Origin of the sequence: Cupriavidus basilensis, from assembly GCF_000832305.1 — a bacterium.
GTDB lineage: Bacteria > Pseudomonadota > Gammaproteobacteria > Burkholderiales > Burkholderiaceae > Cupriavidus > Cupriavidus basilensis_F.
In genome coordinates this window covers 1-115,343 of record NZ_CP010536.1, presented here as the reverse complement: position 1 = coordinate 115,343, position 115,343 = coordinate 1, and the positions used below count along the sequence as shown (strand labels likewise).

93 protein-coding genes, 2 pseudogenes and 1 riboswitch (1 of these 96 running past the window's edge) are annotated in these 115,343 nt (G+C 63.5%); of the genes and pseudogenes, 19 read left to right on the top strand and 76 right to left on the bottom strand.

Annotated elements, in window-relative coordinates:
• Together RR42_RS00440 and RR42_RS00435 are read right to left on the bottom strand one after the other, a co-directional pair.
• A protein-coding gene (locus RR42_RS00440) for a HAMP domain-containing histidine kinase (protein WP_144409720.1) crosses the window boundary here: on the bottom strand, nucleotides 1-682 show its 5' portion. The gene continues 185 nt to the left of window position 1, outside the view; the window shows 682 of its 867 coding nt (coding positions 1-682); its start codon is at nucleotides 680-682; the stop codon falls past the left edge of the window.
• The gene (locus tag RR42_RS00435; protein ID WP_043342736.1) at nucleotides 679-1,377 is read right to left on the bottom strand and encodes a response regulator transcription factor; all 699 of its coding nucleotides are present in this window, start codon (nucleotides 1,375-1,377) and stop codon (nucleotides 679-681) included. Before RR42_RS00435 ends, RR42_RS00440 begins: the two co-directional genes overlap by 4 nt.
• A gap of 232 nt (nucleotides 1,378-1,609) precedes the next feature.
• On the opposite strand from RR42_RS00435, the gene RR42_RS00430 reads away from it, so the two are divergent.
• The gene (locus RR42_RS00430) at nucleotides 1,610-2,302 is read left to right on the top strand and encodes a response regulator transcription factor (RefSeq protein WP_043342733.1); all 693 of its coding nucleotides are present in this window, start codon (nucleotides 1,610-1,612) and stop codon (nucleotides 2,300-2,302) included.
• A gap of 17 nt (nucleotides 2,303-2,319) precedes the next feature.
• On the opposite strand, the gene RR42_RS00425 is transcribed toward RR42_RS00430, so the two are convergent.
• The 3 genes from RR42_RS00425 to RR42_RS00415 form a co-directional block, all read right to left on the bottom strand.
• Entirely contained in the window at nucleotides 2,320-3,333 is a 1,014-nt protein-coding gene (locus tag RR42_RS00425) for a Bug family tripartite tricarboxylate transporter substrate binding protein (RefSeq protein ID WP_043342731.1), read from the bottom strand.
• A gap of 126 nt (nucleotides 3,334-3,459) precedes the next feature.
• Nucleotides 3,460-3,750, bottom strand: coding sequence for a hypothetical protein (locus RR42_RS00420; RefSeq protein WP_043351117.1), 291 nt, complete (start codon nucleotides 3,748-3,750; stop codon nucleotides 3,460-3,462).
• A gap of 62 nt (nucleotides 3,751-3,812) precedes the next feature.
• The gene (locus RR42_RS00415; RefSeq protein WP_236701950.1) at nucleotides 3,813-4,835 is read right to left on the bottom strand and encodes an EamA family transporter; all 1,023 of its coding nucleotides are present in this window, start codon (nucleotides 4,833-4,835) and stop codon (nucleotides 3,813-3,815) included.
• Between the two features lie 120 nt (nucleotides 4,836-4,955).
• Here RR42_RS00415 and RR42_RS00410 point away from each other — a divergent pair, with 120 nt between their 5' ends.
• Complete coding sequence (locus RR42_RS00410; RefSeq protein WP_236701949.1) at nucleotides 4,956-5,534, top strand: MarR family winged helix-turn-helix transcriptional regulator; 579 nt, start codon at nucleotides 4,956-4,958, stop codon at nucleotides 5,532-5,534.
• Nucleotides 5,535-5,655: 121 nt separating this feature from the next.
• Nucleotides 5,656-6,975, top strand: coding sequence for a M20/M25/M40 family metallo-hydrolase (locus RR42_RS00405; RefSeq protein ID WP_043342729.1), 1,320 nt, complete (start codon nucleotides 5,656-5,658; stop codon nucleotides 6,973-6,975).
• Between the two features lie 175 nt (nucleotides 6,976-7,150).
• On the opposite strand, the gene RR42_RS00400 is transcribed toward RR42_RS00405, so the two are convergent.
• The gene (locus RR42_RS00400) at nucleotides 7,151-8,407 is read right to left on the bottom strand and encodes an MFS transporter (RefSeq protein WP_173430664.1); all 1,257 of its coding nucleotides are present in this window, start codon (nucleotides 8,405-8,407) and stop codon (nucleotides 7,151-7,153) included.
• Between the two features lie 107 nt (nucleotides 8,408-8,514).
• Between RR42_RS00400 and RR42_RS00395 the strand changes: the two genes are divergently transcribed.
• Nucleotides 8,515-9,396: an AraC family transcriptional regulator gene (locus RR42_RS00395; RefSeq protein WP_043342726.1), complete on the top strand. Its 882-nt coding sequence runs from the start codon at nucleotides 8,515-8,517 to the stop codon at nucleotides 9,394-9,396.
• Between the two features lie 104 nt (nucleotides 9,397-9,500).
• Here RR42_RS00395 and RR42_RS00390 read toward each other — a convergent pair whose 3' ends face one another.
• The 3 genes from RR42_RS00390 to RR42_RS00380 form a co-directional block, all read right to left on the bottom strand.
• Nucleotides 9,501-10,769, bottom strand: a complete 1,269-nt coding sequence (locus tag RR42_RS00390; RefSeq protein ID WP_043342724.1) for a M20 aminoacylase family protein — start codon at nucleotides 10,767-10,769, stop codon at nucleotides 9,501-9,503.
• Between the two features lie 457 nt (nucleotides 10,770-11,226).
• Nucleotides 11,227-12,069: a fumarylacetoacetate hydrolase family protein gene (locus RR42_RS00385; RefSeq protein ID WP_043342722.1), complete on the bottom strand. Its 843-nt coding sequence runs from the start codon at nucleotides 12,067-12,069 to the stop codon at nucleotides 11,227-11,229.
• Nucleotides 12,066-12,794, bottom strand: coding sequence for a GntR family transcriptional regulator (locus tag RR42_RS00380; protein ID WP_082054960.1), 729 nt, complete (start codon nucleotides 12,792-12,794; stop codon nucleotides 12,066-12,068). The genes RR42_RS00385 and RR42_RS00380 overlap by 4 nt, the downstream gene beginning before the upstream one ends.
• A gap of 181 nt (nucleotides 12,795-12,975) precedes the next feature.
• On the opposite strand from RR42_RS00380, the gene RR42_RS00375 reads away from it, so the two are divergent.
• The 4 genes from RR42_RS00375 (at nucleotide 12,976) to RR42_RS00360 (ending at nucleotide 17,512) form a co-directional block, all read left to right on the top strand.
• On the top strand, nucleotides 12,976-14,274 hold the full coding sequence (locus RR42_RS00375; RefSeq protein WP_043342717.1) for an MFS transporter: 1,299 nt from the start codon (nucleotides 12,976-12,978) through the stop codon (nucleotides 14,272-14,274).
• Nucleotides 14,275-14,369: 95 nt separating this feature from the next.
• Nucleotides 14,370-15,098, top strand: coding sequence for an aspartate/glutamate racemase family protein (locus RR42_RS00370; RefSeq protein ID WP_043342715.1), 729 nt, complete (start codon nucleotides 14,370-14,372; stop codon nucleotides 15,096-15,098).
• A 13-nt stretch (nucleotides 15,099-15,111) separates the two neighbouring features.
• Complete coding sequence (gene hydA, locus RR42_RS00365; protein WP_043342714.1) at nucleotides 15,112-16,527, top strand: dihydropyrimidinase; 1,416 nt, start codon at nucleotides 15,112-15,114, stop codon at nucleotides 16,525-16,527.
• A gap of 247 nt (nucleotides 16,528-16,774) precedes the next feature.
• Nucleotides 16,775-17,512: an aspartate/glutamate racemase family protein gene (locus RR42_RS00360; protein ID WP_043351107.1), complete on the top strand. Its 738-nt coding sequence runs from the start codon at nucleotides 16,775-16,777 to the stop codon at nucleotides 17,510-17,512.
• Nucleotides 17,513-17,602: 90 nt separating this feature from the next.
• Here RR42_RS00360 and RR42_RS00355 read toward each other — a convergent pair whose 3' ends face one another.
• Nucleotides 17,603-18,580, bottom strand: a complete 978-nt coding sequence (locus tag RR42_RS00355; RefSeq protein ID WP_082054773.1) for an NAD-dependent epimerase/dehydratase family protein — start codon at nucleotides 18,578-18,580, stop codon at nucleotides 17,603-17,605.
• Between the two features lie 126 nt (nucleotides 18,581-18,706).
• Here RR42_RS00355 and RR42_RS00350 point away from each other — a divergent pair, with 126 nt between their 5' ends.
• Nucleotides 18,707-19,609, top strand: coding sequence for a LysR family transcriptional regulator (locus RR42_RS00350; protein WP_043342711.1), 903 nt, complete (start codon nucleotides 18,707-18,709; stop codon nucleotides 19,607-19,609).
• 18 nt (nucleotides 19,610-19,627) lie between these two features.
• Here the strand turns inward: RR42_RS00350 and RR42_RS00345 are convergent, their stop codons facing one another.
• Nucleotides 19,628-20,539 (bottom strand): LysR family transcriptional regulator, encoded by a 912-nt coding sequence (locus RR42_RS00345; RefSeq protein ID WP_043342709.1) that lies wholly within the window; start codon nucleotides 20,537-20,539, stop codon nucleotides 19,628-19,630.
• Nucleotides 20,540-20,691: 152 nt separating this feature from the next.
• Between RR42_RS00345 and gstA the strand changes: the two genes are divergently transcribed.
• On the top strand, nucleotides 20,692-21,318 hold the full coding sequence (gstA, locus tag RR42_RS00340; protein ID WP_043342706.1) for a glutathione transferase GstA: 627 nt from the start codon (nucleotides 20,692-20,694) through the stop codon (nucleotides 21,316-21,318).
• Between the two features lie 21 nt (nucleotides 21,319-21,339).
• On the opposite strand, the gene RR42_RS00335 is transcribed toward gstA, so the two are convergent.
• The 3 genes from RR42_RS00335 to RR42_RS00325 form a co-directional block, all read right to left on the bottom strand.
• Nucleotides 21,340-22,131: an MBL fold metallo-hydrolase gene (locus tag RR42_RS00335; protein WP_043342704.1), complete on the bottom strand. Its 792-nt coding sequence runs from the start codon at nucleotides 22,129-22,131 to the stop codon at nucleotides 21,340-21,342.
• Between the two features lie 95 nt (nucleotides 22,132-22,226).
• Nucleotides 22,227-22,865 carry a glutathione peroxidase gene (locus RR42_RS00330; protein WP_043351104.1) on the bottom strand — a complete coding sequence of 213 codons (639 nt, stop codon included), beginning with the start codon at nucleotides 22,863-22,865 and terminating at the stop codon, nucleotides 22,227-22,229.
• A 78-nt stretch (nucleotides 22,866-22,943) separates the two neighbouring features.
• Complete coding sequence (locus tag RR42_RS00325) at nucleotides 22,944-24,434, bottom strand: MDR family MFS transporter (protein ID WP_043342703.1); 1,491 nt, start codon at nucleotides 24,432-24,434, stop codon at nucleotides 22,944-22,946.
• Between RR42_RS00325 and RR42_RS39420 the strand changes: the two genes are divergently transcribed.
• Nucleotides 24,412-24,720 carry a hypothetical protein gene (locus tag RR42_RS39420; RefSeq protein WP_158408257.1) on the top strand — a complete coding sequence of 103 codons (309 nt, stop codon included), beginning with the start codon at nucleotides 24,412-24,414 and terminating at the stop codon, nucleotides 24,718-24,720. The two genes, RR42_RS00325 and RR42_RS39420, sit on opposite strands and share 23 nt — an antisense overlap.
• A 338-nt stretch (nucleotides 24,721-25,058) precedes the next feature.
• On the opposite strand, the gene RR42_RS00320 is transcribed toward RR42_RS39420, so the two are convergent.
• Nucleotides 25,059-25,508 (bottom strand): CBS domain-containing protein, encoded by a 450-nt coding sequence (locus RR42_RS00320; RefSeq protein WP_043342701.1) that lies wholly within the window; start codon nucleotides 25,506-25,508, stop codon nucleotides 25,059-25,061.
• A gap of 256 nt (nucleotides 25,509-25,764) precedes the next feature.
• Here RR42_RS00320 and RR42_RS40900 point away from each other — a divergent pair, with 256 nt between their 5' ends.
• Entirely contained in the window at nucleotides 25,765-26,412 is a 648-nt protein-coding gene (locus RR42_RS40900) for a CDGSH iron-sulfur domain-containing protein (protein ID WP_043342698.1), read from the top strand.
• Here the strand turns inward: RR42_RS40900 and RR42_RS00310 are convergent.
• Complete coding sequence (locus RR42_RS00310) at nucleotides 26,387-27,115, bottom strand: TetR/AcrR family transcriptional regulator (protein WP_063778392.1); 729 nt, start codon at nucleotides 27,113-27,115, stop codon at nucleotides 26,387-26,389. The two genes, RR42_RS40900 and RR42_RS00310, sit on opposite strands and share 26 nt — an antisense overlap.
• 62 nt (nucleotides 27,116-27,177) lie before the next feature.
• On the opposite strand from RR42_RS00310, the gene RR42_RS00305 reads away from it, so the two are divergent.
• Nucleotides 27,178-28,383 (top strand): DUF2855 family protein, encoded by a 1,206-nt coding sequence (locus RR42_RS00305; protein ID WP_052494389.1) that lies wholly within the window; start codon nucleotides 27,178-27,180, stop codon nucleotides 28,381-28,383.
• A gap of 39 nt (nucleotides 28,384-28,422) precedes the next feature.
• Here RR42_RS00305 and RR42_RS00300 read toward each other — a convergent pair whose 3' ends face one another.
• The 4 genes from RR42_RS00300 to RR42_RS00285 all read right to left on the bottom strand — a co-directional run bounded on the left by RR42_RS00300 (nucleotide 28,423) and on the right by RR42_RS00285 (nucleotide 32,328).
• On the bottom strand, nucleotides 28,423-29,271 hold the full coding sequence (locus RR42_RS00300; RefSeq protein WP_043342696.1) for a PA4780 family RIO1-like protein kinase: 849 nt from the start codon (nucleotides 29,269-29,271) through the stop codon (nucleotides 28,423-28,425).
• A gap of 64 nt (nucleotides 29,272-29,335) precedes the next feature.
• Nucleotides 29,336-30,757 (bottom strand): ATP-dependent RNA helicase DbpA, encoded by a 1,422-nt coding sequence (gene dbpA / locus RR42_RS00295; RefSeq protein WP_043342693.1) that lies wholly within the window; start codon nucleotides 30,755-30,757, stop codon nucleotides 29,336-29,338.
• 103 nt (nucleotides 30,758-30,860) lie between these two features.
• Nucleotides 30,861-32,015 carry a WD40/YVTN/BNR-like repeat-containing protein gene (locus RR42_RS00290; RefSeq protein WP_043342691.1) on the bottom strand — a complete coding sequence of 385 codons (1,155 nt, stop codon included), beginning with the start codon at nucleotides 32,013-32,015 and terminating at the stop codon, nucleotides 30,861-30,863.
• A gap of 43 nt (nucleotides 32,016-32,058) precedes the next feature.
• Nucleotides 32,059-32,328: a MoaD/ThiS family protein gene (locus RR42_RS00285; RefSeq protein WP_043342689.1), complete on the bottom strand. Its 270-nt coding sequence runs from the start codon at nucleotides 32,326-32,328 to the stop codon at nucleotides 32,059-32,061.
• A gap of 269 nt (nucleotides 32,329-32,597) precedes the next feature.
• On the opposite strand from RR42_RS00285, the gene RR42_RS00280 reads away from it, so the two are divergent.
• Nucleotides 32,598-33,149, top strand: coding sequence for a glutathione peroxidase (locus tag RR42_RS00280; RefSeq protein WP_043342687.1), 552 nt, complete (start codon nucleotides 32,598-32,600; stop codon nucleotides 33,147-33,149).
• 81 nt (nucleotides 33,150-33,230) lie between these two features.
• Here RR42_RS00280 and RR42_RS00275 read toward each other — a convergent pair whose 3' ends face one another.
• From RR42_RS00275 to RR42_RS00255, 5 genes are all read right to left on the bottom strand, one after another.
• Nucleotides 33,231-34,799, bottom strand: coding sequence for a UxaA family hydrolase (locus RR42_RS00275; protein WP_043342685.1), 1,569 nt, complete (start codon nucleotides 34,797-34,799; stop codon nucleotides 33,231-33,233).
• 59 nt (nucleotides 34,800-34,858) lie between these two features.
• On the bottom strand, nucleotides 34,859-35,656 hold the full coding sequence (locus RR42_RS00270; RefSeq protein WP_052494723.1) for a transporter substrate-binding domain-containing protein: 798 nt from the start codon (nucleotides 35,654-35,656) through the stop codon (nucleotides 34,859-34,861).
• A 66-nt stretch (nucleotides 35,657-35,722) separates the two neighbouring features.
• Nucleotides 35,723-36,451 carry an amino acid ABC transporter ATP-binding protein gene (locus RR42_RS00265; protein WP_043351097.1) on the bottom strand — a complete coding sequence of 243 codons (729 nt, stop codon included), beginning with the start codon at nucleotides 36,449-36,451 and terminating at the stop codon, nucleotides 35,723-35,725.
• Nucleotides 36,452-36,522: 71 nt separating this feature from the next.
• Nucleotides 36,523-37,167, bottom strand: a complete 645-nt coding sequence (locus RR42_RS00260) for an amino acid ABC transporter permease (protein ID WP_043342683.1) — start codon at nucleotides 37,165-37,167, stop codon at nucleotides 36,523-36,525.
• Nucleotides 37,168-37,222: 55 nt separating this feature from the next.
• A complete protein-coding gene (locus RR42_RS00255) occupies nucleotides 37,223-37,906 on the bottom strand; it encodes an amino acid ABC transporter permease (RefSeq protein ID WP_043342681.1) in 684 nt (227 codons plus the stop codon).
• 271 nt (nucleotides 37,907-38,177) lie between these two features.
• On the opposite strand from RR42_RS00255, the gene RR42_RS00250 reads away from it, so the two are divergent.
• A complete protein-coding gene (locus RR42_RS00250; RefSeq protein ID WP_043342678.1) occupies nucleotides 38,178-39,224 on the top strand; it encodes a GntR family transcriptional regulator in 1,047 nt (348 codons plus the stop codon).
• 17 nt (nucleotides 39,225-39,241) lie between these two features.
• Here the strand turns inward: RR42_RS00250 and RR42_RS00245 are convergent, their stop codons facing one another.
• The 17 genes from RR42_RS00245 to RR42_RS39410 all read right to left on the bottom strand — a co-directional run bounded on the left by RR42_RS00245 (nucleotide 39,242) and on the right by RR42_RS39410 (nucleotide 55,466).
• Nucleotides 39,242-40,723: a M81 family metallopeptidase gene (locus tag RR42_RS00245; RefSeq protein WP_043342676.1), complete on the bottom strand. Its 1,482-nt coding sequence runs from the start codon at nucleotides 40,721-40,723 to the stop codon at nucleotides 39,242-39,244.
• 253 nt (nucleotides 40,724-40,976) lie between these two features.
• Entirely contained in the window at nucleotides 40,977-41,312 is a 336-nt protein-coding gene (locus RR42_RS00240; protein WP_043342674.1) for a nucleotide pyrophosphohydrolase, read from the bottom strand.
• Nucleotides 41,313-41,405: 93 nt separating this feature from the next.
• On the bottom strand, nucleotides 41,406-42,677 hold the full coding sequence (locus tag RR42_RS00235) for a DUF445 domain-containing protein (RefSeq protein WP_043342672.1): 1,272 nt from the start codon (nucleotides 42,675-42,677) through the stop codon (nucleotides 41,406-41,408).
• 135 nt (nucleotides 42,678-42,812) lie between these two features.
• Nucleotides 42,813-43,937, bottom strand: a complete 1,125-nt coding sequence (locus RR42_RS00230; RefSeq protein ID WP_063778391.1) for an ADP-ribosylglycohydrolase family protein — start codon at nucleotides 43,935-43,937, stop codon at nucleotides 42,813-42,815.
• Nucleotides 43,938-43,965: 28 nt separating this feature from the next.
• Nucleotides 43,966-44,071, bottom strand: a riboswitch (SAM-I-IV-variant riboswitch).
• A gap of 33 nt (nucleotides 44,072-44,104) precedes the next feature.
• Complete coding sequence (locus RR42_RS00225; RefSeq protein ID WP_043351091.1) at nucleotides 44,105-44,689, bottom strand: helix-turn-helix domain-containing protein; 585 nt, start codon at nucleotides 44,687-44,689, stop codon at nucleotides 44,105-44,107.
• 86 nt (nucleotides 44,690-44,775) lie between these two features.
• The gene (locus tag RR42_RS00220) at nucleotides 44,776-46,068 is read right to left on the bottom strand and encodes a M20 family metallo-hydrolase (protein ID WP_043342669.1); all 1,293 of its coding nucleotides are present in this window, start codon (nucleotides 46,066-46,068) and stop codon (nucleotides 44,776-44,778) included.
• A gap of 40 nt (nucleotides 46,069-46,108) precedes the next feature.
• On the bottom strand, nucleotides 46,109-47,398 hold the full coding sequence (locus RR42_RS00215) for an amidase (protein WP_043342667.1): 1,290 nt from the start codon (nucleotides 47,396-47,398) through the stop codon (nucleotides 46,109-46,111).
• 12 nt (nucleotides 47,399-47,410) lie between these two features.
• Nucleotides 47,411-48,136, bottom strand: a complete 726-nt coding sequence (locus RR42_RS00210) for an ABC transporter ATP-binding protein (RefSeq protein ID WP_043342665.1) — start codon at nucleotides 48,134-48,136, stop codon at nucleotides 47,411-47,413.
• Entirely contained in the window at nucleotides 48,133-48,918 is a 786-nt protein-coding gene (locus RR42_RS00205; RefSeq protein WP_043342663.1) for an ABC transporter ATP-binding protein, read from the bottom strand. The genes RR42_RS00210 and RR42_RS00205 overlap by 4 nt, the downstream gene beginning before the upstream one ends.
• Nucleotides 48,915-50,099 carry a branched-chain amino acid ABC transporter permease gene (locus RR42_RS00200; protein ID WP_173430663.1) on the bottom strand — a complete coding sequence of 395 codons (1,185 nt, stop codon included), beginning with the start codon at nucleotides 50,097-50,099 and terminating at the stop codon, nucleotides 48,915-48,917. The genes RR42_RS00205 and RR42_RS00200 overlap by 4 nt, the downstream gene beginning before the upstream one ends.
• 4 nt (nucleotides 50,100-50,103) lie before the next feature.
• Entirely contained in the window at nucleotides 50,104-51,033 is a 930-nt protein-coding gene (locus RR42_RS00195) for a branched-chain amino acid ABC transporter permease (RefSeq protein WP_043342660.1), read from the bottom strand.
• 131 nt (nucleotides 51,034-51,164) lie between these two features.
• Entirely contained in the window at nucleotides 51,165-52,340 is a 1,176-nt protein-coding gene (locus tag RR42_RS00190; protein WP_082054959.1) for a branched-chain amino acid ABC transporter substrate-binding protein, read from the bottom strand.
• 537 nt (nucleotides 52,341-52,877) lie between these two features.
• Entirely contained in the window at nucleotides 52,878-53,357 is a 480-nt protein-coding gene (locus RR42_RS39415) for a hypothetical protein (RefSeq protein ID WP_144409716.1), read from the bottom strand.
• 82 nt (nucleotides 53,358-53,439) lie between these two features.
• A complete protein-coding gene (locus RR42_RS38210; protein ID WP_052494388.1) occupies nucleotides 53,440-54,006 on the bottom strand; it encodes a hypothetical protein in 567 nt (188 codons plus the stop codon).
• Between the two features lie 257 nt (nucleotides 54,007-54,263).
• Nucleotides 54,264-54,494, bottom strand: coding sequence for a hypothetical protein (locus RR42_RS00180; RefSeq protein WP_043342655.1), 231 nt, complete (start codon nucleotides 54,492-54,494; stop codon nucleotides 54,264-54,266).
• Nucleotides 54,491-54,673 carry a hypothetical protein gene (locus RR42_RS41665; RefSeq protein ID WP_419188868.1) on the bottom strand — a complete coding sequence of 61 codons (183 nt, stop codon included), beginning with the start codon at nucleotides 54,671-54,673 and terminating at the stop codon, nucleotides 54,491-54,493. Before RR42_RS41665 ends, RR42_RS00180 begins: the two co-directional genes overlap by 4 nt.
• Before the next feature lie 37 nt (nucleotides 54,674-54,710).
• On the bottom strand, nucleotides 54,711-55,466 hold the full coding sequence (locus RR42_RS39410; protein WP_144409715.1) for a hypothetical protein: 756 nt from the start codon (nucleotides 55,464-55,466) through the stop codon (nucleotides 54,711-54,713).
• Nucleotides 55,467-55,657: 191 nt separating this feature from the next.
• On the opposite strand from RR42_RS39410, the gene RR42_RS00170 reads away from it, so the two are divergent.
• Nucleotides 55,658-56,203 (top strand): RNA 2'-phosphotransferase, encoded by a 546-nt coding sequence (locus RR42_RS00170; RefSeq protein WP_043351085.1) that lies wholly within the window; start codon nucleotides 55,658-55,660, stop codon nucleotides 56,201-56,203.
• A gap of 1,024 nt (nucleotides 56,204-57,227) precedes the next feature.
• Here RR42_RS00170 and RR42_RS00165 read toward each other — a convergent pair.
• Nucleotides 57,228-57,521: a hypothetical protein gene (locus RR42_RS00165; protein WP_043342651.1), complete on the bottom strand. Its 294-nt coding sequence runs from the start codon at nucleotides 57,519-57,521 to the stop codon at nucleotides 57,228-57,230.
• Between the two features lie 43 nt (nucleotides 57,522-57,564).
• Between RR42_RS00165 and RR42_RS39405 the strand changes: the two genes are divergently transcribed.
• Entirely contained in the window at nucleotides 57,565-58,002 is a 438-nt protein-coding gene (locus tag RR42_RS39405; protein ID WP_144409714.1) for a hypothetical protein, read from the top strand.
• 383 nt (nucleotides 58,003-58,385) lie between these two features.
• Here the strand turns inward: RR42_RS39405 and RR42_RS38190 are convergent, their stop codons facing one another.
• The 7 genes from RR42_RS38190 to RR42_RS00135 form a co-directional block, all read right to left on the bottom strand.
• Entirely contained in the window at nucleotides 58,386-58,676 is a 291-nt protein-coding gene (locus RR42_RS38190; protein ID WP_082054768.1) for a barstar family protein, read from the bottom strand.
• An 8-nt stretch (nucleotides 58,677-58,684) separates the two neighbouring features.
• On the bottom strand, nucleotides 58,685-61,396 hold the full coding sequence (locus tag RR42_RS39400) for a DUF637 domain-containing protein (RefSeq protein WP_236701948.1): 2,712 nt from the start codon (nucleotides 61,394-61,396) through the stop codon (nucleotides 58,685-58,687).
• Nucleotides 61,397-61,773: 377 nt separating this feature from the next.
• Nucleotides 61,774-62,175: a hypothetical protein gene (locus RR42_RS38175; RefSeq protein WP_082054767.1), complete on the bottom strand. Its 402-nt coding sequence runs from the start codon at nucleotides 62,173-62,175 to the stop codon at nucleotides 61,774-61,776.
• Complete coding sequence (locus RR42_RS00150; protein WP_082054766.1) at nucleotides 62,172-69,986, bottom strand: filamentous hemagglutinin N-terminal domain-containing protein; 7,815 nt, start codon at nucleotides 69,984-69,986, stop codon at nucleotides 62,172-62,174. The genes RR42_RS38175 and RR42_RS00150 overlap by 4 nt, the downstream gene beginning before the upstream one ends.
• Nucleotides 69,987-70,079: 93 nt before the next feature.
• Nucleotides 70,080-70,886 (bottom strand): peptidylprolyl isomerase, encoded by an 807-nt coding sequence (locus RR42_RS00145; RefSeq protein ID WP_043342646.1) that lies wholly within the window; start codon nucleotides 70,884-70,886, stop codon nucleotides 70,080-70,082.
• Nucleotides 70,887-71,004: 118 nt separating this feature from the next.
• Nucleotides 71,005-72,846: a ShlB/FhaC/HecB family hemolysin secretion/activation protein gene (locus RR42_RS00140; RefSeq protein WP_144409713.1), complete on the bottom strand. Its 1,842-nt coding sequence runs from the start codon at nucleotides 72,844-72,846 to the stop codon at nucleotides 71,005-71,007.
• On the bottom strand, nucleotides 72,843-75,383 hold the full coding sequence (locus RR42_RS00135) for a filamentous hemagglutinin N-terminal domain-containing protein (protein WP_236701946.1): 2,541 nt from the start codon (nucleotides 75,381-75,383) through the stop codon (nucleotides 72,843-72,845). Before RR42_RS00135 ends, RR42_RS00140 begins: the two co-directional genes overlap by 4 nt.
• 712 nt (nucleotides 75,384-76,095) lie before the next feature.
• Between RR42_RS00135 and RR42_RS00130 the strand changes: the two genes are divergently transcribed.
• Nucleotides 76,096-78,402 (top strand): putative bifunctional diguanylate cyclase/phosphodiesterase, encoded by a 2,307-nt coding sequence (locus RR42_RS00130; RefSeq protein ID WP_043342645.1) that lies wholly within the window; start codon nucleotides 76,096-76,098, stop codon nucleotides 78,400-78,402.
• Between the two features lie 202 nt (nucleotides 78,403-78,604).
• Here the strand turns inward: RR42_RS00130 and RR42_RS40350 are convergent, their stop codons facing one another.
• From RR42_RS40350 to RR42_RS00110, 5 genes are all read right to left on the bottom strand, one after another.
• Entirely contained in the window at nucleotides 78,605-78,751 is a 147-nt protein-coding gene (locus RR42_RS40350; protein WP_158408255.1) for a hypothetical protein, read from the bottom strand.
• A gap of 162 nt (nucleotides 78,752-78,913) precedes the next feature.
• The gene (locus RR42_RS00125) at nucleotides 78,914-79,237 is read right to left on the bottom strand and encodes a hypothetical protein (protein ID WP_043342644.1); all 324 of its coding nucleotides are present in this window, start codon (nucleotides 79,235-79,237) and stop codon (nucleotides 78,914-78,916) included.
• 275 nt (nucleotides 79,238-79,512) lie between these two features.
• Nucleotides 79,513-80,436, bottom strand: coding sequence for a hypothetical protein (locus RR42_RS00120; protein ID WP_043342642.1), 924 nt, complete (start codon nucleotides 80,434-80,436; stop codon nucleotides 79,513-79,515).
• A gap of 4 nt (nucleotides 80,437-80,440) precedes the next feature.
• A complete protein-coding gene (locus tag RR42_RS00115; RefSeq protein ID WP_052494384.1) occupies nucleotides 80,441-81,526 on the bottom strand; it encodes a type IV toxin-antitoxin system AbiEi family antitoxin in 1,086 nt (361 codons plus the stop codon).
• 161 nt (nucleotides 81,527-81,687) lie between these two features.
• On the bottom strand, nucleotides 81,688-81,903 hold the full coding sequence (locus RR42_RS00110) for a hypothetical protein (protein WP_043342637.1): 216 nt from the start codon (nucleotides 81,901-81,903) through the stop codon (nucleotides 81,688-81,690).
• A 237-nt stretch (nucleotides 81,904-82,140) separates the two neighbouring features.
• Between RR42_RS00110 and RR42_RS00105 the strand changes: the two genes are divergently transcribed.
• Nucleotides 82,141-82,482 carry a hypothetical protein gene (locus RR42_RS00105; protein ID WP_043342634.1) on the top strand — a complete coding sequence of 114 codons (342 nt, stop codon included), beginning with the start codon at nucleotides 82,141-82,143 and terminating at the stop codon, nucleotides 82,480-82,482.
• A 101-nt stretch (nucleotides 82,483-82,583) separates the two neighbouring features.
• On the opposite strand, the gene RR42_RS00100 is transcribed toward RR42_RS00105, so the two are convergent.
• The 21 genes and pseudogenes from RR42_RS00100 to dnaA form a co-directional block, all read right to left on the bottom strand.
• Nucleotides 82,584-83,018, bottom strand: coding sequence for a hypothetical protein (locus RR42_RS00100; protein ID WP_043342631.1), 435 nt, complete (start codon nucleotides 83,016-83,018; stop codon nucleotides 82,584-82,586).
• Nucleotides 83,011-83,961 carry a M35 family metallo-endopeptidase gene (locus tag RR42_RS38170; protein WP_052494383.1) on the bottom strand — a complete coding sequence of 317 codons (951 nt, stop codon included), beginning with the start codon at nucleotides 83,959-83,961 and terminating at the stop codon, nucleotides 83,011-83,013. Before RR42_RS38170 ends, RR42_RS00100 begins: the two co-directional genes overlap by 8 nt.
• A gap of 206 nt (nucleotides 83,962-84,167) precedes the next feature.
• The gene (locus RR42_RS00090; RefSeq protein WP_043342628.1) at nucleotides 84,168-84,518 is read right to left on the bottom strand and encodes a DUF1484 family protein; all 351 of its coding nucleotides are present in this window, start codon (nucleotides 84,516-84,518) and stop codon (nucleotides 84,168-84,170) included.
• A gap of 178 nt (nucleotides 84,519-84,696) precedes the next feature.
• Complete coding sequence (locus tag RR42_RS00085) at nucleotides 84,697-84,990, bottom strand: DUF1484 family protein (protein WP_052494382.1); 294 nt, start codon at nucleotides 84,988-84,990, stop codon at nucleotides 84,697-84,699.
• 848 nt (nucleotides 84,991-85,838) lie between these two features.
• Nucleotides 85,839-86,537, bottom strand: a complete 699-nt coding sequence (locus RR42_RS00075; protein WP_043342624.1) for a hypothetical protein — start codon at nucleotides 86,535-86,537, stop codon at nucleotides 85,839-85,841.
• Between the two features lie 330 nt (nucleotides 86,538-86,867).
• Nucleotides 86,868-87,101 carry an ADP-ribosylglycohydrolase family protein gene (locus RR42_RS38165; protein ID WP_082054764.1) on the bottom strand — a complete coding sequence of 78 codons (234 nt, stop codon included), beginning with the start codon at nucleotides 87,099-87,101 and terminating at the stop codon, nucleotides 86,868-86,870.
• Between the two features lie 782 nt (nucleotides 87,102-87,883).
• The gene (locus tag RR42_RS00070) at nucleotides 87,884-90,856 is read right to left on the bottom strand and encodes a hypothetical protein (RefSeq protein WP_043342620.1); all 2,973 of its coding nucleotides are present in this window, start codon (nucleotides 90,854-90,856) and stop codon (nucleotides 87,884-87,886) included.
• A gap of 402 nt (nucleotides 90,857-91,258) precedes the next feature.
• Nucleotides 91,259-92,347, bottom strand: coding sequence for a hypothetical protein (locus RR42_RS00065; RefSeq protein ID WP_043351072.1), 1,089 nt, complete (start codon nucleotides 92,345-92,347; stop codon nucleotides 91,259-91,261).
• 309 nt (nucleotides 92,348-92,656) lie between these two features.
• Nucleotides 92,657-94,021 (bottom strand): hypothetical protein, encoded by a 1,365-nt coding sequence (locus RR42_RS00060; RefSeq protein WP_043342618.1) that lies wholly within the window; start codon nucleotides 94,019-94,021, stop codon nucleotides 92,657-92,659.
• A 634-nt stretch (nucleotides 94,022-94,655) separates the two neighbouring features.
• Complete coding sequence (locus RR42_RS00055) at nucleotides 94,656-95,852, bottom strand: GIY-YIG nuclease family protein (protein WP_043342615.1); 1,197 nt, start codon at nucleotides 95,850-95,852, stop codon at nucleotides 94,656-94,658.
• Nucleotides 95,845-97,965, bottom strand: coding sequence for a DEAD/DEAH box helicase (locus tag RR42_RS00050; RefSeq protein ID WP_043342612.1), 2,121 nt, complete (start codon nucleotides 97,963-97,965; stop codon nucleotides 95,845-95,847). The genes RR42_RS00055 and RR42_RS00050 overlap by 8 nt, the downstream gene beginning before the upstream one ends.
• Nucleotides 97,962-100,754, bottom strand: coding sequence for a class I SAM-dependent DNA methyltransferase (locus tag RR42_RS00045; protein ID WP_043342607.1), 2,793 nt, complete (start codon nucleotides 100,752-100,754; stop codon nucleotides 97,962-97,964). Before RR42_RS00045 ends, RR42_RS00050 begins: the two co-directional genes overlap by 4 nt.
• On the bottom strand, nucleotides 100,751-101,374 hold the full coding sequence (locus RR42_RS00040) for a recombinase family protein (protein WP_043342605.1): 624 nt from the start codon (nucleotides 101,372-101,374) through the stop codon (nucleotides 100,751-100,753). Before RR42_RS00040 ends, RR42_RS00045 begins: the two co-directional genes overlap by 4 nt.
• A gap of 170 nt (nucleotides 101,375-101,544) precedes the next feature.
• Nucleotides 101,545-101,775, bottom strand: a pseudogene (locus RR42_RS38160) (IS110 family transposase); the annotation flags it as partial.
• Nucleotides 101,774-102,232 (bottom strand): annotated as a pseudogene (gene gyrB, locus RR42_RS39395) (DNA gyrase subunit B); the annotation flags it as partial. The pseudogenes gyrB (RR42_RS39395) and RR42_RS38160, both read right to left, overlap by 2 nt.
• Before the next feature lie 79 nt (nucleotides 102,233-102,311).
• Nucleotides 102,312-104,441, bottom strand: a complete 2,130-nt coding sequence (locus RR42_RS00030; protein WP_082054763.1) for a DUF2357 domain-containing protein — start codon at nucleotides 104,439-104,441, stop codon at nucleotides 102,312-102,314.
• A 162-nt stretch (nucleotides 104,442-104,603) separates the two neighbouring features.
• Nucleotides 104,604-107,348, bottom strand: a complete 2,745-nt coding sequence (locus RR42_RS00025) for an McrB family protein (RefSeq protein ID WP_043342598.1) — start codon at nucleotides 107,346-107,348, stop codon at nucleotides 104,604-104,606.
• A 225-nt stretch (nucleotides 107,349-107,573) separates the two neighbouring features.
• On the bottom strand, nucleotides 107,574-108,434 hold the full coding sequence (locus RR42_RS00020) for a DUF6216 family protein (protein ID WP_144409712.1): 861 nt from the start codon (nucleotides 108,432-108,434) through the stop codon (nucleotides 107,574-107,576).
• Between the two features lie 148 nt (nucleotides 108,435-108,582).
• Nucleotides 108,583-111,120, bottom strand: a complete 2,538-nt coding sequence (gene gyrB / locus RR42_RS00015; RefSeq protein ID WP_043342592.1) for a DNA topoisomerase (ATP-hydrolyzing) subunit B — start codon at nucleotides 111,118-111,120, stop codon at nucleotides 108,583-108,585.
• A gap of 227 nt (nucleotides 111,121-111,347) precedes the next feature.
• Nucleotides 111,348-112,472 carry a DNA polymerase III subunit beta gene (gene dnaN / locus RR42_RS00010; RefSeq protein WP_043342590.1) on the bottom strand — a complete coding sequence of 375 codons (1,125 nt, stop codon included), beginning with the start codon at nucleotides 112,470-112,472 and terminating at the stop codon, nucleotides 111,348-111,350.
• 477 nt (nucleotides 112,473-112,949) lie between these two features.
• Nucleotides 112,950-114,737 carry a chromosomal replication initiator protein DnaA gene (gene dnaA / locus RR42_RS00005; RefSeq protein WP_043342586.1) on the bottom strand — a complete coding sequence of 596 codons (1,788 nt, stop codon included), beginning with the start codon at nucleotides 114,735-114,737 and terminating at the stop codon, nucleotides 112,950-112,952.
• Nucleotides 114,738-115,343: the final 606 nt, after the last annotated feature.

The following is a 115,343-nucleotide window of genomic DNA, read 5'->3' as shown; positions in this document are numbered from 1 at the left end:
CAGGGCCGGGGTCCGGGTCGGGCGCAAATGCGATCGAAATCCGGCAGAGGCGGCCGTCGAGCCACTGGCGCACCCGCGGCGGCGTGCTCCCGGCCGCGGACATCATGGCCAGCGCCATCAGCACGCGCAGGGCTTCGGACAGCATGGCGGCATCGCCCCGTATCCAGGCCTTGCGGCCAGCCGGGTCGAGTTCGGGCGTGCGCCCGGCAGGCAGGCAGAGCGTGTCTGCGGACGCGCGCACCAGCGCCGTCAGCTCCAGTATCTCCATGCGGTAACCGTGGGCAAGCTCGCGCAACAACCGCGCGATGTCGTCGGTGAGCCGCAGCGACGCCTGCGCATAGCCCGCCGCCTGCGCCACGAATGCCGCGTGCGCGCATGCGCACGGCACGTCCCGGGGCAATTGCGCCAGCGCCAGGATGGCACTCTGCGGCGAACGCAAATCGTGCGACAACGCCCGCATGGCAGTTTGCCAGGATGCCAGCGCCGCGCTGTCGCAGGCCGCCGCATCGACGGCGCCGCCGGCAGGCGGCATCGCGCGGATGGCGGCCATGCCTGCAGTCATGTCTTGCCCGCCCTCTTCCGTGCCCGCTCCCATCCTGAGGGCGAGATGCTCCAGGCAACGCGCGACAGCACGCAGGCCCGCTACCCAGCGCAGGATTTCACAACGCAGCCACGCCGTCATGGCGCCGCGCCGGTGAGCTCGAGACGGTAGCCATGCGTGTAGACGGGCAGCAGCCGCAGCCCGTGCTCCGGATGCAGGGCAAGCTTGCTGCGCACACGCGACATATGCGTATCGATGGTGCGCGACAGCGGCGAGATCTCGCGCCCCCAGACCGCCGCCACGATATGGTCGCGCGACACGATGCGCCCTTCGTTGCGAAACAGCAGCACGACCAGGTCGAACTCCTTGGGCGTCAGCCTGAGCGGCCGGGCGCGATGCGCCACCGTGCGCGCGGCGCAGTCGATGACGTAGTCGGCCAGCGCGACCTGCGCGCCGCCGCTGCCCGGGTCCGGATAGGCGCGGCGCAGCAGCGAACGGGTGCGCGCCAGCAGCTCGCCGCGACGCACCGGCTTGAGCATGTAGTCGTCGGCGCCAGTGGCGAAGCCATCGACGATGTCTTCCTCCTCCACGCGGCAGGTCAGGAACATCACGGGTACGCGCCGGTCCAGGTTGGCGCGCACCCAGGTCAGCACCTCCTTGCCGGAGAGATCCGGCATCTGCCAGTCGAGCAGCAGCAGGTCGAAGTTCTCCTCGCGCAGTTGCCGCAGCAGGTCGCGGCTGCGCGTGAAGGTAGTGCAGGCATGCCCGGCCTCGCCGAGAATCTGCCGGATCAGGGCCGCCTCGGCGGGTTCATCTTCCAGTGATGCGATCTTCATACCCATGCAATTTGGCCGGAAAGGCTTGGACGCCCGCCGGTCTCGCGGTAATTGGCGCCACCGGCGCCAGGGAGTGACCCGACGATGCGGGGCTATCCGTCATTAGAAGCCGCGAGAGAAGTCCGTCGGATGAGAAGTTTCGCAATCTGCGGCGGCAGCTGCCATTCACGATCCGCCATGCGGGCCGCGACGCTAAGATGCCCTGGCAATGCCGCGCACGAGGAGAGAGTTCATGCGAGTCGCAGTACTGGAGGACAACCCGGCGCGAGCCATCCTGCTGGAACAGACGCTCAGGCTCAGCGGCCATGAGGCAGTGCGCTTTCGCGAAGGGGGCGCGCTGATGCAGGCGCTGCGCAACGAGCCATACGCGCTGCTGCTGATGGCCTGGGAGGTTCCCGGCATCCCGGCGCGCGACGTCTTGCTGTGGATACGCCGTACCCTCGGCGATGCGTTGCCGGTCATGCTGCTGAGCCAGCACAACGACGACGACCACGTCGCCCGGTGCTTCGCCCATGGCGCGGATGCTTTCCTGCCACCGCCGGTGCGCCACGCCGAGCTGGCCGCGCGCGTCGATGCGCTGCTGCGGCGCATGGCGCCGGTAGCGCAGGCCTGCGGCGACCTTGAGCTGGGCGCGTACCGCTTTGTGCTGGCCGAGCGGCGCGCCTTCGTCAACGGCCGCCTGGTCAAGCTGGCGCCCAAGGAGTACGCGCTGGCGGTCTTGCTGTTTCGCCATGCCGGACAGTTGCTGCTGCGCCAGACCATCGAGGAATCGGTCTGGCACCGCAGCATGCCGTCCGCGTCGCGCACGGTGGACAGCCACCTGTCGCGCGTGCGCACCAAGCTGGCGCTGGAGCCGCGCAATGGCGTGCGCCTGTCGGCGGTGTATGCCACCGGCTGCCGGCTGGACCTGATCGAGCAGCCGTGAGGCGGCTGCCCGGCCCGTCAGTCCGCCTTGATGCCCGCTTCCTTCACGATGCGGGCGTTGTCGTCGTATTCCGCATGGATGGCCTTGGCGAACTGCGCGGCAGTACCGCCGGTGGGGACTTCGCCGCCCTTGAGCAGGCGCTCGCGCACCTCCGGCTCTTGCAGGGCCTTGTTCAGTTCGGCATTCAGCCTGGTGATGATGGCCACGGGCGTGTGCGCCGGCGCGAAGATGCCGAAGGTGGAGGTGAGGTTGGCCTTGGGGTAGCCCAGCTCGGCAAAGGTCGGCACATTGGGCAGCGACGCGATGCGCTTGGGTGCGCCCACCGCCAGCGCGCGCAGCCGGCCGGCCTGCATGTGCTGGGTCAGCATGGGGCTGGCGTTGGTGCTCATCACTTCGAACTGCCCGCCGAGCGCGTCGTTCATCTGCTGGCCCGCGCCTTTGTAGGGGATCAGGGTCAGGTCGGCCTTGGCCTTCGACCTGACCTGTTCCAGCATGACATGGCCAACCGTGCCCAGGCCCGACGTGGCCCAGCGCACCGAGCCCGGCTTGGCCTTGGCTTGCGCCAGCAGGTCCTGGAACGACTTGCCGCCAAAGCTCGACGTGGCGATCACCAGCACCGGCGAGTACATCACGCTCATGACCGGCGCGATGTCGCGCTGCGGATCGTAGTTGACGCGGCCCACGTGCGGGTTGAGCGTGAGCGGGCTGGTCGAGGCAAAGCCCAGCGTGTAGCCGTCCGGCGCGGCCTTGGCCACGGCGTCGATGCCGATGCTGCCACCCGCGCCGGCCTTGTTTTCCACCACCACCGAGGCACCCATCTGGGCCGACAGGCGCTCGCCGAGCGCGCGCGCCACGGTATCGCTGATGCCGCCGGTGGGATAGGCCACGATCAGCCGGATCGGGCGCGCTGGATATGCCCCAGCGGCACCAGCGGCGCTGGCAGCGTCAGCGGCATTGGCGAGCGGGCTCGTCAGGGCGGCCGCAAACACGGAGGCAGCAGCCAGCGGGGGAATTCGGTGGGAAACGGACATGGCGGGGGACGACGAGGACAACGGTTGGAAGACGGAACAACGGAACGACGGAACTGGCCGTGCTGGCGCCGCCGGGCGGCCCGGAACCGGGCGCTGGACCGTCAGCACGCAGGCAGGAAGCAGGCGCTATCTTATCCGATCGGCGCCGCGGCCCAGCGCGCGGTCCGGCACCCACGAGACAAAGAGCTCGTTGGCGCGGTCATAGAGCCGCCATACGGTGCCGCACTCGCGGCACGTGAACGTGAGCATGCTGAACGGCACGCCGGCGGCGCTCTGGCTGACCAGCGGCGCGGTGTGCTTGAGCACAAGCCGCTCATGCGGCTCGCGCCGGCGGGAATCCGCCGCTAGCGCCAGACAGTGATCGCAAGCGGGCCGGGGGGAGGTGGGGGAAGGTACGGCGGACGTCATGCCCGCCATGATGCCGCAAAAACGGCGCGCCATTCACCCTGGCCGTTCACCTTTGCGTTCATCCTTGCAGTTCACCCTTGCCGCGGTGCCAACGGCCCATGCGCCTTATCTGAGGCATCTGAGGCCCCGGCGCCTCCGGCTGCGGCCGGTGCCGCCTTCGGCGCGCGCTGCCCGAGCCACACGCTGGCCAGCACCAGCAGCGCACCGGCCATCTGCGCCGGGCTCAGGCGCTGGCCGAGTACCAGGAAGCCCAGCGCGGTGGCGCTAACGGGGCTGAGCAGGCCCAGCGCGGACACCGCCGCAGTCGGCAAGCGGCCGATGCCACGGAACCAGAGCGCATAGCTCACGCCGGCACCGGCCACGCACAGCCACAGGTAGCCGAGCACGTTGGGCACCGTCAGCCGCGCCGGCAGGGTCTCGAAGGCCAGCGCAAACGGCAGCAGGAACAAGGCGCCCGCGGTGAGCTGCCACGCGGTGAGCACCAGCGGCGAGACCGGTGCCCGCCAGCGTTTGGCGAGCACCGTGCCCAGCGCCATCGACACCGCGCCGGCCGCCGCGGCCGCCACGCCCACGCCGTCCAGCCGCGCGGCGGGTCCCAGCACCAGCAAGGCCACGCCGCCGATGCCCCCCAGCCCGGCCAGCCACGTCGCCGGACGCGGCCGCGCGCCCAGCAGCAGCCACGCCAGCACCGCCACCAGCAACGGCTGGATCGCGCCCACGGTGGCCGCCACGCCGCCCGGCAGCCGGTAGGCGGCGATAAACAGCATGGCCTGGAACAGGCCAATATTGAGCACACCCAGCACCGCCGCCTTCCACCACCAGCCGCCGCGCGGCAGTTGCCGGCCCCACGCCAGCATCGCCAGGCCGGCCGGCAGCGCGCGGATCACGCCGGACAGCAGCGGCTGTCCCGGCGGCAGCCACTGGCTGGTGACCAGGTAGGTGCTGCCCCAGATCAGGGGCGCCGAAGCGGTCAGCAGGACATCCGCCGTGCGTACCTGAACCTGCGGGGCAGGCGTGGAAGACGACGAGGATGGGCGCGCCGCGCGCCGCGCTGGCGAGACGGGCCGGGGGTCGCGCTGAGGGGCGGGTTTCATGTCGTCATGGCTCCATTTTCTTCAAGACAACATTCTTGATATCAAGATATAAAATCCACTTTACGAACCGAAAGCCTTGATGTCAAGATTCTCGTCATCCAGGATCAACAGCAGCCCACCATGGCTACCCGCGGCAAACCCAAGGCAAGCAGCGCGACGGCGCCCTCCCCGAAAGCCGGCAACGGCGAGGCCCCCGAAGGCGGGGGCGATCGGGTCGACCATATCCTGGCCCAGTGGGCGCGCGAGCGCCCGGACCTGGACGCCGCGCCGATGGGCATCATCGGCCGGGTGTGGCGCCTGGCGCGCCATACTGACCGCGCGGTGGAGTCCGCGCTGGCGCCGACCGGACTGAATACCTGGGAGTTCGACGTGCTGGCCACGCTGCGCCGCTCTGGCCCGCCTTATGCGATGTCGCCGGGCGCGCTGATCGATTCGCTGATGATCACCTCAGGCACCATGACCAACCGGATCGACCATCTGGAGCGCGCCGGGCTGGTGCGCCGCAGCCCCAACCCGGATGACCGGCGCGGGCTGCTGATCGAGCTGACCCAGCCAGGCCGCGTGCGCATCGACCACGCGCTGGAAGTACACGTGGCCAATGAGCATCGCTTGCTGGAGCGGCTCTCGGCCGCCGAGCGCAGGCAGCTGGCAAGCCTGTTGCGGCGCTGGCTGCAGGGCTTCGAGACGGCCGGCGAATGACGCATCAGGCAGGCGCATCGCAGCAACGCGTGCGCCACGCATGGCACGAACCCTGCAATCCGCCCTGCCTTTTATCTGTCCCCCCACTGCGTTTTTCCTCACTGCATCACGGAGCCCCCACATGCGCTTGAACTTTAGCCCGCGCGCCAGCGCGCTTGCCCATCGCTGCAGTCCATCCTTGAAAGCGGCGGCCACGCTCGCCGCCCTGCTCTGCGCCGCTGCCGCGCAAGCGGCGCCGGTGGAGCCCGCCTACCAGCTGTCCCAGCAAGAAAAGCCAGCGCTCATCGCCACCCTCAAGGACCTGGTCTCGATCGAGTCCGGCAGCAAGGACATCGAAGGGCTGGACCGCATCGCCGCGCTGATCCGCGACCGGCTGGCCGCGATGGGCGGCGACGCGCAGTTGATCGAGCCTACCGAGGTCTACCGCATGGAAGACACGCCCAAGCAAGTGGGCAAGATGGTGATGGCGCAGTTCAAGGGCACGGGCAAGCGCAACATCATGCTGATCGGCCATATGGATACGGTCTACCTGCGCGGCATGCTGGCGCAGCAGCCGTTTCGCATCGACGGCGAGCGCGCCTACGGCCTGGGCATCGCCGACGACAAGAACGGCGTGGCGGTGATCCTGCATACGGTGGCCATCCTGCAGAAAATGGGCTTCAAGGACTACGGCACACTGACCGTGCTGATCAACGGCGACGAGGAAATCAGCTCGCCGGGCGCGCGCGCCATGCTGACCAGGATGGGCAGCCAGCAAGACGCGGTGTTCTCCTGCGAAGCCACGCGCGTGACCGGCGACCGCTTGTCGCTGGCCACCAGCGGCATCGGCGCCATCTCGCTGACCGTGCACGGCAAGGCGTCGCACGCCGGCAGCTCTCCCGAGAACGGCCGCAACGCGCTGTATGAACTCTCGCACCAGATCCTGCAGATGCGCGACCTGTCCAACCACGAGACCGGGCTCAAGGTGAACTGGACGATCTCCTCGGCCGGCACCAACCGCAACGTGATCCCGGCCACCGCCACGGCCCAGGCCGACGTGCGCGTGCTGCGCACCGCCGACTACGACAACCTGGAGCGCACGCTGCAGGAACGCGTGAAGAAGCAGCTGATTCCCGAGACCAAGGTCGAGGTCAGATTCGAACGTCGCCGCCCGCCGCTGGAAGTCACCGACGCCGCGCGCAAGCTGGCCGCGCACGCGCAAGGCGTGTATGCGGAGATCGGCGAGAAGCTGGCCGTGTACGACACCGCCGAAGGCGGCGGCACCGATGCGGCCTTTGCCGCGGCCGCCACCAAGGCGCCTGTGATCGAGCGCTTTGGCCTGCGCGGCTTTGGCGCGCACTCCAACGATGCGGAATACGTCGACCTCAACTCGGTCACGCCGCGCCTGTACCTGCTCACGCGCATGATCATGGACGTGTCGCAGGACAAGACCGGCCGCTGACCGGCTCAGCCACCCTGACAGGAGCTACGTGGCCGGCGGCGACCTGTACGCGCTCGCCTGCGGCGTGCGCTGGTGGGCCACCTGCGCGGCCGCCATCCGCGAAGGCGGCCGCGCCACCGGCGAACCCGCCGGCGTGCTCGCCATCGACTTCAACCGAGCGCCGCCGCGCGCAGGCTCAGGCCAGCTTTTTTCGCCCGCCCAGGTCTGGCAGGAAAATGGCCAGCAGCCCCAGCAACGGCAGGAAGGCGCACAGCTGGTAGACCGATTGGATGCCATGCGCATCGGCCAGCTTGCCCAGCACCGCCGCGCCGATGCCGCCCATGCCGAAAGCAAAGCCGAAGAACAAGCCCGACACCATGCCCACCTTGCCCGGGATCAGTTCCTGCGCGAACACCAGGATGGCCGAGAACGCCGACGCCAGGATAAAGCCGATGATGAACGACAGCACGCCAGTCCAGAACAGGTTGGCATGCGGCAGCATCAGCGTGAACGGCGCCACGCCCAGGATCGACGCCCAGATCACGCGCTTGCGGCCGATGCGGTCGCCGATCGGTCCGCCCAGGATGGTGCCGGCCGCCACCGCGAACAGGAACACGAACAGGTAGAGCTGCGAACTCTGCCGCGTCAGGCCAAAACGCTCCATCAGGTAGAAGGTGTAATACGTGTTCAGGCTCGCCATGTAGAAATACTTGGAGAACACCAGCGCCATCAGCACCACCATGGCCCGCACCACGGTGCGGCGCGGCAGCGGCGCGGCGGCAGCGACAGCCTTGCGCTTGCGCGTGGTGTGCGCCAGTTCACGGCCATACCAGCCGCCAATCTGCCACAGCACGGCAATCGCCAGCAACGCCGCCAGCGAGAACCACGCCACGCTGCTCTGCTGATGCACGATCCACGCCGCCAGCAGCGGCCCGGTCGCGCTGCCCGCGTTGCCGCCAACCTGGAAGATCGACTGTGCCAGCCCGTGCTGCCCGCCCGACGCCATGCGCGCCACGCGCGACGACTCCGGATGGAAGATCGACGACCCGGTGCCCACCAGCGCCGCGGCCACCAGCAGCACGCCATAGGTAGGCGCCACCGACAGCAGCAGCAAGCCGCACAACGTGAACCCCATGCCGATCGACAGCGACTGCGGCTTGGGATGCTTGTCGGTGTACAGGCCCACCACCGGCTGCAGCAGCGAGGCGGTGATCTGGTACGTCAGGGTCAGCAGCCCGATCTGGGTAAAGCTGAGGTTGAAGCCGCCCTTGAGCATCGGATAGATGGCCAGGATCAGCGACTGGATCATGTCGTTGAGGAAGTGCGAAAAGCTGATCGCCCCCAGCACCCGGAAGCCGGTCCGCTCGGTGGCCTGCGCGGTAGTGGAAGTCTGGGCCAGGCCTTGCGGCGAGGCATTCGCGCCGCCGGGCGCGGTTTCGATGCGGCTGCTCATGATGGAAACGGGGGCTGAAAAGACAATGGGGAATCCTGGCGCTCATCCTAAATGGCACGAACCCGTCTGTCCTGCGAGAATAGGGCCAGAACCTTGGAGAAAAGGACATGCCCCGCCTCCCCCGCCCAATCACGCAGCGAAGCGCCAAGAACGCCGATAGCGCCGAAAGCGCCGCGCCCACACCCCCCTCCTCCCCGCCCGCCTCCCCCCGCGCCGACTCCTACGCCAAGTCGCCCGCCTACCTGCAGTACGACCGCAGCGCCATGCCCGTCACCGCCATGGCCGCCGACTATGTGCCCGGCCACGTTACCAAGCCGCACCAGCATCCCAATGCGCAACTGGTGCACGCGGTGCATGGCGTGATGGTGGTCGCCACCGCCGAAGGGCAATGGATCGTGCCCCCCACGCGCGGCATGTGGATGCCTGGAGGCGTGGTGCACTGGATCCGCATGGTCGGGCACGTGCGCATGCGCACCGCCTATATCCGGCCGGACGCCGCTGACAACCTGCCCAGCCGCTGCACCGTGCTGGGCATCACGCCACTGCTGCGCGAGCTCATCCTCGCCGCGATCGATATCCCTTCGCCCTACGCGGAAGCGTCCCGGGACGGGCGGCTGATGCGGTTGTTGCTGGATGAAGTCATGCTGGTGCCGACGTTGCCGTTGCACTTGCCGCGTCCTGCCGATGCCGGATTGCGAGAGATCTGCGATGCGATTGTCGGGGCGCCCGATACAGCGCTGACTTTGGCGCAATGGGGGGAGCGGCTGGGCGTGGATCCCAAGACCATTCAGCGGCGCTTTGCCCGGGAGACCGGGATGACGTTCGGGCAGTGGCGGCAGCAGGCTCGGCTGCTGTCGGCGTTGGAGGGGCTGGCCGCCGGGGCCAAGGTGGTGGATGTGGCGCTGGATCTGGGGTATGAGAGTCCCAGTGCGTTTTCCACTATGTTCAGGAGGCAGTTCGGGGTGCCGCCTAGTGGGTTTTTTCGGTGATTTTTTGGGGTCTCAAGGGTCGAACCGTTGGCTCTTGGTGCTGTGTCTGAGGCTTGATTTTTGCGGTGTTGACAGGCCCGGCCCGGGCCTGACCTTGCCCCCTTTTACGCCTCCAGATACCTCTCCACCAACCTGGCCCAATAAGCCGCCCCAACCGTCAGATTCTCATCGTTGAAATCATACCCAGCGTTATGCAGCAAAGGCTGCCCCGCCCCATTCCCCATCCGCACAAAACACCCCGGCCGTTGCTGCAGGAAGTAAGCAAAATCCTCGCTCCCGGCGATCAGCGGGAAATTCGCCACCACCTTGTCAGGCCCCACCAGTTCCTCTGCCACCTGGCGGGCGAACTCCGTCTCGCGCTCGCTGTTGATCAGCACCGGATAGCCTCGGATGTAGTCAATCTCCACCGTCGCGCCATAGCCCTCCACATGTGAGGTCACCAGCCGCCGGATACGATCCTCCAGCGTGCGCCGCACGTCGGGACTGAACGATCGCACGCTCAACTCCAGCTTGGCGCTCTCGGGGATCACATTGGCCACATGCCCGGCATGCAACGTGCCGATGGTGACCACGGCGGTTTCGTTCGGGTCGATATTGCGCGACACGATGCTCTGCAGCGCCATCACCAGGCTGCCTGCGACCAGGATCGGGTCGATCGACTGGTGCGGGCGGGCCGCGTGGCCGCCCTTGCCGCGGATGGTGATGGCGACCGTATCGCAGGCCGCCATGAAGGGGCCGGCGCGGAACATGAAGGTGCCGGCCTCCACGCCGGGATGGTTGTGCAGCCCGAAGATCGCGTCGCAGGGAAAGCGCTCGAACAGGCCGTCGGCGAGCATGCGCTCGGCGCCGCCGCCGGCGCCGATTTCCTCGGCGGGCTGGAAGATCAGGTTGACGGTGCCGTTGAAGTTGCGTGTGCGGGCCAGCTGGCGCGCCGCACCGAGCAGCACGGTGGTGTGGCCATCGTGGCCGCAGGCGTGCATCTTGCCGGCGTGGATGCTGGCGTACGCCAGGCCGGTGCGCTCATGAATGGGCAGTGCGTCCATGTCGGCGCGCACGCCGATGCTGCGCGGACCGTCGCCCTGGCACAGCGTGCCAACCACGCCGGTGCCGCCAACGCCGCGCGTCACCGCGTAGCCCCAGCCTTCGAGCTCGGTGGCGACCAGCTCGGCGGTGCGCACTTCGTCGAAGGCGAGCTCGGGGTGCTGGTGGATGCTGTGGCGGATGGCTTCCAGCTCGGCGCGGCTGTCGACGGTGTCGGCCAGTTCACAGAATCGGGAAGCGCGGGAAGTGGTGGAGGCGAAGGAGGCGGCGGGTCGGGTCGCGTGCGAGTCGGCAAGAAGTGACTCGATCAGTTCGGGAGCGTGTTCTGACATGGCAGTACTCTTTTTCTCAAGGCCCCTTTACGAGGCGTAGGGCATATGGAAAACAGTATTTCACGCTGGGCGCGGAGCGCAAACGGTTTAACCCTTTGTAGCGAAATCAGGGGAACAACTGTTGCGAACGGGGGACGTTCTCGCGTTCGCTGGAATCATGGGGAGATTTGCGGCCGTGGGGGCAGGTGTCGATAGCGGTACAAGCGGTACCAGCGGCACAACTAGCGGCACAGCCAGGGCCAGGCACAGCGCCGGCTCCGCGTTGTCGTGCTCCCCTCTCCCGCGTGCGGGAGAGGGGATGGGGGAGAGGGCGGGCGCTCTTTACGCCTGCGTGCTGGACAACACCACGGGCTTCGCTTTGAGTGGCTCCTAGTTAAGCCACCCCTCTCCCCGGCCCTCTCCCCCTGAGGGGAGAGGGAGAGACAGCCGTCGTCATGGCGCGCGGCTTTGGCCCGCCCTACGCGTAGGCCACCACCGTCTGGCCCTGCTCGCCCAGGCCGTCGATGCCCAGGCGCATGGTGTCGCCCGCCTTGAGAAAGCGCGGTGGCTTGAAGCCCATGCCCACGCCCGGCGGCGTGCCGGTGCAGATCAGGTCGCCGGGGTGCAGCGTCATGAAGCGGCTGACGTAGCTCACCAGCGTGGCCACGTCGAACACCATGGTGGCGGTGCTGCCCTTCTGCACGCGCTGGCCGTTGACATCCAGCCACAGGCCCAGCGCCTGCGGGTCGGGCACTTCGTCGCGCGTGACCAGCCAGGGGCCGACCGGGCAGAAGGTGTCGCACCCCTTGCCCTTGTCCCAGGTGCCGCCGCGCTCGATCTGGAATTCGCGCTCGGAGACGTCGTTGACCACGCAGTAGCCGGCCACGTGCGAGAGCGCATCGGCGAGCGAGACGTCGCGTGCCACTTTGCCGATCACCACGCCAAGCTCCACTTCCCAGTCAGTCTTCTCGGAGCCGCGCGGCAGCATCACCGGGTCGTTGGGCCCGTTGAGCGAGCTGTTTGCCTTCAGGAAGACGATGGGCTCGGCCGGCAACGCCATGCCCGCCTCGGCGGCGTGGTCGGCGTAGTTCAGGCCGATCGCCACGATCTTGCCGATGCCGGTCCAGGGCACGCCGAAGCGCTCGGCCTGCACCACCGGCAGCGTGGCCGGGTCGAGCCTGGCCAGGCGCGCCAGCGCTTCGGCCGACAACGCCTGCGGCCCGAGGCCGTCCAGCACGCCGGACAGGTCGCGCACGCGGCCTTCGGCATCGATCAGACCCGGGCGTTCCGCGCCCGGCTTACCCACACGTACTAGTTTCATCGTTTCCCCTTGGCTTCGGTGGCGATGTGGCCGGCGGGCTCGGAAAGGGTCCGCGCGACCACGGTCAGGACTTCTTTTGCAGTGTTCTCGGAATGCTGGCGCAGCACCTGCGCCAGCCGCGGCCGGCCCGGTTCGCGCAACGCGGCCATGATGGCCTCATGTTCCTCGTGCGACTCCTGCCAGCGCAGCATATCCGCATTGGCGGCGCCGCGCGCGCGGTGGACCTTGCTCATCAGCATGGCGTAGATGCCGGCCAGCACGGGGTTGGCCGCGCCGTCGATGATCAACTGGTGGATTTCCTGGTTGGTGCGGAAGTACTCGGTGCGCCGCCCGGCGGCGTGAGCCTCCAGCATGGCCTGGTGCTTGCGCTCCAGCCGCGCCATGGCCACCTCGGACAAGCGCGCCGCCGCGAGTTCGCCGGCGGTGGCCTCCAGCCCGTGCAGCGTCTCGAAGGTGGAGCGCAGTTCATCCAGATCGAGCGGGGCCACGCGGTAGCCGATGTACTGCCGATGCAGCACCAGGCCTTCGGACACCAGCACCTTGAGCGCCTCGCGCAGCGGCGTCTTGGAGACGTCGAACATCTCGCAGAAGGCGCGCTCGTCGATGCGCGCACCGGGGGGCAGCTCGCCCTCCTCGATCATGGTGCGCAGCCGCGCGGCGATTTCGGCCGACATGCCGAGAGTGCGCAGGCGGGTGGATTTAGGAAGCGTTTGAGTCACAGACATCACCGAGATGGGGAACATGCACCACAAGAAGGCTAACACATCCCAAAATTGTGCGTTCGCATAACAATAAAATCAATGACTTACGAGAGTTGTAATTACAGATTACGTATCCTATACTCAGTCCCAGTTGCGCGACACACAACACAAACCGCCTAACATTCCCCCAAAGGAGACAAGCGTCATGCAAACGACAAGCCGGGCTGCAGCGCTAACGGAGACGAAGAGCTCCGTGCGCTGGAAGATTTTCCTGATGATGTTGTTCCTCATCGCCATCAACTACATCGACCGGGCCTCGCTCTCGGTCGCGATGCCGCTGATCGCCAAGGAGTTCGATCTCAGCCCCACCATGCAAGGGCTGATCCTCAGTTCCTTCTTCTGGACCTACGCGGTCATGCAGATTCCCGGCGGCATGCTGGCGGACAAGTACAAGCCGCGCATCGTGATCGCCACCGCCACCGTCTTCTGGGGCGCGTTCCAGGCCATGGCGGCCGTGTGCACCAGTGCCGGCGCGCTGTTGCTGACCCGGCTCGGGCTTGGCGCGGCCGAGGCGCCGATCTACCCGGCCGGCGGCAAGCTCAATGCGATCTGGATGACGCAGAACGAACGCGGCCGCGGCGCCACCCTGCTCGACGGCGGCGCGCCGCTAGGCGCGGCGCTCGGCGCCATCATCATCACCTGGCTGATCACCGCGCTGGGTTCCTGGCGCCTGGCCTTCGTGGTCGCCGGCGTGGGCACCGTGCTGGCCGGCATGCTGGCGTGGTACTACGTGCGCAACTCGCCGCGCGAGCACCGTGGCGTCAATGAGCTGGAAGCGAGCTATATCGAAGCCGCGCAAGCCAGCGAGCATCGCGCCGAGCCGGCCAACCTGTCGGGCCGCTCGCTCGACTTCCTCAAGTACCGCTCCGTGTGGTGCATGGCGACCGGCTGGATGTGCTTCAACAGCGTCTTCTACGGCCTGCTGACGTGGATGCCCAACTACCTGAACAAGGTGCACGGCTTCGACATCAAGCAGATGGGCGGCGCCAGCTTCATCATCTTCTTCTCCGGCTTTATCGGTGAACTCATCGGCGGCTGGATCGCCGACAAGTGGAAGGCCGCCGGCGGCGCGCCCAACCTGGTGATGCGCACCCTGTTCGGCATCGCCGCCGTGGTGGCTACCGTGTCGATCTTCTCGGTGGCGTACGTGAAGGATCCGGTGGTGGTGGTGGCCCTGCTCTCCTCCACGCTGTTCTTCCTGCGCTGGTGCGGCCTGTACTGGTGCATCCCGTCCATCCTCGGCACCCGCAACAAGGTGGGCGTGCTGGGCGGCATCATGAACCTGGGCGGCAATATCGGCGGCATCACCGTGCCCATCATCGTCGGCATGATCGTGCAGTTCACCGGCTCGTACTTCCTGGCGCTGATGTTCTTTGCCGCCGCCGGCGTGGGCCTGCTGATCTCCTCGACCGCGATCGACTACGAGAAGAAGCTGCCGGTCTGAGCGCAGCGCGCGCCTCCACAGCTAGCCATACAGTCGCACGCGCCGCGCCGGCATATGCCGGCAGCGGCGCGGCATCTCCTAAAGAGCATTACCCCATGACCAAACGCACCCTCCTCGGCATGCTCACGCCGTCGTCCAATACCGCGCTGGAACCCATCACCAGCGCGATGGTGAGCGGCCTGCCCAATGTCAGCGCGCATTTCTCGCGCTTCACCGTCACCGAGATCTCGCTGCGCGACCAGGCCCTTGGCCAGTTCGACCTCGACAAGATCATTGGCGCGGCCAAGTTGCTGGCCGATGCGCGCGTGGACGTGATCGCATGGAACGGCACGTCTTCCGGCTGGCTCGGCTTCGAGAAAGACCAGGCGCTGTGCCGACAGATCACCGAAGCAACCGGCATCCCCGCCACCACCTCGGTGCTGGCGCTGAACGAAATCCTGGAAAAGACCGGCGCGCACGACTTCGGCCTGGTCACGCCCTATCTCGACGATGTGCAGCAACGCATCGTGCAGAACTACAAGCACAACGGCTTTCGCTGCACGGCCGAGCGCCACCTCGACCTGCACGTGAACTACAGCTTCGCCGAGGTGGAAGAAGACACCATCCGCCGCATGGTGCGCGAAGTGGCACAGCACAAGCCGTCAGCCATCACCACGTTCTGCACCAACCTGCGCGCGGCGCACCTGGTGCAAGCGCTGGAAGCCGAGACCGGCATCCCCGTCTACGACACCATCTCCACCGTGGTGTGGAAATCGCTGCGCCTGGCCGGCGTGGACACGCGCGCGCTGCGCGGCTGGGGCCGCTTGTTTGCCGAAGTGGAATGAAGGAGCAGGGCGCATGAACACCGAACTTGATCTTGTCATCCGCAATGCCGAAGTGGTCACCGCCTCGGACCGCTTCACCTGCGACATCGGCGTGCGCGACGGCCGCATCGCCATGCTGGGCCATGACCTGCCGCGCGCCGCGCGCGAGATGGATGCCACCGGCCTGCTGGCGCTGCCGGGCGGCGTGGATGGCCACGTCCACCTGGACCAGCCCATGCCCGATGGCATGCGCATGGCGGATGATTTCTTCACCGGCACGCGCGCTGCCGTGTGCGGTGGCACCACCACGGTGATCCCGTTCGCGGCGCAGGAAAAGGGCGGCTCGCTCAAGGCAGCGGTGGCGGACTACCATCGCCGCGCCGAAGGCCGCGCGGTGGCGGATTACGGCTTCCACCTGATCGTGGCGGACCCCACGCCGGACGTCTTGCAGCATGAATTGCCCGAGCTGATTCGCAAGGGCTACACCTCGTTCAAGGTCTACATGACCTACGACGATCTGAAGCTATCCGACCGCGAGATGCTGGACGTGCTCGACGTGGCCAAGCGCAACGATGCGCTGGTGATGGTGCATGCCGAGAACGCGGATTGCATCTCGTGGCTCACTGAAAAGCTGGTCGGGCAAGGGCGCATCTCGCCGCGTTTCCACGGCATGGCCCGGCCTGCGCTGGTGGAACGCGAAGCCACGCATCGTGCGATCACCTTTGCCGAGCTGGTCGACGTGCCGATCCTGATCGTGCATGTTTCCGGCAAGGAGGCGATCGAGCAGATTCGCTGGGCACAGGGCAGGGGGCTGCCGATCCTGGCCGAGACCTGCCCGCAGTACCTGTACCTGACTGCCGAGGATATGGACTTGCCTGGCGATGATGGCTATGAAGGCGCCAAGTGCGTGTGCAGCCCGCCGCCGCGCGACGCGGAGAATCAGGAGGCCGTCTGGCGTGCGCTGGCCAATGGCGTGTTCAGCGTGTTTTCCTCGGACCATGCGCCGTTCAACTACGACGATCCGCAAGGCAAGAAGCTGGGCGGCTCGGCCCAGCCGTTTGACCACATTCCCAATGGCGTGCCCGGCATCGAGACGCGCTTGCCGCTGCTGTTCAGCGGCATCGCGCAAGGCCGGCTTTCGCTGCATCAGTTTGTCGAGCTGACTTCGTACCGGCCGGCGCGGCTCTATGGCTTGTATCCGCGCAAGGGAACCATCGCAGTTGGCGCGGATGCCGATATTGCGTTGTGGGATCCATCGCGCAAGGTGCGGATTGCCAATAGCGCTTTGCATCATGCGGTGGATTACACGCCTTATGAGGGGATTGAAGTTACCGGGTGGCCGGTGCATTGCTTCTCGCGGGGGGAGTTGCTGGTTGAGGATGGGAGGTATCTGGAGCCGGTGCCGGGGCGGGGCAAGTTCTTGCCTGCGGGGGCGCCGTCGCTGGTTTGAGAGTGTTGTTGAGTTGACGAGAGTGGCTTAGCTTCAAATTCAAAAGCCTAAAGTCAAAGGCAGTTTCACCACCCCTGCGGGGCGGCGACCTACTTTCTTGTCTTGCCAAGAAAGTAGGCAAAGAAGGCGCGCCGGATGGGGCGACACCCCCTCGCCCCATACGGCCTGGTACACCTTCACGGCTCGCTTCGCATCGCCTGGGGGCCCCTGGGGGTCTGTTGGCTGGGCATTTTTTCCGGACATGATCATGCGTATTCTTGTTGTTAATCCCAATATTTCCGAGAGCGTTACCGAGCTGATCCACGCGGAAGCATTGCGCACGGCTTCGCCCGGGACTGCCCTGACGATGGCGACGGCGCAGTTCGGCGTGGCGTATATCGAGACGCGGTTCGAGGCGCTGGTGGGCGGCTATGCGACCGCTTGCGTGGCGGCGGAGCATCAGGGGCAGTTCGATGGACTGGTGGTGGCTGCGTTTGGCGATCCCGGGCTGGCGGGGTTGAAGGAGTTGTTCAATGTGCCGGTGGTGGGGATGACAGAGGCAGCGCTGGCCAGCGCCTGCCTGCTCGGGCAGCGTTTTTCCATCATTGCGATTTCGCACCGGATCGAGGCCTGGTACCGCGAATGCGTGGCGGCTAACGGGCTGGCCTCGCGGCTGGCCAGCGTGCGTTCGCTGCAGCAGCCGCTGCGCGATATCGGCAGCGTGCAGGAGGATCATGCGGCGCGGCTGGAGGAACTCAGCCTGAAGGCGGTGCACGAGGACGGCGCGGACGTGATCATCGTGGCCGGCGCGCCGCTGGCCGGGCTCGCACGCACGCTCAAGGACCGGATTCCGGTGCCGGTGGTCGATGGCGTGTCCAGCGCGATCCGGCATTGCGAGAGCTTGATTGCGCTGGCGCCCACCGGCGCGGCGCAAGGCAGCTTCGCACGCCCGCCGCGCAAGCCGAATCACGGGTTGCCGCCGACGCTGGCGGCGATGCTGGACTAAGTTGCGCTGCGGGGGCGCGAAGCGCTGGCGGCATCATTTTGGCAGCGTGGTGACGCGCGCCGACATCATGGGGCAGGCCTGGCGCCGCACTCAGGCGGCCACCCTCAAACCCAGTTCGCCCAGGCTTGTGCGCAGCGCTTGCTTGAGCGGCGTGCGCGGCAGCTCGCCCACCAGGGCTTCCAGCGCCGTGCCATCGAGCGCGTGCGGCACCTGCCACAGGTAAGCCATCTCGGCCAGCTCGCGCCACATGGGCACCACCGCAGCGCCTGCGCGAATCAGCCACCATGGCATGCCGGCCACGCGCGGTGCGTGCGCCATGCCGCTGGCTTCGGCCAGCGCGCTCACCAGTTCATCGCCCGTGAGCGTATCCCCCGCGAAATGCAGCACGGCATGGCCGTGCAGATCCGCGTGGCGCCGTGCCACCGCAACGAAGGCCTGCGCCAGGTCGGGCAGGTAGGCCCACGCATGGGCGCGGTCGCGCGGGCCGGGATAGATCACCTTGCCTTGATCGAGCGACTTGGCGATCGCCAGGTCCATCCAAGAGCCGCGCCCCGGGCCGCCGAAGAAATCGCCCGCGCGCAGGATCACGCTGCGCAGCCCGGGCGCACGCTCGCGCATGCCGGCCTCGATGGCGCGCCGTATCTCCCCCTTGCGCGCGCTGGGCCGCTCGGCCGTATCGGGGCGCAGCAGCGGCGGCATCGACTCGCCGAAGTTGTAGACGTTGCCTGGATAGAGCAGCAGGGCGTCCAGCGACTGCGCCACCTCCATGCCACAACGCGCCAGTGCTTCGGCGTGCTGCTCCCATTCGGTATAGACCGGGTTGAGCGCGTTGACCACCACGCTGGCGCCGCGCGCGGCGGCGAGCAGCCTGGTGGTGTCCGCCACATCGATCGCCAGGCCGCGCACGTTGTGCGCCGCCGTGCCCGCCAGCGCACGGCGCGCCTGCGCCAGCACCGTCCAGCCGGCCGCCGCAAAAGCATCCACCAGGGTGCGGCCAAGCCGGCCGTTGGCGCCGAGTATCAACACGGTATCGCTCATCCTGTTCTCCTGCATCGCGTTCTCCAGCATGACGTTCTCCTTGCGGCATCGCCTGAAGACCATTGTGGGCAATCCTTCGCTACGCCACAATTGCATGGACATGCAACACACGAATTCATTTTTGAATAGGTCGCCAGGCAAGGAGCGAGAGAGAAAATGGCCGAAGCATTCGACTGGGCGCTGATGCGCTCCTTCCTGGCCGTGATGGAGACCGGCAGCCTGCTGGGCGCGGCGCGCCAGCTTTCCAGCAGCCAGCCCACGCTGGGGCGCCACGTGGCGCAACTGGAGGCGCAGCTCGGCGTGCCGCTGTTCGAGCGCACCGGCCACGGCCTGCAGCCGACAGAGGCTGCGCGCGCCATCGCCGGGCACGCGCGGGTGATGCAGCAGGGCGCGGACGCGGTCGCGCGCGCGCTGGCGCGCGGCCAGGCGGGCATTGCGGGGACGGTGCGCATCTCCGCAAGCCGCGCGGTGGCCAGCTACCTGCTGCCGCCGCTGCTGGCGGACCTGCGCCTGCGCGAGCCGCAACTCGCCATCGAAGTGGTGTCGTCCAACGCCGTCAGCAACCTGCTGCGGCGCGAGGCCGATATCGCCATCCGCATGGTGCGGCCAGTGCAGGCATCGCTGATCACGCGCAAGGTGGCGTCGGTGGCGCTATGTACCTGCGCCCATGAGGACTACCTGCGGCGCAAGGGCGTGCCGCGCACGGCGCAGGACCTGCCGCGCTTCGACCTGATCGGTTACGACCACGACGACGCGATCCTGCGCGCCTTTCGCGCCATGGGCGCGGAGATCACGCGCGAGGCGTTTGCGGTGCGCAGCGATGACGACATCGTGCTGTGGCAGTCGATCCGCGCCGGCCTGGGCGTGGGCTTTGCGGCGCGCTATATCGCCGCCGGCGATGCGCGCGTGCGCACGGTGCTGCCCGAATTGTCCATTCCACCACTGCCGGTCTGGCTCACCGTGCACCGGGAAATCCGCGGCAGCGCGCGCATCCGCGCGGTCTACGATTTTCTGGCCAGCGCCATTCCCGCCGCGCTGGCCGCGCTGGCCACGCCGTGAGCGCAAGTTCTCGCAGCCCTACGCATCCAGCCTGACGTGTTCCGCCAGGTGGCTGACCACAGTGGCGATGCGCCGCAGATGCCGGGACTCGGGATGTGTCAGCAGCCACAGGTCGGTGTCGCACTCGTCCAGCGTGCCGGTGAGCGCCACCAGCTTGCCGCTGCGCCGCCCGATCATCAGCGAAACAATGCCGGCGCCCAGCCCTGCCTCGACGCCTTCGAGCACGCCGGCGATGCTGTTGACGCGGTACTGCGGCACCACGCGCGGCAGGTGCTTGCGGCGCCAGCGCACCGACGGGTGATCGGGCATGGCCTCGTCCGGCGCAATCCAGGGCAGCGTGGCCAGCGCGGCAAGGTCGACGGCGCCGCCGTGCCCGGGGATCGCGATGCCGGCCGCCTCCACCAGCTCCCGCGCCGCGAACACCGCCACGCGCAAGGGGCCGAGGCACTTGCCGATCAGGTGATCGGGCGGATGGCGCGTGGCGCGCACGGCGATGTCGGCATCGCGCCGGGTCAGGCTGACCAGCTCATTGGTGGCGATCAGCTCGAAGCTCAGCCCGGGATGCCGGCGCCCGAGCGGCGCCAGTGCCGGCAGCACCATGCCATGCAGCACGGTATCGGTGGTGGTGATGCGCACCAGGCCCGACACCGTGCCGGCCGACACCGAGGCATGGGCGCGCGCCGCCTCCAACTCGGCCTCGATGCGTTCGGCATGCTGCGCGAACTGCTGGGCAAGTTCGGTCGGCAGGTAACCCGCGCGGCTGCGCTCGAACAAGCGCCGCCCCAGCCCTTTCTCGATGCGCTGCAGCGCACGGAACACGGTGGAGGCATCAAGCCCGAGCCGGCGCCCGGCTTCGGCCAGCGTGGCGCCACGCACCAGCGCCAGCACCACGTCGAGGTCAGGGGAAGAGAGTTGGTAGGGTATGTTCAAGAGATATTCGTTGCAAATTTGCAGTCATGACTTGCAAGAGTGCGCATTGTGATTGCGCTTTCGCAATCCTAGACTGCCTGCACTGCCACCACAAGGCGTGGCGGCAAACCCTGAAAAACCGAACCCGAACCCAAAACAGCGAGGACCTCCCGATGAAGCTCTACTACGCCCCTGGCGCTTGCTCCCTGGCCGTGCATATCGCACTGCGCGAAGCCGGCCTGCCGTTTTCGCTCGCCAAGGTCGACCTGGCCAGGCACAAGCTGACCGAGCCGGAAAGCGGCAGCGACGACTTCTACGCGGTAAGCCCGCGCGGCTACGTGCCGTTGCTGCAACTGGACGATGGCTCGCGCCACACCGAAGCCGCATCGCTGCTGCAATACGTGGCGGACCTCGCCCCGAGCAAGGCGCTGCTGCCGGCGGCCGGCACCAGGGCGCGCCTGGAAGCGGTGGGCTGGCTGACGCTGGTCTCGACCGAGCTGCACAAGGTCTTCAGCCCCTGGCTGTGGCACAAGGAAACCGCGCAGAGCACGCGCGAGGATTGCAAGGCCAAGGTGGCGCTGCGCTTCGCCGAGCTGGACCGGCACCTGGCCACGCGCGACTACCTGTGCGGCACGCAATTCACCGTCGCCGACGCCTACTGCTTCGCCGTTGCCAACTGGGCCAATCTCCTGAGCATGCCGCTCAACCCTTACCCCGCGCTGCAGGCCTACCTGTCGCGCGTGGCCGCGCGGCCCAAGGTGCACGAGGCGCTGGTGGCCGAAGGGCTGGCGCGCGATTGATCGCGCAACCGGTGCCGGGCATCAGGCTGGCGCTGTGGTGACGGGCGGCAGCCTGTAGTTGTCCTGGCTGAGCAGGTCCAGCCCGCACTCCAGCGTGGAGACCCAGTCGATAAACTGCGCCACCATCGCCTTACCGCGAAACGACGGGCCGTGCTGCGGCACGATCCACTCGATATCCAGCCCGCGCGCCATGTTGGCCCACAGCCGGCACGCGCGGTTGCCGCTCATGTAGCGCCGGTGGAAGGGCAGCATGGCGTGGGTGTGCGCGGCAAAATCGCTCACCACCGCGCCGGCTTCCCGCGCGCTGGTCATGGCCGCGCCCAGGTCGCCGGAGAACAGGATCTTGCTGATGGGATCGTAGAACTGGAAGTTGCCCTCCGAGTGCAGGAAATGTGCCGGCACCGCCAGCAACGTGCAGTTGCCCAGCGCGATCGGCATGCCGGCATCGGGGATGGTAACGATGCGCCCTTCCGTCTTGCCCGCCTGGCAGAAATGCGGCAAGAACCGCGCCCAGACGCGCGAGATCAGGATGCGGCTATCGGAGGCGGTCAGCCAGCGCCCGACCGAGGCCACGATATCCGGATCGGCATGCGACGCCAGCACGTAATCAAGCTGCTTGGGCGGAAAGTAGCGGCTGATGGCAAGGTACAGCTCGCCGTAGGTCATGTGCCCGCCCGGATCAATCAGCGCGCCGTGGCCGGCGTCGACGATCAGGAACTGGTTGGTCTGCACCACCTCGCCGTGCTCCTCCTCGACCAGGTCCGAAAACAGCAGGCAGGTGTGCCCGCCGGCGTCGTATAGCGTGATGGCCATCGTCTGTCTCTCCCCAAAGCGGCGAAAGTAGCGATGGCGGCGCCCTGGCGGCTTGACGCTGGTCAAGAAGGGATCGAATCGTGCAGCCTGGCGGCTTAGCGCGCGCCGTCCAGCAGTTGCTCGATCTTGCTCACGAACTGCTTGTCGTCGGGCTTGGTCAGGCTGTTATAGCTGCCCACCACCTGGCCGTTGCGGTCGATCACATACTTGTAGAAATTCCACTTGGGCGTGGTGCCGGACTGCTTGGCCAGCAGCGCGTACATGGGATTGACATCGCTGCCGCGCACGTGCGACTTGCCCAGCATCGGGAATTTCACGCCATAGGTGTTGTAGCAAAAGTCGGCGATCTCCTTGGAAGAGCCCGGCTCCTGCGAAAAGTCGTTCGACGGGAAGCCCAGCACCACCAGCCCGCGTTCACGGTACTTGGCGTACAGCGCCTCCAGCCCTTCATATTGCGGGGTAAAGCCGCAATAGCTGGCCGTATTGACCACCACCACGACCTTGCCGGCGTACTGGCAGAGGTTTTGCGGCGCTTCGTCCTGCAGGCGGGGGAACTTGAAGTTGAGCGAGGCCGGGCAGGCGCCGGCCGGCTTGGCGGCGGTGGCCGCCGGGGCATCGGCGGCGTGCGCAAGACGCGGCGTGGCGACAACAGCGGCGGCGGCGGCCAGGACCAACGCGCCGGACAAGGCGATGCGTTGCAGGGCGCGTGAGCGCTGTTCGGGAAGGCTGCGCATGTAGGAAACTCCGGAGATGGTCTGTCCGTAGTTTACGCCGTTGGGCGTGAAATAGATGCGCAAGCCTCCCCCCCCCGCTTACTCCATGGCCAGCGTGGCCGCGTGCTCGGTCACGCTGCTGCGCAACGCCACGTCCGGCATGCGGCGCACGATTACCAGCGCCAGCAGCGCGGCCACGGTACCCACGGCAAAAATCAGCCGGAAGCCCGACTCCACGCCGCCCGTGAGCACATCCCGCACCGCAGGAGAGAGATGGGCCAGCGCCTCGCTGCCGTGGCGCAGCGCACCCAGGTCCAGCGCCTGCGTCACGCCGCAAGCGTGCAGGGCATTGCGAAATTCCAGCGTCAGCAAGGTGCCGGCCAGCGCGCCGCCAAAGGCGCTGCCCAGCGAGCGCAGCACTAGCAGCGCGCCGGTGCCGGCGCCGGTATCGCGGCGCTCCAGCACGTTCTGCACCGTCATCAAGGTGCCGACCATGGTCATGCCCAGCCCCACGCCGGCCAGCATCATCGCCAGCAACACCAGCGCCAGCGGGGTGGACGGCGAAATCACCACGAGCGCCAGCAAGCCCAGCGCCGCCGCGATGAAACCACCGGTCAGGATGCCGCGCATGCGTCCCAGGCGCGGGGCCAGCCCGGCCACGATGAAATTGCCCGCCACCGTGGAGAGCAGGAACGGCACCACCAGCAAGCCGGACTCCGACGCGTCGGCGCCGCGCACCAGCTGGAAATGCAGCGGCAGCGCGAAGATGCACAAGAAGATATTCAGCGCAGCCATCGCGGACGCGGCCACGCCCAGCACATAAGCGCGGTTGCCAAACAGCCGCGGCGGCAGCATCGGGTCGCCCGCGCGGCGCTCCTGCCAGACCAGCGCGGCCACCGCCACCAAGGCCAGCAGCGCCAGGCCAGCGATCTGCGGCGAGATCCAGTCATAGACATCGCCGCCCCAGCTCATCGCCAGCAGGAAGGCCACGATGGAAACCGTCAGCAGCAACGCGCCGCCCCAGTCCACCCGCGCCGAGCCGCCACGCACCTGCAACTGGCTTAAGCCCCGATAGCACATGAACATGGCCAGCAGCCCCAGCGGCACATTGATCCAGAACAGCCAGCGCCACGACAGATGATCCGAAGTCCAGCCCCCCACCAGCGGGCCGGCAATGGAAGCCACCGCCCACACGGTCGCCAGGTAACCCTGGTAACGCCCACGCTGGCGCGGCGCCACCACATCCGCGATCGCCGCCTGCGCCAGCGACATCAAGCCGCCACCGCCAATGCCTTGCAGCGCGCGGAACAGGATCAGCTGCTCCAGCGTCGCCGCCATCGCGCACGCCACCGAGGCCAGGATGAACAGCGCGATCGCCAGCATCAGCAGCCGGCGCCGGCCATAGGTATCCGACAGCTTGCCGTACAAGGGCGTGGAAACGGTGGAAGTGATCAGGTAGGCTGTCACGATCCACGACAGATGGCCGAACCCGTTCAGGTCATTGGCAATCGCCGGCACCGCCGGAATCACCACCGTCTGGTCCAGCGCAGACAGCAAGATGCAAAGGATGATCCCGCCGATCACTCGCATGATGGCCTGGTGGCTCAGGGCAGGGGTGGCAACAGCAGAAGCAGCAGAAGCAGCAGAAGCAGCAGATGAAGCAGGCGTGGAGGAAGACATCGGAGGCAGCAGGGCGCGTAGTCATGAGCAACCAACGTTGCGCCCAACCACCAACAAACCACCTCGTTTGTCAGCCTACATCGGGGAACATGACCACAAAATTGAAATCAACCGATTTGACGCGTACCCGGCGCTGCGCGAATCGAGCACTGCCACGAGCTGGCAGATGCCGCCTGCACGGCCCGGGCGGGCCTAATTCAGTGAATGCATAATTATATGCGGATACCAAATATGGAGTGCGGCACTAAGTTGGTTTCTGATGCGGCGCAGACGTGCTTTTTACCGGAACATGCGCACTTCTGCTCAATACGAGCGGCTATCTGCCAGCAAGCCGGCACGAAGCGAAAAAACGAAAATCTTGCGGTTTTTTGTCGCCGGCAGCGACAGGAGCGTACCCGATACAGCGGGGCCAGATTGGGCAACGCCTGACAAGCCACCCGCCGCACGGAGCGAAGCGAGCCATGAAGATGTGCCAAGGCCGTATGGGGCGCCGCTCACCAGCGCCCTTCAACCAGGAATCCCCGGGCAATGAGATCAGAGCTTGAGATGCGGCGTCCCGCTAATGTAGTGCTCCAGTTGGTCGATGATGAATTTCTGCTCGGAAATAATATCCTTGACCAGATCCCCGATCGACAACATCCCCACCAGGGTATCGCCGTCCATCACCGGCAAGTGCCTCAACCGATGCTGCGTCATCAACGCCATGCACTCATCGGTACTCTGATCCCCGCGCACATAGATCACCGCCGACGTCATGATGTCGCGAACGAAGGTCTCCCGGGAAGTCCGCTGCATCAGGATCACCTTGCGCGCATAATCCCGCTCGCTCAAAATCCCAACGATATCGCCGCGCTCGATCACCAATAACGCGCCAATGGCTTTTTCCGCCATCAGTTGCAGCGCAGCATAAACTGTGGCGCCAGGGGGAATGCTGTAGATAGCCTGGGTCGGTTTGGACTCAAGAACCTGCCGTGCGGTTTTCATCACCCACTCCTTGTTCGATCCCAACGGATTGCAACACGACCCGCGCGACCGCGGGAGCGCCTGACAGGGCACCTGCGCACCGCGCCGCTGCCAATCGCTCTCAGATTAGCACCACGCGCGCATGCCTTACAGGGTGACGCACACGAATCTTTGTAAAAAGACAAAGCCGCTGAAAAGCACTGCGCAAACCCGCCGGCAAGCGCTATAAAGAGAAGAGCGCGCGCCACCTGGCGCGCAATGCGCAGGAGGGCCAGCCATGGCCACCGAGTCCGTTGCCGGCAAGCGCGTCATCGTGCTCTTCGACGATAGCCGCTGCATCCATTCGCGCCACTGCGTGCTGGACCGCCCGGATGTGTTCGTGCCCGGCGTACAGGGCGAGTGGATCCACCCCGACAACGCCAGCGCCGAGGAAATCGCGGAGATTGCGCACAACTGCCCATCGGGCGCCATCAGCTACCAGAACGTTGACGACTCCCCAGGCGAGGCGGCGCCCCCGGTCAATGTGGTGCGCGTGCTCGAGAACGGCCCGCTGGCGCTGCGCGCCGCCATCACCATCGATGGCCAGCCCGCCGGCTTTCGCCTGACGCTGTGCCGCTGCGGCGCTTCGCGCAACAAGCCCCTGTGCGACAGCAGCCACGCCAGCGCGGGTTTCGTCGCCACCGGGGAGGCCGCCACCGTGGCATCGGAGCCGCTGGCGCAGCGCGATGGGCCGCTAGATATCCATCCCATCCCCAACGGACCGCTGCACGTCAAGGGCAATCTTGAAGTGATCAGCGGCACCGGCAGAACCATCACCCGCATGACCGAGGCCTGGTTTTGCCGCTGCGGCCAGTCGGGCAACAAGCCGTTCTGCGACGGCACGCACAAGAAGGTGGGGTTCAGGAGCGACCCGCAGAATCTATAGAGTCCGTAGAGTCCATAGAGTCCGAAGTTAGCGGCGCGGCCCCCAGCGCCAGCAGGCAAAGCCGCTCCATCTGCACCACCCAAGCCGCCCGCGAGGACTCGGCAGCCTGCAACAGCAGGCGATAGCGGCGCGCGCCCCAGACCGCCTCCAGCAGGCCGCGCACCGTGGCGGCGTCCGGCGCGCCCGGCAAATCCGGGCATGCCGCCAGCGCACGCTGCCAGGCCGCGTACAACTCATCGAACACACGGCGGTGATGCCTGGTCTCGGCGATGCGCGCTTCGAGCACGAGCATCTCGTGCTCGAAGCCCTCCAGCGAGGCATCGTCGGCGCCGCAGGTCAGCCGTGCCAGGCGCTGGACGCGCGTGCGCCAGTCCAGCCCGGGCGCGCACGCCACCTCGGCCTCGATGCGCGCCAGCAACAGCTCGATGGTGTGCCGCACATAGCCAGAGAGCAGCGCCTCCTTGTTGGGGAAGTACTCGTACAGGGTGCCTACGGAACACCCGGCCTCCAGCGCCACGGCGCGCGTGGTCACGCCGTCCCAGCCACGCGCCCGCCATATCCGAACAAAGGCCTCGTAGATGGCGTCCACGGTGAAGCGCGCACGCTGCTGCGACGGGCGTTTCAGCGGCCTGGCAGGCGCCTGCGCCGGCTCGGCAGCGGCGCCCGCGTTTCCGAACCCGGCGGCCGGCTTGCGGCGATACATTGGTGGCATCGGCCTCGACGGTAAAAAAGGGACAAAAAGTGGGACAGAAAATGGGACAGAAGATGGATCAGGCAACGCACAGCAATCACGGCAGCAATCACGGCAATCACAACGACCGCGCCGAACAATCGCTCACGGTCACCCGCCTGCTGACACGCAAGCATGCCCTAAATGAAAGCCAGCTGGAAGCGCGCCGGGAACGCACCGACGCCGCCCCCGGCGAAGTGCTGCTGAAGATCGACCGCTTCGCGCTCACCACCAACAACATCACCTACGCCGCCTTCGGCGACGCCATGAACTACTGGCAGTTCTTTCCCACCGGGCAACAAGAATGGGGCCATATGCCGGTGTGGGGCTTTGCCGATGTGGTGGACTCCAAGGTGCCCGGCGTGGCGGCGGGCGAGCGCTTCTACGGCTACTTCCCCATCGCCAGCCATATCCGCATGCAGCCCGAGCGCGTGACCGAGCGCGGCTTCTACGATGCCCTCGAGCACCGCCGGCCCCTGACCTCCGCCTACAACCAGTACACCCGCGTGACCCATGACGCCGCCTATGCGCCCGAGCTGGAAAACTACCAGATGCTGTACCGGCCGCTGTTCATCACGTCGTTCATGCTGGCCGACTTCCTCGAGGACAACCGCTTCTTCGGCGCCACGCGGCTGGTGGTGTCCAGCGCCTCCAGCAAAACCGCCTATGGCACCGCGTTCTGCCTGCGCGACCTCCCCGGCATCTCGCTGGCCGCCATTACCTCGGCGCGCAACCGCCCCTTTGTCGAAGGCCTTGGCTGCTACGCGGAAGTGGTCGGCTACGACGACCTGGAAACACTCCCCACCGACGCGCCCACGCTCTACGTGGACTTTTCCGGCGACGAAGCGCTGCGCGCACGCGTGCACCATCACTTTGGCGGCGCACTGGTGTACGACTGCTTTGCCGGCTCGGCGCAGAACACGGGCTTCCTGCGCGATACCGGCCTGCCCGGACCCAAGCCAGAGTTCTACTTCGCGCCGGTGCAGATCCGCAAGCGCAATGCCGACTGGGGGCCCGAAGGCGTGAACCGGCGCTTCAACGCGGCACAGCGCGCATTTATCGATTACGTGAAGACACCGGCGAACGGCTGGCTGACGCTGATCGAAGCGCAGGGCTTCGGCGCCGCGCAGGACAGGATTGCGAGCCTGGTGGCAGGTGGGAGCGAGCCGAAGGCGGGGTATGTGGTGCGGCTCGATGGAAGCGAGCGATCAAATGACCGCGCCCGGATGACCGAAGAATGACGAATGACCGAATGGCCGGATGATGATCCGGCCAGCCAGTCACTCCGCGCTTTGCAGGTAGCGCTGGCGCGCCTCTTCTTCCAGGATCACGTCTTCGACTTCCGCCAGCACGGCTTGCACGTCCACCGGGGTGTCGTCCACGGCAACCTGGCCGGTCAGCTTCACGCCAGGATGCAGCAAGCCGGCCTGGTAAAGCGCCCAGATTTCCTTGCCGTACTGCGTACCGTTGAGCGCCGGCGCAAACTGGCCGAAGTAAAACGCAAGGTTATCCACATCGCGCTCCAGCATGGCGCTGGCTTCGCTGTTGCCGGCGGCATCCACCGCCTGCGGCAGGTCGATGATGACCGGGCCGTCGGCATCCACCAGGATGTTGAATTCGGAGAGGTCGCCGTGCACCACGCCGGCGCACAGCATCAGGATCACCTGCTCGATCAGCGCGTCGTGGAATGCCACCGCCTGCTCCGGGCTCAGCGCCACGTCGTTCAGGCGCGGCGCGGCATTGCCTTGGGCATCCACCACCAGCTCCATCAGCAGCACGCCCTCGAAGCACAGATGCGGCGTGGGCACGCGCACGCCGGCGGCGGCAAGGCGGTACAGCGCATCCACCTCCGCGTTGTGCCAGGCTTCTTCCGCCACCTTGCGCCCGTAGCGCGTGCCTTTTTCCATGGCGCGCGCCTGCCGGCTGTTCTTGACCTTGCGCCCTTCCTGGTAGGTCGAGGCCTGGCGGAAGCTGCGTTGCGCGGCATCCTTGTAGACCTTGGCGCAACGGATCTCGCCACCGCTGCGCACCACATAGACGGTGGCTTCCTTGCCACTCATCAGCTGGCGCAACACCTCATCGACCAGGCCGTCTTCGACCAGCGGCTGCAGCCGCTTCGGCGTTTTCATCGGGCAGCACCAAGCGGGCAGGGCGAGCGCGCCATGCGCGGGGACAGCAGCGTCGCGGCCACCGTTATTCCGTCAGCATGCGCACTTTCACGCGCTTGCCCTTCACTGTGCCGTCATTCAGCTTGCGCATCGCCTCGCGCCCGATCGAACGCTCGACCGCCACGTAGGTGGACATGTCCATCACGTTGATCTTGCCGATCTGGTGCTTGGCGTAGCCTGCGTCGCCGGTGAGCGCGCCGAGGATGTCGCCGGGGCGCATCTTTTCCTTGCGCCCGCCAAGGATCTGCAGCGTGACCATGGGGGGCAGCAGGCGCTCGTTGCTGGCGGGAGTCAGGTCGGACAAGGGCTGCCACTCCATCTCGGCGCCCATGGCCTGCTCGATATTGCCCACGCGGCCCATCTCGTTCATGCTCGCCAGGCTAAGCGCCCAGCCATCCTGGTCCGCGCGTCCGGTGCGGCCGATGCGGTGGACATAGACCTCGGGGTCGGGCGTGACGTCGACGTTGATCACCGCTTCGAGCTGGGCAATGTCCAGCCCGCGCGCGGCCACGTCGGTGGCGACCAGCACCGAGCAGCTGCGGTTGGCGAACTGCACCAGCACCTGGTCGCGCTCGCGCTGGTCCAGCTCGCCGTGCAGCGCCAGGGCTTCGAAGCCTTGCGCGCGCAGCAGGTCGACCAGGTCGCGGCAGCGGGCCTTGGTGTTGCAGAAGGCCAGCGTGCTGACCGGGCGGAAATGGTTGAGCAGCAGGCCCACGGCGTTCAGGCGGTCGCTGTCGGCCACCTCGAAGAAGCGCTGGCGGATCTTGCTGTCGTCGTGCTGCTCTTCCAGCTTGACCTCGCGCGGCTTGCGCAGGAACTGCTGGCTGAGTTTGGCGATGCCTTCGGGATAAGTGGCCGAGAACAGCAGCGTCTGGCGCTCCTTGGGGCAGTGGCTCGCCACATAGGCGATGTCGTCGAAGAAGCCCATGTCGAGCATGCGGTCGGCTTCGTCCAGCACCAGCGTGTTGAGCGCATCCAGGTTCAGCGTGCCGCGCTCCAGGTGATCCATGATGCGGCCGGGCGTGCCCACGGCGATATGTGCGCCATGCGCCAGGCTGTCGGCCTGGGGGCGCATCGGCGAGCCGCCGCACAGCGTCAGGATCTTGATGTTTTCTTCCGCGCGCGCCAGGCGGCGGATTTCCTGCGTGACCTGGTCGGCCAGTTCACGCGTGGGGCACAGCACCAGCGCCTGCACGTCGAAACGGCGCGCATCGAGGCGGTTGAGCAGCGCCAGCGCGAAGGCGGCGGTCTTGCCGCTGCCGGTCTTGGCCTGCGCGATCAGGTCCTGGCCGGCCAGCGCGATCGGCAGGCTGGCCGCCTGGATCGGGGTCATGGTCTGGTAGCCGAGCTGCTCCAGCGTCGCCAGCGTGGCGGGCGAAAGGGGCAGTTTGGAGAAAGAGGCGCCGGCAGCGGCGGGCGCTGCGGATTGGGTAGGGCTTGAGGTCATGCCGGATTATACCGGGCTGGCTGCCGCGCTTCTGTCGTCAATTTGCCGCATCCGGCCGTCTCCAGCCGTCTCCCGGCCTCTATTTGCCCCTGGCGCGGACAACTCAAACAAAGCGCACGCAGTAAATCGGCGGCAGATGTGCCGAGAACAGCTTCCAGCGCTCCCCGCCGCTCTCCGATATCCACAGGCCGCCGGTGGTGGACCCCATGGCAAGCCGCTCGCCGGTATGGTCCACCGCCAGCCCGTGCCGGTAGATCAGGTCATACGACGGCGCCGCCGGCAGCCCCTCGGAGAATGCCTCGAAACTCACCCCGCCGTCGCGTGTGCGGGTGACCACCAGCTTGCCGTCCACCGGCACGCGGCATGCATCCTTGTCTGCCGGCACGAACCACGCGGTATTGGGCCTGCGCGGATGCGCCGCCACCGCAAAGCCGAAGCTCGACGGCTTGGCTTGCAAGCGTTGCCAGTGCATGCCCGCATCGCCAGAGCGAAAGATCCCGCCATGGTGCTGCACCCACATCGCATGCGGATGGCCGGCACATTGCGCCAGCCGGTGCGGATCCTGGATATTGCCGTCCTCCCGCCGCTCCGGTGGCATGTAGTCGGCCACCATGCCGCTCGCCGTGCAGGCCCAGTTCCCGCCACCATCGCGCGTCTGCCACACACCGCCGCACGACACGGCCACGGTGACGTGGCGGCTATCGTGCGGATCCACGCAGATGGAGTGGATGCCTGGCACATCGTAGCCGCCGCCGAACCACTCGCTGCGCTCGGGGCGGTCCCACAGCGGCCGGTTCAGCGCCCAGCTGGCGCCGCCGTCGCCAGAGCGGAACAAGCCACCCGGCAAGGTGCCGGCCCACAGCACGCCGGGCTCATCAGCCCCGCCGGTTTCCATCGACCAGATCTGCTGCAAGGACCACGGCACCGGCGGCGCGGCAACCGCGGCATCGCCGGTTTGCGCAGGGATGGGTACGCCCGGCACGGCCGCTTCCCTGGACGGATCCGGCTCTGGCTGGGGCGGATAAACCGGCACCGCGCAAGCCTCCCACGGCACGCCGCGCGCCCTGCGCCGCCATAGCTTGACGCCAAAATGCCCAAGGTTAAGTGCCGCATACAAGGCACCGTCACGCGGATCGGCCAGCGTCATGCTGACGGGCTCGCCCAGGAAATGCACCGACTCCTGATGCCAGCCGAGCGCGCTGTCGCGCCGCAGCATCAACAAGCCCTTGCGCGTGCCAATGAGCAGTTGATCGTTCATGCTGACCTCCACGCTTGAACGCCGAGCCTTCAGCGGCAAGCCGTCAACCGCCTGACAGCGCCTGCACCACAAAGATCTGGCTGCTGGCGCCCACGCGATCGCTCATGCGCCGGCGGTCGCGAATGGCCGAGCCATCCACAAACACCGCCAGGTGCCGGCGCAACTGGCCCTGATCATCGAGGATATAGCCGCGCAACTCCGGCTGCTCCCGAAACGCCATCTCCAGCGCGGCGCAAACGGTAGCCGCGGGCACTTCCCGCTCCGGGCTCGGGATATGGCGCTGGATCGCAGAAGCAAAGACAAGGCGCGGCATGGCGGAAGCGCCAGCGCGGGGAGCGCCGGCCGTAATGGCGAGTGTCTTGCAGTTTAGGAAATACTGCGGGGGAATGGGTGTGCGGTTGCGCGCAGTGGCGGTGATTCGGGTGGTGGCGCGCCAGATCGGCAGATACCTTGCGGGCTGGCGCGCTGCCCCCGCTCCTTGCATCCGCCCCCCACCGACCCGCGACGTGCCGAGCAAGAATCATCCAGGCCCCGCATACTGTCGGCTCCATGGAATCCGTAGCGATCACGTAAGGACGAAAAATGGCAAGCACCTTGTACGACATCCCCCTGAAACGCATCGACGGTACCGACAGCCGGCTCGCGGATTTTCGCGCTCGTGTGCTGCTGGTTGTGAACGTGGCATCGAAGTGCGGCCTGACGCCCCAGTACGAAGGGCTCGAAGCGCTGTACCAGGCCAAGCGCGCCGAGGGCCTGGAGGTACTGGGATTCCCGGCCAACAACTTCAAGGGCCAGGAGCCGGGCGACGAGGCGCAGATCCAGGAATTCTGCACGCTGACCTACGACGTGCACTTCCCGATGTTCTCGAAGGTGTCGGTGCTCGGGCCGGACCAGCATCCGTTGTACGCGGCGTTGACGCAAGCGCAGCCGGCCGCCATCGGCGACGGCCCTTTCCGTGAGCGCCTGAAGGGCTACGGCGTGAACCCGGAGAACGCCACCGATGTGCTGTGGAACTTCGAGAAGTTCCTGATCGACCGGGAAGGCAACGTGGTAGCGCGCTTCGCGCCGGACGTCGCGGCGAACGATCCGCGCCTGCTTGAGGCGATCGATGCGGCGCTGGGCCAGGGCCGCTGACCGGCTGGGTTTTGGCGTGACAGCAAGCGGGCGACCCTGCTGGGCGGGACCGCCCGCTTGTTGACGTTCCAGCCACTGCCCTCAGGTAATGGCCCCCAGTTGCCAGGGCACGAACTCATTCTGGCCGTAGCCATGCAACTCGCTGCGCGAACGCTTTCCGGAGGCCGTGTCCAGCATCAGCTCGAACAGCGCCGCGCCGAGTTCGGCGATGGTGGCGCTGCCGTCCAGTACCGTGCCGCAGTTCAGGTCCATGTCGTCCGACTGGCGCTGCCATAGCGCCGTGTTGGTGGCAAGCTTGACCGAGGGCGATGGCGCGCAGCCATAGGCAGAGCCCCGGCCAGTGGTGAAGCAGATCAGGTTGGCACCGCCGGCCACCTGCCCGGTGGCGGAGATCGGGTCGTAGCCTGGTGTGTCCATGAAGACCAGGCCGCGCACGCGGACGGGCTGCGCATACTCGTACACTTCGGCGAGATTGGTGGAGCCGCCCTTGGCGATGCCGCCCAGCGATTTTTCCAGTACCGTGGTCAGGCCGCCCGCCTTGTTGCCGGCGGAGGGATTGTTGTCCATGCTGGCACCGTGGCGCTCGCAATAGGCCTCCCACCAGCGGATGCGCGCCACCAGCTTCCTGCCGATCTCTGGCGTTTGCGCGCGCCGTGTCAGCAAGTGCTCGGCGCCGTAGATCTCCGGCGTCTCGGAGAGGATCGCGGTGCCGCCATTGCGCACCAACAGATCCACCGCCGCACCCAGCACCGGGTTGGCCGAGATGCCCGAGTAGCCATCCGAGCCACCGCATTGCAGGCCCACCACCAGATGGTGCGCCGGCACCGGCTGGCGCTCCACCGCGTTGGCCTTCGGCAGCATCGCCTTGATCAGCTCGATGCCATGGGCAATGGTCTTGGTGGTGCCGCCAGTGTCCTGGATGGTGAAGGTCTGCAGCCGGTCACTGTGCGCGAGCCCCTGCGTGGCCAGCAGCGCGGAGATCTGGTTGGTTTCGCAGCCAAGCCCGATCACCAGCACGCTGGCAAAGTTGGGATGGCACGCATAGCCGCCCAGCGTGCGCTGCAGCACCGCCAGCCCCTCGCCCTGCGGATCCACCGCGCAGCCCACACCGTGCGTGAGGGCCACCACGCCGTCCACATTGGGATAGGCGGCCAGCGCCTGGGGATGGATGTCGCGGCGGAAGTGGTCCGCGATGGCGCGCGCCACCGTGGCCGAGCAGTTCACCGAGGTAAGGATGCCAATGTAGTTACGCGTAGCCACGCCGCCGTCGGCGCGCTTGATGCCGTCGAACGTGGCCGGCTGCGCCGCCGGCCGCACCACGCGGGCCTCCGCGCTGAACGCATAGTCCCGCGTGAAGTCGCCCATGGCGAGGTTGTGGGTATGCACGTGCTGGCCGGCGCGGATATCCTGGCTGGCGAAGCCGATGATCTGGCCGTAGCGCCGAACCGCCTCGCCATTGGCGATCGCACGGGTGGCGATCTTGTGGCCGGGCGGGACCAGTCCGATCACGGTCACGCCTTCGTCGGCGATCGGCGTGCCGGCCACCATCTGGTCCCGCGCGATCACCACGTCGTCATCAGGATGCAGGCGGATGGTGTGGGAGGTACGTGGGGCCTGCACGGGATTGGCGGCAAGGGGGTCTGTTGTCATGAGGAATGTCTCGCGGTGTGATGGTCGCCCTGCCAGTGCTTGCGGGCCTTGCCTGATCCTTACTTGATCATGTCTTCCGGCAGCCCGATGCCGAAGTAATGCTTGTAGATGTCGTTGATCTTGCCGTTTTTCAGGTTGGCCTTGACCCAGCCGTCCAGCCAGTTCTTCAGCGCGGCATCGCCCTTGCGCAGGCCAATGGCATAGGGATAGGATTTCATCACGAACTTGGTTTCGAGGTCGCGCGTGGGATTGCTCTTCTTCACCGCGGGAATCACGCTGATGGCGGCGGCCAGGTAGTCCTGCTGGCCGGTGGCGACCGCGGTGTTGGTGGTGGCATCGTCCTCGTAGCGCACGATGTTCAGGCCCTGGACTTCCTTGGCGCCACGGCTGAGCTCCTGGTCGCTGGTGGTACCGCGCGTGACGGCGATGGTCTTGCCGGAGAGGTCGGCAAAGCTCTTGAGGCTGGACTTTGCGGGCCCGCCCACCACAACCGGGATCACGCCGTAGGGATCCGAGAAGTCGATCACCTTCTTGCGCTCGTCGGTGACCGAGAACGAAGCCAGCACCACGTCCGCCTTCCTGGTCAGCAGGAAGGGCACGCGATTGGGGCCGGTCACCGGCACGATCTCCAGTTCCACGCCGAGGTCCTTGGCCAGCAGGCGGGCGGTCTCCACGTCCGAGCCGCTTTGCTTGGCCTGCGCGTCGAGCATGCCGTAGGGCGGCGCGCCGATATCCACGGCGACCAGGATCTTCTTGCGTTGCTTGATGGTATCGAGCGTATCGGACCAGGCGCTGACGGATGCGCCAACGAGCAGCAGGGCGGCGAGCGAGCCGAGCAGGCGGTGGTTGAGGTGCATAGGGTACATGGGGTGTCTGCGTTGTGTAGGTTGAGTTGTGCGGGCTAGCAGGCAGCTAGCGCGAAATCAAAGGCCGTTGCCGACGAACTGCTTGAGCTCCGGCGTCGAAGGCTCATCCAGCAGCTTGCCGCTGCCGCCTTCCCAGACGATGCCCTGGTGCATGAACATGATCTGGTCCGCCACCGAGCGCGCGAACGCCATCTCGTGCGTGACCAGCACCATGGTCATGCCCTTTTCGGCCAGCCGCTCGATCACCTTGAGCACCTCGCCGGTGAGCTCGGGATCCAGCGCCGAGGTGACTTCATCGAACAGCATCAGGCGCGGCCGCATCGCCAGCGAGCGGGCAATGGCCACGCGCTGCTGCTGGCCGCCGGACAGCTGCTCCGGGTAATAGCCGGCGCGCTCTTCCATGCCAACCTGCTTGAGCACATGCATGGCCAGCTCGCGCGCTTCCTTCTTGCCGACGCCCTTGACCTTGCGCGGCGCCAGCATGACGTTTTCTTCCACGGTGAGGTGCGGGAACAGGTTGTAGCTCTGGAACACGATGCCCACTTCCTTGCGCAGCTCTCCCAGCGGCACGTTGTCTTCGTGCATGGCGCGGCCGCATACATGCAGCGCGCCGCCGTTCACGCGTTCCAGGCCGTTGATGCAGCGCAGGGCCGTGCTCTTGCCCGAGCCGCTGCGCCCGATCAGCGCCACCACCTCGCCGGCGCGCACCGAGAAACTCACGCCCTTGAGGATTTCCACCTGCCCGAAGGATTTGCTCACCTTGTCGAAGCGGACGATGTCTTCCATGCTTGTCTCCATGATGTCTTTTGGTTCTCGCTGATTCGGGTCCGCCTTCATGCGCGCTTTCATGCCCGCTTTCAACCCCGCTTGAAGCGGCGCTCCAGCTTGTACGACAGCGTCGACAGCGGATAGCAGATGGCGAAATACAGCACCGCCGCGATGGAAAACACCACGAAGGGCTCAAAGGTGGAGTTGTTCACCACCCGTGCCGAATAGGTCAGGTCGAAGAAGCCGATCACCACCGCGTACGAGGAGTTCTTCACGATCTGCACCAGGAAGCCCACCGTGGGCGCCACCGCGATACGCGCGGCCTGCGGCAGGATCACGTGCACCACACGCTGCAGCGGCGTGAGCGCCAGGCACTCGGCCGCCTCCCACTGTGTGCGCGGCACGGCCTGGATGCAGCCCTTCCAGATCTCGGCTAGGTAGGCGCAGGAATACGCCGTCATGGCAATGCCGGCGGCCACCAGCGCGGGCAGCTCGAAGCCGCCCACGCTGATGCCGAAATACACCACGAACATGATCACCGGCAGCGGCACGCCCTGCACCAGTTGCACGAAGGCGCCGGTGACCGTGCGCAGCACGCGCCCGCCGCGGCTGCGTGCCAGTGCCAGCGGCAGGCCCGCCAGCGCGCCGCCGATAAAGCCCATGGCCGACAGCAACAGGGTCCAGCCGGCGCCGCGCAGGATAAACAAGACTTGATCCAGGGAAAGGCTGGACATGATGCTTGGCTCCGCGTCGAAGTAGAAGGAAGGAGGGAAGGAGGGAGGGAAGGAATCAGAGCGCCGTCTTCAGGCGCCGGCGGCGCGTGAAAGCAATGGCACCCACGCCCGCCATCGATAGCCGCAACAGCCACGACAGCAGCAGGTAGACCACGGCGATGACGATGTAGATCTCAAAACCGCGGAAGGTCTCCGACTGGATGCGATAGCCCACGGCGGTGAGTTCTTCCGCCGAGATCTGCGACATGATCGAGGTGGCCAGCATCATCAGCACGAACTGGCTGATCAGCGCCGGGTACATGCGCTCCACCGCCTGCGGCAGCACCACCAGGCGCAGCACCTGCCCGCGCGACAGACCCAGGCACGACGCCGCCTCCAGCTGGCCGCGCGGCACCGACTCGATGCCCGCGCGCACGATCTCCGTGGTATAGGCCGATACGTTGACCACCAGCGCCAGCACCGCCGCCGCCATCGCCGGCACGCGCACATGCACCGCCGCCAGCCCGAAGAACAGCCAGAACGCCTGGATCACCAGCGGCGTATTGCGAATCACATCCACATATCCCGTGACGCAGCGGCGCGCCCAGGCCGGGCCTTGCGTGCGCACCACCGCCAGCGCCGTGCCCAGCACAAAGCCAAGCACGATGGTCGCAACAGACATGCGCAGGGTCAACCATGCCCCGTCGAGCAGTTCGCGCCAGTTGGCGCCCAGGAAGCTGAAATCGAACTGGTAGTCCATGGGGATGTGCCCTTTTGCGCTTTTGCTCTTTCGCGGGCAGCGCCGGCTTGGCCGCCACCCTGTCTCGGTGTCTTGTTCTCGTCTCGATGCGGCTTTGCACCGGCATGGACCGAAATATATGACGATTGCCGGCAATCGTCAATATGCGGAAATACCCGTGTATCATGTGTTCATGCGCCGCCCGATCCCTGGCACCATGCCGACTCCGCGAGCGACGCGCCTGACGCAGCACCCAACGCCACCCAAACCCGCCAACCGATCCGGAGACAACGTGCCGAGTCCATCGACGGCCGCGCGACAAGACAAGCGCACCGCCCCCTTCGCACTGACGCAAGATGCCGACGAGGCGCAACGGCACGCGCCGATCTACGCCGTCATCGTCGATCTGCTGCGCAAGGCCATCGTGGAAGGCTCGCTTGAGCAGGGCACGGTATTGCTGGAGGGGCATCTGGCCGAGATCCTGCGCTCCACCCGCTCGCCGGTGCGCCAGGCCCTGCGCGAGCTGGAAGCCGATGGCGTGGTCAGCCGCTTCGAAGGGCGCGGCTTCGTCGCAGGGCCCGCGGGCACCGCGCCCCGGCGCATTGCGCTGGACCCAGCCATGCTGGGCGTGGACCGCGAACCGGATGTCGCGCGCAAGACGCTGGGCTGGGAAGTGATCTACGACGAAGTGGAGCGCGACCTGGTGCACCTGTCGGTGTTCGGCCGTTATCGCGTCAACGAGATCGAACTGGCCCGCCACTTCAATGTGGGCCGCACCGTGGTGCGCGACGTATTGTTGCGCCTGGAGAGCTTGGGCATCCTGGAGAAGGACGAGCGCCTGCGCTGGGTCATCACGGCGCTGGACGCCAAGCGCATCCATGATCTTTACGAACTGCGCTCATTGGTCGAACCCGCCGCGCTGCGCGCCGCCATCGGTCATGCAGATCGCGTGGAGATCGAGCGGATGATCGGCGACCTGCACAAGGCACAGCGCGTCTACCCCAAGGTCAGCCGCACTGCCATGGACAACCTGGAGCATGACCTGCACGTGCAGCTGCTCTCGCAGTGCCCCAACAAGGAATTGCTCGGCAGCCTGCAGCGCACACGCTGCATCCTCACGCTGAGCAAGCACGTGCTGGGTGTATCCACGCCGATGCCGGAAGCGGACCCCTTCATGTCCGAGCACATCGCCGTGCTGCAGGCAGCCGCCGATGGCGCGCCGCGCAAGGCCGCCGGCCTGCTGCGCGACCATCTGGAACTATCCTGCGAGAAAGTGACCCGGCGCGCGGAACTGGTGCGCGAGACGTTCGCGCTGCCCGAGGTTTCGTATATCGCGTGAGCAGGTCGGGCGGCCAGCTACGCGCCCAAGGTCACGTCCGCCTCCAGCGGATACACCGGCCGCGTCAGACGCGCAAACGGGAACTGCGCGTAGCGCGAACTCGTCACGCCACCGCCATCGCACTCCACCACCGCCTTTGCGATCGGCACGAACACCGGCCGGCAGTACATGCGCGACTTCAGCAACAGGAAACGCTGCGCCAAGGGATCCACGCCAATATGGGTAAAGATGCCCAGGTCCCAGTGCTCCTGCGGGGTCTCAGTCACCACCACCCGCGCCGCGCCGATATCGAGCAGCACGGTGCGGCCCATGCGAATGCGCGCGCCGGTGTAGGTCGGGCCGCTGATCACGTATTCGCCATTGCTGATGGCGGCCACCCGGCCGGTCAGGGTCAGCGGCGTCGGGAAGATGCCAAGCTGGGTCAGCGGCACCTTGTTGCCCACCGGCAGCGTCACGCTGGCATCCACGCCGGCCTCGATCATCGCGGCTACGGCCTGCGGGTCGCATACCGGCCCCACGGCGATGCCGGACAATCCCTGCCGCAAGGCTTCGCGCAGGACCTGCATATCGTCGCAGGTGCCGCCCGACATGCAGTTGTCGCCATGGTCCAGCAACAGCACCGGCCCGCTGCCGCCCTGCGCGGCCAGCTGCGCGGCGCGCGCAATCGATTCAGCCAGCGGCTCGCTCTCATAGACAAAGCCCGCGCGCTCCGCCCAGATCTGCGCGGCAAGCTTGTCGGCCGCTGCCTGCGCCGCGGCCTGGCCGCCGTCGGCCACCACCAGCACGCTCAGGCAAGGCGCCGCGATATCCGCCAGCCCGAAGCCGGCCAGCACCGACACCGCCAGCATGCCGTCGGCCTCGGCCTGCCTGGCCGCCGCCACCGCGCGCTGCATCGCGCCTTCGCCGGTATTGCTGCGCAGTGTGTGCGTGACCATCGGCAGGCGCCGCCAGGCCAGCGCGGGCCGCGCCTTTTGCTCGAGCATGCGCATCAGCAGGCGGCCGGCGTGCTCGCCGGTCTCGTACATGTCCACGTGCGGATAGGTCTTGAAGCTGACCGCGATATCCGCGTGATCGATCATGGCCTGCGTCACGTTGCCGTGCAGGTCCAGCGCAACGGCAATCGGCGCGTGCGGCAGCACTTCGCGCAGGCGCGCCAGCAGCTCACCCTCGCCGTCGTCGCTGTTCTGCGCGACCATGGCGCCGTGCAGGTCGAGCATCACGGCATCGCACCCGGGCGCTGCCGACACGATGGCATCGCACAAGGCCGCATACGCATCGGCCGCCACGCGCCCGCTCGGGTTGGCGCTGGCCGTGACCGGCACCACCAGCTCCGCGCCGGCCGCCTCGGCCAGGTCGATAAAGGCACCGATGGCCGTGCGCGTGCCCTTGCTCGCCCGATACGCGTCCTCGCCGTATTGCGGCTGAAAGGACGACAGCGGCGTCGCCACCGGCGAGAAGGTATTGGTTTCGTGGTTCAGTCGTGCGATCAGGATCTTCATGGCGGTGCGGGGGCTCCAGCATGGAAGCGGCCGGGAATGTCCGGCCGGAACGGGGGATGGGGACCAGCGATGCGGCATCGGCGGCCAATGACTGGCATGGCCCCGATGCAACGACCAAAGTCTACCGGCATGTGGCCCGGGATGGAACGGTGAGAAAGAGGGGGACCGGAATTGCATCGCGCGGCGCGTGGCGGGCAGAAGGCCTCCCGGGCGGCGCCACGGCCCTGGCGCCGCTGCCCTGGCGCCCCCCACCTCAATCCGTGCCGCCCGTCTTCGCCGGGTACTTCACCGCATTCATCTCCATCTTGGCCTTCACTGCCGCGTTCAGGTCAACATCGAGCGCGGTCAGCAACTGCGCCAGGTAGATCGTGATGTCCGCCAGCTCCTGCTCCACGTGCGCGCGCTCGTCCGTGGACATGATGCCGCGCGCCTCCTCCTCCGTCTTCCACTGGAAGATCTCGACCAGTTCGGCCACTTCCACGCTCAGCGCCATGGCCAGGTTCTTGGGGCTGTGATACTTGCCCCAGCCACGGGCCTCGCCAAATGCGGCGGCCGCTTGCTGGAGCGTCTTGATGTCGATCAGGGTCATGATGGTTCACTGCAAAAAAATAAGTACCGGGCCTATTGAACCACGATTGCAAGCGGCCCTGACAGGTTCTGGCTGGCAAGGCAAAACTAAGGCCTAGCGGGCGAGCCACGCCGGCAGCTGCGCGATCAGGTACAGCGCCGCGCCGATCAGCCCGCCGACCACCGTGCCGTTCATGCGGATGTACTGCAGGTCCTTGCCCACGTTCAGCTCGATCTGCCTGGACATGTCGCGCGCATCCCAGCTGCGGATGGTGCTGCTGATATGCCGCGTGATGAACTCCGCAAAGTCCGGCGCCATGTTGCGCGCCGCATCGCGCAGGTGATCGTTGAGCGATGCGCGCAGGGACGCGTTGCGCGCCAGCTCCGCGCCGATCCACTGGCCCGCCGCCGCCACCTTGCGGTGCGTGGCGGAATCCTCGCGCGCCAGGTCGCGCTTGAACCCATCGCGCCACTCGGCCCAAAGCCCGCCGACATAGGCGTTCAGCGTCCCATCCTGCTTCAGGTGCGCCTTCAGCGCCTCGGCCTTGGCGTGGAATGTGGCATCGTCCTTCAGCCGTTGAATCAAACGCCGCACGGCCGCATCGAAGCGCTTGCGCAGCGCGTGATCGGCATCGCCCTCGATCTGGGTCAGCACACGGCTCAGCGCCGCGGAAATCATGTCAGCGCCATTGCTCCCGATCCACTCGGTGGGAAGCAGCCGCTCCTTCCTGGGGTGATCGCTCTTCAGCCACGCCACGATCCGCTCCGAGATAAAAGCACGGGCCGGGGGCTCGTTGAGCAGGGCGATCAACTGCGCGATGGTCTCATCGAGCAGCGCCTGGTGCCGATCGTTCGCGGTCAGGCTGTCGAGGATGGCCGCCGCGGACTCCGACAGATCGACCTTGTCGATCATCGTATCCACCGCCCGCTTCAGCAGCGACTGGATATTGCGCTCATCCATCACATCCAGCATGCCGCTCGCGAGCTTCACCACCACATCACCGATCTGCCGCGCGTTGGCGGGCGACTCCAGCCAGCGGGTGACCACCAGCGCCGGATTGTGCCGCTCGATCAGCGCAACCACGGACTGCACGTCCAGGAACTTCTCCTTCACGAACACCGCAAGGCCATCCGCGATATCGTCGCGCTTGCGGATGATGATGTTGGTGTGGCGCGCAAAGCCCGGCAACGGAATCCGCCGGAACAGCGCCGCCACGGCAAACCAGTCCGCCAGCCCGCCAACCAGCGCCGCCTCCGCCGCCGCCCGCACGCCATCCGTCAAAGGCGCGCGCGGCAGCAGGACCGTGGTGACGAAAACGGCAAACGCGAACAGCAGCAAGGCCAATGCCTTGCGCTTTGCGACCCTGAGTTCTTCTTCCTGATGCATGGGATACCGGGCCCCGTTGCCGGGCTTGGAGATGGGAGCGCCATCATGGATTGCATTCCGGACAAGGCAATGTCCGGTCCCGCTATCGGCTGTAGGCTCTCTGCTATCAAACAGCGCCGCCGTAGCGCCCAACATTCAAAGCCCAGGATACTTCGTCCAGATGCGCTGAACCAGCGCCTCGTCTGCCGGGTCGATGCCCAAGTTCCACTCCGGGAACACGCTCAGGTCGTCAGCCAGCTCGGTGATCACTTCACGCAGCTCCAGAGGCGCCAGCCACTCGGGCGGAATCGCCTCCACGCCAAGCAACGTGCCCAGCAGGTTTCCCGTGATGGCGCCCGTTGAATCCGAGTCGCCATCGTGATTCACCGCCAGCACAACCCCGTGGCGAAAATCACGCGCGACCAGCGCGCAGTAAATGGAGATGGCCAACGCCTCTTCCGCCACCCAGCCCTCGCCCAGGCGCGCGATGGCGTCATCTGCGGCCACGCCGGAGTCGGCCAGCGCCTGCGCATGCAGGATCGCCAGCAGCGTCTGCTCGTGACCCGGCCGCGCGGACAAGCACGCCTTGGCGCTCGCCAAGGCATCAGGCAGCGCAGCGCCGTCGGCCAGCTCGCGGATCAACACCGCCAGCACGCCGCCCGTCAGCGATCCGCTTGGATGTCCATGGGTAAGCGCAGCCAGCTCCGCTCCCAGGGCAAAGGCATCCTGAGACGATCGCTGCCCGGCGCGCCGCCAAACAAACAGGCCAGCCGGCGCCACACGCATCACGCCGCCGCAGCCCTTGCTGTCGTTGCGCGCGGGCTCGCCCAGCTTGAGCATCGCCTCCAGCGCCGACAAACAAGTGTTTCCCGGCGCGCGCCGGCTATGCAGTGCCGCCTGCTGGTAAAGCCATCCCGGCTGGTCCGACAGCACATCGCGATGAAACGCCGGCTGGATCCCCTGCGTCAGCAACCAGCGCAGATAAGCGCGCGAGGCCACGCCAGGCACACTGCCCATGCCCCCGCTCGCCTCGCCCACCCACGCCCGCAGCAAGCCCTCCGCCGTGAACAGCGTCATCTGCGTGTCATCGGTGATGGTGCCGACGCCCCCGTAGGCCGGGGCGTAGCTGGTGATGCCATCCTTGCCGAAGCGCTCGCGGATCTGCGCGAGCGACAGGAACTCCACCGGAGCGCCCAGTGCGTCGCCAACAGCGCCGCCCAGCAGGCAGCCCTGGAAGCGGCTGCGTGTGATCTCGTGATCAATGACCGAAGCAGAAAACAAAAAACCCTCCGTGCTAGGAGGGTCGACGCATGGCCCGTTTGGTTGCTCCTCAAGGAGCCACATCCGCTTTCGCGATCCACCTTGCCCGGGAAGGCAGGTTGGCTTGGGCGTCGACCCAAATCAGAATGTGGGCGGATTGGAACATGGGGGGTTGGGGGGTGTCAAGATCAGAAGGTCGCCGGTGAATTGACCCACAACACCCGCGCCACGCCGGTGCCGGCGTTACGGTAACCGTGCGGCACGCTGCTCGGGAACGTGAACGCATCGCCCACGCCAACGGTGTAGCTCATGTCGCCCAGCGTCAGCTCAAGCGAGCCTTCAAGCACATAGCCCACTTCCTCGCCGACGTGCTCGATCTGCCCATCGCTGGCTTCGCCCGGTGACACGATGTGGATATTGGCCTGCAGCAAACCGCCACGCTTGGCCAGCACAATGCGCTCCAGCGCGATGCCGCCCGCCTTGATGACCGGACGCTCGCCCTGGCGCTTGATAGGACTTTCGCTGGGGTTCTCTTCGCTCGTCAGCGCGGCGATATTGGTGTCGAGCGCAACCGCGAGCCGGTGCAACATGGCGAACGATGGGGAAGCCAGGCCGCGCTCCAGCTTGGAGATCAGGCTTTCCGAGCAGCCAGCCTTCTGCGCCAGCTGCAGCAGCGTGTAGCCCGACACCAGGCGCGCATGGCGCAACCGCACGCCCAGGCTGGAGGCAGGCGTTTTCTTGTCGTTCGGGTCGCTTTGATCTTTTGCGTCGATCGGGTCGACCGCCAGGGCGCTTTTGGCTTTCAATTCACGTTCCGTGCAAGACAAGCTGAAGATGAAGAACCCAGGCTGAACCCGGGCTATTGGTTTGCCAGCGCGGCCACCGTATAGGCCAGCGCCTGCGCCCCAAGAAATAGTTCGTGCGGCGCTGTTTCCTCTGCTGCGTTATGGCTGATCCCACCTTTGCTGGGCACAAAAATCATGGCCGTGGGGCAATGCTCCGCCAGGTACATGGCATCGTGGAACGCGCCGGATGTGAGGTGCAGCGGCTTGCCCTGCGATGCCTGCTCGCTGGCCCGCGCACAGGCCCGCTCGATCAGGCTCAGCATGGCAGCGGGAAAGTGCGTTGGCGGGCGCCGGAAAAAACATTGGTACGTGACGCCGCCCTGGCGCGGCCGAGCCTGCGCCATCATGGCATCCAGCGTTGCCTCGAAACGCGCCAGCACTGCCTCGTCCACGCAGCGCACATCTATCGTGAATTCTACCTTGCCCGGAATCGTGTTGACGGAGTTGGGGCCGACCTGCCAGCGGCCCAGCGTCAGCCGCAACTGGCTGGCGGCCTCGGCAGCGGCGTAGGCGTACAACTGGTGGGCAATGCCAACGGCGGTAGCCATGGCATCGCTGCGCTCGTCCATGGGCGTGGTGCCCGCATGCGCCATCACGCCAGTGCATTCCACGCGGTACCACCGCACGCTCTGGATGCCGGTGACCACCCCCAGCGGCACGGCCGCGCGCTCCAGCACCGGGCCCTGCTCGATGTGCAACTCCACGCAGGCCGACATCGGCCGCTGCATCGGGCGGCGCGGCACGTCGTCCGTGGCGGCAAGCGCGGCGTCCAGCGCATCGCCGAAGCGGATGTTGGCGCCGTCCACCGACGCACGGTACGCCGGCAGGCAAGCCGGATCCACAAACGCGCTCGACCCCATGGCCCCAGGCCCGAAGCGGCTGCCTTCCTCGTTGGTCCAGGCCACCACCTCGATCGGGCGCAGCGTCTCGATGCCGGCTTCATTGAGGGCCGCGATGACTTCGAGCCCCGCCAGCACGCCGTAGGCGCCGTCCAGCTTGCCCCCGACCGGCTGCGTGTCGGCATGGCTGCCGGTCAGCACGGGCGGAAGGTCCGCCTTGCCAGCGCGGCGGAAAAACAGGTTGGCGCAATCGTCCGTGCTCACCTCGCAACCCAGCGCGCGCGCCTGCTCGATCAGGTAGCGCCGCGCGGCAAGGTCGATATCGGTCAGCGTCTCGCGGGAGACGCCGCCATCGTCCCGACCGCCAAACGCCGCCAGCGCGGCAATGGCCGCCTGCAAGCGGCCGCTATTGACATGGTCCTGCGCCAGTTCTGCCGCGTGCCGCGCCAGTGAATCTTGCTGAGTCAATGGATTCCCCTCGTATTCGGATCGGTCATATCACCGCACGTCAAGCCACGCAGCGCTCAAGCGCCTGCGCAGCCGCAAGCACGCGCGCATCGCCCCGGCACGGGCCAATCAGCGTCACGCCCACCGGCATGCCGTGCGCACCCGTGCTGGTAGGCACATGGACGCAGGGATTGCCAAGCAGCGTCCACATGCGGTTGAACATGGGATCGCCCGTCGCGCCCAGGCCGGCCGGCGCCTCCCCCGGCGCGCTCGGCGCGAGGACGATGTCGACGGAATCGAACATCTGCCCGAAGGCCCTGCGTGCGGAACCGGCAAGCGCCTGCGCGGCAAAGAAGCGGCTGCCGTCGATGCCGCGGCCGGCCGCCAGCAACGCGGCAAAGCCACTGCTGAAACCATCGGGCCGCGCGCGCATTTCCGGCGCGAAGGCGGCTGCGGCTTCATACGCCATGATGTCGATCTGGGCCTGCGTCAGTTCGTCGAATTGCGCGGGCAGGATCAGGTCGCTCAACACGGCGCCACGGCCCTCGAGCCAGCGCGCGGCCGTGTCCAGCGCACGCCGGCTGTCATCCCCCGCGCGCTCCCAATGCGGGGTGCGGCAAATGCCAACGCGCAGCCGCGTCGCCTGCCCGGCCTGCGGCGGCGTGAGCGGCAGGCGCGCCATCGCGCCGATGAAGAAGGCCGCATCGTCGACGCAGCGCGCCAGCACGCCCACGGTATCCAGGCTGGGCGAGAGTGACTTGATGCCGGCCGACGGCAGCGTGCCAAAGGTCGGCTTGTAGCCGACCACGCCGCAATAGGCGGCAGGACGGATGATGGAGCCGGCAGTCTGCGTGCCGAAGGCGATCGGCACCATGCCGGCAGCCACCGCCGCCGCCGATCCGCTGGACGAGCCGCCCGGCGTGCGCGGGGCATCGGCGGGAGCGCGCGGGTTGCGCGTGGGACCCGGCTGGAACGTAGCGAACTCCGTGGTCACGGTCTTGCCCATGACCACCGCACCCGCGGCGCGCGCCATTGCCACGCAGGCGGCGTCCATGACGGGCCGATGGCCGGCGTAGATCGGCGAGCCATAGGTGGTAGGCATGTCGGCGGTGTCCATCAGGTCCTTCACGCCGATTGGCAAGCCGTGCAACGCGCCCAAGGCAGGCCCCGCATCCAGCTGCCGTGCCTGCTGCAATGCCTGCGCCCCATCGAAATGCTGCCAGGCCAGAATGCCGGCCTCGGCGGCGTCGATGCGCGCGATGTACGCGCGTACCAATGCCTGCACGCTGAGTTCGCGCCGCGCCATGCGTGCCGCCAGCTCACGCGCCGGCAGTGCCAGGAAATCGTTCATGCCTATTCTCCGTCAGCCGAAATACGCCGAGCGCACTTCGTCGTTGCTGGCCAGCGCTTCGGCCGTGCCCTGGGCCACCACGCGCCCTTGCGACAGCACGTAGCCGTAATGCGAAATGGCCAGCGTCTGCCGCGCATTTTGCTCGACCAGCAGCACGGTGATGCCCAGTGCGTTGATCTGCTTGATGACCTTGAAGTTCTCTTTCACATACAGCGGCGATAGCCCGAGCGACGGCTCATCGATCACCAGCAGCTTAGGTTCCGCCATCAAGCCCCGGCCGATCGACACCATCGCCTGCTCACCGCCCGACATCGTCCCCGCCAGCTGCGTCGCCCGCTCCTTCAGGCGCGGAAAGATATCGTAGACCTTGGCCAGGCGATCGCGCACGCGCGCCGCATCGGTCTCCAGGTACGCACCCAGCGCCAGGTTCTCCGCCACCGTCATGCGCGGAAAGATCTTGCGCCCCTCCGGGATGCAAGCGATGCCGGTAGCGATGATGTTGTGCGTCTTCTCGCCAGCCAGGTCCTTGCCATCCCACAAGACCTGGCCCTGGCGCGGCGGCGTGAGGCCGAGGATGGCGCGAATCAGCGTGCTCTTGCCCGCGCCATTGGCGCCGAGGATGCAGGTGATCTTGCCAGGGGCCACGTCGATGGAAACGTCATGCAGCACGTTGACCTTGTCATACCCGGTGGTGAGCCCTTTCACGCTGAGCGTGCCGGGGGAATCGAGCGTGCTCATGCGGCTTCCTCTCCAAGGTAGGCGGTCTGCACATTGGCGTCGGCGGTGATTTCCGTGTAGGTGCCCTCGGCGATCTTCTTGCCATAGTTCAGCACCACGCAGCGGTCGGTAATGCGCTCGATCACGTTCATCTCGTGCTCGATCAGCACCACCGACAGGTTGGGCAGCTTGCCGCGCACATCCAGGATGTCGCTCATCAGGGCATGCGTTTCGTCATGCGTCATGCCGGCCGAAGGCTCATCGAGCAACAGCAGGCGCGGCTGGCTCATCAGCGCACGGCACACCTCGATGCGGCGGCGGTCGATCATGGTGAAGGTCTCCACGGGCTCGAACAACCGCGCCACCAACGGCGGGCTGAAGATATTCAGCAGCCCCTTTACCTTCTCCACATAGGCGTCGTACTCCGCGCGAAACGCCTTGCGCCGGAACAGGTTGAACACCAGCCCGTGCTGCATGTGCTGGTAGTCGCCGATGACGATGTTGTCGAATACCGTGAGCGGCAACGACAAGCGCGAGCGCTGGAAGGTCCGCGCCACACCGCTGCGGTAGATGTCCTGTGGCGTCTTGCCGATGACGTTCTCGCCGTTGTAGCTGATGGTGCCGCTGCTCGCCTTGTACAGGCCGGTCAGCACATTGAAGAAGGTCGTCTTGCCGGATCCGTTGGGGCCCAGCAGCCCGAGGATCTCGCCCTCGCGGATGGTCATGTCCAGGCTGTCCAGCGCGGTCAGGCCGCCGAAGCGCATGGTCAGGCCCTTGACTTCAATCATGGCCTTGTCACTCATCGCGAAGTCTCCCGGCCAAAGAACAAGCGCGTCTTGCGCGGCAGCAGCCCGTCGGGGCGGAACAGCAGGATGGCGATCACCAGCGCCGCGTAGAAGAGAAAGCGGTATTCCTGGATGAACTGCAGCTTCTCCGGCAACACCAGCACGATGATGGCCGCCGGAATCAGGCCGACCGCATTGCCCAGCCCGCCCAGGATCACGATCGATAGCATCAGCAGCGAATCCGAGAACGTGAAGTTGTTCGGCGCCACGAAGCCGGTGATCATCCCGTACATGCTGCCCGCGATGCCCGCGAAGAAATTGCCCAGCATGAAGGCCACAACCTTCCAGCGCGCGATATGCAAGCCGAAGGTGGCGGCGGCCGTCTCGTCCGTGCGCACCACGTCCATGCTCAATCCCACCCACGAGCGCTCCAGCGCCTTTACCGTCGCAAAGACGCCGGCACAGATGCCCAAGCTGATCAAGGCATAGCTCACGTAGAACGACACGTCGACACCCGCCACCGTAAAGCCATCGTTAAGCGCGTAACCAAAGATGGTCATGCCCGGCACCTGCAGGCCTTGCGGCCCACCCAGCACGTCGTTGACCTCGATGAAGGTCTTGAACAGGATGCCGAAGGCGATGGTCACCAAGGCCGCATAGTGCCCGCGCGTGCGCAACACCGGCGTGATCAGCATCGAGCCGACCAGCGCCGCGATCACGCCCGAGATGACGATGATCAGCAAGTGCGGAATACCGGTGTGCATGGCCATCACGGCGGTGGCATAACTACCAATGCCAAAGAACGCCGCGCCCGCGAAGTTGGCCACGCCGGAGAAGCCAAACTGCAGCGTCAGGCCGAGGCAGGCCGTGGTGTACAGCAGCACGGAGCAGATCATCAACAGCGCGAAGTGCGCATCGTAGAACGCGGCGATCAGCGCCAGCGTGCCGCCCACCGCCCACAAGCGGGCCAGGCCAGGGCGGCTGGCGCCGGCCTGCTCGAGCGCGCGGTTGGCGCCCAGCTTCCGTCCGGCAATGACCGCCACGATGGCAACGGCCAGCAGGATGGCCACGCTGAGCTGCGACTCCGCATGCAGGAACAACCACATGTAGACGGTCAGCGCGATGCCGGCCAGCGCCAGCACCACGGCGGGATTACGCCTGCTGGAGATGTGATTCTTCGGGGTGTTCAAGGTGTTCATGGTGTCAGACCCGCTCACTGGATTTTTCTGCGATCAGGCCGGTCGGCTTCCAGGCCATCAGCACGATGACGACGGCGAAAGCGAAGACGTCCTTGTACGCGCTCGGGATATCCGGAATCAGCGCAGGCAATGTGGCGCTGCCAAGCACCTGCAGCGCGGCAAACAGGAAGCCGCCGAGGATGGCGCCGTAGATGTTCCCCAGCCCGCCGAGAATGGCCGCGGCAAAGCCGATCACGCCAAGCAACAGCCCCACATTGAAATTGATCTCGTTGTAGTACAGCCCGTTCATCACGCCCGCCAGCGCGGCCATGCCCGAGCCCAGCGCGAACGTCAGCAGCACCACCGCCTCGAAGTTGATGCCCATCAGCCGTGCCGTTTCGCCGTCCTGCGCCACCGCGCGGATCGCCATGCCGAAACGGGTACGCGTAATCAGCAGATGCACGCCGACGATGATGGCGATGCCGGTAGCCAGCAGGATCAGGTTATCGGCACGCAGCGACAAGCTGCCCAGCTCGATGGAAGCCGTCGGCAGCAGCGCCGGAAACGGCTTGGGGTTGGAGCCATCGGGATAGAACAGCCGCACGGATTCGCGCATCACCGTGCCCAGCATCAGCGTGGCCAGCAATGTATTGAGCGGTGCCGCCTTGCGCAGCGGCAGGATCAGGAATTTGGCAATCGCCGCGCCCAGCAGGCCCGTCACGCAGATCGCGCACAGCACCACCGCCAGCAATCGGATCCAGGGCGACTGGATGTCGAGCATCAGCACACCGGTAGACGCCGCCAGGCCAGCAAACGCGCCGACCATCAGCGTATCGCCGTGCGAGAACTTGATCACATCCAGCACGCCAAAAAACAGCGTAAATCCCACGGCGACCATGGCATAGATCATGCCGAGCATCAAACCGTTGAAGACGTATTGGCCAATCACACTCATCGAGTTCCCCTTTCCCCCATCCAGACAAGAAGCCAGACGCCACGCGCACTCGGCCACGGGCCGCCGCGCCTTGCGGTCGCGGGCCCGTGGGACCGTGGAATCGTGCCTTCCTGGTTTAACGCTTCGGTGATTTACAAGCCGGCGAGCTTCTTCTTGCCCTTGCCGTAGGTGCTGTCCTCCCAGATCACCCACTTGCCATCCTCGACCACATACTTGGTCACCAGCGGCACGATGTTCTGGCGATGGTCGTCGAACGTCACCTTGCCGATGATGGTGTCGGCATCCTTGGTCGCATTGAGCGTGTCGCGCACCTTCTTGCGATCCGGCCCCACCTTCTCCACCGCATCCATGATCAGCTTGGCCGCGGCAAACGCAAACGGGCCATACGCCTCAGGCGGATCGCTGTACTTCTGCTGCGAGTACTTGCCCGCGAAGAACAAGCCGCCGGGCAGCTTCTCCCACGGCGCGCCCTCGATAAAGGCCAGCGAGCCCTCGGCCTGCTCCTTGCCCGTACCCTGGATATACGCATCGGACTTGATGCCCGAGGTCCCCTCGAACTGCGCCTTGATGCCCAGCTTCTCCATCTGCGTGCGGATACGCACGCCCAGCGGCGTGAGGCCGCCAAAGTAGACAACGTCAGGCTTCAGCTCGCGGATCTTGGTCAGCTCCGTCGTGAAATCCTGCTGGTCGGCCGTCACGCCGAACGTACCCAGCACCGTGCCGCCATCCTTTTTCAGGAACTCGCTGAAGTACTTGTTATGGCCTTTGCCGTAATCGGTGGTGTCATGGATGATCGCCCACTTCTTGTAGCCCAGGCCCGTCATGAACTTCGCCGCAACCTCGCTCTGGTTGATCATCGTGCCGTTGACGCGATGGATCTCCTTGAAGTTATTGCCGTAAGTGACATCCGGCAACACGGCGCCCCACACCACGGCCGGCATGCCAAAGCGGTTGTACACGCCAACCGTACCCATTGCCACGGCCGAACAGAAATGCGTCACCCCCGCCACGATGCTCTTGTCGGCAGCGATCTTGGTCGCCACCTGCACGCCCACGTTAGGGCGGCACTCATCATCTTGCGTGACCAGCTCATAGGTGTACTTCGACTTCGGGTCAGCATTGCGCAAGCGAACCGCCAGGTCGGCGGAGTTGCGCCCGCCCAGGCCGATGGACGACACGCCGCCAGTCAGCGGGCCCACGAAGGCAATCTTGACGACATCCTTGGCGGCAGCCGGCGCGGACATCCCGGCCAACCCGGCCGAGGCCAGCAACAAGGCAGCGGCAACTACGGTGTTCTTCTTGCGCACTCTCATCCCCTTCGACACGTGGACAAACGGTTGGTATTCAAGTAACTCGAGCAAAACTACATGCGACTTTCTCTAAATTCAAGTTACTTGAATTTTGCGTCGCAACAACCGTGCCAGTGACTTTGGGGGTACCCAGGGATGGAAAGCGCCGCGATGGCGGCCGAAAACGCCCATGGCAGGCCGCAGTTACGTGCGCCCGGCACGGTTCTGGTGCGCTGCCGCACCAGAAGCATGGAAAGTTGGGGAATACAGGGATGTCGGTGTTGCGCGAAGGGGAACCTCACTATCACGGTCCACATTGGTCGTGGCGCCCAGCGCCCTGCCAACTAGCGGAGCGACGACCGCGCTTGTGGCCCCGCCAATGGCACCATATCCAGCACCCGACGTACCCGCCGTTGGCGACACCCCGCAACCCTAAACGCAGCATGGCCTAGCGGGCAGTCACCGCCCCGACGCGGGGGCGGCCGGTGGTTTTTTGCCCCAGACGCGGTTTTTGGCCCGCGCAAGTGCGGGTACGCTCGCCCGCCACGTTCCAACCTAGTCTTCGACTATATTTCCCACATCGTCTTGAAACGCGTAAAAGCCTTCGAACAAATCCTCCGGCCATTGATCGTCCGTCAACGGACACGCTTCCAGTTGTCGAATCCTGCCATCAGGCCCCAGCCACACAATGAAGCTAACGAGACCTTCTGTTGGGGTACGACGTCGAGCATTGACCGCCGGCGGATATTCCCTTACAGGTAGGCCGTCTGCCGCACGCGGGACGACAACCGTCACAGCTGCACGGGCACAGCAGAAATCGGTTGTGAAGCCACTACCAGTCGACTTGCGCTCAGCAATTGTCAGGTACGGCAGCTGATCTCGCATTCCCATAATCCAAGCCACATCTCCTCGCAGAGCAAGCTTCATCACTTTCAGCTCGAACGGTTCTGGCAAAAGTCCCATATCTTCCTCATGGCAGTGGGTATTTAGGGTTCGCTGTGTTCCCCGAGAATGCACCAATTCTGAATGATCCATTGACAGTCACCCCGCGCACCCAAACTGGGGTCCCACCCACGTTGATCCACTTGGTTACTACTCCTGGTTGTCCCGCCAATTGCTATGCGACGGCATCTACTGCAGCAAACGCAGCTTCATTGCTCCCATACTGCGTGACCAAGGGCCCCAGATCGTGAGTAGGATCATCAAAAATATGGGTCAGCTTTGCTCCTGAGTTCCCATACTTCGCAAGCGCTGTGGTGCCTGCTGCTGCTCCTTCGATGGCATCTCCAGCTGCGTTACGCACAGCACCGCCACTGCCACCCAGCCCGCCGCCCATGTCGCCGGCAATCGCCACCATCGGGCTGGTTAGCTGACCTTCCGGCGTCGCAAACCAGCTTGCAACGGCCGCCCCGAAGCTCGTCAGCTTGTCCTTCACACCGCTCCAGCACTTATGCATGGAACAGTTGTTCAGCGCTTCGTTCTGCGCCGCGCTGGCCGCCGCCAGTGGATCCTGACCGAATGCAGAGGCGATGCCGCTCCGATGAATGGCGCCAGGGCCGCAGATGATGCCCCGCCAATCGCACCATATCCAGCACCCGACGCGGGTGCCGGTGGAATTTTTTTTGCCCCAGACTCGGTTTTCGGCCGCGTGCAATCCAATTCCGTCAAAGAGCGGCACACCCATGAATATGTGCGATGGATCACAAGTTGACGCCATAGAACCCGAACTGGGGACCAGCGGCTACGCCGTCTTGCTCAGTTGGCGCATGGACGAAACATGGGAGTCGTGGGTGCGCGTTGGCAACACCATCTGCGGCCCAATCGAGACTTTCCCGCCCCCCGAGGCCGCCCTCGAAGCGGGCCGCACCTACAGGGAAGACTGGCTACAACGCCCTTAGAAACGACGAACTCGGCCGTAGCGGGGTTCTTTTTTTGCAGCGACTACTCAAGCAAGCCCATCTCTCCCCCTGCTTGACGCAATTCTTTCGGATGCGCTATTTGCTGTTTGTCGAGCAAGAAGGTTAATAGCTCGTACGCAACCCCATATTCGCCATAGTCCAAGTACTCGGACACATCCGCTTTATCACGGTCAGACAGGGCGGAGCCGACCTGATCCAGGGCATCGCGGAGTAGCTTCTCGATCTTCGCGTAACGGTTGATATCTGCGGTCACTTTGGATTCCTCGGGACGTTTGTGGGGAAAGCCGTGACGATTCCTCCTCCCTTGCTCGGCGGCTCAAGCACTACGCGAATGTCAATGCCGTCACGCGTGCCATCCTTAACGATTCTGCCATTGGACTGGACCGTGCTGGGAATAGACGGGTCAGTAGCAATGTCTGAAACGTCATTCATGATCTTCGATGGCGACCAGTCCTGTGGGAACACTGACTTACCCGGCGCTCCTGGCCACAAATGACCGCCACCAGTAGCATCCCCTTGCAGAATATGGGCGGCTCGTTCCGGCGATGCGAGGTTCACGTCGGTCGTGCCCCCCCCCACCTAGCGCATTAGACAGATCGCCCAATTGCGCAATTGCCGTAAGACCCACGCAAAGCGCCGGCGCCAGCATACACCCAGGGTTGCCCAGAATCGTTGGTCCCTGTGGACCGCTCGCCGGCGTGCCCGTCAACGTCGAACCCTGCAGCCCATTGTTCGGCGTCGCGATAGCATTGCCCTTGCTGTTCTGATTTTCCAGCGGGTTCGTAAGTGGATCGGTTTTCTGCGGCCCGTTGTTCGGTGTGCCGATGGGATCGTCGGTCACCAGCGGCATCGGCATCATCACCACACCAAATGGTGTCGGGACCGGCCGCGGCACGATCTTCACACTCAGCGAATTGTTCAGCGCCTCATTCTGCGCTGCCAGCGCCGCCGCAGTGGCATTCTGGCCAAGCACCGATGCAAGGCCACCACCCGCCAGCATCGCAATGGCCACCGTTGCTGCGTTGTACCCAAGGTTGTTGTAGCTTGTCGTCTGGGTGCCATTGCCGTTATCGACCACGGTCTGCGTGCCGTCGTACAGCCCATCCCGCACCAGCGGTGCCACAATGGCACTGGTCGCCCCGCCGATGGCACCGCCTGCACATTCGCCTCCCGTAGCTGCCGCCGCCGCACAGCCCAGCGCACTATGCGCCAGTACGTTGGCCACCTCGCTGCCCGGGGTTGCACCGGTGGATCCGATGCCAGGCAAACTGCGGCCCCCGGCAGGCAGCCGGGTGTGCCGGTGAAAGAAGCTACCTGCGATCAATGCTGCAGCTAAATCACACAGCTGTTAGTTGCCCACCTCCCTTGCTGAGGGCTATGCTCAAGGCCATGTACGAAACGACACACAAAATGAGCATGAGCAACAAGCAACTTGACGAAACAAGCAAATACTTGAGCTACGTCCTACGCCACGAACCTCAATCCATTGGAATACAGTTAGATACTGAGGGCTGGGCTAATATCGATGACCTACTTGCGGGGGCAACTAGAGACGGTCGCATTATTGATCGAGACATGCTCCAAACAATAGTGGCGACCAGCGACAAGAAGCGGTTTGCCATCTCTGACGATGGTCAGCGTATCCGCGCAGTTCAGGGGCATTCCACTGCAAGCGTAAGCCGCGAGCACTGCGAGAAGGTGCCACCCGAATTGCTCTACCACGGCACGGCGACGCGCTTCCTGGGATCCATTCGCGAACAGGGACTTATGGCAGGGTCACGTCACCATGTGCACTTGTCGCAGGACAAACAGACGGCCGCCGCCGTCGGACAACGCTATGGCAAACCTATCGTGCTAGAGATTGAAGCCCTGCATATGCATCAACAGGGTTTCAAATTCTCTCAGGCCGAAAACGGAGTCTGGTTGACAGATCACGTCCCGTTTTGCTTCATCCGCGAATAGCGGCTATTCATTGTCAGTCCGCTCCCTCTTGTAGCGGGCTGACTCTTTCTCTGCCGTCGCAAGCCACACAGCGAAGTTGGCACAGGTGCGGTCCCATGGGGATCTGGTTGGCTCTGAGTAATCATAAATACAGACCTTTGGATTCGCTGATCTATCGTTGCCGTCAAAACTAGCCACCACGACCCACCCATCGTTGTAGTGGCCAGTTTGGTCATTCACCATGGCAAAAGGAACAAGAGGCGAACCGGGAAATTTCTGAAGCATTGCCCCATAGTAAGAAAGCGTAGCCCCCATGTCTTGGGAGAGGAAGAACCAAGGCTCTATGTCGGGTAATGTATTCTCGTTAACCAAGCGCCGACAGTCATCCGGTAGTCGAAAGCCGTCAGGTAGAAGCGGGCCATCGTAAAGAAACTGCCTCATTATCTCTTTCCCCCAGTGATACGCGGTGGCTGAGTTGCCCCTTGTGAATTACTAGCCCAAAATCCGCCAGATTTTTTGTTAATGCGGCCGGTGATGGCCTCACCCCACGTGCCATCCACGAGCCTGTTGTACCTCTGGCGTTCATGGCTTCACTACCGCAATTCTGACGGCCACGCCTTTTCCTCGTACACAAGACGCTATGCCTGGCCAACGGAGGCGGCGATTCGATAGCCGACAGGGCTGACTCTCTATCGCGATCAGATTGGATGCTGCCGAGATGGGCGGCTAGGAAGGGGGGCGGGCCGAGCATGCCATCAAGGCTTGGTGCTCACCCGCGTGCAGACCCGCATCGGTGCGGCGCGTCAAGGTAGATGTCGCCTCATTCATGCAGCCAAACGCTGGTTTTCGGCGCCTGGCTTGATACCGGTGGGCACGGCAATCTCGCGCTCCGGATTGAGCGTGACCGTATCACCGGGACGCACATAATGCATTTCCGCACCCAAAACAGTTCCCTTTCCCCTCCTTTTAAGCACCCTTCTAGTACGCCAACCGTTCCTTGACTAAAACTTAACTGCCTCGACCTCGATTCGAGAATTTTTGCATTCTAAAGTATCTCGTCTACCCTTCCATGGCCGATCAATCTGGCATTCTCGCGAACCTCGAATTCGTCTCCGACTTTTATTTTGTCTGAGAAGAACTGCCAGCTTGCAAAGCTGATTTTTGTCTTTAGTTTTTCGCCCGGAAAGTGAAAATCGTTGTCCTCATAGGAATGTATTCCACTTGCTAGGTAGTCAACGGCCGCGAACTTGTGATGCGGAGCATACCCGTTGCGCACGCCCACCGTCTTTGGTCTTTCCACATTCTCCAAAATCACGAAGGTTGCCAGGATGTGATGCATCAATTTCTCTCAAAAGGCATGCCCAACATCTTTGAGCAATGAATTGAACAGCTCCATTTTTGCCTTCTCCTCAACCGAAAGGACGCCACTCTTGAGTGTGTGGATTCCCGGGATACCGGCGTTGAAAATTCCAGCCAACGCCACTCACGACTTCATCACTTCAGAAACTACGAACCTGCCTCGACTCCCTCAGGTACGTGTCAAACGCATTTTTGCCCGCCTCCAAATGCAGTCTGTCACATACAGGACATCGGTAGACGGTGATACTTACTTCATCAATCATGCCGTAAAACACCTCCCCACTTGGCCCTGCTCCGCTGTCGAGCCCGCCTGCTATCTCACCCACGCGTGCATCGGCACCAATCGCCGCTCAAATTCCGACCGAATTCCCGACAAATTCAACACGGCTTCACATGTGCAAGCGAATTTTGGCATTCTTATCTTCCTGAGGCCGATTGGCCAGTTTCGCTTAAAAAACTGAGGTTCTCGCGTTTCCCGAACTCTAGAATTGGAGCAGTCGGATCAAGTGTTAAGTTCCAAAAAATTACAACGACCCCCAGGATGGCGGCCTTCTGGCCATTTATGAATCATGAAATTTAGATGCGATGTATCCTAAAATCCTAAAATCCTAAAATCCTAAAATCCTAAAATCCTAAAATCCTGTAAATCCATCCATCCCACGTACGCAGAAAGTTCATCACCCTTCAGAAAGCCAATCGCCTCGAAAAATTCTGGCACAAGATGAAATACGAGTGGCCAGCCTTCACGGCTCGCGACACCAAAACCTTTGAATCTGATGCCGATGTCATCCCTCATGAACTCAAGGAGGACTATAGACTAGCTTTTTTGAAAAATTACTTATATCTACAAGTCTATTTCATAAGTAAATTTATCGACAAAACCGAATCTTTCATCTTGAATTTTCACTCTTTCCAAAACATCAACAATATTACAATATGATTTACCCATAGATATTTTCGAGGCACTTGCATTAGTCCAATTTAAACAAAGAGGCCTCTCCACACTGGAACTAAGAAGATCCCATAAAGCATCCAAGTTATAACCGTAAAATGACTCAACACCAAGAGCGGAGGCCAGCTCACGATGAAAATCCATTTCGCTTTTCACCGCCACTCCATTTATCTTGATTTGCATCGCGCACCTCACTTCCAATTCCCGATTTTCATCACCGTCTTATAATGGTCAGCGGTAATATATAACAAGCCGTCACTAGAATACAACAGCCTTGTGCCAAGCTGATTGCTACGAGACATGGTATTACTCACCCCAATATCTGCCTCGTACCAAATCCGACCGGAAGCGGACGGCAGCACGTTCGTTGAATTTGCGAACACGTCCCCTCCTAATTGCCCACCAGCCACACTATTGTTCAGCGCTTTTCCTGGTTGCCACCCTTGCAGAGCCGCTTCCGCTTTCGTAACATAATTGCCCGGAAGTTGACCAGTTGCACGAAGACTATCCACAACGTCATTGGCTGCCTGGGTTGTTTTAAAATCAAGCTTCAATCCTGCGTATGTAGAGGCGTTCGCTGTCCCTTCGGCCGTTACAACTGCACCATTTTTGACCACCGCCCCCCGAGCCGCCACAAACTCACTCAGCTTGCCATAAGCTACCCCGGCTACTGGAAGTACGCCAGCAATGCCCATCAGCCAGCGCTCCGCCGTGCCCAGCGGCTGACCGCTCAGACCTTGACCCGTGACCGCCTGGTAAAGCGCTGCCGGCGTGCCGTACAGCGGCAGCAGGCTCGTCAACATGTCACCCAGCTTCAGCGCCTGCTCTGGTGTCAGATTGTTCATCCGCGCCAGCGTCGCCGCCGCTTCCACCTGCCGTACCTGGGTATCGATGCGCTGGAAGTCCTCCTGCGTACACGCCGCCCCGCACTGCGCCATCAACCGCGCATTTTCACGGGCGGCGATCCCGCGCGCCGGCCCCTGCGAGGTGGCATTGTTCAGCGACTCATTCTGTGCCGCCAGCGCGGCCGAAGTCGCATCGGTGCCCAGCATTACACCGGTCACCCCGCCGACCAGCGTCGCCAGCCCGACCGTAATCGCCTGGCGGACCTTGTCATCGCTGTAATTCAGCACCGGACTATCGGCATAGACCTGGTCGCGAATCAGCGGCGCCGCAATCGCGCTCGCCGCCCCACCAACCGCACCACCCGCGCAATCCCCGCCCGTCAGGCTCTGCGCAGCACATCCAAGCAGCGCGTGACTAGCCGCGTTGGCCAGGATCGTGCCGGTATCCGCGCCGACCGCGCCGATGCCCGGTAGCGTCACGCCAATGGCGTTGGCTCCAACCGCCGCCGCATCCCGCACCAGCCCGTTCGCGAAGGCTTGCCCAAAGCTGCCGCCGTAGGCCACCGTATTGACCCCGGCGCTGATGGCGGAGCGCACCACGCTCGCCTGGATATAGTTGCCAAGGTTGGACTGAACGGCATCCCAACTGCCCTTGGCAATGTTGTCGCCAATGCTGGTGACGCCCGCATTGCTCACGCCCAGCGCGCCCATTGCACCCTGCGTGAGGCCTGCCGTCACCCCCGAGACAACGCCCGCCTTGAGCGCTGCGCCCATGTTCAGCGAGCCTGTCAGTATCAGTTGGCTCACCATGCTGGAGAGCGTGCCGGCGATCAGCCCCGACACACCTACTGATATCGCCAAGCCGATGCCGGTGGCCGCAAACGCTGCGCCGGCGACGGCCGTGGCGCCCATCACGGCGGAGTATGCCGCGCCCACAATTGCCGCCCCAGCCCCCGCCGTCACGATAGAAATCGCCACCGCCGCCACCATCGCCACCACCATGCCGATGGGGCCGAACCCGCCCTTCTTCTCCTTAATAAACTGCGTATGAATATCGTCAGCGACCGTACCCTCGGTGTAGTTCAACCCCAGGTTGGCCTTCAACTGGTTCACCAGCGCCACGGTGGCGGCCTCGTCGACCGTACCGTCGGCGTTGCGGACCAGGAACGCGTCGTTGACCGCGTGGATGCGGTCGGCCTCGATGTTCATGCGCATCGCGCTCATGAACCCGCCGGGCTGCACCACCGTGCCGGTGATCACGTTCCAGCCGCCCTGCGCCTTGTAGGCCGAGGTGCCGATGTCCACCACGTTGGGGCCGGCGTCGATGCTGCCGGCTTTTACGTTGAGCGTGTCGGCGGCGGTGATGGCGCCGCTGTTGCGCAGTTGCCCGGCGATGTCCAGGCTCACGTTGTCGCCGGCGATGGTGCCGCCGGTCGGCTTGGTGAGCGCCTGCGCGTAGCCTTCGGGCAGGTACACCTGCGGCACCAGCGCGTTCACCGTGGGGCATGCGGTGCTGGCTACGGTGTTGCAGCTCGGGTCGGGCACGGCTTGCTGCACGTACCAGAGCAGGGGCTTGTCGAGCTCGTTGATCTGCGTCTGCGTCAGCGCCGTGCCCAGCGCGATGTGGTGCGCCTTGGCGTAGTCCGCCGCGTTCTTGTAGAGGCTCAGCTTTTCCTGGTCGGTGACCGAGAGCTGGTTCTGGCTGTCCCAGGCCAGGCCACTCACGAAGCTGGCTTGGCCGGTCTGTTGCAGCGCGGCTTGCTGCAGCTTTTGTCCTTCGGTGTAGGGGTCGTAGTAGAAGCTGACCTTGCCCGGGCGCAGCTCGGCCGGCAGTTGCGCGAGCAGGCTGTCGGGCGTGATGCCGGCCAGCACGGCGGTGGCCGGGCTGTTGTTCAGGTATTGCGCGCGGTCCGTGGTGCCGTTGGGCGCGGTGACCGGGTTGCCGCCGAGCTTGGCGCTGAAGTGCCAGTCGATGGTCTGGCTGCTGCCGGTGGTGGGCGCCGCCGGCGTGGCCACGATGACCGGGTTGAACTGCCAGGGGGTGGTCGGGTTGTTCACCGGCTTGGCGGCCGGTACCGCGCCGCCGGGCGTGACCACCGGGCCCAGCGGGATGACTTGCTGCGCGCCGGTTGCGGGTGGCGTGGGTTGCGTGGGGCTGGTGTAGCCGTCGCGTTCAGCCCGAACGCTCCCGCCAAGGCACCGCCGGCCAGCATCGCGATTGCCGCCGTCGCAGCGTTGTAGACCCGGTTGTCATAGCTCGTCGTTACGGTCTACGTGCCGTCCCCATTGTCGACCGTCGTCACGCTCTGGGTGCCGTCGTACAGCCCGTCACGCACCAGCGGTGCCACGACTGCCGAGGTCGCCCCGCGAATGGCATCACCCGCACAATCAACTCCAGTCGCAGCGGCCGCCCCGCCCCCCTGTGCCGCTTGTCTTTATGACGCTACAAGCGTTCCGTCGTCTTCGACCCAGATAACTCCAGGTATGCTGTAAAAGTAGGTCACAAGGTCCAGATCGTTTTCGTTATGCGCGTGCTGCGGCCATTGGGCACGAAGCTGCCTCACAATCGCTTCCGGAGGCTCGTGCCACTGGGCTTCATCATCATGAATCGTAAATCGTGGATGTGGGTTACCGGGCGACGTATAGCAGTCTGCTCCAGGAGCAATAAACTTGATTTTCCCCGTTCTTAGCAATTGCTCGATCAACCAAAAGAATACCGTCTTGTGTTCCTCAAACGAGAGAGTTGGGTTCCATGCACTGATCGCGCTAAACAGGCCTGTGATCCATAGGCCAAATGAATCTCGAACGATTTCATCAATGTGTTCAATATGTCTCATGGATTGCCTCCCTTGAGGAACTTAATCTCGGGATTGTATGTTGTGCCCACGGCCCCCTTCGGTATATCAATGGTCCATGCTGACCCCGTCTGCCCAGACGATGAGGAAAAATCTCTCAGCGTAAAGTTCCCACTCGGTGTATTGACTACATAGATCGTCCCCTTCCCTGGGATCGTCCGAGCAACTGGCAGCTCCGTTGCGCCGGTCAGGCTCATAAAATACTGGTGAACCTGGGAATCGGTCGCGCCAGAGAAGATAGCAGCATTGCCCGTGCTCGGTAGCTCTGTAAATGCTGCTTTGCCTATCTGGATGGTGCCAGGCGCACTCGACGAGAAGATATTCGACGCCTGCTGCAAAGCTGACGAAGTGCTTGTGGCAGCGCTTGGGACTTGGGCGCTGTGGTCAATGTCCCTTGCAGCAGTAATTGAACTAGAAGCGGAGCCTTTGGGCAGCGCCGTTTCTGCTACATCGGCCGCAGCAGCGCCACCCCGCAGAATGCGCGTCAGCAGCCCGACACCCGATGCAATGGTCAGCCCGGCATCCACCGCCGTTCCCAGCATAGCGCGATTCAGATCCCGACTAGTCGAGTCATTGACCATCCCAATCTGACGGTCATACTCGACGAGACTGGCTTGCGCACTATCCCTGCAGGCACCCTGGCAATTCGGGTTGGCGAGCAGTCCTTGAACCTGAGTCCGGTCGTTCTGTAGGTTAAGGGCAAGCAACGTACGCTGATTCGGATCGCTCACCTTTTGAACAAAGTCCGCGGTCTGAGCATTGCTTTTCAGACGGAACTCGGCAGTGACAGCAGACTCGCACATCGCGTTACCGCCACAATCGGCCAGCCTGGCGCTCTTTTCGGAGACCAGCTTCGTCGATAGCGCATTGTTGAGGACTTCATTCTGCGCAGCGCTTGCGGCCGACGTCGCGTTCGTCCCCAGCAGGGCGCCCGCCGCGCCGCCAACCAGTGTGGCCAGCGCAGCAATGGCTGCGTTCGATGCCGTGTCGTTATATTGAGTAGTCCGCGTGCCATCCGGGTTTTCAACGACGGTCTGGTTTCCACCATAGATTGCATCCCGGATGAGGGGAGCCGCAATCGCACTGGCCGCGCCACCAACCGCACCGCCTGCGCAATCCCCGCCCGTCAGGCTCTGCGCAGCACATCCAAGCAGCGCGTGACTAGCCGCGTTGGCCAGAATCGTTCCGGGGTTCGCCCCGTCGGTTCCGATGCCCGGCAGTGTCACCCCGATGGCGTTGGCACCAACCGCCGCCGCATCCCGCACCAGCCCGTTCGCGAAGGCTTGCCCGAAGCTGCCGCCATAAGCGATCGTGTTGACCCCGGCGCTAATCGCTGAGCGCACCAGGCTTGCTCCGACGTAATTTCCGAGGCCGGACTGGACTGCTCCCCAGTTGCCCACACTAATACTGTCACCAATGCTGCTGACGCCGGCGCCTCCCAGATTCAACCCGGCCAAGGCGCCTTGTGTCAGGCCCGCCGTGACGGCCGATATGACTCCGGCCTTCAACGCCGTCCCCATGTTGATCGAGCCCGTCAGGATGGCTTGGCTCGCCATACTCGACAGCATGCCGGCCATCATGACCGCCATCAGCGAGGCCCCAGCTCCCGCAGTGACGATGGAGATCGCCACCGAGGCCACGATCGCTACGATCTGGCCCAGGACCCCGAACCCCTTCTTCTCCTTAATAAACTGCGTATGAATATCGTCAGCAACCGTGCCCTCGGTGTAGTTCAACCCCAGGTTGGCCTTCAGCTGGTTCACCAGCGCCACGGTGGCGGCTTCGTCGACCGTGCCGTCGGCGTTGCGGATCAGGAACGCGTCGTTGACCGCGTGGATGCTGTCGGCCTCGATGTTCATGCGCATGGCGCTCATGAACCCGCCGGGCTGCACCACCGTGCCGGTGATCACGTTCCAGCCGCTCTGCGCTTTGTACGCCGAGGTGCCGATGTCCACCACATTGGGGCCGGCGTCGATGCTGCCGGCTTTTACGTTGAGCGTGTCGGCGGCGGTGATGGCGCCGCTGTTGCGCAGTTGGCCCGCGATGTCCAGGCTCACGTTGTCGCCGGCGATGGTGCCGCCGGTCGGCTTGGTGAGCGCCTGTGCGTAGCCTTCGGGCAGGTACACCTGCGGCACCAGCGCGTTCACCGTGGGGCATGCGGTGCTGGCTACGGTGTTGCAGCTCGGGTCGGGCACGGCTTGCTGCACGTACCAGAGCAGGGGCTTGTCGAGCTCGTTGACCTGCGTCTGGGTCAGCGCCGTGCCCAGCGCGATGTGGTGCGCCTTGGCGTAGTCCGCGGCGTTCTTGTAGAGGCTCAGCTTTTCCTGGTCGGTGACCGAGAGCTGGTTCTGGCTGTCCCAGGCCAGGCCACTCACGAAGCTGGCTTGGCCGGTCTGTTGCAGCGCGGCTTGCTGCAGCTTTTGTCCTTCGGTGTAGGGGTCGTAGTAGAAGCTGACCTTGCCCGGGCGCAGCTCGGCCGGCAGTTGCGCGAGCAGGCTGTCGGGCGTGATGCCGGCCAGCACGGCGGTGGCCGGGCTGTTGTTCAGGTATTGCGCGCGGTCCGTGGTGCCGTTGGGCGCGGTGACCGGGTTGCCGCCGAGCTTGGCGCTGAAGTGCCAGTCGATGGTCTGGCTGCTGCCGGTGGTGGGCGCCGCCGGCGTGGCCACGATGACCGGGTTGAACTGCCAGGGGGTGGTCGGGTTGTTCACCGGCTTGGCGGCCGGTACCGCGCCGCCGGGCGTGACCACCGGGCCCAGCGGGATGACTTGCTGCGCGCCGGTTGCGGGTGGCGTGGGTTGCGTGGGGCTGGTGTAGCCGTTCACCAGGGCGGCTCCCGTCAGGTCGACGGTGCTGCCCATCAGGTTGCCGGTGTTGAGCACCTGGCCGCCGGCCGTCACCGACAGCGCGTTGCCGGCCTGGATGCCGGACTCCAGGCTGCCGAGCGTGGCGCGCCCGCCGGTGTCGTGCCAGCGGTCGCCGCCGCTGCGGTCTTCCTGCCAGCGCCCCACCCAGTCGGCGTTGAGCGGGATGCTGCTGTTGTCGATGCTGCCGGCCATGCCGACCGTGACGTTGCGCCCGCCGGTGATGAGCGCGCCCTTGTTGGTCAGGTTGGTGCCGGACAGCTGCACATCGCGCGCGGCGGAGATGACGCCGGCCGGGCCGGCGGCGGCGTCCTCGCTCGCCGCGCACTGGCTGTTGCCATAGGTGCCACCGGGATTGCAGCCGCCGGCGTAGGGCGGGTTCTGGCCGCCGTAGCTCTTGTGCAACCGCGCTGGATCCATGGTGGTGTTGACCAGCGTCGGCGCGGTGATCGATACATCGCCCGTCAGTGACTGAATGGCGCCGGAGCGGTTGGTCACGCTGCTGGTGGCGTTCAGGCTCACATCGCCCTGCGCGGCCAGCGTGGCGTTCAGGTTCTGGATGTTGGCCGCGCTGATCGTGAGCGTCTGGCCGGCCGCCACCGTGCTGGGCGTCTGTTGCCAGGCGAGGGCATCCACGCGGGGATTGCTGTCGCCCGGGCAGTCCGGCGCGCCCGCCACGCAGCCGGGCGTTGTGGTGATCTTGCTGTCGTAGACGCCCTGGTTGGTGAACGTGCCCGGCGTCTTGATGGCGACCTTGCCCGCTGCGGCCAGGTCGCCGGCATTGGTCAGGTCGCCGGTGCCGGTGAGCGTCAGGTTGCCGCCGGCGCTGATCTGGCCGGCTTTGCCGAGCTGGTAGCTGGTCGTTACCTGGCTGGGCGCGGCCGCAGCCGCGCCAGTGGCAGTCTTGCCTTGCGCGACCGGCGACCATGGCGGCGGCGCGGAGCAGCTGTCGCAGGCACTCATGCTCGGCGGCACGCCATAGACCAGCGGTCCCGGTCCGTAGATGTCGGTATTGCCCGTTGTGAGTGCCGCGAGCCGCGCCATGAAGGCCGAGAGCTCGCCCTGGTTCACCGAATCCCCGGTACTGTTGACCAGCGTTGCAGAACGGCTGTTGTCCAGGCTGCCAACGTTGAGCGTCGCGTTCTTGCCGGCCGAGATGATGCCGCCCTTGTTCGAGAGCGAGGCCGCGTTGATGTCGAGGTTGCCGCCACTGATGATCTGGCCGGCGGTCCCGTCGGCCTGCCGCACCACCGTATGGTCGACGGTGGGCATGCCAAGATTGAGGGTGCTTTCGGGCGTCAGCAGGAACACTGGCACGCGATCGCGGCCCACGGTGCCGGGGATCAGGTGCCACAGGTTTTGTCCGAATTGCTGGTCCCCGTTCGAGGGAATGATTTCTGCGCCACGAACCAGCAACACGGAGCCGTCGGGATTGCGCGTGACGTCGGCCAGCGTGATGTTGGATATTGCGCCTGGTACATAGGCAGGGCAGCTGTCGCAGGCTCCCCCTTGCAACCAGCGCGAATAGCTGCCGATGATGGTCGCGTTGAGCAGACTGTCGTTGACCACCTTGGTGGTGGAACTGCCCGCATCAACCGGCGCGGTGCGGTCATTGATGACCGCGCCTGCGGCGATATGCAAGTTGCCCTTGGCGCCGATCACGCTGCCGATGTTGTTGAGCGTGCCGGAGATATCGACCTTGATGTCGCCGCCGGCCTGGGTGGTGCCGCCACGGTTGTCGTAGTCGCCGCCAGTCACGGTCAGGTTGCCCAATGCCTCGGCAGTGCCGCTATTCGACACATTGCCGGCCAGCGCCAGATCGCCGTTGGCGTGGATGGTCCCGGTGTTCGACAGCGTGCCCGCGGACAGCGACAGATGGCTGCCGCCCACGATCTGCCCGCTGTTGGTCAACGTGCCGCCGGTGGCCAGTGTCAGGTCGCCGGATTTCTGGATCGTGCCGGTATTGGTGATGCCCTGGCTGGCGTTGAGCACCACGTTGGCGCCCGGCACGTTCCACGTGCCGGTGTTGTTGATGGCCAGCGCGGCAAGCGTCAGGGTGGCGTTGGCGTTCAGCGTGCCGGTGGTGGCCGCCGATGGGTCGAACACCTGGTTCGGCGTATTGACCGTCAGGTTGTTGCCCGCCAGGATCTGGCCCGCCGCGTTGTTGAAGCTCCCGTTGCCGCCCGTGATGCTCAGCGTCAGGTCGCCTACCGTGGGCGCGTGTCCGGTGAGATCGCCGGCGAAGAGGGTGCCACCCTGGTTGCTGGCGAGCGCGCCAGCAGTGACGACGAGATGCTTGGCGCCTGCGATCAGGCCCTGGGCGTTGTCCAGGGCGTTCGCCGCCGTGACGTTGACGGTCTGGCCGCCCACGGTGCCGCGGTTGACCAGGGTGGCGGCCGTCAGGCTGACCTGGTTGCCCGCGAGCGTCCCGGCGTTGCTCACGGCGCCGCCGTTGATCGTGAGCTGCTGCGTGGCGATCGTTGCCCCGCTGTTGGCAACGGACTGGCCGCCCAGCGTCATGTTGGCGGCCGTGGTGTCGCCGGTCAGGGCGAGGCTGCGGGTGGCCGACGCGTCGAGCGTGCCTGCGACGGCATTGCCCCCGGCTGTGCCGGGACTCGCCGCCGAACCCACCTGGATGTCCGTGCCCCGCAACGTCGCGTTGCCGCCCACCCAGGTGAGTTGCCCCGCGTTGAGCGTCTGCCCGGCCGTGGCCGCCAGATCGCCGCCGCTCAGCACGCGGCCGCCCAGGGTGAGGTTCTGCCCCGCCTGCACGGTGGCGCTGCCCACGCTGGAGAGCGCCCCGCTCACCGTGGCCGAGCCGGCCGCGGCCTGGATCGTGGCGTTGCCGCCGCTGGCCACGCTGCCGGCCACGTTGGCGTTCTGCCCCGCCGTGATGGCGGCGTCGCCATCGCTGGTCAGCGCGCCGTGGATCGCGGCGCTGCCGGCGGTGGCGGTGATGGTGGTCTTGCCCGCGCTCTGGGCCTGGCCGCCCACCGTGACGTTCTGCGCGGCGGTGAGCGCGAGGCTGGCGTTGCTGCCGATCTGCCCGCTGGTGGTGATGCTCCCGCTGCGGGCGGTGACGCCAACCGGGCCGGTGGCGAGCACCTGGCCGCCGAGATTGGCATCGACTCCCGCAGTGACGGCAAGCGTGCCGGGCGACACGACGTTGCCGGCGGTGGTGACGTTGCCGGTGACGCCGGTGAGCGACACATTGCCGCCGGTGCTGCCCGCCATGCCGTTGATGGTGAGATGGCGTTGGGTGGACAAGTCCAGATCGGAAGCGGAAACCGCGCTGCCGTCGATGGTGGTGTCGCGCGCCGCGTCCAGCTGGATCGTGCCCGGCGAGGTGACATCGCCGCGCAAATGGATATCGCCACGGCCATCGTTGCCCGCCGCCGAGATGGCGATCCGCGATCCACTGACCGCGCCGCCCACATCCACGCTGGCGCCGGCGGCCAGGGTCACGGCATCCTGCGCCTGGATGCCACCGGCACCGTGGATCGAGCCGCCTGCCGACACCGCCACGGCCTTGCCCGCGCGCAGCGTGCCGCCCAGTGTGGCGTCCTGCCCGGCGTTGAGGGTGTATCCGGCCTCGCTGTGGCCATCGCCAGACGCCACCACGGCGCCAGCGGCTTGGAGCGCGACCGCCTGCTTGGCGTAGGTGCCGGCAACCTTAAGGTTGCCGGCGGAATCGAGCGTCAGGTTGTTGGCCGACGCGGCGAGATTGCCATCGGCGCGCACGCCCAGGCCTGCGGCGGTGCTCACGATGTGGATCTGGCCGGCGGTCATGGCGCCGAAAGCGGTGGCGTCGATTGCCAGGCCGCTGGCGGCGCTGGTGTTGCTGGCCGCGTTGTTTGCACCGGTGGCCGTGGTGGCAAAGGCGCCGCCGGATGGCGTAGCAGAGGGTGTAGCGATGGGCGTGACCAGCTGCCGCCCGGCTACCAGGTTGATCTGGTTGCCCGCATACAGCGCCGCATCGACGCCGATCGACTCGGCGATCAGGTTGATGTTGCCGACCGTGCCCTCGATGCCCACGCCGTTGGCGTTCCCCGGCGACGGGTTGGCGATCTGAACACGCCCGCCCTGCACGAGGAAGCCGGCAGCGGTGGCGGCATCGAAGCTGGTGGCGGCCCCGGTGCCCGACAGGAACTGCGGCACGCCCGTGGTGAGCGTGACCTGGGTGGTGTTGGTAAAGCTCGCCCCCCGGGTATAGACCCCGCCGGGCGCGGCGATCACAACCCCGGCCGGGGCGCCGAACACTTCGATGGTGCCGTTGACCTGGGCGGGCGTCTGGCTGGTCACCTGGTTGATGATCAGACCCGCAGGGCCGGAGGCGGCCAGGTTGGCGTTGGCGCCAACCTGGCCGCCGAGGAACGTGCCGCCGCCGGTGGTGCTGTTGTTGAGGATCAGGCCGATCGGATCGACCACGAAGGCGCGGTACTGGTTGAGCGAGATACCCGCCGCGTTGGGCGTGGTGATGCCCACCACCGGCACGCCGCCCGCCGGCGCGCCGGGTCCGCTGGTGGTGCCGATCGACGGGGTGAAGCGCACGGGCGCGTTCGGGTCGGTGACCGGCGCGGCATGGGCCGCCGCAGGGCCAAAGCTGAGCGTCACCGGCAGGTGCGCGAGCGCCCAGCGCATCAGGCTTTGCCGCGCGGCGCCGGACTGCATCGCAATACTTGCCGGATCCGAGGCGCCCGCCGCCAACGCCCCTGCCGCCTGCCGGGCTTGCTGCAAGGACACCTGCAGCGGCGCCAGCCAGGTCGTGATGGCCACCACGCCAGCCAGCGCACGCACCCACACGCGGCGACGGCCACGCTCGGCCATGGACAGGCCGGGCGACGAATCAGGCAACGAATCGGGCGATGCATCGGGCGACGGATCGGGTTGTGCGTTGTCCTGAGGCAGAGCGGCTTGTTTCACGCGGTACATGGTGCTTCCTGGCAGTGCGTCGAGCTGGATGTCGTGGGGCGGGTTGCGTAGGAGGGCGGCAGCTCGCCGCCGGCGGGCCTTAGCGGGGCCGCCTTACTGCGTGATCTTTGCCTTGCCCAGCAACCGCGTGACCAGCGCGGTCGTGGCCCGCTCAAGCTCCTGCGCCTGCAACGCTTGCTCGATGCCGGGCCTGACGCTGTCATAGGCCGGGACACGGGTCGCGCGCACTTCGTCAACCTTGACCAGGAAGCGGCGGTTGTTCCAGGCCACGGGCGTGGCGCTCACCGCGCCGGCGGGCAGGGTGGACAGCGCCTGCGCAAGCGGCAAGGGCAGGTTCTGGGTCTGGCCTTCCTGCGCCGGCACCTTGAAGCTGAGCCAGTCCATCGCGCCACCGCTGGCCTTGGACGGCGCGAGGCTCACCTGCTGCGCCACCTTGGCAAAGTCCTCGCCGCCCTGGATGCGCGCAAGCGCGGCGGCGGCCGCGGCATCGTCGGCGAGCTCGATCAGGCGGCCCTTGTATTCCTTGTCGCCCAGGCTCGCCACGACGGCGTTGTAGCGCGAGCGCACCTGTTCCTCGGTGACCGCCGCGGGCTTGATATGGTCTTTGAGCCAGGCCTGGGTCAGGATGGCGTCCTTGGCCTCGCGCAGGGCCTGCTGCACATCGGGCCGCGCTTCCAGCCCCTTGGCCTTGGCCGCCTCCTGGCGAAACAGCTCGCGCGCGATCAGCTGCTGCTTGATGGCATTGCGTGTCGCGTCGTTGTCGGGGAGTTGTGCCTGCTGCATGGCGCGCGTGATCTGGTCATCGGGGATGGCCACGCCGTTGACCGAAGCGGCAAGGACAGGCTGCAGGCTGAAGGCCAATGCGGTGGTGGCGATAAGGCGAAATATCTGGGATTGCATGTTCGTTTCCTTTGACGTCGGGTATTGGGTATCGAAGTTCGGTGTTCGGTGTTCGGTGTTCTGTGTTCAGGCAGGCCGCTTCCAGCCCGGCTCATAGGCACAGCTCAATAAGTCCAGCTCAATAGGTCCAGTTGAGCGTGGCCAACAAAAGCAGCGCCTTTGTGCCCAGGTAGCCGGGCTGCACAAGCGGCACGCCAACCAGCAGCTCACTGGTGAATGTTTGCTTGGCCCACTGGGCCGAGAGACGAATGCCGGCGCCGGTGCCTGCCACCGCTTGCCAGTCATGGGTCGCGACCGATTGGGTCTGGCCGCCGTCCAGGAACAGGTACGGCTCCATGCGGATACCGGCCAGCGCCGGCGCGTTGGCCCACACCATCTCGTTGCGCAGATATGCGCCACGGTCGCCAGCGATGGCGCCTTCGCGGAAACCGCGCACGGTGCTGACGCCACCCGCGTAGATCTGCTCGGAGCCGAACAGCGCCACGTTGGCCCACTGCGCGACGAGCTGCGCGCGCCAGGCCAGCAGAGCCATATCGAATGCCCGCGGCAACGGCAGTTGCAGGCTCGCATTGGCATCGAGCTTGGTGAACTGCGCATGCGCTTCGTCAGAGCGGATGTCGGCGGGGTCGCGGGTGGCGTTGATCAGCCGCAACCCGCGCGAGACGCCGGCCTCGGCCGTGGCATATCCCTGCTGGTCGTTGGCGGCAAAGCGCCGCAATCCGCTCCAGGCCGCGCGCAGCACGGTGAGCCGCTGGGGATCCAGCTCCAGGTTGTTGATCTCGCGCGCGCTCTTGCGATAGGTGAGGGTCAGGTCGAAGGCCTGCCGCCCGCTCCGGTCGCGGGTGAGGACCCGGTTCCAGCCCAGCGTGTGGCCAAAGGTGCGGCCGTACAGCAGCGCGGTATCGCCAATGGCGGTCTGGTACTCGGATACCGAGCCGGTATAGCTGAAGGTGCTGTAGCCGAACGGCGCCGCCGCCGAGAGCACGGCCGCATTGGTATCGCGCGTGCCCACATAGCTGGCGGACACCGCCTCCTGCAAGCCCAGTGCGTTGTCGGCATCGATGCCCAGCCGCGTGCGCGAGATGCCCGTGGTCCGGCTGCCATAGTTGTCGACGCCGGCATTGAAGCGGAAACGGTCACCGGGCTGGTTGGCCAGCGCCACCACCGAGCTGCCCGGCGTTTGCCCCGGCAGTATCTGCAGCTCGGCGCGGTTGCGGCGCAGGCGGTTGACCTGGTCAACCCCTTGCTCCAGATCCTGCAGGCGCAAGGTGTCGCCCGGCGCGGGGAATTGCCAGCCGGTGCCGGCGTCTGTCAGCAGCCCGCCGCCCACGGTATCGCGCCATCCGCTATCTTTGCCGTCTCTGCTATCGCCACGATCTGCGCTGCCATCGCTGCCGCGCGAGCGGATGGCGCGCCCGTTGAGGCGGATCGATTCGACCGTGCCCGGCACAACGGTGACCATCAGCGCGCCGGAGGCAAGATTCTGCTCGCCCAGATAAGCGCGCGATGTGATAAAGCCCCGCGCCACAAAGGCTTCGGTAAAGCGCCGCAGCAACAGGTTGATGCGATTGGTCCCCAATGCCTTGCCAACGAACGGCACCGTGATGGCGCTAATCTCGGCATCGGACAGCACGGTGTTGCCGATCACCTCGATACGTTGGATCTCGAACGTGGCCGATGTCTCGGGCACGGATTCGATTGGTGTATCGGGCGGCAAAACCTGCTGGCTCTCGATCCGGGCCGGTGGCTGGGTGGCTTCACGCTCCAGGTCGCGCTGGCGCTGCTCGCGCAACAGGCGCTGTGCCGGGTCTTCCGGCGTGAGTTGTGGCAATGGCGCAGCCAACGGCGACGGTGAAGGCATGGGCGGTACCTGAGCCTGCACGGCACCGGCAAACACGACCGCCTGGGCCGCCACGGACAGCCCGAGCCGGAATCGGCGTGGCGTAGCGCGCCGCATCATTGCCACACCCAGGAAGTGAAACCGAGGTGGTTCTCGACGGTGACGGGAACGCGCTGGCGCGGGCGCGTCACCGTGGTGGTGCCCGCAATGGCCACGTCACCCTCGAAGCTGCCCCCATCCGTGACGGCATCGCCGCTGATGCGGGTGCGGCCCGCCGCCATCCAGCTGCCGCCGATGTCCGTGGCATAGAGCCTGGCCCAGGTGTCGCCAAAGAAGGCCTTGAAGCCCCGGTTGCGCGCGATCGCCGAGTAGCCGGTCACGCCGGCGGCGTAGGTCAGCGGCGCATTGACCGTCAAGTCACCCAGCGCCAGCACGCGCCCGCCCACGTTCGCGGCCAGCTTGCCCGCCTGGATGTCGATATGGCCGCCGGCGGACAACAGGCCTCCCGTCACGGTGGTGGTCGATGACGCCGAGGTGCGGCAGATGATCATGCAGCTGCGGGAGTAATGCGCGGCGCCGCTGGTGATCCCTTCGGTGCGGAACGTGTCAGCTGCGCGCACCTTGATGTCGCCGTTGTTGGCGTAGATTTCCCCGCCGGTGTTGATGACGTTGCGCCCGGTGAGCGTGGTGCCCTTGTCCGAGAGCAGATAGGCAATCTGCGCCGGCCGGTCAACCTGGCCATAGTCCACGTCAAAGCGCGCGCTGGTCTTGGTCAGCACCAGCCAGCGCTGGCCGCTGCCGGCCTGGTAGCTTGGCTGCTCGCCATTGGCGCCGGCTTGCTTGGTGATCTCGTTGCGCAGGTCGCCGCCGGCCGTCACGGCAAGGTAGCCGTTCGACAGCATGCGGCCATAGCGGTTGATGACATCGCCCCCGGCGCGGACCGCGACATCGTCGCCCGCACCGAAGACAACGCCGAGATAGTCGGGCGTGGAGGTATTGAGCACGGTGCCGCCCGTCAGCACGGTCACGGCACCGGCGGACTGCGCCTGCCCCGCGATGCGCGATTGCCCCTGGATCAGCGCGCCCTGGCTGGTCAGATCGCCGTCCGACTGCAGCAGCACGCCACCATTGGTGGCGACCAGCGTCGATTGCGCGGCGGCCGAGTCAAGCAATACCGACCCCGCATGCAGCCGCACATCGGTCGCTGCCAGCACGCTGCTGTCACGCTGGACATAGCTGCCGGTGGCATCGATGGCCACGGAGCCGCCGGAGGCGCGTATGGCGGTGCCCTGCAACGCAAGATCGCGCACCTGGATGCCGGTGCCGGCCACGCCGTCAACGTCGGTGCCGGACAGCGCCGCCGTATCTGCCTGGATGCTGAGTGCGCCATTGCGCGAAGTCAGCGCCGTGCGCGTGTCAGCCTGCGTGGTCTGGAGCCGCGATGTCGCAATGACGAGGTTGCCCGCGGCCGAGGCCTGCGTGCCGGCAAGCGCAATGCCCGCGCCAGCATCGAGCAGCCCGATGCCGCCGCTGGCGCTCAGCACCGAGCCGGTCAGCCTGATGGGTTCGCTGTGTGCCTGGCCTGCCGCGCCAATCACCAGATCCCCCGTTGTGTGGGTGCCGGCTGCCAGCGTGGTGGCAAAGAGGTCAATGCGGTCGGAGGTGACTTGCAGATGCCGGCCGGCATCCAGGCTGCCTGTGCCAAGCATGCCGCCAGTGCCAATCACCACATCCTGCAGCGCCTGGATCTTGCCGGAGGCGAGCTGCAGGTCGCCGGTGCCGGAGACCGCGAAATCGCCGGCGGTGGCGTAGGCAGAGCCGGCGTGCCGTACGCCCGCGCCCTGATCGGTAACGAGCAGCTCGATACGGCCCGACACGAGGCTACCCGCGCCGGTGATGTCCACTGCAATGCCCTTGCCGCGGATGTCCTCGGGCGCCGTGTACGTGATCCAGTCAGTCCGGTTATCGGTGGCCGAAGGGCCCGTATTGACCTCCGCCTCGCTGGTTCCCGCAACCAGCCGCAGATTGGCGGTGGTGCTGCTGTAACGGTTCTCGATCCTGCCGCCAATGCGAATCTGCTTGGCAATCAACTCAAGCTGGAGCAGTTCACCGGACAGCCCTTGCGGGCCGATCTCAAGCAAGCCCTGACTGGTCTTGATGGTGATGTTGCTTTGTGCGGCCACATTGTTGAGCGTCGTCAGGTCAACCTGCCCGGTGGTCAACGCCAGCTTGCCGATGTTGTGCACCGTCATGCCGTTCACGGTGATCCCGTTGGGATTGGCCACGATGACATTGGCGCGGTTTCCCAGCACATTCAACGGCCCTTCAAGCAAGGACGGATTGGTGCTCGTGACCTGATTCAGGATGGTGCGGGCGAGCACCGCGCAGTTATCGAGGTCGACGCCGGCGCGCGGGACGTTGAAGTCCCGGTAGGTGTTGGTCGATACACCGCCAACCGCATTGGTGATGCCAACGGTGACGCGGCCGTTGGCCCCCACCGTGACCGTGGGCGCGGTCTTGCCGCCATCGGGCACCACGCCAGCGGCAAGACAAGTGCCCGTGCCAATGCCAGTGAGCAGGAGCGCTCCCCAGGCCAGAGCGGAAAGCCGCAGGCCATGCGCCGCCATGGCGGCGACCGTCGTCTTTTGGTGCTCCATTCCAGTCTCGCCATGCCGCACGGGGTCTCTCCCATTCTCAAAGTGCGCGCCGACGAAATCGGATAAGACGATGCTTAAGACGCTTCCCATGCTCAACAAGGAAACGCTGCTGCCGCTTCTGCCAATTCTGCCGCGCTGAATTTTGACGCGACATTAGCAGAATGCCATTGGAAAAAATTTGGGAAATTTCCCAATCTTCCGGCGTTTATTCGCTTCTGATGGTTCGGCAAACGCATCAGCCAATGGATCTAACAAAAATTCAACAATTGTGTCCGCAACAACGGCCATGCTTTAATCAGGTGTTAGTGAAACTGAAAACAGGATCCCCATCGATCGTTCCACAGGGGCGACGATCGCTCGTAAAGGGGCGAGAGGAAGGAAGGTGTGCGTCTATAACGGCGGCCCGGCAACGAGGCTTCACCCTACGTTGGGAGGGCGGGGCGCGCGGGCCGATGACAGCTGCCTCACCGAGGCAGCAGCAATGCGCTGCGCGACAATTGGGCGGTGTGATTGCATCGAACGGAGTGTGGCGAGCTACGCCAACCCAGGCTGGCCACCAACCCGCACCGCAAACGCGGCCTCCGGCCTCGCGGAAAACCGGCCGATATCGTCACCGTTGCCCCCAACCCGGTTGCGGAGGATTTTGGTCGCAAGAACGCGCCAATGTTCGTAGAATGTTGCCACCCGCCAGCCTCAACCAGGGAGCGCAGCAATGAAAGAAAGCCCAGCGCCAGCCGCTTCCGGCAATGCCGCAGCGCTATCCACCAGTCGCCCTCCCTCCGACCTGGCCGACGAGATGCTGGCATTCGAGCAAACGGTATTGCGGCTGATCACGCGCAATATGCCGCTCCCCGCGCTGCTCGCCGAGGTGTGCCGCCGCGCCGAGGCGATGTTTGGCGAAGGGCCGTCATGTTCCATCCTCCTGCTCGATGGCGATGGCACGCACACGAAATTCGGCGCGGCGCCTTCGTTGCCGGACGCGTTCAGCGCGGCGATTGACGGACTCCAGATCGGCCCCGGCGCCGGTTCATGCGGCACGGCCATGTTCGAGCGGCGCATGGTGGTGGTGGAAGATATCGCGACGGATCCCTTGTGGGACGACTATCGGCAGCTTGCGTTGCCGATCGGGCTGCGCGCCTGCTGGTCGATCCCGTTCCTGGACGATGCAGGCAAGGTGCTCGGGGCGTTTGCGGTCTATTACCGCGTCCCGCGGCAACCAACCGCCAAGGAAGAGACGATCCTGCGCAACATCGGGCAGAGCGTGGGCCTTGCCGTGCATCAGGATGCGATTGCGCAACGCCTTGCGCACAGCGAAGAACATCATCGCTTCGTTGTCGATCTCCTGAGCGAAGGCATCCTCGTGCTAACGCCAAGCGGTATCGTGCTGGCATGCAACCCAAGTGCGCAGCGCATGTTCCGCTCGGCGACGTCGCTGGTCGGCAGCAATATCTACGGCAACGTCGCGCGATCCTTTCATGACGACGGATCCCCGATCGCACTCGCGGACCGGCCAACGTCCCGCGTGATAGCAACGGGGCAACCGGTTCTCGGCCAGGTGATCGGGCATGAACTGATCCATGGCGAGATCCTCTGGGTCAGCGAGAATGTGGTCCCGATCATCAAGCCGGGCGAGACAACACCGGGTTCCCTGCTGGTCTCCTTCGTGGATATCGGGCCGGTACGCGACGCCACACAGCGCCTGAAGTATCTCGCGACGCGAGACTCCCTGACGGGACTGTTCAATCGCGGCTATCTTGCCGACCGGATGACCGACATACTCGCGCCCGGCCACGAAGACGGACAGGACCCGCCGCGCGTTGCCATCGTCTACGTCGACCTGGACGGATTCAAGCTGGTCAACGACTCGGCCGGGCATGAAACTGGCGACGCCCTGTTGCGCAGCGTCGCCCGGCGGCTGAGCGGATGTGTACGAGAGGACGACACGCTCGCACGCGTGGGCGGCGACGAATTCGTGATCGTGATACGCGGCTATCGCAACACCGAAGAGATCGCCGCGCTGGCCACGCAGCTTCTCGAGTCCATTGCATTGCCGTTCACGGTCGGCGAGAACGCCTATTTCCTTGGTGCCTCGATTGGCATCAGCCTGTTTCCGGAGGACGGCCGTGACGCCGCAACGCTGCTGCGCAATGCGGATTCCGCCATGTACTACGCCAAGCAACTGGGGCGCAACAGCTTCCAGTTCTTTACGGCGCCGCTCAACTTACGCATGCAACGCCGCTTTGCCGTGGAGCAATCGTTGCGGCGCGCGCTGACCGCGGGCGAGCTCAGTGTCGTCTACCAACCCATCGTGGACGGCCAGAGCGCAAGCGCGGTTAGCGCGGAAGCCCTCCTGCGATGGCACAGCGCCGAACTCGGCCACGTCTCGCCGGACGAGTTCATTCCGGTCGCGGAAGAGACAGGCATGATCGTAGCCATCGGCCAATGGGTGCTGGAGCGAGCGTGCGCGCAGGCAGCCGAATGGCGGCGAACCATCGCACCGGATCTTTCGATGGCCGTGAACCTGTCCCCGCGCCAGATCAACGCGGGGTTGGTGCAGATGGTCCAGGGCTGCCTCCAGCGCACCGGGCTCGAGCCCGGTGCGCTGGAACTGGAAATCACAGAGGGGCTGTTGATGATGGATAGCGAAACGGTGATGCCGGCGCTGACATCGCTGACCCGTACCGGCGTGAGGATTTCCGTCGATGACTTCGGCACGGGATACTCGTCGCTATCCTATCTGAAGCGTTTCCCGCTTCACAACCTCAAGATCGATCGATCATTCGTCGCCGGGCTTCCAGACAATCGCGATTCCACCGCGATTACCCGCGCTGTCGTCGCGATGGCCCACTCGCTCGGCATGAGCGTAACGGCGGAGGGCGTGGAAACCCCGGAACAGGCAGCCTATCTACGCTCCCTTGGCTGCGAGAGACAGCAGGGCTTTCTATTCTGCCGGCCCGTGGAGCCTGTGGAATTTGCGCGCCGGCTAGGCGAGCTTGGCTCGGCGGCGGAGGCAAAGTAGGGCAAATCCGGCGTACCGTAGCTCCCCTCTCCCATTTCATGGAAGAGGGGAGCAAACCAGCGTATTGCTGCTGGCCACTCGCTACCGCATGCCGTACTCACACAAAGTCCGAAGCACCGAACTTTCTAACGGATCAATACACCTGCCGCTCGCAACCAGACAGGAAGCCACGAGGCCACTGGATTCGGCCCCGGCAGCGGCGTTACTCAAGATCCTCCACAAGTACCTTTCCGTATGCGGCGGCGGCGCCAACGATGAAGCCAAGCACTTCAGCGCTCAGGCCATCGATACCCGAGAAGCCGCAAAAATAGAATCCATAGGGCGCCACGCTGGCAATGGCATCGGGCATTCTTCCCGAATTCCCCGACGACCGGAACTCGAAGCCGGAAGCCCCTTCGTGCCTGCCCCGCCGCCCGCACGATCGAGAATTTTCTCGGCGATGTCTTCTGACGGCAGGTCAACGACGATCTTGTATTCGATACCCATTCTGACGTCTCGGTAAAAGCTGGTGCTACCAGAAGCGCAGCGCCCCGCCCAGCATGAAGAAGATCAAGATCAGCCCGTGCTCTCCGAGCAGCAGCGGCGCGATCGTCAGCAAGCCCTGGAGGACCACCGCCACCTTCCAGCGCCTGGACAAGCCATAGCGCCACCAGTACAGCGCATGCAGGATCATGGTCAGGCCGTTGGCCACCCAGACCACGCCAAGGGCCATCATGTAGTTCTGCTGTGCGATCCGCAGCACCAGGAGCAGCACCCCCACCATCAAGATCAGAAGCGATCCGACGCCAAGCAGAGCACGGCCCGTGGTGACCGGGTCGGACGTAGATCGTGGCATTGCATTTCCTTTGTCAGCGCTGGGCACGCCAACCCGTGTTTTCAAGGTCAGCGTGTTTGTGTGCGCCGTTGCCAACCAATCCGGCCCGGCACATCCCGCAGGCAGGCTTCGGGATCGAAGCCGCGCCGAGTTTACAGCTTATGCCGTAGCCGGCATAGGCTGGGCTCGATCAGCGTGCGGGCGCACAACTGGACAACGTTTGTCCGGTCCGAATACGATGGCCATGGAAACTTCGGGCGATTCGTCTTTGCCGGCGGAGATCTTGCTGCCGATCGCTACGCTTGCGAAGCGCTATCGCGCCCGCCTTCAATAAGCCGCAGGAATTCCGTGACCATGCCTGATATCTGGCGTTGCTCCAGAATGCGCGTCTCGGAAAGATCCTCATCCGAGCCGTACATGAATCGCGCGCATGCTACCGGGCCGTCCCGCAAATGCCCCTCGACGCCGTCTGCGCCACAGAAGCGCAGGCGCAATGCGTCGAGAGCGCTATCCACAGCGTTTGCGTGCTTGCCCTCGCCGCGTCGCGACCTGAATTGCTCCGCGACCCATTCGAGGTCACCCGCGTAGCGCATGACGTGCACAAGATCCGCAGCATCCTTGTTCTCTGCGCGATCATCAAACGCCAGCGCTTTCAGGACAAGGAACGCCGTCACATCGGCGTAGCGCACCGTCTCCGTCGCGACCCCGCCGCCGTCAAGCAATTCAGCAGTGATCTCTCGTTGAGCAAACCAATCATGGACGATCCCGATATGATTGATGGCAAGCGCCGAGATGCCCTCACCGTCGACAGTACCCACCTTCCCACCAGGCAATTCTTCGCTTGTATCCCGCAGGAATTCGATCATCACATACTCGTGCGCGGATACCTGCCGCTGCCAGCGCCAGCTACTGGGCTTGCCATTGGCGTTCACATACCTCGCAAACCCCCAATCCTTCAACTGCCTGGCCAAGTCTCTGTATGCATCGCCAGCGGCAAGCACCTGCAAGTTCAGAACAATGTCTACATCAGAGGTGCCTGCGTGAGCCGGCACATCCGGCGGCTGCTCTGGCGTGAGGTAGCGCGGAACAAGACCGCCAACCAGACGCAAGGTCGGCTTGAGGGTGCCAAACCCACGGAGCAGGGTGATCAATGCCCGTTCGCAAGCGAGGGTGTGTTCTGCGTTGTAACCGTCGGCGCTTGCCGGTTTGGAGAAGGCCATGAGGTCAGATTTTCAGGATGTCCGAGCGAAGTTGCGAAGCAAGTTCCTTGTTGCGGCCGCGGCCGTCCAACAAGTCCAGGTACACGATGAACGCGCTGGCCATGTGCGAGGGAGCATCCGAGTGTTCTCCTGTGAATAAGGAACTCGCACCACTGCGCTCGATAAGGGTGACATTCGAGCCCTTCTCCACCTCCTGCAACCCCAGAGCCTTTGCGTAGTCGGGCGCGCTGCCAGGCGGAACAATGATCTCGGCGCTCTCCACGTGCGTAAGCAGCGGTGACACAGCATTCGCCGCAGCGGTGCTGGTGAATGCCCAGCCCCTCAGCGCCTCGCGTTCCAGCTTGTCGGTGATAGCCAGAAGCATCGCCTTCGGGTTGTGGGTGTATGCGAACCAGCGTGTTTTATGTTCCTTGCGAACACGCCAGGCGTCGGCCCACAAGTCAAGCAGCACACCTGGCTGTGCAAGTCGCCGGCGTAGCGTTCGCCCACTGCCTTTAGACTCCAGCAACTCCCGGCGTTCCAATTCTTGCAAGGTGAGCGACACCGTGTAGGCGGAGGTTTCGGCGAGGCTGGCAATCTCAAGCCCGGTCAGCCATTTCTGATGGGAATGGAGCAGGGCATGGATGACCTGCTCCCTCGCGCCAGTGAAGAGCGATTCTGCGCGCCGGGGCGCACCTGGTTTCGCCAGGCGATCGATGTTGATCAACCAGTCCTTGTGCTTAAGGTACAAACTTCCACTGGCGTCGAAGTAGCCGATGTTGCGCTCGCGCAAGATCTCCCGCGCCCCCGCGCTAAGTTGCTCGGCAATCACGAAAAGGGCGGTGTTGCTCGCGTCTTCCTGGGACAGTCGATACTCCTCCAGCCGCCACACGGCATTCCGGATGTCGCGCGGGTAGCCTACCCGCAGGATCTCGGCAGCGAGCCGAAGGTCAGCACCCTCCACACTCACGAGCAGGTCCAGCCGACCAGGGCGCCCATGGGCCTGAAACGGTACTTCTGTGCACCGTTGCCCAGACAGCCGTTTTTCGGTGGCGCCTTCGAACGCTTCGACAAACCGCGCTATCAACGACTCGGTGAAATCGGAATTCATGTGAATTTGCTGTGCAGCAAAATGGTTTGGCTCGCACCTAGTTTAGCTATTATTTATTGTTTTGCTGTACAGCTAACCATGAAAAATAGCTAAATATGTTTTTAGCTGCACTTTTTCAATAGCCCCTCGGGCCGATTGCGGCACGCAGGGCGCCCGGTGCTTCACGCACAGACCTGCTCACAGGCATTCGTTTCCCCATCGAACTCCCGGCGCTTCGGTATTTTTCGGCATGGATAGCCGGCTGCCGGCACGCGTGCGCGCAGCAGGCCGGCCTTGCCTGGCTCGGCGGCCACGCGGCGCCAGCTTGCGTCGAGCTGGTGGTGATCGACATTGTCGAGGGCGCTGCTGGAGATCCAGGTTTTCTCGCCCGTGACCACATGGCACGCGCCGTCGCAACGTGCGCTGCAAAGCCAGGTCCTGCCTGGCGGAATCGAATAACCCAGCCTTGCATGGGGCTTGAGCGTAGAAAGCGACGCCGAAGGTTCGGCGCCACACAGATCGCCTCCCGCACAAGGGAATAATGTTCAGAAGCGCCGAGCCAGCGTGACAGACCCAGACCACCTCAACAGAAGAGGGGGCAAAACAATATGCATCACCAAGCGGTACGAGCCGCAATGATTGCGGCCGTTGCCCTGTTTGCCGCTGCCGCAGCCTATGCGCAAACGCCAGCGAGCCAAGGCGACGTCAGCAAGGCGCAAAGGATGTCGGTCTGCCAGTGCGTAGCCGACCTTCTTTTCATGGCCGCTCAACAGCGCGATACGGGCGTGCCCAGGCAAGATGTTCTGAAGCAACTGAGCCAGGTCGGCGAGGGCGACCCGATCTTTCTCTCCACGGCCACCGAGGCGACCAACATTGCATACGACATGCCGCAGATATCGCCAGCGAAACTGAGGCAGGTTCACATCGACAGGTGCGGGGAAAAAGGGCAGATGAAGAACATGCGCGCCAAACCTTAGGCAGCCACGCCATCAGCATTCTCGATGCACTGCGGGTTCTTTGCCGCAGCCCGCCGTTTGACAACAGGCTGCCGGACAGGCAGACGTCATCCGGCGCACGCCTACCGAATCTGCGAGGTCGGTTCCGGGCCTGGACAGCAAGGGTGCGGGCACCCCGGCATGAAATTGATATGCGCAAAGTTCGGTGGCTCCGCCGACTTGCCAGGCTTGTAGCGGGGGATCTCCATGGAAATCATGCTCACCGGCACACCAAAGGTCGTCAGCCAATGCGCCAGGTGAGATACGCGCTTGCGTGCGAGCGCATTGCTGACACCAACGGTGGGGGCCTCGTAGACGAGAATGTGAAACTCCTTCTTGTTCTCAAAGGCTGCCGGGTCGTCGATCATCCACTCCGCCAATCTGCGAACTTCCGAAGCCGGCAGGCGATCCGCACCGGGCTCGAAATTGCTGTTGAAGGAAATGTCGAAGCTGCACGCCAGCGCGGGCTGCGCAAGGATTGCAGCCGCTGCAGCAACGCTGCGGATGTACTTAGACAATGACATAGGCGGCCACGTTATCTGCATTCTCAATACACCTGGGATTCTTTGCCGCGGCCTCCCGCTTTGCTCTGAATAGCGGATAGAAAGGATCCTCGGTCGCCATCGCATCCTGGAAGTGGGAAACCTCATGGACAAGCGTTAGTAACTGCGAGTCCACGCTGTCGGAGTAGGGCGATAAGCCGCAGAATTTCAGTGCAATGGCGATGGTGTGCGTCTTCGTATCGGGAGCGCAAACGGCAGCCGCGAGTTCCGGATTGTTGCGAGTTTTAGGCGTGCAACCGATGTACTCCATCGTCTCGTCGGAGTATCGAACAAAGTTGTCGGCGGTCAGACTCCGGAGGATCGACTCGATACGGGGAATTCCCTCAAGCAGGCGTTGGCGGACCCTTTCATCGGATACGCCAAACCACGTCTCGACTCGCGCCCGATCCGCATGGCCCCACCGTCGAAGCTCCACCAACCGCTTGCCGCAGCGCAGTACAGCCACGTCGCGGAGCCTGAGAACGAGGCTGCCAAACTCCGCGTTGCTCATGCTCGCACAGATCCGCTCCGGATCATCCACGAAGCGGCTTGGCACGGCAGACAGCTTCTCAGCGGCGCTGGGTGCGTAAGTGCCTGGCGCAGCCGAAGGCTGGATGCGGCCTCCCGGGTTCACCTGAATGATGAAATCCCGCTGTGACGGAATGACCAGTGGCTTGTCCGCGCATTGGCACATCACCCTGGCGCCCCGCACCAGAATCTGGCGCCCGTCCATGAGCGTGAACTGCGGATAGGCGTCGTTCATCACCGGGCCACCCACCTTGCAAGCTGGACAGGTAGCGTGGTCGCCCTCCGCCGCGACGGCGACACCGTGATGCGTAACGCCGGTCACCGTGGAAATCAGCACCCCGCCTGTGCCGGTCTTGTCGCGATGTTTCAGGGCTTCTCGCATATCGTGCATGTATTGCTCCACTGTCAGCTCGCCGACACGCAAAGTGGTCGGACACCCTGCCAATGTGCCCACGGATCGCGTGATCGGCTTTGGGAAGTTTCTGCAAAAACGCGAAGAAAATTCCCTTAGTGAACGGGAATGCGCCATGAAGTTGGCAGGCGGATTCTCATCCGGATGCTGCGCAAAGCGGCGGCGGTCTTCGCTCGGCTTCCCGGCTACTCGATCCGCCCCGCATCATTGGCAACCTGCAACGCGGGCGCGGATCGCGAACGAGCCCCGCAGGCCCGGGTACAGCGCCCGCACCGGCCCAATGCCTGATCCAGCTGCTGCCTTAGCGGCATCAGCAAGACATGCAGCCGGCTATCGCCCGCGTGCAGGTTCAGCAGCGAGATGACAGATTCCAGATGCGCGCGGATGCGCAGCAGTTCGTGGCAGCCTTGGTGGGTAGCCTCGTGGCTCGGACCGGGATCGTTGCTCGGCAGCAAGGGGGCGGCGATCGGCCTGGCTTCCAGGGCGGCTTCCCGTGCTTCGGCAGCGGTGCGCGGGCGACGTTGGCGGGCGGTCATGGGTGGCTCCTGTTTTGTGATCGAGGGGCGATCTCGGGCATCGGCATGTGGATGTGCGGCGTTGGCGGCCATCGTCTTGGCACGAGGTGTTCGGCGGGTGCTTGCCTCGATAGGCGTGTGACTCCCCACCGCCTGTGGCAGTGCGGGCCGCGGTGCAGGTGTGGGCAACGGGTGTGGCTTAGTACAGCGCTTGCACGCGGTTCACTGCCTGGTCCAGCTGCTGCTTTAGCGGCGCCAGCAGGGCATGCAAGCCGTTGTTGGCGGCTTGCTCGTCGGCCTGTAGCTCCAGCAGGAGCAGGAGGGATTCCAGGCCTGCGCTGACGCGCAGGAGGTCGTGGCAGGATTGGTGGATGGTTTCGTGGGTTGGGGTGGTTTCGCCTGCCCGGGCGAGGGGCTCAGCGATCAGCTTGGCTTCGGTGGCTGCCTCTCGTGCTTCGGCGGCACTGCGGGGGTGGCGTTGGCGGGCGGTCAAAGGCTTCTCCTCGTTTGAGATGTCAGTCGAGATGCTCTGCGAAGCGCCCTCGCGGTACAGCGCAGATCCGTAGGGCGCAGAAGCCCCTTCGCATGGTCCATAATGCGGCTGATAATTCTCGGCGCGAGCGCATACGCCCCCCCCTCAAAAGAGAGGTCGCAAGTGCGTTCGTTGTCGTGCGGCGCGAATAGGTTGGCCCACGCCGAGGTGTCGCGAGTAGTTAAGCCAACACCGGCGCGCGCGGCAGAGGGCCACTGCTCGCACGCTGCCAGCTCACACCTCCGTTCGGGTCATCGAACGAGGCTAAATTTACCTAGTAAAGCTTAAATAGCCCAATTGAAATGCGCGATCGGGTAGAAGAATTGATAGATTTCGTTGCAGGCGGGCACCGGCGCTTCAAGCGCATGGAGGAGCTAACCGGGGTGAAATCCGATAGCTGGAAGAACACGTGCCGCAATCAGCAGCGCGTGACCCAGGAGATGGTGGAGGCTATTGGGGCGGTGTGGCCTCAGTATGCGTACTGGCTCGTCACTGGGAAGACGGACGAGGAGCATGGGCATACATCGCCGATTCGGGATCGGATTGCGCGGGACCAGGAGAAGGTCAGGAAATCGGAAGAGTAATAGGCGGCACAGTGTCCCCGCGGCAGCCGTAAGTACGGCTGCCGCGGGGACACTGTGCATTGGATGGGGTAACCATTTCTATGCCACATTTACTTTCATTTCAGTCATTTTATTCCCCAAAATACCTCAGCAACGCTTTTCATAACTCTTAACAGGCTGCTGAAATACCAAGTCAAACTGGACCACTACACACCGTCTCGCTGATCCTCAGGATTGCCTAACCTATCATTGCACGTCGGCACCGGAAGACGAGAAAAGCTGATTGATAAGGTCGCATACGATATCGAAAGTTCGTAGTACCGTTGGATGTAGCATCGTGGAACCATGCGCATACTCGTTGCGAATCTTAGGTAGGCAATCGATAAATGCACTGATCCAGTCGTACCTCAAATCCTCCTCAGTGGGCCGTACTGTGGCGGGGTCGATCGTTATGGTGGTGATTCCGAGCTTGGACATTTTTTGTATTTGGTCAAACTCAAAACGCGCTCGAGCCCGTTCGCGGGCCAACTGATCCCCGATTCGCAGCCTACTGTTGGCGATTAGACCGAGCCGCTGGGCCTCTCTCAACCGATCGCTCAGGCCTGTAGATTTTTTACTTCTTCGCGCTATTGGACTGTCGCTTTTTGATTCAAGGCGGCTCCGAAGTGCAAATTCTAGGGAACTCAACGCCTGTTGCTCGGCCACCGCGTGAAAGCGATAGACGAACCACGCGTAGGCGTAGAGGTTCTTGGCAGTCTCAAAGTGAAGCCTGACCGATTCGGGTACGGCACTCTCCAGCACGTACGGTTGGATGGTCTCAAGATGGTCACTCAATTCCTGCGGCCTAACCTGACCAGCGCTATCGACAAGTCCAAAGAAGGCATTGCGAGGATCGGGATGCACTATGTCATTTTCATCGCGCAAGGCATCGCTTGGATCAATCATCTTGATTGCTCATCATCAGTAGTCATCTAATGCCGTAACAGTAGCATCACGGAAGCGCGTCTGGGTCTCGAATTCTCCTTGCATCCACACCGGTCAAACGGCCCATTCTGAGGATGCAAGCGTCATGCATGGCATGATGTTCGGGACGCAAAGCACGGTATCTGAGGGCGTCATTGGTCGACTTACCATGCGCAAGGAATTGCAATGCGGACATTGCGTCATGGGCTCACCCTAACTGGCACCACTCTTCCTCGTGCTCATCGGCTGCAGGGAGGGCCGAGCTGAATGTCAATCCGGAGGCGAAGCCGTCAGTCATTCCCGGCACCTTTTTCAGGGATTTTTTTCAAGTAACGCGGAAATCAACGGCACCGCAATATCATATCCACGCAGCTGCTTAGGCCATCGCACAGGGATACCGGCCAGCCCAAAGTGGATTCCGGCGAGCCCGCCGGCGACGCGGGCTGTCGTATCGGTGTCATTTCCAAAATGGACAGCCGTCCTGACTACGTCCTCGAACGTCGACTCTTCGAGCGCGCGCCGCGCAGACAAGATCGTGTCGAGCACGTATCCCGTGCCGCGCGGTGCGTCATGCTTCGGAAGGCCTCACAGGACGTCCAGCTCGCGGAGATATCGCTGCCTTCCCGCGCGTCTGGCCACGTCTTGTAGACCTCTTCGAGACGACCATCTGCCGATGCCCACGGGTCCGCAAGACCTTGCAGGTAGCCGGTCGCAACGAGGCAATAGAAAGCGCATGCAACCCGCGCGCCTCTCCGCCCGACAGCAGCGTTAGCAGGTACTGGCGCGCCGACATGCCTCTCGAACAGCGCGCCGGCGAGTCCGGCAGCCGCGGGGCTGACGGCGCCACGTGGCACCTTGCGCATACGCTTGACCGCCGGTGCCTTAGCAGCGTTCGCGGCTGCGCGATTGGGCTTAGGCTTGGGCTGTGTCGTCATAGTCAACGTCGTTAATCTGGCGGGTCGGCTGCTGCGGCCGAAACGCGCAACAAAACAACTTAGAACTGCTTGGTTTGTATGCAGTCCTGCGCATAATAGTACGGATCAACATGCGCCGGCGGCGTTTCGCTGCGTGCCTATTGAGAACCGAATATCGGCGCGACCTACTGCGTTTCCCCAATGAATGAGTTGCACGACGCCACTGCCTCGAACGACCGCTATGCCCACGTTCAACGGATGACCGCTCCTTTGGGGGCCAGGAGCGGTCATTGTGCGATGATCCGAACTCAGGCCTCTTACAACACCGTGCGCTCCATTAGGAGGGCACCGTCTCTGACTTTGGCTTTAAGGGTAGCCCGGCATGCTGAGTATCGAGGCAAAGGGGGACTGCTTTCAATCCTTCCGCACCAGTCCGGTAAAGCCAGCGACCGCCAGGGTCGTAATGATCCATCCCGCGGCCATGTGGAACCACAGATAGACACGCAGCCAGAAGCCGCAGCGCTCCGGTCCCGGATCGCACCTCGCCCTGTCGTCGGGACGCCACGACTCTTTCTGCTGCAGGTTCAGAATGGGCACGAACGTCTCGACGGCGTAGGCGACCGCGTTGAACGAAGGGTAACCCGATGGAAGGGCCTTACCCTGCTTCAGGGCTGCCTCCGCCAACGGATTGACCGGGACCATCAAGCTGTCGGCTCCCGTGTAGAAGAACATACAGAGCGCGATCAGAAAGGCGGGGGCAAAGCGCAGCGCTCGTTGCGGCCGGTAGCCAAATTGGATCGTTGCGCCATAGAGCCTGTGCATCCATCTCCCCACCCTGCCTTCGGTACTGTGCTTGCTCATGTAGGCCTGTTTTGCGATTGCGATCTTGCGAGCATCCCGTTCGTGCCCCTGCTTCTTAAGGGCTTGGATCAATTGCTCGTGGGGCTGGAGCGACACCGGGTCCGCCATGAGCGGTTTCCGAGCAGCGTCGCTAGACCGGCACTTGCCGTGCTCGAGCCAGCGCAGCCGCTCGGCCGAGACGGCTGGGACGATCGTGGCGTAGGTCAGTCCTTCTAGTCTCAGGGTGTGGGCCGACGACCAACTGGCCTCGGCATCGAAGTATGAGCCGACGGTTGCGTCCCGCAGATCGATGCCGCCGTTTGTCGTGAAGCCCTGCCGCAAGTCGAGCGAGCCCTTGACCTTCATCCTCTCGGCACGAAGCGCGTCGCCACCGCGGTTCAGGATCCACATGCCCGAAAGATCGACGCTGCCCTCGATCGAGGCCTTGCTGACGTTCATCTCGCCTAGCAAGCGTGCCTCCTGGAAGCGCGCGTTGTCGCCGAACGTACGTCCGGCGTCGACATCGCCCTGGATCGAGGCGCCGAGCAGTGAAATCGCCACGTCCTTCCTGTTGAGAACCAGGCAGCTCGCAAGACTTAGGCTGCCGGCAATGTGCGCACGGTCAAGGAGGAGCGCGCCCCTGGCCGTGAATCCTCCGTCGAAGCGCGCTTCGCTGCCGATAGAGCAGCCATTGGCGTACAACGCCGCATTGCGGCGGCGACCAGCTCCGCGGGTAGCCGCAATTGTCGTGCGTGAGAATGAAAGCCGGCCCCCGACGGACGCGAGTTCTAGCCATGCAGTCCCCATCAACGTGGCAGCGGTCAGCAAAAGATGCCCGCCGATGCGCGCACCGCTTAGGTTCAACGAAGTTGCCGTGCCGTTCCCGTAGATCGAATTTGACGAATAGAAATCACCTTCGACGACTGCACCGTAAAACAAACCTCCACCCGGTGCCTCGAACCCATCGCCAAGAAAGAGACTACCCTTGCAGCGAAGGCCATCCGCCTGTAGGCGAGCGCCAGCGCTCAACTTGGCGCCGTCCAGGAACAGGTGGCCGCCGATCTGGGTCCGTGTGAGATCTAACTCTCCTTCAAACCTGCTCTTAGATAGGTTCACTGTGGACCCCACGCTGGCCCCGCTCCACTTCGCGGTGCCGACGACCTTGCAATTCGCGCACGAGGCAAACCGGTGAATCGTGGACTCGCGGAGATCGAGTGCAACACCGCCCTCGCGCTCGAACGTCGATCCGATGGCATTGAACTCGTCGCCGACGTAGGCACCAAACAGTTCGACACTGCCCGAGGCCTTAAACTGCTCGCCCAGTAGGAGGCTGCCCCCGCAGTGAAACCCTCGCGCCTTCAAGGCGCGACCACCGGGATTGGTGAGTCGAGCCGCGAAGAAGATCGCATCGTTCCCGACTATGGCCCGTGCCAAGATAAGCTCCCCGTCAATGCGGGCGGCCTGCGCGATCAAGCGTCCCTCGATCTTGAGATCCAGCATGTCGCCCGCGGGCCGGGCCCGGGCACGGATTCGGGCATTGGATAGATCGAGATGGCCGTCGATGAAACTGCGCGTGATGCGTACTCCACCCAAGCACCGTGATCGGTATTTCGCTTCGCCGCTTCGAAGCACGAGCGACCCCTTGATCCGACTCCCATACACGTTGAGCGCCGCGTTTCGGCGGGCCGTGAGCCGTGCTCCCTGAACATCCAAGTTGCCCTCCAGCACAGTTCCGAAAACACGCACTTGGCCCAGGCTTCGAAACCCGTTGCGCAGCAGAATCGACCCGCCGATCTTGGCTGACTCAATTAGCAACGCCTCCATCGAACGCGCGGCAACGATGGCGCCCGCGCACTCGAGGTTCTTCCCGATCTGGGTCGAGAACAGGCGGATGTGACCATCGCTTCGAAAGCCTTCGCGCATGTTCACGGCACCCCCGATGTTGGCGCCCTCCAGATTCAGCGCACAGCCGCCCGGCGACGACAGGTGGGCCTTGTCGAGCTGTAGGTTCCCATTGATGGCTGCGCCTTGAAGTGACAGTTCGCCCCTCACCCTAAGCCCGGTCAACACGAGCGAGCCTTCAAGTCGAATTCGATTGGCTTTCAGTTCGTCGACCGTGGTGTCGCAGATTCGGACATAGGGAAACTTCGCATGGTTGAGCCGGACCGCACCCGCGATCACGCAGTCCTGAATGCGCAAGGGAAAGCTGCAGTTTATCGACTCGAGATCAAGCGTCCCGTCGATAAGGACCCGCTGAACGCGCAAGCCCTTCGTGTCGATTGCTGCCGCAGCCTCGCTGGAGGTGCATAGCCAGCGCAAGAGCCCTGCGCGGACACGGGCGACCGGCGGCGAAAGGTCCGTGCCGGCGGGCGCCGTGCCCTCTTCCGAATCCGGCTCATGCCCGGGCTTAGACTCGATTGCCTGCAATAGCCCCACTTCGGCCGCCGACAGCGGTCCCCACAGGGACTGAGCGAGGGGCACCAGTTTTGTCGCGAGCGAACCCCGTGCCTTGCTTGACCGATTGCGTCGCGCGTGGGTTCCGCACATGGGTTCTCCTCCTCGAATCTGCCTGAACGTCTTAGAAAGTTGCGGTGGATTCTGCGGCCACACTGTCAGCCTGTCAAACGTTCGCCGCTTGCCGGAACTCGGTTGGACTGCGATGACACGCAATCGCTCAGGCGCCACAAGCGACCGCCTGAACTTGCAGAGTTGCCTTCAATCATCGCGGGAACTCTGAAAGCCTTGGCTATTGAGGGCATGGCCCCGCCCCCGACCACGCTACACGCACGCTGACCATTTGGCCGTCCGAGCATGCCCAATGCGGACTCGCGGGCAATATCTCGCACGAAAGAATTATGTTGCGGCCCACCGAAGCGGCCGCAGCCCACTTAGCCGCGCTTGATTGCTGCCCTTGCATGATTGCTGCCCATACATCGCCCATAGGCGACTTCAGCGAGCGCCGTGCTGGTCACTCATATCACGTAAGCGCTTCAGATCGAAAAGCGGGATGCCATACAGAAAGCTCGGCGTTCGGACGTCCTTCTTACGATCCGGCTTCGAGTGTTCGTGATCTGGGAAGAACGGCAACTCAGGGTGGTCTGGGGCCGAATCCGCCCGATAGGCCGCCTTCGTGTCGCCTGGCTTGAAAAGCATGTAGGCATAGTCCATCAGCGAGTTCACTCGCAGGAGCCAGTGCCACCCAGAGGGCAGCTCCACCTTGAGGAGCCACCCGCGGCTGCGCTTTTCTGCCGAGCCGACAGTGCCTCCAAGCTCGTCGGCCACGATTTGATGAACGGTGGGGATCATCACGTCGGGGATCGACTCGCTGCGAATCAATGTGGGCAGATCGAACGACAGGGAGAACATCTTTTCCAGGAAAGTCAGTACGCTCGGCTCAGAGCGCGCTGTTTCCAGATGGTCTGCACACACCGGGAGCTGGATGAGCGTTGCGTCGGCGGCCGCGAAACCTAAGGTCGTGCTCGCATGCGCGACTGCCGGGTCGGCACACACAACGCACCCTCGCCCGCTTGTCACGATGAACGAATGCTCGACAGCCGTGTTCTTGAACCGGCCTTCCGCGAGCTGAGACGCTTTCTGGGTTGAACGGCTCGTCCAATGGTGCCAAGCGTCGAAAACGGCCCGAGCCGCGGGCGTGTCTAACTGGGCGTACAGCGCCTTCTCGGTGGCCAACATCACCCAGTCGCGCCCCCACTGCTGGGCGCGCGCTGCGTGGTTCACGTTGAACCGATACGTGCGGATACAACCGCAGTGATCTGTCGCTCCATAAACTGCCACCCCCTCGTTCTCACCGCGGATCCAGTAGCGCTCGGTCGCGGCATCGACTAGCCGCAGCCAAGTGAGCGGGTCGCGCGTCGAACATTCAATCACGAAGGCAAGGCGCTTCGCAACAAAGTCGAAATTCTTGAAGGCCAGCGATGCGACACACAAATCGATCGTCGACGCGGTCTGATCGGCTCCGGAGAGCTCTTCGACCATCGAGTCAACGTTGAACAGGCGCCATTTAGTCTGATATTGCATCCAAAGCACCATATCACCGAAGGTCGCAGTACGCAGACTGAACTCTGATCATTGCGATCCCGCAGATTGGACAACTGCCAAGTCTGTGCACGCGCCGAAGCTGCCGTTTGCGGACTTCCGATCCTGGCCGCCAGTTGTCATCGGGGGAGAACGGCAACTCCCAAAGCGGACAGCCCAGTCGCCTCAACGCCCAACTACTGACCAACGCCACGGCTAGCTCGGCAAGTTGCAGAGTGTAAGCCGCATAGCAAGATCACTGGGACAGCGGAGCCCTGCGTCGGCAGGGTCCGGATCAGTTGCACGACTACGCTAGCCATCTACGTTCGGGACGAAGATCCGTGTCGTGGATGCGAATGGTTGCCAAGCTGGGACTCGGGACTCCAACTGGCCGTTCTCCAGTAGCCGATGGTGCGCCGCGCCAGGGAGCATAGCAGGGTCAAGTCGGTGCTTCGCACTTGGATTATGGAACACGTCGGCCCCTTCCATCCAAGTCTCCGAGTATCCGGGGGCATTGACGTCGTGCACGAAGTGCAGCGGTTCTGCGGCATTCGGGTCGAGGCTCACCGCAGTGCCCTCTCGGACCAGGCGTACTCGCTTCGAACCGAAGCCGGCGAGGACGCCCATCCGATTAAACTTCGAGATAGTCGCGCTCGCGTTCGCAATGATCGCGCTCACGTTCTCGGCGCCGGGAAGATTGAAGAAGCCCGACTGGACATTCTTCGTGCCCCACCGGTGGACATCTACCTTCAGCGGAGCGATGACCAGCTTGCCGTTTGCGTCGTGGTGCCAACCCCATGTCATCCCGTACAGATAAATGGGCAGTGCAGACCGGCTCACCAGCATTGACATCGGTGCATGGAAATCCTGGATTGCAAACAGTAAGGGGTGTCCTTGCACGCTCGGCTTCTCCCAGTACTTCTTTGCCAGTTTTGCGGTCAGTGGGCCGGCAAAGCGGATGGGCATGTACTCTTGCTCAAACTGCTTGACCTGCTCTTCCGTATCTAATGGCGGCGGAGGTACCAGTTGACCCTGGGCGTCGCGGCTCGGGTTGACGGTTGTGGCTTCAACGCAAATCTCGCCGAAAGCGTTGCGTGCTTGAAAGTCGGGGATGGCCACCGACCGGTCGAGCACGTATCCCGCCTCCACCAGCATGGCAAATATATAGAGCTCCCAAAGTCGCGTGTCAAAGCCAGTGGTCTGAAATTGCTCGACGAAATTTCCGTCCGCGTCCTCGTACCAACGCATCATGGGCTTCATCAGATCGACCGCCGGGGAGTACCCCTCCAGCGCAGTGATGGTGGCGAAGTCGCGATTCAGCTTTTCCTTCGGAACCACGGGCATGAAGAAATCAACGGGTCGGCCCTTTTCGTCACCCTGAGTCCGTTGTTTGTCGAGATCGGCATAGACGCGCTCGACCACCTCTGGCGCCGTTGCAAGAGCTTGATCAACGGTGTCGAAGAAGGGTGTCATCTCGACCCACCGATAGCGCTCCTTCAGGTCTCTCGCGAGCACCATGGCTGCGTAGTCACCGTCGGCAACGTCCCGGATGATCACGATCAGCATTGCTTCGCCATGCGCTTCAAGCCACCGGATTTCTTCAGCCGCGATGAGGGCGCCGGGCTGCCGGCAGTACGCCGCCAGAGCCTCGAAGCGTGCTTTTGAAATGTCGTTCATTGAGTCGCGTCTTTGGAACGTTGAAGGGCGATAGGAGGGTTCAGTGTGCCAGCTAGTCGCTTAGTGATCCACCAGATTCGTCGCTGCAATGGCCGTGGTGCCGGGGCGCCGCCTGGTGCCGCACGACGCCGTTCCGGTGTAGCTAGTCTAGTAGCCGAGTTGTTTTGCCAGAGCGGCGTGTCGGAAGGGATTAGAAGCGCGCCCCCGACCAATAGCCAGCGCCAGAGCGGTGCGCGGTCTTCGCGCACGATGCCGCGATGGACGAGATCCCGAAGAAGCATTGGCTCGATTGACTCAGAAGGCAGACGCAAGGCCTCGTCCCTCGAATGCCTGCGCGGCGCGAGTTCGGCTTGAAACAGGTCGTCGGCGGTCTTTTCCAGCGGCGGACAGCGCCTCCCTTCCGAATCGACAGCCAATGGAACGACCGCGGAGGTCCTGTGCCCCTTGTCGTTCGTCGCGATCACGTGCCAGAGCGATAGGCTCGGTTATCCTGGTGCTGTTTTGTCATGCTCTTGCCTCTTGGCGTCCATCCTGGCCTGCGGTCAGGGCATCGGCTTGCGCCACAATGCGTGCGTATTCGGAACTCATGGCGTTAGCTGCCGCTCCTTCCTAGCGGGCCAGTCCGGAGTCTGGCTTACTCTCCCATATCGATAAGCCGAGCCGAACTCGGGTCATAGACCATGCGGGTAATCGATCCATCCAAGATGTGCTGGACGGCTTCGTCAATCACATGAAGTGGCACAAGAAACCACTCTTTAGGCTTAACCGGATAGCCGAAGCGATCTTCGATGGTCACGTCAAGTTGCGAGGCGCCGAATAAGCGATGGAAGATATTCTCCAAGCGGGTTCGGTTCAGGTTGTGGAGCTTGTAGGTGGCCACCACCTCCACATCAGCCAGCAAGTAAGTGGCATCCTTCGCCGCCGCCGCGATGCGTGTTTCCACTTTGCCGCCCGTCACGCCGATCTTGTGAATCAGCTCGCGGTGTTCGGCAACAACTGGATGGCTGGACAGGCTGCGTAGCACATAGATGGTGCCTGATTCGATGTCGTCCGACTCGGCTATACCACCGAACAACGGGCCGATATCTGCCTTGATGATCCGAGATCCGGCACGCCCATCACTGTCCTTATAGAGCGCCCGCTGCAAGGATCGTAGCAGCAGATCGCTCTCCGTCTCATTGGAGTAAATGACGCGCAAACGGCCATTAGTCTCCGCATTCGGCGTTCTGTAGGTGTCGCCCATCTCGGCGACATAGGCAAGCAGACCACTCAGGATGAAGAAATCCCCGACCTCGATGCTGGCGTCCTTACCGAAGGGCTTGGTCACCCACGACTTTTGCTTAAGGCCCGCTTCCACCTCATCAAAAAGTGGCTTGAATCTCTCAAAGTCTTCACATGGATTCCGGCCGGCAATTTCTTCCGCTGCCTTTATTGCCGCCCGGGAGCGCACATGACGCAGCACGGTGATGTCGCTCTCGTCGTCAGGCCCATCGCCAATACCCAGCTCGGCCAGCAAAGCGTCTTCGTCCAGTTCATCTGCATCAACCGGAGCCGCCGAGCCAGACAGCAGACCAGGTCCATCAAGCGCACCCAGCAGCGCCTGTGCTTCAGGCAACCTGCGTAGCTGATCTAAGCGCACCGCATACAGCCGCTCGAAAATATCCCGTTCCTCGCCATGCTGCGGGGTTCGGCCGTGGGTCTGATGGAAGCGCAAGATGTCCTCGAAGCCCGCGATGATGCGTTCCTCGCGTGGGGTTCGACTAGAAGACTTCAGCGGGGCGGCTTCAACACCGAGGGCATCCAGCAGCTCATCATCGTTCATATCAGCCATTGCCGGCCTCTCCCTGTGCCTGCGCCGCTTTGGCCTGAGCACGATAGCGCGCAAGTGCCGCGACGCCTTCGGCCATGCGCTTCTCCCATGCATCGGCGGAATTGATGTCGGGCAAGCGGCCGCGCTCATTCTTGAACTGCAAGGCTCGCCGTGCCAGTTCCCGCGCCTCCTCTTCAGAGATGCTCACCTTCTTGGCAGCAATGCTTGCCTGCACCTGGCGCAGCGATTTCTCATCCATTGCTTTCGCCAGCACCGCATAGGCAGCATCGAAGGGATTGATGCGATCAATCAGGTCGATGTCCAGATCACGCACATTGACGAATTTGCGCACGCCATCCAGCAACGCCGTATTGCCTTGGGCGGTGCCGCTGCCGCCGGCATCAGCCTGGGCCAACGCCAACTTAGCTTGCTGGGTAATGTTCATCGCAGCAACGGCATGTTGCCGGATCGCTTCCTGATCGGCGTCGCTCAGGTCTGGATACCGCTCCCGCACGATCTTGCCCATACGCAACTGGGTCAGCTCTTCGGGCAGTGTGTTTTCCGTGTCAAACAGGCCACGCTCAAGCACGGTCTTGTCCTGCAAGAAACTGGTAACGACCTCGTTCAAGTCCTCCTTACAGATACGTGTCGCCTCCGCGCTCTGCGGTGTGACCAGTCCGTTGACCTCCATGTGAATCTGGCCAGTGTCCTTGTTGACGCCGATGTTGTGGCCGTTCTCCTTGTAGCCTTCCTCGCCGTAGTCGAAGCCTTCCTTGGGGCCAGTATTCTTGGGCGTGAACTCATAGCGTGGGGCCAAAACCTGCTCCATCAGCAAGCTGGCAGAAATCGCCTTGAGCATGTCGTTCACCGCCTCGGCCACAGCGGTCTGCTCGGCGGTGGGTTCGGCAATCAGGTTGGTAAATCGCGCCCGCTCCTTGCCCTCAGCATCGCGGGTAGCGCGGCCGATGATCTGCACGATCTCGGTCAGGCTGCTGCGGTAGCCGATGGTCAGTGCGTGTTCGCACCAAATCCAGTCAAAACCTTCCTTCGCCATGCCCAGCGCAATGATGATGTCTACGTGCTCACGGTTTTCCTTCTGCACGGGGTCTTTCAGCGCCGTCAGCACGCGAGATCGTCTTGCCGTATCGCTGTCATCGACAAGATCAGCGACTTTAAGAGTGCGGCCATCCTTTGCCTTGATCAGGTGGAAGCCCGTGACGGGATCGACTCCCTGCCAATCCCCCAGCGCGCCCATGATTTCATTGACCTCACGCTCTTTGTCCTTGAGGCTTTCGCGCGCATTGACATTGGGAATATGCACGATAGTCTTCAGTGCCGGGTCCAGCACTTTGGCGACCGCATCCACGTAAGGGCCCGTATAGAAGAAGTAACCAATGTCCAGCGATTTGAGCCAGCGATAACCGTTGAGCTGCTCGTAGTAGGTGTAGGTGATGGTCTCGAATTTGGCTTCATCCGCAGGGGCCAACACGGCTTCGCTATCGCCCCGGAAGTAAGAGCCTGTCATGGCCACCAGATGCACCTTGTCGCGCGCCATGAGGGCACCTAACTGGCTGCCTAGCTTGTTGTCCGGATTGCTGGAGACATGGTGAAATTCGTCGATGGCGATGAGGCGGCCGTCGAACGCGTCAATGCCGAGCTCCTCTACCGCGAAACGGAAGGTGGCATGGGTGCAAACCAATACCTTGTCGGCGCTCTGCAGGAACTTGCGCACGGCTTCCACCTTGGATTTGGCCACGCGTGGCTCATCCACGCCAGGGGCGTTGCACAGGTTCCACTGCGGAGCCACCTGCCAGTCCCAATAGAAGCCGTACTGGCTCAATGGTTCATCGGAAAAGCTGCCGCCGATGGAGCGTTCCGGCACCACGATGATGGCCTGCTGTAAGCCCTGGTTGTGGAGCTTGTCCAATGCAATAAACATCAGCGCTCTGGACTTCCCAGAGGCCGGTGGTGATTTGATCAACAGGAACGGCTCACCGCGCTTGGCGTAAGCACGCTCCTGCATCGCACGCATGCCCAGCACGTTCGCCTTACTGGATGCGCCGGAGCGCTCCGTGGTGATCGACACCGACGGTACGGTATAGGCATTGGTCGGGTTGCTGGCTTGCTCGCTCATGCTTTCTTTACCCTTTTCATTTTCGCTGCGGGCTTGGTCTTGGCCGCTGCCGTCGTCATCTTGGTATAGAGGTCGAACAGTTTTTCCAACCGCTCGGTGTCGTTCTTGAACCGGCGACCGATGTAGATACGCTCCAGCACTTCGTCGTTGCGCTCGTGGGCATAGCGAAGGTTCTCCGGCATCGTTTCCGGGTCGTAGAGGTCAGCGATGGTGGCCGGGAAATGCGCTTCTCGGGCCAACAGAATGTCCTCGGCGCAAGCTGTCAGATCGGCTTTGTTCTGCTCGGTGAGCAGCGGCACGGGGAAGGTGTTCCAGCCGAGGGTGTTGGAGTAACGGAAGTCGGTTTTCATCTTGCCGCAAACAGTGCCAATCCAAACCAGATGCAGGCGGGATGCGATGAGGGCCATGTTCCAGAGTGGGGCGTCGTAGAGGGCGAAGGCGAGGTTGCTAACGATAGACCCGCGCGGCAGTAATCCTACGGGTAGAAAAGTGCGCGATTCGGATGAGACGCTGGGGACGATGAGAGCAGTTTCATTGCCGGTCTGCCTGACTTCACCAAAGCGATGGGGCTGGCCCGCCAAAGCGTTTGTGGTCTCTCGCCCAGATGCGGCCCGCTGACGACGCACTCCGTCAAAACGCTGAGCCAACCAATCGTTGTCAGTCGCTAGCGCGAGATCATCGTCGCGAACCCAGATGCAGCGGCGTTCTTTGCCGCGAATGAATTCTTCAGAGCCCAGAAAGGGGCGAATGAAGTTTGCGTTAACGCCATGCACGCGGATTGCCGTTTCGGCCTCCTGCACATTGAGAAGCAGATGCCCGCCATCATTGGGCATGCTGCCAAAACTCATGGCGCTCAGTTTCCCCAAGGGCTCTGGCTGAGCCTCAACCACTACATTCGCACCCGGCGTCAGGTAAGCGTTGATGTGCGACGTTTCCCGAACTACGACCGAACCATCGTCGGCCACACTGAAAATTCTGCGCAGGGCAGCAGGCCGCGAGGAGATGCCCACAACGGCAACCGTGACGCCAGCATTGTGGCTGGCCAAGTTGGCCCACTTGAACGAGGTGTGCGCAAAGCTGATTTCGTGGCCAGTGCCATGAATGAGCGGCCACAGCGTCGCAACTTGCCGCCCCTGACAAATCGAATTGGTCGAAACAAATGCAGTCGCGGCATCGTTCACAGTGCCGTAATCGGCGGCTTTCATGAACCAGCCGGATACATAGTCCAGCGATTTCCAGTTCTTGGTATGTTTGGAAAAAACGGCTTGCAAGTCCGCTTTTTGGTCATCGGTTTGCCCCTGACTGCCCTTGTACGGCGGATTCCCACAGAGATACGTCTCACCACCTTCGTTCTCGAAGTCTATTTCCACATGATTAAATGGTGCGCCGAATAAATCGTCGGCGAGTAATCTGACGTCTGTGCCCGTTGGTGGACAGATACTCAACCAATCCAACCGCAGCGCATTACCGCACACGATCCAGTTCTGCGCATCCAGCGGTAAAAACTCCGCCAGCGCATCCTTCTGGCCGCGATACAGCACGTCGCATTGGAACTCGGCAATGATCAGCGCGAGGCGAGCGATCTCGGCAGGGAAGTCGCGCAGCTCGATGCCACGAAAGTTGGTCAGCGGAATTTCGCTGCCCAGATGCGATTCGCCCCGGCGGCGGTTGATTTCCGCCTCGATCTCGCGCATTTTTTTGTAGGCAATGACCAGGAAGTTGCCGGAGCCGCAGGCCGGGTCGAACACGCGAATGCGGGCCAAGCGCTTTCGCAGATTGAGCAGCTTGACTTTGTTATCGCCAGCGGCATCAAGCTGCGCGCGCAACTCGTCCAAAAAGAGCGGGTTCAGCACCTTCAGGATGTTGGGCACGCTGGTGTAGTGCATGCCCAATGAGCCGCGCTCTTCGTCGTCGGCCACGGCCTGGATCATGCTGCCAAAGATGTCCGGGTTGATCTGTTGCCAGTTCAGATTGCCGGCATGCAGCAGGTAGGTGCGCGCCATGCGCGTAAAGCGCGGCACTTCGGTACTGCCAGAAAACAGACCGCCGTTGACATACGGGAACTGATCCGCCCAAGGGCGAAAACCCTCGGCCGCTCGGTCAGCGATCTTTGTATTCATTGCCCGGAAGATGGCTTCCAGAATCTCATGAGTGTTCGAGCCGTCACGATCACTGAACTGATCCACGGTTCGAGTGAACAGCACCTCGCCGTTAAAGATATCGGTGTCTTCGGCAAAGAAGCAGAAAATCAACCGCGCCATGAAATGATTCATGTCGGCGCGGCGTTCGTCCTTCGCCCAGTCTGGGTTCTCGCGCAACAGTTCGACGTAGAGCTTGTTCAGCCGCCCGGTGGCTCGCACGTCAATAGGGTTGTCCTTGATCTCCTTGATGGTGGAGATGCCGGCAAGCGGCAACAGGAAACCAAAATGGTTCGGGAAGTCCGGGAAGGCGCCGGCGATCGTTTCACCGCTGCCGAGTTCTTCGGCTTCCAGCGTTTGTCCATCTGTGGCAAGAATGAACTTCGCCTTGGCCTTTACCGTTGCGGGACTGGCACGCAACGCTTGGAGTGTTTTACCCACTGCGCCGGCTTCGCACACGGCAATGTGGATGCTGTTGCGCAGCAACACGCCACCATGCACATCCGAGGTGTTGTTGTTGCCGGCGCGCAACCGCTTGAGGGCAGTGTCCTTATTGCCGAACGCTCCCAGAAAGGCGAAGGGGAACTCTGCCGCATCGAATGGCTGCAGGGCCAAATCCGATATAGCCGCTTCAATTTCTACTGCATTCATGGGGCATCTTGTCTATATGACTTCTTCCCGCTCGCGTCCGACAGATGCTCGGCAACTGTCACGGCATTGCGGGGAGCCACTTTGTAAATGGTTGTCCGTGAGACTTTGAAACGCTCAGCAATCTGACTGATTGGGATCGTCGGGTCAGACATGAGCCGATTGATTTCCCTAATTTGTCGGGCATCCAGCTTGGGCTTCCGGCCTCCCGCTCGTCCTCGCGCACGTGCTGCGACCAAGCCCGCCTGCGTGCGTTCTCGAATCAGATCGCGCTCGAACTCGGCCAGCGCAGCGAAGACATGAAACACCAGCTTTCCGGCCGCACTTGCCGTCTCGATCTTTTCGGCGATGCTCTCAAAGCCGATCCCATTTTCTTCCAGCTCTGTAACGATACGCACCAGATCAGGTAAGCTGCGGCCAAGCCGATCCAGCCGCCACACCACCAAGGTGTCACCCGCACGTAATGCCCTCAGGCAGTGGTCCAGCTCAGGGCGGCCAGCGGCCTTACCGCTCGCCATCTCTTCATAAATCGACTGAACCCCTGACAGGTGCAGTGCGTCGCGCTGCAAGTCCAGATTCTGGTCATCCGGCGAAACTCGGGCGTAACCGATCCGTTGATTCATTGACAGTTTCCGGACGATGAAAAATTGACGGGAATTTTAACATTTTGGTAACCCTTCGGACAGCCCCTACGTGGCGGTTTTTGGCGTCCATAAAACCACCGCTTTCTGGACGCGCTGAGATCTCGATTGGGGGGCCCTGTGTGTTTCGTCAAGCGTTTGGGGGCGGATATCGGCTGGTAGAGGGTGCCGTCGCGCAGCATGGCAAACAGCACATCACAGCGTCTTCTGGCGAGAGCGATGAGCGCCCGATTGTGGCGTTTTCCTTGCTGGACCTTGCGAGCGTAATAGCCCCTTGAGACCGGATCTCGCAATGCGGCAAAGGCTGAGAGTAAGAGCGCTCTCTTGAGCACCTTGCTGCCTCGCCTGGACGGATGGTCGCCGCGGATAGATGAGCCTGAGCGACAGCTTGGCCTTGAGCGCGGTGGCTGAGGCTTCGGCGGCGGCGGCGCTGTCCAGGTCCAGCTCGATGCCGTCGGCAATGGCACGCAGGGCGTCGCTGTCCACGATGCGGGCCAGGCGGCCGATCACGGCTTCGGCCAGCTGGTACTGGCGGGCCAGCTCGGTCAGGGCGTCGCCGGCGACTTCGCTGCCGTCGGGGTTGACCAGGGCGGCCTTTTCCATGGCCAGGCGCAGCAGGTAGGCGTTGAGCTCGTTGTCGTCCTTGATGTAGCGCTCTTCCTTGCCGTGCTTGATCTTGTACAGCGGCGGTTGGGCGATATACACGTGGCCGCGCTCGATGATGTCGGGCATCTGGCGGTAGAAGAACGTGAGCAGCAGCGTGCGGATGTGGGAGCCGTCCACGTCCGCGATGATGAGGTGGTGGCGCAGCTTCGCCAGGTTGTAGTCGTCCTTGCCGATGCGGAGCTCAGCGCCGCTCGCTCGAGCCCCCTAAGGTGGACGGCCAAATCACGCTCTAGCGGATGAGCGCATTCATCACTCACCCAACACGACAGGCCGACTCGATGACGCCCCAAGAAGTTCTAGCAGGCGCCCCATACAACAGCCCTTGGCTTGTAGCGCATTCCTCGATCTTGGACGGAGAGAAGCCGCGAAGCCACTGAATTTGGTCTAGCCAGCGGAGTTGTACACACCAATACTCTCCACGCGGTTCCGGGTAGTCCATTGCAACCATGCCGGCCAACGATATTACTTCTGCATCGGACACGATCCGAGCGAGGGCAATCTGCTGCGTGGAAGGACAGTAGAGAAGTAGAAGTTGGCTGTGTAGTAGATCTGCGCTAGCCTGGACTCCACCACTTCTGCCTTCCGCTCGAACATTGTAGGCCTTACGTTGTTCGATCCAGCGCCAATGCTCGCGGCTCTTCACGAACCCTAAAAGCACACTGGTTTCGGGCGGCGGCGTGTCGAGCAAGCCAGCAGATTGGCCGGACAACGGTTCACCATACGCCTCCTCGAGCCAATATCGCCCCCGCTCATGCATGGTCAGACGGGTTGCTACGTGATCGAACACTTCGCTGATGAACCGCCGCAATGCCGGCGCACCATTAGCGCTACCAATATCAGTAGGCCGAAGCACAAAAGCACCGAGCCCAGGCAGGAGCTCATGGTATTCGAGATACTGATTGCTTTCTTCCTCGCCGTCGCCGCCCGGATAGAGCACGTAGGCCCCTGCGGTCCGTCGGATGGCATCGCGGTAAGCATGCATCTTGAGGAGGTCTGCACGCAAAGCCCCCCCGCGCATCAGACTGACTGGCCTCTGTTGCACGCCGGCATCCTCTTCCACGTCATCACCGGCGCCAAAGATTTCTTTGAGAAACTCGACCCGATACTTGGCGTCGAAATGAAGAACGATCGGCTCAAAGGCGGCCGACTCGCCTTCCGCCGGGCCAATCAACAGAGAGTAATCGGGGCGCATTGGCCTTGTCCACGAAGCTACACGTCCCGAGCCGGCGCGATAGGTCCGGTTAAAGCAGAGCTCCACCACCATGCGCCGTCCAAAACGCTCTACCTCTCCCTTGAGAACGGTTTCAACGCCCGACTGAATCCCAACAGTAAGACCGTCTTTACGCGACTGCACCAATGGCGCCATGTCAAATGTCTGTCCGACCAAATCGGCAACGACCTGCGCTAACTGGATGAATGCCCAATATTCATAAAGTGTGGCGACATCCCGCAACCCGGCGCCATATTCCTGAGACGAATCATGCCAGGATAGGCGGGCTGCAAACTCGAGCTCAACATAGGCCTTAAAGATGTCCCTGTAACCCTCGCACTTCTGCAGGACCTGATCATCAGCGGGAAATCGCACCATCTTACCCACCTCGGCAAACAGATCGTGGTGCAGGATCTCCTCCAGCTGAGTCATAACAGCGGCGATCTCCCGGCGGCCCCGAGTAGTTGCTGGTGTTGGCTGCCCCTTTGCGAGGCCAAGATCGATATCACCAAGAATCTGAGACCAATGTTCAAGGGCAAACTTCACGAAGCGATTGGGTGTTGTGTCATGCGTCGCTTCGGTTCGCCGGCGCTCAAGCCGTGAAGGCACGGAGGGAATGGTGCCGCCCGGCCATGCGGATCGCTGCCCGCCTTTGGTGAGCTGACGTAGAACGTGAGAGTCTGCGCGTATTCCACTGCCAGGCCGAACAATATCGCTGGCCACTTCCCAAGCAGTGTGTGGCCGACGAAGAACCTCTCGAATAGCCCCTTGAAAGCTCTCACTTTCAAACAAGGCTCGCAAGAACGTGAAGCGCTGATAGAGCGTCACCGCGTCGCGCGTATCATCCTGCTCGAATCGAGCGTCGCTGACCGCGAAGCGGTCCATCACAAGCTCAGTCATTCGCTCAGCGATGTCGCGAAGCATCCAACGATACTCAGAGAGGTAAGTGAGCTTTCGGGAACGTACCTCGATCTCCTGCTGCCCCAGCACGACAGGACCCTCGCGGAGCACGACGCGAACGGTACCGGTCGATAGTCCAGGTCGGAGACGACCTGACAGCCCTTCGACAGTGTCAGGCTGAAAGATCTCCTCAGGGTCTGCGGTGATGCTACCTATCCCCGGCGCAAGTCTCTCCCATGCGTATCGGTACTCCATTCCCTCCAGCAGTTCCATGGACCCGCCAGCCTCATCGCCGTCCCGGAAACCGGCTGAAGCCCAGAGCGTCGCAGGCGACGAGCTACCTCTGTGAGGCAACACCGCTACATGCAGTACTGCGACAGTCGCGCCAGACGGCGCAAGCAATGGAATCGATGCTTCGGTTACGGTACGCACGACTTACTCTGTGAAGCTAGCAAATTGGTTTGCACGTAGGCTGCGAAGCATGCGAAGAATTTTTGCGTACGAAGTTGGTAGCTCAGCGCCTTGCGCCGGTATCTCTTCAACACCTGCGGTTTGCAGCTTATCGTCACTCGTGATCGACGTGGGCAGATCGCGACAGTACTGGGCGAGAGCCAGTAGCGGGAGTTCGAGCCGTCGCCGCGATCCGTGCAATCTTGGCAAAACCTTCTGCATAACGATCCGATCCAGGACTGCGTCCAGACCAGTGATACCGGCTTCCTCTGCCAGCGATGCAAACCGAATCGCTTCATAGAACACTCGATGACCGAACTCGAGGTTATAGCGACTTAGCAGTTCGTGGAGCTGCTTCAGGCGTGGAGTAAGCTCATCAATCGAACCGCTTTGGTGAGTCAAATGCCAATCATCGTCGCGCGCGATGGTCAGCAAGCCTCTCACCAGCTCGGCATCGCCCGGAGCGCACGGCGTAGGCTTCCGAGCCTCAATCGATAGGTCGCTCGCCTGCACGCGAAACTCAAAGGTGTTGGCACGATCCAGTACCTTTGGCGAGAACATGTAGGTAGTCTCGTCAACGTTGACCGTCCCAACTATCCACAGATTGCGCGGGATTGGCACCCTCGCGTCTTCACCGATACGCACGCGCCAGCATCCATCCGTACCTCGTTGAAGATTGGGCAGGCAAGGTTTGCCAGACTCCATACCCGACAGTACGTCAGCGAAGTAGCGCTCTACGTGCGCGAGATTCATTTCGTCTAGCAGCAACACGTACGGATGCTGCTGGTCTGCAACTGCCTTCAAGATGAATTCGAGGGGAGCGGGAACCGCCCAGGCTGGGCGTCCATCGAGCTCCCGCTTTAGTGCATCTTCATAGCCAAACAAGGTCTCGGCGCCTGTCCAGTCAGGACGCACCGCCGCAACGTGGAGCCGATCGTCACCTAACCACTCACCAAATCGGATGGCAATTTGCGTCTTGCCAGAACCGGATAGCCCAGTCAGGATAACTAGCGGCTTTGTGACGATACTTGAGACGAAGGCGGAGACAAGCGTGTCATGCTGATCGCCGAACTTGACGCCGGAGGCTTGTAACGCTTCGCCGAACGCGAGCACCGCTTCCCGTAGATTGGCCCTTACTGGCAGAAGCACGTCCGGCTCCACGGGGTCAGTCGTCTCCGTCGGCATATCGGCACTCCCGCCTGACAATACCCCAGCATAGACATCGATCAGATCATCCAGCTCCTGCTGCAGTTCAGGAATTGGTAGTGGCTGAGAGATGTCATATGCAGCGCGGACGAAAGAGGCACCATATCGATCGGGGCTGTGGCCGTAACGATCCTTGAACCACTCTCTCACTGTTTGCGCTCCGTCTAGGTCGCCCCAGCTCAGCCGGGCCGAACCCTCTTCGCTCACGCCATAGCAAAGCAATAGTTGCCGCTTATCCCGGAACAGCAGCAGCACCGGGTAAACGCCCTCGGACACGGTTTGCCCGTCGCCAAGGAACGCAATCCATGGGATTCGTGCAAAGTTTCCCTTTCCAAAACTCACACGTACTTTCAGTCCCTGGTACTCACGGAGGTAACCTTGCGCGCTCAGCGCCTTACCAGACTCGGCTTGCTCTAGGAAGCGCTGCATCAGCTCTGCGATGCCGCTCTCGGCCTCATCCTTGGGCCTAATTTCGAAGCCAAGGCGACGCAACAGGCGGAAGGCCGACGACTCCTCACCACCGGAGAAATTGGCGCGGTCCAGCGGCTCCCCGGTTGCATGCTTTACTGCAAGCGATAGCACCAATTTCGGTGGGTACCGATTACCATCATCTACAAGATCGTAGCCCGTTGATTCAGCATCCTGAGGCACACCGTCTTGCTGGATTTCCGCGATGGCTTGGCGAACATGCTCTGCCATCACGCTCTCCGTGGCTGCCGCAAAGGTCTCACTCCTCCACTCGCCCTTGAGTGGCGGCACGTAGTAGTCCAGCTGAGTGGTGCCCCGTTCGCCTTCGAGACGCTTGCGTATCGATTGCAGCTCACGATCCAGCTGCTCAGCATCCATTCGATTCACTTCTCGGCGATCCAGCTTTGAGTAGTGTCGAACGATGGTCTTGCGATCGTTCTGGCCGAAGATGCGTTCGAAGTCGTCCGGGAAGAGAAGGAAGAGCAGCATGTGGCGGAGCTGCCTCGCTTCCCAATCGGGCACCTCCTTGAGCCATTCGTCGAACTTCCGACCGTCTTCCATCAGCCGCAGCTGCTCGCCGGTGTCTAGCTCACGGAAGCGACGCATGAAGTTGATGAGGAATACGAGTTCGCGCCACTGATTCTGGTTGAATCCAGGACCGGCACTTCCGACCCCAGCGAGGGCGTCATCATCTAGCCAGCGGGAATTCGTTGGGGCCTCTTCACTCGACCATGCCCATACGGTCTGCACGGTCTTCCGTTTGTGTGCGGGAGTCAGGCTGCTTGGGCAGAGATACATAACCCACATCATCTCTGCCACGAGCTGCTTGGCGGCGCCGTCTGTCGGCGCAAGTTGTTGCTCTAGCTTCTGTAGGAACTTGCCATCGCCGACGTCTGGTCGCCGTACGAAATACTCGTCGAGAACATCGAGCAGAGGCGATGTCCAGAGCTTATCGCTGGTAAGAACCGAGCCGCCACCGAGCAGCGCGGAGTCGCGCCAATGGGCGGCGGCCTCTAGGATTGGCTTTGAATCGTCGTCGCCACAGTACCGGCTCATTCCACGTCGCTCCTCGAAATATATACTAAGTAAATTCCTAGCTGAAATGGCTGCATATCAGCAATCTTTGTGCTGAAGAAACAGGGCCGTTTCGACAAGATCGTACCTTTTATGCTTACGTGGCGATACCCTGAGCATGAGGTACACATCAGAAACTTGTGATAGCGAATCATCGGTCTCCAGGCGGACGTTCCTGCGCTCGGCACCATGTATCGGTTTGGCCCTCTACGATTGAGCAGCCTTCTTGCCGTCGTCAGCGAAATCAAGAGCAAGGCACTCCCTCTTCGCCAATCTAGCCGACATTGCATTGGCATTCACGCCACACGATACATAAGCCAAGCACATAAATGCGATAGTTGCAAGAAATCCAGAAATGAATGGGAGCATTACTCTCTGCAGCTGCACGTTTGTGCGCACATACTCCGACGCTCGCCCGTCGACGAGAAGATCGCATATCGCGTCCACCTCGAAGCCTTTGAATTTAGTCACAAGCGTGATAGCGGCGCGGTCTTCCTTGCACTGTTTCGTGCCAAATGAGGCATCTGACCAAAGCATCACTGCATTGTCTTTCGACAGCAGAAAGGTAAGACCACTATCCTTTGTGCGCAAGATTGCAGACGATTGAATTGCCCCAACAGCAACTAGCGACGCGACCACAAAGAAGGTAATAGAGATTGTGAAAAGAGACCCTAGCGTCCATATTCCTGGCAACTTGGCAGGCTCCTTCAACCCAGGTCGCTCAATATCGAAGTACTCTCCACATGCTTTCACTGCATCAATGTTCTCGTTATGGGCACTCGTCCAATTGATCAGCTTGTGGGCTTGTGCGAGCGTCCTGGCAGGTACTCCAGTCGTGAATCTAAACTGCATTAGATTTGTCTGTCCGCTCAAGAAGGTAGCAATAGCCTGATCTGCATTTTTTGAATTTCTGTCAAACCGAGCCCACAGCCTTGTCATTAGACTATGAGTTGATCTCGTCCGCCGCCAAACCAACCACGCCACTAGGATGGAACCGAGCAATACCGACGAGATTCCTAGTGCTGTACCCAGGCTTGCCAGTCCCTTAACCCCTTCAAATATTTCCAACTCACTCTCCTCTAAGCGAGATCATCTGCATTTTCTCCACAGATGTAGTTGAGATACAGAAGCATCACTTTACGATGCATTGACAAAAAAAGGCCAACCTCAATACGAGGTTGGCCTTTTTTTAATTAGAGATTTTTAGCGACGCCGTTCAAACATCAATATTCCGTGCCACCAACGCATTAGACTCAATGAAGTTGCGCCGAGGCTCAACCTCATCCCCCATCAGCGTAGTAAAAATCTGATCAGCCGCAATAGCATCCTCAATCTGCACCTTCAGCAGTCGGCGCTGGGTAACGTCCAAAGTAGTCTCAAAAAGCTGCTCAGGATTCATCTCCCCCAGCCCCTTGTACCGCTGACGGGAAACCCCACGCTCCGCCTCGGACAACAACCACTGCATGGCAGCATGGAAGTCATTCACCGTCTGGTCGCGCATCTTTTCGCCCTCGCCACGGCGCACCTTGGTGCCTTCCGCAATCAGGCCCTGGAAGGTCTTGGCGGCCAGCGACAGTGCGGCGTAATCCGCGCCGTGGACAAAGTCCGCGTCCAGGTGAGACAGGCGCACGTTGCCATGATGCCGGCGGGCAATCATCAGGCGGTGCTTGTCCGTCTTTTCATCAAACTGCGCGTAGACATCTGCGGTGCCGTCGTCATTCACGGCGGCGCCCAGCAGGGTCTTGGCGTGCATTTCCGACAGCTTGGCCTTGAGCGCGGTGGCTGAGGCTTCGGCGGCGGCGGCGCTGTCCAGGTCCAGCTCGATGCCGTCGGCAATGGCACGCAGGGCGTCGCTGTCCACGATGCGGGCCAGGCGGCCGATCACGGCTTCGGCCAGCTGGTACTGGCGGGCCAGCTCGGTCAGGGCGTCGCCGGCGACTTCGCTGCCGTCGGGGTTGACCAGGGCGGCCTTTTCCATGGCCAGGCGCAGCAGGTAGGCGTTGAGCTCGTTGTCGTCCTTGATGTAGCGCTCTTCCTTGCCGTGCTTGATCTTGTACAGCGGCGGTTGGGCGATATACACGTGGCCGCGCTCGATGATGTCGGGCATCTGGCGGTAGAAGAACGTGAGCAGCAGCGTGCGGATGTGGGAGCCGTCCACGTCCGCGTCGGTCATGATGATGATGCGGTGGTAGCGCAGCTTGTCGAGGTTGTAGTCGTCCTTGCCGATGCCGGTGCCAAGCGCCGTGATCAGCGTGAGCACTTCCTGGCTGGAGAGCATCTTGTCGAAGCGGGCGCGTTCCACGTTGAGGATCTTGCCCTTGAGGGGCAGGATGGCCTGGAACTTTCGGTCGCGGCCTTGCTTGGCGGAGCCGCCTGCGGAGTCACCCTCCACCAGGAAGAGTTCGGACTGGGCGGGGTCTTTCTCCTGGCAGTCGGCGAGCTTGCCGGGCAGGCCCATGCCGTCGAGCACGCCTTTGCGGCGGGTCATTTCGCGGGCCTTGCGGGCGGCTTCGCGGGCGCGGGCGGCGTCGACGATCTTGCCGCAGATGATCTTGGCGTCTACCGGGGTTTCCAGCAGGAAGTCGCCGAGTGCCTTGGCGACGAGTTCTTCCACGGGCAGGCGCACTTCGGAGGAGACGAGCTTGTCCTTGGTCTGCGAGCTGAACTTGGGCTCGGGCACCTTGACGGAGAGCACGCAGGCGAGGCCTTCGCGCATGTCGTCGCCGGTGGTTTCGACCTTGGCCTTTTTGGCGATCTCGTTTTCTTCGATGTACTTGTTCATCACGCGCGTCATGGCGGCGCGCAACCCGGTCAGGTGGGTGCCGCCGTCACGCTGCGGGATGTTGTTGGTGAAGCAGAGTACTTGTTCGTTGTAGCCGTCGTTCCACTGCATGGACACTTCTACGGCGATACCGTCTTTTTCGGTGTTGGCGTAGAAGATGTTGGGGTGCAGGGTGCTCTTGCCTTTGTTGATGTATTCAACGAAGCCTTTGACGCCGCCGGAGAAGGCGAAGTCTTCTTCCTTGCCGGTGCGCTGGTCGGCCAGGCGGATGTGCACGCCGTTGTTCAGGAACGAGAGCTCGCGGATGCGCTTGGCGAGGATCTCGTAGTGGAACTCGACGTTGGTGAAGATTTCTTCGTCGGCGAGGAAGTGGACTTCGGTGCCGCGCTTGTCGGTGGGGCCGAGGATCTTCATCGGCGAGACTTCCACCGGCTGGCCGTCGGGGCCGGTCACGGTTTCCACCAGGCGGTTTTGCACGGCGCCTTGGGCGAACTCGAGCAGGTGGGCCTGGCCGTCGCGGCGCACGGTCAGGCGCAGCCACTTGGAGAGGGCGTTGACGCAGGACACGCCCACGCCGTGCAGGCCGCCGGAGACCTTGTAGCTGTTCTGGTTGAACTTGCCGCCGGCGTGCAGCTCGGTCATGGCGATTTCGGCCGCGCTGCGCTTGGGTTCGTGCTTGTCGTCGAACTTGACGAGCGGGGGAATGCCGCGGCCGTTGTCGGTGATGGAGATCGAGTTGTCGCTGTGGATGGTGACGGTGATTTCCGTGCACCAGCCGGCCAGGGCTTCGTCGATGGAGTTGTCCAGCACTTCAAATACGAGGTGGTGCAGGCCGGTGCCGTCGGACGTGTCGCCGATGTACATGCCCGGACGCTTGCGCACCGCCTCCAGGCCTTCCAGGATCTGGATCGAGCCTGCGCCGTAGCTGTCTTGCTGTTGCGGTTGCGATTGCGGTTGTTGCTCTTCGGTCATGTTCTCTTACTCACGGCGAATGCGGCGATCTCTCGTCACGCCCGGATGGGCGCGCCCGGATCGGGCCGCATAGCGGGTTACATAAAAACGGCAAAAGGGGCGGATCTCGACGATCCGGCCCCTGGTGCGGCGGGTCTTGCGCGGCGCCCTTGGGGCTGCTGCGCAAGCCGTGGTGTGCCGTTAGATGCTCCGGTTTTGCGTATCTTGTGGTCCTTGTTACCGGCTCATCAAATGCGCATCGGCATGACGACGTACTTGAAGTTGTCGTCTTCCGGCACGGTGATCAGCGCGCTCGAATTGGAGTCGCCGAGGCTGACCTGGACTTGCTCGCTCTTGAGGTTGGCGAGCACGTCCAGCAAATAGGTGACGTTGAACCCGATGTCGAGCGCGTCGCCCGAGTAGTCGAGTTCGAGCTCTTCCTGCGCTTCTTCCTGGTCCGCGTTGGTGGAGCTGATCTTGAGTACGTGCGTATCCAGGATGCAGCGCACGCCCTTGAACTTGTCGGTGGTCAGGATGGCGGTGCGTTGCAGGGCTTGCTGCAGCTTGACGCGGTCGATGGCGAAGGCGTTCTTGTAGCCCTTGGGGATCACGCGCTGGAAGTCCGGGAACTTGCCTTCGACCAGCTTGGAGATCAGCTCGATATTGGCGAAGGTGAACTTGACCTGGTTGGCGGCCAGCTGCACTTGCACGGGATCGTCGTTGTCTTCCAGCAGGCGCTGCAGCTCGAGGATGGTCTTGCGCGGGATGATCACTTCCTGGCGCGACGGTGCGCCTTCGCCGCTGGTGGCTTCGCCGTCCAGTTCCACGCCGCAGTAGGCCAGGCGGTGGCCGTCGGTGGCGACTGCCATGACCTTCTTGCCGTCCACCACCAGCAGCATGCCGTTGAGGTAGTAGCGGATGTCTTGCTGGGCCATGGCGAAGTGAACCATGGCGAGCAGGTGCTTGAAGGTCTTTTGCGGCAGGCTGACGGAGGCGCCGAACTCGCTGGCTTCGGCTACCGTGGGGAATTCTTCGGCGGCCAGGGTCTGCAGCGCGAAGCGGCTCTTGCCGGACTGCACGGTCATGCGCTTGTCGTTGAGCGACAGGGCGACTTCGCCGTCGGGCATGGCGCGCAGGATGTCGAGCAGCTTGCGGGCGGCCACGGTGGTGGCCACGGTGTCGCTGCCGACGCCGCATTCGGCGTGCGTGGTGATCTGGATCTCGATGTCGGTCGAGAGGAAGGATACGTTGGACCCGGACTTGCGAATCAGCAGGTTGGCCAGGATCGGGAGTGTGTGGCGGCGCTCCACGATGCCGCTCACGATTTGCAGCGGACGCAGCAGATTGTCTCGCGAGGTTTTGACCAATTGCATTGAATTTATCCTTCGTCGTTTGTAGTAAGCGACCGCGGGTGCGTAGGGTGCGTATTGTCTGGCGCTAACTTGCTGCGAAGTTTCCGAAAACGCTCCGAAAACGCTTCCAAAACGCTTTGGAATCAACAAGTTAATTCGCCATTGTACCAAGGATAAGCCGCTGCGGTGAAGCGGGAGAAGCGCGATCGGAGGGTGAAATTGTGCGCAAAGCGACACAAATTCAGACTTCTTCGGTGGCTGGCGACTGTTGTCGCTGGCCGCCCCCTCCGCCCGCTCGTCCCGACTCACCGCAAAGCCTTAGCCCAGGCCGTTTTCATGGCAATGTTCCGCAATGCCCCGGTGTTGCTTTCCGATTGATTCATGCGCCGGATCCTGCCCGGCGCGTACCCTACAGTATGCCAGCCCCGCGTGACGGGGCTGGCAAATGCTGCTTCACTGCTGTTTCATTGCTGTTTCACTGCGATGCCACGCTCGCGCTCAGCCCTTGAGCGTCTGTTCCAGCACGTGCAGCTCGTGGTTGAGCTGCGCGTCCTTGCTGCGTTCGTCGGCGATCTTGCGCACCGCGTGCAGCACGGTGGTGTGATCGCGCCCGCCGAACAGCTCGCCGATTTCCGGCAGGCTTTTCTGCGTGAGTTCCTTGGCCAGGTACATGGCAATCTGGCGGGGCCGCGCGATATTGGCGGGCCGCTTCTTGCTGTACATGTCCGCGACCTTGATGTTGTAGAAATCCGCGCAGGTCTTCTGGATGTTCTCGACAGAGATCTGGCGGTTCTGCACCGTCAGCAGGTCCTTCAGTGCTTCACGGGTGACATCGATGGTGATGTCCTTGCCGTGGAAGTTGGAGAAGGCGAGGATCTTGCGCAGCGCGCCTTCGAGCTCGCGCACGTTGGAGCGCAAATGCTTGGCGACGAAGAAGGCGACTTCCTCGGGCACGCTCACGTTCTCGGCGGCGGCTTTCTTCATCAGGATGGCGACGCGCATCTCCAGCTCGGGCGGCTCGATGGCGACCGTGAGGCCGGAGTCGAAGCGCGAGATCAGGCGATCGTCGATGCCGCTGATTTCCTTGGGGTAGGTATCGCTGGTGATGATCACCTGCGCCCGGTTGGCGATCAGGGCCTCGAAGGCGTAGAAGAACTCTTCCTGCGTGCGGTTCTTGCCGGAGAAGAATTGAATATCGTCGATCAGCAGCAGGTCGAGCGAGTGGTAGTAGCGCTTGAACTCGTCGAACGCCTTGCGCTGGTAGGCCTTGACCACGTCGGAGACGTATTGCTCGGCGTGGATGTAGCGGATGCGCGCGCGCGGGTTCTCCAGCAGCATGAAGTTGCCGATGGCGTGGATCAAGTGGGTCTTGCCCAGGCCTACGCCGCCATACAGGTAGAGCGGGTTGTAGGACTTGCCGGGGTTGTTGGCCACCTGGATGGCGGCGGCGCGCGCGAGCTGGTTGGCCTTACCGGTGACGAAGTTGTCGAAGGTGAGGATGTGGTTCAGGCGCGAGCGCTCGTGCACCGAGTCGTTCTGCTGCTGGCCGCCATGCTGATTGCCGGGGTGGCCTTGGTGACTTTGTTGGCCCGGGTGGCTTTGTTGGCCCGGATGCCCTTGATGCCCTGGATGGCCGCCCTGGTTACCGGGGTGGCCGCCCTGCATGGGCTGCTGCGACGGCTGCACGCGGTAGGAGCGGGCGCTGGCTTCGGCCGGGTCGAGCTGCGGCACGTCGATATCGACGATCTCGCCACCCATGCCGCCCATGTTGCCTTGGTTGGCGCTGCCGGGATAGTTGCCGCCATTGCTGCCATTGGCGCCATTGCCAGGGTAGGGCGCTTGCCCGCCGCGCTGGCCGCCGGCCTGGTTCATAGGGCCGTAGCCCTGGCCGCCCTGGCCCGGCTGCATGCCGGGCTGGCCAAAGTTCTGCGACAGCGGCTGGCCGGACGGATAGCCGGGGCCGGCGTGCTGCGCAGCCATGCCGGGCAGGCCGGGCTGACCGGCCTGCTGCGGATAGCCGGCGGCAGCCCGGCCCGAGGCGGCGGGGTCCAGGACGAAGTGAACGCTGACGTTGGCTTCCCAGTATTCGCAGGCGAGCGCGGTGATGCGGCCGGAAAACTGGCTTTTTACCCAGTCGAGCTTGAAGCGGTTGGGCGCGGCGATGCGCAGCGCATGCGCTTGCTCGTCGAAGCCCACGGGCGCCAACGGCTTGATCCAGGTCTTGAACTGTTGCGGCGTCAGTTCGCGCTCGAGTTGCGCGGCTGCTGCCTGCCAGAAATCTTGCATTGTTTTGTTGTTCGGTGTTCGCCACGGTGCATGGACAGCCCGGCCGAATGGACGACAGGCAAGGATCGGTGTGAGGCATCCTTGCCGTGAGTCCATGCAACCTGAACGCGATCGCCAAGCGATCCGCAAATGACCCCGCAGCCCGGGCCCCATGGTGATCGACGCGACAAGCGGGAGCCGCTGACGAGCGAGGCGGCGAAATCGCCGCTTGCCCGTTGCGCGTCCGTTGTCCGGCATGCCAGGGGTGTTGCCCGGGTTGCGCTTGCGCCACGCAGCCCGTGTGGTGTTTGGACCCGGATTGTACCCCCCACCCCAAGTTATCCACAAAGGATAAGTCTGTGGATAAGTTGTGAAAAAGCAGTGGATTGTTGTGCACAACCCTAGTTCTGGCGCGGGTTTCCGGGTAGCCAAAACATGGGAAAACCCAGTCGAAACAGTGACTTCGCTCACCTTGGGCAACCCCGGGTGGCACCCCCGAAGAAAAAAAACTTACCCACTGGCGATTGTGGACAATGAAATACAACGGCCTGTTGCATGTTTTTGAGGCAGGGGTGCTTCACAAGGCTCTAAACCATCTGCAGTCTTGACACGCCGCGCGAAACTCAG

Bases quoted from the DNA above. Each gene is read 5' to 3' on its own strand.
- RR42_RS00435 (WP_043342736.1), bottom strand. From the start codon at position 1,377: ATGAAGATCGCATCACTGGAAGATGAACCCGCCGAGGCGGCCCTGATC.
- RR42_RS00430 (WP_043342733.1), top strand. From the start codon at position 1,610: ATGCGAGTCGCAGTACTGGAGGACAACCCGGCGCGAGCCATCCTGCTG.
- RR42_RS00425 (WP_043342731.1), bottom strand. From the start codon at position 3,333: ATGTCCGTTTCCCACCGAATTCCCCCGCTGGCTGCTGCCTCCGTGTTT.
- RR42_RS00420 (WP_043351117.1), bottom strand. From the start codon at position 3,750: ATGGCGGGCATGACGTCCGCCGTACCTTCCCCCACCTCCCCCCGGCCC.
- RR42_RS00415 (WP_236701950.1), bottom strand. From the start codon at position 4,835: ATGAAACCCGCCCCTCAGCGCGACCCCCGGCCCGTCTCGCCAGCGCGG.
- RR42_RS00410 (WP_236701949.1), top strand. From the start codon at position 4,956: ATGGCTACCCGCGGCAAACCCAAGGCAAGCAGCGCGACGGCGCCCTCC.
- RR42_RS00405 (WP_043342729.1), top strand. From the start codon at position 5,656: ATGCGCTTGAACTTTAGCCCGCGCGCCAGCGCGCTTGCCCATCGCTGC.
- RR42_RS00400 (WP_173430664.1), bottom strand. From the start codon at position 8,407: ATGAGCAGCCGCATCGAAACCGCGCCCGGCGGCGCGAATGCCTCGCCG.
- RR42_RS00395 (WP_043342726.1), top strand. From the start codon at position 8,515: ATGCCCCGCCTCCCCCGCCCAATCACGCAGCGAAGCGCCAAGAACGCC.
- RR42_RS00390 (WP_043342724.1), bottom strand. From the start codon at position 10,769: ATGTCAGAACACGCTCCCGAACTGATCGAGTCACTTCTTGCCGACTCG.
- RR42_RS00385 (WP_043342722.1), bottom strand. From the start codon at position 12,069: ATGAAACTAGTACGTGTGGGTAAGCCGGGCGCGGAACGCCCGGGTCTG.
- RR42_RS00380 (WP_082054960.1), bottom strand. From the start codon at position 12,794: ATGTCTGTGACTCAAACGCTTCCTAAATCCACCCGCCTGCGCACTCTC.
- RR42_RS00375 (WP_043342717.1), top strand. From the start codon at position 12,976: ATGCAAACGACAAGCCGGGCTGCAGCGCTAACGGAGACGAAGAGCTCC.
- RR42_RS00370 (WP_043342715.1), top strand. From the start codon at position 14,370: ATGACCAAACGCACCCTCCTCGGCATGCTCACGCCGTCGTCCAATACC.
- hydA (WP_043342714.1), top strand. From the start codon at position 15,112: ATGAACACCGAACTTGATCTTGTCATCCGCAATGCCGAAGTGGTCACC.
- RR42_RS00360 (WP_043351107.1), top strand. From the start codon at position 16,775: ATGCGTATTCTTGTTGTTAATCCCAATATTTCCGAGAGCGTTACCGAG.
- RR42_RS00355 (WP_082054773.1), bottom strand. From the start codon at position 18,580: ATGCTGGAGAACGCGATGCAGGAGAACAGGATGAGCGATACCGTGTTG.
- RR42_RS00350 (WP_043342711.1), top strand. From the start codon at position 18,707: ATGGCCGAAGCATTCGACTGGGCGCTGATGCGCTCCTTCCTGGCCGTG.
- gstA (WP_043342706.1), top strand. From the start codon at position 20,692: ATGAAGCTCTACTACGCCCCTGGCGCTTGCTCCCTGGCCGTGCATATC.
- RR42_RS00335 (WP_043342704.1), bottom strand. From the start codon at position 22,131: ATGGCCATCACGCTATACGACGCCGGCGGGCACACCTGCCTGCTGTTT.
- RR42_RS00330 (WP_043351104.1), bottom strand. From the start codon at position 22,865: ATGCGCAGCCTTCCCGAACAGCGCTCACGCGCCCTGCAACGCATCGCC.
- RR42_RS39420 (WP_158408257.1), top strand. From the start codon at position 24,412: ATGATCCCGCCGATCACTCGCATGATGGCCTGGTGGCTCAGGGCAGGG.
- RR42_RS00325 (WP_043342703.1), bottom strand. From the start codon at position 24,434: ATGCGAGTGATCGGCGGGATCATCCTTTGCATCTTGCTGTCTGCGCTG.
- RR42_RS00320 (WP_043342701.1), bottom strand. From the start codon at position 25,508: ATGAAAACCGCACGGCAGGTTCTTGAGTCCAAACCGACCCAGGCTATC.
- RR42_RS40900 (WP_043342698.1), top strand. From the start codon at position 25,765: ATGGCCACCGAGTCCGTTGCCGGCAAGCGCGTCATCGTGCTCTTCGAC.
- RR42_RS00310 (WP_063778392.1), bottom strand. From the start codon at position 27,115: ATGTATCGCCGCAAGCCGGCCGCCGGGTTCGGAAACGCGGGCGCCGCT.
- RR42_RS00305 (WP_052494389.1), top strand. From the start codon at position 27,178: ATGGATCAGGCAACGCACAGCAATCACGGCAGCAATCACGGCAATCAC.
- RR42_RS00300 (WP_043342696.1), bottom strand. From the start codon at position 29,271: ATGAAAACGCCGAAGCGGCTGCAGCCGCTGGTCGAAGACGGCCTGGTC.
- dbpA (WP_043342693.1), bottom strand. From the start codon at position 30,757: ATGACCTCAAGCCCTACCCAATCCGCAGCGCCCGCCGCTGCCGGCGCC.
- RR42_RS00290 (WP_043342691.1), bottom strand. From the start codon at position 32,015: ATGAACGATCAACTGCTCATTGGCACGCGCAAGGGCTTGTTGATGCTG.
- RR42_RS00285 (WP_043342689.1), bottom strand. From the start codon at position 32,328: ATGCCGCGCCTTGTCTTTGCTTCTGCGATCCAGCGCCATATCCCGAGC.
- RR42_RS00280 (WP_043342687.1), top strand. From the start codon at position 32,598: ATGGCAAGCACCTTGTACGACATCCCCCTGAAACGCATCGACGGTACC.
- RR42_RS00275 (WP_043342685.1), bottom strand. From the start codon at position 34,799: ATGACAACAGACCCCCTTGCCGCCAATCCCGTGCAGGCCCCACGTACC.
- RR42_RS00270 (WP_052494723.1), bottom strand. From the start codon at position 35,656: ATGCACCTCAACCACCGCCTGCTCGGCTCGCTCGCCGCCCTGCTGCTC.
- RR42_RS00265 (WP_043351097.1), bottom strand. From the start codon at position 36,451: ATGGAAGACATCGTCCGCTTCGACAAGGTGAGCAAATCCTTCGGGCAG.
- RR42_RS00260 (WP_043342683.1), bottom strand. From the start codon at position 37,167: ATGTCCAGCCTTTCCCTGGATCAAGTCTTGTTTATCCTGCGCGGCGCC.
- RR42_RS00255 (WP_043342681.1), bottom strand. From the start codon at position 37,906: ATGGACTACCAGTTCGATTTCAGCTTCCTGGGCGCCAACTGGCGCGAA.
- RR42_RS00245 (WP_043342676.1), bottom strand. From the start codon at position 40,723: ATGAAGATCCTGATCGCACGACTGAACCACGAAACCAATACCTTCTCG.
- RR42_RS00240 (WP_043342674.1), bottom strand. From the start codon at position 41,312: ATGACCCTGATCGACATCAAGACGCTCCAGCAAGCGGCCGCCGCATTT.
- RR42_RS00235 (WP_043342672.1), bottom strand. From the start codon at position 42,677: ATGCATCAGGAAGAAGAACTCAGGGTCGCAAAGCGCAAGGCATTGGCC.
- RR42_RS00215 (WP_043342667.1), bottom strand. From the start codon at position 47,398: ATGAACGATTTCCTGGCACTGCCGGCGCGTGAGCTGGCGGCACGCATG.
- RR42_RS00210 (WP_043342665.1), bottom strand. From the start codon at position 48,136: ATGAGCACGCTCGATTCCCCCGGCACGCTCAGCGTGAAAGGGCTCACC.
- RR42_RS00205 (WP_043342663.1), bottom strand. From the start codon at position 48,918: ATGAGTGACAAGGCCATGATTGAAGTCAAGGGCCTGACCATGCGCTTC.
- RR42_RS00200 (WP_173430663.1), bottom strand. From the start codon at position 50,099: ATGAACACCTTGAACACCCCGAAGAATCACATCTCCAGCAGGCGTAAT.
- RR42_RS00195 (WP_043342660.1), bottom strand. From the start codon at position 51,033: ATGAGTGTGATTGGCCAATACGTCTTCAACGGTTTGATGCTCGGCATG.
- RR42_RS39415 (WP_144409716.1), bottom strand. From the start codon at position 53,357: ATGGATCATTCAGAATTGGTGCATTCTCGGGGAACACAGCGAACCCTA.
- RR42_RS38210 (WP_052494388.1), bottom strand. From the start codon at position 54,006: ATGGGTGTGCCGCTCTTTGACGGAATTGGATTGCACGCGGCCGAAAAC.
- RR42_RS41665 (WP_419188868.1), bottom strand. From the start codon at position 54,673: ATGAATGACGTTTCAGACATTGCTACTGACCCGTCTATTCCCAGCACG.
- RR42_RS00170 (WP_043351085.1), top strand. From the start codon at position 55,658: ATGAGCAACAAGCAACTTGACGAAACAAGCAAATACTTGAGCTACGTC.
- RR42_RS00165 (WP_043342651.1), bottom strand. From the start codon at position 57,521: ATGCATCACATCCTGGCAACCTTCGTGATTTTGGAGAATGTGGAAAGA.
- RR42_RS38190 (WP_082054768.1), bottom strand. From the start codon at position 58,676: ATGCAAATCAAGATAAATGGAGTGGCGGTGAAAAGCGAAATGGATTTT.
- RR42_RS38175 (WP_082054767.1), bottom strand. From the start codon at position 62,175: ATGAGACATATTGAACACATTGATGAAATCGTTCGAGATTCATTTGGC.
- RR42_RS00150 (WP_082054766.1), bottom strand. From the start codon at position 69,986: ATGTACCGCGTGAAACAAGCCGCTCTGCCTCAGGACAACGCACAACCC.
- RR42_RS00145 (WP_043342646.1), bottom strand. From the start codon at position 70,886: ATGCAATCCCAGATATTTCGCCTTATCGCCACCACCGCATTGGCCTTC.
- RR42_RS00140 (WP_144409713.1), bottom strand. From the start codon at position 72,846: ATGATGCGGCGCGCTACGCCACGCCGATTCCGGCTCGGGCTGTCCGTG.
- RR42_RS00135 (WP_236701946.1), bottom strand. From the start codon at position 75,383: ATGGAGCACCAAAAGACGACGGTCGCCGCCATGGCGGCGCATGGCCTG.
- RR42_RS00130 (WP_043342645.1), top strand. From the start codon at position 76,096: ATGAAAGAAAGCCCAGCGCCAGCCGCTTCCGGCAATGCCGCAGCGCTA.
- RR42_RS40350 (WP_158408255.1), bottom strand. From the start codon at position 78,751: ATGCCCGATGCCATTGCCAGCGTGGCGCCCTATGGATTCTATTTTTGC.
- RR42_RS00125 (WP_043342644.1), bottom strand. From the start codon at position 79,237: ATGCCACGATCTACGTCCGACCCGGTCACCACGGGCCGTGCTCTGCTT.
- RR42_RS00120 (WP_043342642.1), bottom strand. From the start codon at position 80,436: ATGGCCTTCTCCAAACCGGCAAGCGCCGACGGTTACAACGCAGAACAC.
- RR42_RS00115 (WP_052494384.1), bottom strand. From the start codon at position 81,526: ATGAATTCCGATTTCACCGAGTCGTTGATAGCGCGGTTTGTCGAAGCG.
- RR42_RS00105 (WP_043342634.1), top strand. From the start codon at position 82,141: ATGATTGCGGCCGTTGCCCTGTTTGCCGCTGCCGCAGCCTATGCGCAA.
- RR42_RS38170 (WP_052494383.1), bottom strand. From the start codon at position 83,961: ATGCACGATATGCGAGAAGCCCTGAAACATCGCGACAAGACCGGCACA.
- RR42_RS00090 (WP_043342628.1), bottom strand. From the start codon at position 84,518: ATGACCGCCCGCCAACGTCGCCCGCGCACCGCTGCCGAAGCACGGGAA.
- RR42_RS00075 (WP_043342624.1), bottom strand. From the start codon at position 86,537: ATGATTGATCCAAGCGATGCCTTGCGCGATGAAAATGACATAGTGCAT.
- RR42_RS00070 (WP_043342620.1), bottom strand. From the start codon at position 90,856: ATGTGCGGAACCCACGCGCGACGCAATCGGTCAAGCAAGGCACGGGGT.
- RR42_RS00065 (WP_043351072.1), bottom strand. From the start codon at position 92,347: ATGCAATATCAGACTAAATGGCGCCTGTTCAACGTTGACTCGATGGTC.
- RR42_RS00060 (WP_043342618.1), bottom strand. From the start codon at position 94,021: ATGAACGACATTTCAAAAGCACGCTTCGAGGCTCTGGCGGCGTACTGC.
- RR42_RS00055 (WP_043342615.1), bottom strand. From the start codon at position 95,852: ATGGCTGATATGAACGATGATGAGCTGCTGGATGCCCTCGGTGTTGAA.
- RR42_RS00050 (WP_043342612.1), bottom strand. From the start codon at position 97,965: ATGAGCGAGCAAGCCAGCAACCCGACCAATGCCTATACCGTACCGTCG.
- RR42_RS00045 (WP_043342607.1), bottom strand. From the start codon at position 100,754: ATGAATGCAGTAGAAATTGAAGCGGCTATATCGGATTTGGCCCTGCAG.
- RR42_RS00040 (WP_043342605.1), bottom strand. From the start codon at position 101,374: ATGAATCAACGGATCGGTTACGCCCGAGTTTCGCCGGATGACCAGAAT.
- RR42_RS00030 (WP_082054763.1), bottom strand. From the start codon at position 104,441: ATGGAACTGCTGGAGGGAATGGAGTACCGATACGCATGGGAGAGACTT.
- RR42_RS00025 (WP_043342598.1), bottom strand. From the start codon at position 107,348: ATGAGCCGGTACTGTGGCGACGACGATTCAAAGCCAATCCTAGAGGCC.
- gyrB (WP_043342592.1), bottom strand. From the start codon at position 111,120: ATGACCGAAGAGCAACAACCGCAATCGCAACCGCAACAGCAAGACAGC.
- dnaN (WP_043342590.1), bottom strand. From the start codon at position 112,472: ATGCAATTGGTCAAAACCTCGCGAGACAATCTGCTGCGTCCGCTGCAA.
- dnaA (WP_043342586.1), bottom strand. From the start codon at position 114,737: ATGCAAGATTTCTGGCAGGCAGCAGCCGCGCAACTCGAGCGCGAACTG.